Below are 115343 nucleotides of genomic sequence, written 5' to 3'. Positions count from 1 at the left end.
GACTTCCAATCTCTTGTAACGATCTTTCAAGATCATCCGGATGCAAAAGATGGAGCAAGGATTCCTGTAATAATTCTTCTTTTGAATATCCTAGAATTTCAACAAAAGCGGGATTAATCTCTTTGAAAAAAGTATCTGTTCCAACAACGCACACCAAATCATTAGACTCCTCAATAAAAAATTTGAAAGTAGACAATGACGCTTCTTTTTCTGTTAACCGGTTTATTTCTAATTCTTGTTCTTTTAATTTAAGAAGTAGAGCATCGTAAGATAGATTGGCTTTATTCATACGGATTATATTCAAATAATTTTTAAATATAATAAATAATACTTACAAAGTAAAAAACCTCAACATTAAGAATCGCATTGAAAAAATCTTGACAACATAATTTATAAGCCAATTACGTAACGATTTAACATTAAAATTACCATTTCTTTTATATTATAAACAACAAAAACCGAAACTTTCATTTCGGTTTTTGTTGTTTATTATTCGTGTTAAATTAAACGCTTTTCACTATAGTTTTTCTTCACGACTCCAAAAACGGTGTTCGCCCATAGCTGCTATAAAAGATTTTGTAAAGTTCTTATCTTCTTTGTTTGAATTTAAAACAATTCCTTCGGCATCCGATTTGACATTTGTTTGCGTAAAAATTGCAGCATCATCGGCGCCAATAACTTTACAATGTTTGAAAGCTTCATTTATAAATTCAATTACTTCTGGTTTTGAAGCTAGGAAGCCTATGTTTTTCCCACCGGGAATATAAACTGCATCAAATAAAACTGAGGCAGCAATCAGAAAACTTTGATCTACTTTCACTTCACTTCCATCGTTAGCTTTTATAGTTCCTAAATGCGGCGCTATAACTTTCATAGTCGCTCCTTCTTTATCTAATGCAGCTTTCATTGCATTAATAGCAGCCCTGCCAACTCCTTCCGAACATAAAAAAGCGACCTGACGAGTTGCAATCGTTTTAGATAAAGTCTTATTTTTAAGCATACTTAACGCATCCGAAGACTTTACGCTTTGTTCTACTTTTTTAGGTTCATATTTATGTTTATCCGCATCCGCACCAACGCCATGATTCATTGGTTTTTCTGGACTTTTAGGAACTTTAAGCCCTAAACCTTCGGCTACTTTCGTTGCCAAATTGGTATCTATTTGTGACAACAATCCCAGCATACGGATTTGTATTGCCTCGGTTTCCAGTTTACCCAATTCAAAACGCAACGCATTTATAATATGATTTTTTTCTGTTTGAGTCTGACTGTTGAAAAATAAGGTAGCCTGACCAAAATGATCTGAAAAGCTCTCACTTCGATCACGTACTTTATGTGCATCTACACGTTCATTGAAACTGCTAAAACCACCTTCATCAATTTTTGCCTGAAAAGGACAGCCGCCGCCAAGAGAATTTGGATGATAACTAACCCGACCCACATTTATTTCCTGACGCATGTGTCCATCCCGCTGATTGTTATGCATGGGCGCAATGGTTCTATTGATTGGAATTTCATGAAAATTCGGACTTCCTAAACGGGATAATTGTGTGTCCGTGTAAGAGAATAAACGTCCTTGTAACAATGGATCATTTGTAAAATCGATTCCCGGAACAATATGCCCCGGATGAAAAGCTACTTGCTCCGTTTCAGCGAAAAAATTGTCAGGATTACGATTCAGAACTATTTTTCCGATAAGAGTTACGGGAACTAATTCTTCAGGAACCAGTTTGGTTGGGTCTAATAAATCGAAATCAAATTTATGTTCATCGGCTTCCGGAATCAACTGTACTCCTAATTCCCATTCAGGATAATTCCCGTTTTCGATAGCTTCCCACAAATCCTGACGGTGAAAATCAGAATTTTTTCCGGATATTTTCTGCGCTTCATCCCACACCACGGCATGTGTTCCTAATTTTGGTTTCCAATGGAACTTTACAAAATGTGATTCATTTTTAGCATTTATAAAACGAAAAGTATGTACTCCAAAACCTTCCATCATGCGTAAACTTCTTGGAATCGCCCTATCTGACATTACCCACATAATAGTGTGCATCGTTTCTGGCATCAAGGAAATAAAATCCCAAAAAGTATCGTGAGCGGAAGCCGCTTGCGGCATTTCATTGTTCGGTTCCGGTTTTACGGCATGGACTAAATCCGGAAATTTCATGGCGTCCTGAATAAAAAACACCGGTACATTATTTCCAACTAAATCATAATTTCCTTGCTCTGTGTAAAATTTAACTGCAAATCCTCTTATATCGCGGGCTAAATCAGTGGAACCTCTCGAGCCTGCAACGGTAGAAAACCGAGTGAAAACCGGAGTTTTAAGGCTAGGATCCTGAAGAAATCCAGCTTTGGTATATTTTTCCATTGCTTTATAAACCTGAAAATAACCATGCGCAGCAGAACCTCGTGCATGCACAATTCTTTCTGGAATTCGTTCATGGTCAAAATGCGTAATTTTTTCTCTTAAAATGAAATCTTCCAATAATGATGGTCCACGCTCGCCTGCTTTGAGGGAATTATTATCATCATTGATTTTAAGCCCTTGATCTGTTGTCATCATCTGACCAGTAGCATCGGATTTATTGACTTCTAAATCCTGCTGTTTCCTATTTTCAGAATCTTGTTCCTGTTTTTTTACGTTTTTCATTTTAATAGTTTTAAAAGTTTCTACAGTTTTTTAATTCTTATAAATTTACACTTTTAAACAATGATTAATTTACACAATTCCAAGTAAAATTTGCAATTTTATTATTTTAATAAATCACAAGTAATTGAATTACAAATAATTAAAAAAATATTATAAAAATCAGAAGTTTCACTTCCCAATCTATTTCAAAATAAATTTTAATACAAAGAGCTTAACTAACTTTAATTTTAAAGGAGATAAAAATTAGTCAAAATTGAAGTACCGTTCTATTATTGTATTCAATACTTGAAAATTGAATAATTATGGTATGCATTTTGACTTAGCAGAAGAGAAAACTACTTATTAAATTTTGTTCCATTATTGAAAGCTAAATTATAATCAGTTTAGCACTGTTAAAAACAAAATATAAATAATTGATTTACAATGAATAATAATTTTTACAGATCTGATTCACCAAGGGTTCTTAAAATTTTAACAAAAAATTAATTCACATTTGTATATACAACTATAAAATGTGTTACATTTGTACCAACAAATTACATATATACAAATATGAAAATTGAAGAAATTTTAAAATCGACTGTTCCAATGGATAATTCTAAAAAAATTATTCTGAACGTTTTGTATACACAAAATGTAATAACAGAAAATTTTAATGAAATATTAAAACCTTACGAAATTTCTGGAGAACAATACAATGTGCTTCGAATATTAAGAGGACAAAAAGGAAATCCGGCAAACATGTGGACCATTCAAGAGCGAATGCTAGCTAAAACCAGTAACACTACTCGATTAGTAGATAAATTGTTATTGAAAGAATTAGTCACTCGAAAAGTATGTCCTGAAAACAGACGGAAAATAGAAGTATTAATTACACAAAAAGGATTAGAAGTTTTATCCGCATTAGATCCAAAAGTGATTGCTCACGAGCAGTTTTTTTCAAAAAATCTAAATTCAGAAGAAATAAATTTGTTAAATCAATTATTAGAGAAATATAGAAACCAATAAATAGTCAATACATTATGAGTACTTTTTTAGAAAATCAAAATTGGAGATACGCAACAAAAAAGTTTGATGCAACAAAAAAAATAACTGCCGAAGACTTAAGCACACTGAAAGAAGCGATTCGATTGAGTGCATCTTCTTACGGATTACAACCGTACAAAATCATTATCGTTGAAAATGAAGCTTTGAGAGCGCAACTTCAAGGTGCGGCGTATGGACAATCACAAATTGTTGATGCTTCACACGTTATTGTTTTTGCAAATGAAATGAACTTTGGCGAAGAAGGAATCGTAAATTTTGGTAAAAACATGAGTGAAACAAGAGGAATTCCATTAGAAAGTATTCAAGGTTATGTTGAGTATATGAAATCGAATATCACAGGTTTACCGGAAGAAACTAGAAACATCTGGTCTTCAAAACAAACTTATTTAGCATTAGGAAACTTATTAAACGTAGCTGCAGAGCTGAAAATTGACGCTACTCCTATGGAAGGTTTTGTTCCAGCTCAGGTTAATGAAATATTAGGTCTTGACAAATTAGGACTAAATGCTACATTAATTGCAACTCTAGGTTACAGACACGATGAGGACCTTACACAACATTACAAAAAAGTCAGAAAATCAAACGAAGACTTATTCATTACATTATAAATTACTAATTCAAAATCAAATATTAATTCAAATCAAATTTAAACAAATGAAAAATTTCAAATCAATCGCATTAGCATTAGTAGTAGTTTTATCTACATTATCAGTAACAGCACAGACTAAAAAAATCAACACTGCTGGAAGTACCATCAACTGGACAGGAAAAAAAGTAACTGGACAACACGAAGGAACTATCAACCTAAAAGATGGTGCTTTAGTTTTCAAAGGAAAAAAATTAGTTGGAGGTACATTCAATGTAAATATGAATTCAATCGTAGTTACTGACTTAAAAGCAGGTCAAGGTAAAGAAAAACTAGAAGGTCACTTGAAAGCTGATGACTTTTTTGGAACTGATAAATTTGCAACAGCAACTTTAGTTTTCAAAAAAGTAGTTACTAAAGCTCCAAATTTATATACTGTATCAGGAGATTTAACTATTAAAGGAATCACTAAACCAGTAACTTTTGATCTTGCTACAACAGCAAATACAGCTACAACGAACGTTGTTATTGACAGAACAAAATACGATATTAAATATGGTTCTGGAAGTTTCTTTGACAGCTTAGGAGACAAAGCTATCAATGATGATTTCACTTTAGCAGTAGCTTTGAAATTCTAATTTCATCAAATATTAAAGACTAGCCTCAACAAGAAATTGTTGGGGCTTTGTTTTTTTCTGAATTTCTATTGAAAATTTTATTTAACAAAAAATCTTCATTTTTAATGTTTTTTAACGCATTTTATATTTGAATAATCGAATTTCATTTCTATATTTGTTGCAACAAAATAAAACATGAAAACAATTTTAAATAATACTTGGTGGTGGAACAATTTACGTCAGTCGTCGTGAACTAAGCTCCTATAGTATTGTTAAAACTATAAATATAAAAGGCTTGTCATCACGACAGGCCTTTTTTTTTGTGCCAATTTTATCAGTAAAACACAACATTAAAAATATAGCAATTGAAATCATTTAACTTAAATACAAATTACAAGCAAATTCTTGCAGATACAATTACTCCTGTAAGTGTGTATTTCAAAATTCGGGATAAATTCCCAAATAGTTTGCTATTGGAAAGCAGCGATTATCATGGAAATGACAACAGTTTCTCCTACATCTGTTGCAATCCCATTGCTTCTATCAAAATAGAAAACGAAACTATTTACAAGACTTTCCCTGATGGGAGTTCTGAGAAAATTTCAATTGATGCCACTACCAATATTCCGGAAGTAATTCAAGAGTTTTCAGGTCAGTTTAAATCTGAGAAGAACGATTTTAAATTCATCAATAATGGACTTTTTGGATATATTTCGTACGATGCGGTTCGGTATTTTGAAAAAGTAAACATTGCCAAAAAAGAAAATAGTAACACCATTCCAGATGTGTATTATGCCGTGTATCAAAACATCATTGCCATCAATCATTTCAAAAATGAAGCCTATATTTTCTGTCACAGCTTAGAGGGTAGAAATAATATTTCCGAAATCGAACAATTATTGCAATCCAGAAATATTGCTTCCTATAAGTTTTCGAAAGAAGGCGAAGGTTTTTCTAATCTGACTGATGAAGAATTCAAGCATAATGTAGCTTTGGCCAAAAAACATTGTTTTAGAGGTGATGTGTTCCAATTGGTTTTATCCCGCAGGTTTACACAAGGCTTCAAAGGCGATGAATTCAATGTCTACAGAGCGTTAAGAAGTATTAATCCTTCGCCGTATTTATTCTTTTTTGATTATGGCGATTTCAAAATATTTGGTTCTTCACCCGAAGCACAGATTATTGTAAAAGACCGTAAAGCTGAAATTCATCCAATCGCAGGAACTTTCAAAAGAACAGGAGATGACGAAAAAGATGCGATTCTTGCAAAAGAATTATCAATAGATAAAAAAGAAAACAGTGAGCATGTGATGTTAGTCGATTTGGCCAGAAACGATTTAAGCAGAAACGGTCATAATGTAAATGTAGAAAAATACAGAGAAGTGCAATTCTTCTCTCACGTTATTCACTTAGTATCAAAAGTTACGGGACATTTGCATGAAAATGCGACAACGATGCAAGTCGTAGCCGATACATTTCCCGCAGGAACTTTGAGCGGAGCTCCTAAACACAGAGCCATGCAACTGATTGAGGATTATGAAAAAACAAATCGTAATTTTTATGGAGGCGCTATTGGTTTTATGGATTTTGAAGGTAATTTTAATCACGCGATTATGATTCGAACATTCTTAAGCAAAAACCACCAATTACATTCTCAAGCCGGAGCTGGAATTGTAGCAAGTTCCGATGAAGAAAGCGAAATGCAGGAGGTTTATAATAAATTGAGAGCGCTGAATGCGGCTTTAGATTTAGCAGAAACCATTTAGAAAAAGACGAAAGATAAAAAAATGAAAAAAATACTAGTCATAGACAATTACGATAGTTTTACTTATAATTTGGTGCACTATCTCGAAGATTTAGATTGCGAAGTAACCGTTTATAGAAACGATGAATTTGATATTGATGAAATTGCAATCTTCGATAAAATACTACTTTCTCCAGGTCCTGGAATCCCAGATGAAGCAGGTTTATTGAAAGATGTAATTCGGAAATACGGTGCAACCAAAAGCATTTTCGGCGTATGCTTAGGTCAACAAGCTATTGGAGAGGTATATGGTGGAACGCTTTCCAATTTAGACAAAGTGTATCACGGTGTAGCTACCAATGTAAAAACAGTAGTCGATGACGAACTTTTATTTGAAGGATTAGGAAATGAATTTGAAGTAGGACGCTATCATTCCTGGGTAGTTGACGCCAATTTACCGGATGTCCTTGAAGCAACTTCATTTGACGAAAACGGGCAAGTAATGTCTTTGCGCCACAAAACTTTCGATGTTCGAGGTGTTCAATTTCATCCCGAAAGTGTTTTAACTCCTAATGGTAAAAAAATATTAGAGAATTGGGTGAAAGGGTAATTCCTCCCCCCACCCCCCTCCGAAGGAAGGGGAGCCAATACGGATATTTAGATTGAAGTTTTAGGTTTTTTATTAAACTTTAAACCTGAAACCTTAAACAAAAAATAAAAATGAAAAATATATTAAACAGATTAATTAACCACGAAATCCTGTCGAAAGAAGAAGCAAAAAATGTATTGGTTAATATATCAAACGGGAGTTATAACACAAGCCAGATTGCTTCTTTTCTTACCGTTTACATGATGCGAAGCATAAGTATCGATGAACTTGCCGGTTTCCGTGAAGCGTTGTTAGAATTGTGTATTCGTGTGGATTTATCCGCTTACAATACTATTGATTTATGCGGAACCGGTGGTGATGGAAAAGATACTTTTAATATCTCTACATTGGCATCATTTGTGGCTGCGGGAGCAGGAATAAAAGTGGCAAAACACGGTAATTACGGAGTTTCCTCTATTTCAGGTTCTAGTAATGTCATGGAGAAACTAGGAATCAAGTTCAGTAATGAAGCTGATTTCCTGGAAAAATGCATCGACAAAGCAGGGATTTGTGTTTTACACGCGCCATTATTTCATCCAGCCATGAAAAATGTGGGTCCAATTCGAAAAGAACTAGCCGTAAAAACCTTTTTCAATATGCTGGGACCAATGGTAAATCCATCGTTTCCAAAAAATCAATTAGTAGGTGTTTTCAATTTAGAACTAGCCAGAATGTATGCCTATTTGTACCAAAATACCAGTACTAATTTCACCATCCTTCATTCGCTTGACGGTTATGATGAAGTTTCATTGACAGGACCTACAAAAACGATTACCAGTTCAATGGAAGGAATGTTAAATCCGGAAGATTTTGGTGTTCGTCTTTTATTGCAAAGCGAAATTGAAGGTGGAACAACCATCGAAGAATCCGCTCAAATGTTTACCGATATTATTTCTAGAAAAGGAACAGAAGCTCAAAACAATGTGGTTTGTGCCAATGCTGCCATGGCAATTGCTACTGTTACAAAATGTTCTCCTTTAGAAGGATTTCAAATAGCGAAAGAAAGTTTATTATCCGGAAAAGGACTTGTAGCTTTGAACAAATTACAAGAATTGAGTAAATAAAACAGTTTAAAGTTTAAGGTTTAAAGTTGTTCCCAAATAATGATAACTTCAAACCTTAAACAAAGAAAACTTTAAACAAACAATTAAGAATGAACATCCTAGATAAAATTATAGTTGACAAAAAAAGAGAAGTCATTCTCAAGAAATCAATCATTCCTGTTTCGCAATTGGAAGCTTCGATTTTCTTTGGAAAAAAGACAATTTCTTTAAGCAACAACTTAAAAAACAGTACCTCTGGAATTATTGCAGAGCACAAACGTCGTTCCCCTTCCAAAGCAGAAATTAATTACAGCTTTACGGTAGAAGAAGTTACAAAAGGTTACGAAAATGCAGGTGCTTGCGGGATTTCAGTATTGACGGATGGAAAATATTTTGGTGGTTCCTTAGACGATTTACTTTTGGCAAGAGCCACAGTAAATATTCCATTATTGAGAAAGGAATTCATTGTGGATGAATACCAAATCTTGGAAGCTAAAGCGCACGGAGCCGATTTAATATTGCTTATCGCTGCGGTTTTGACAAGAGACGAAATCAAATCATTATCTGAATTTGCTAAAAGTTTAGGACTCGAAGTTTTACTGGAAGTTCACAATCAGGAAGAATTGGAAAAATCGATTATGCCAACATTAGATATGATTGGTGTCAACAATAGAAACCTAAAAACATTCGAAGTGAGTTTGGATTTTAGCAAGCAATTGGCAGCACAAATTCCAGATGATTTTGTAAAAGTTTCTGAAAGCGGGATTTCATCCATTGAAGCTATTAACGAATTAAAACCCTTTGGTTACAAGGGATTTTTGATTGGAGAAAACTTTATGAAAACGGATAATGCCGGTAAAGCAGCAACGGAATTTATATCAAAACTATAAAGATGAAACTCAAAATCTGTGGCATGAAATATCCCGATAATATTCTCGAAGTAGGTTCGCTCCTGCCCGATTATATGGGATTTATATTTTGGGAGAAATCAGCTCGCTATTTTGATGGAGTCATTCCAGAATTACCAAAATCAATCAAGAAAGTTGGGGTTTTTGTTAATGAAAATACCGAAGTAATTTTGGCGAAAGCCCAAAAATACGATTTACAAGCCATTCAATTGCACGGTCACGAATCTGCTGAATTTTGTTTACATTTAAAAAGTGAATTAGATTCTAAAATTGAGATGATTAAAGTATTCTCCGTAGATGATGATTTTGATTTTGAACTATTGAAACCGTTTGAAGCCGTTTGTGATTATTTTCTTTTTGATACCAAAGGAAAATTACCCGGCGGAAACGGAACCACATTCGATTGGAAAGTATTAGAAAAGTATCCTTCAAGCAAACCGTTTTTCCTAAGTGGCGGAATCGGAATTGATGAATTGGAAGCAGTGAAAGAAATTTTAAAAACGAATCTACCTATTTATGCTCTTGATGTAAACAGTAAATTTGAGATTCAACCAGGATTAAAAAACATAGAAAAATTAAATAGTTTCAAGGATATCTTGAAAACTTCAAACCTATAAAGTTTAAATAAAATGAGTTACAACGTCAACGAAAAAGGCTATTACGGAGAATTTGGAGGCGCCTTCATTCCTGAAATGTTATATCCAAATGTGGAAGAATTACGTCAAAATTATTTAAAAATCACAGCAGAGCCTGAATTTCAGGCTGAATTTGATGCTTTGCTAAAAGAATATGTAGGTCGTCCTACTCCGCTTTATTTTGCCAAACGCTTATCAGAGCAATACAACACTAAAATCTACCTGAAGAGAGAAGATTTATGTCACACTGGTGCGCATAAGGTGAACAACACCATTGGTCAAATTTTGTTAGCCAAACGTTTGGGTAAAAAACGAATCATTGCTGAAACCGGCGCTGGTCAGCATGGCGTAGCAACAGCTACAGTTTGTGCGCTGATGGGATTAGAATGCATCGTTTATATGGGTGAAATTGACATCAAGCGTCAGGCGCCAAATGTGGCTCGTATGAAAATGTTGGGTGCCGAAGTTCGTCCGGCTATGTCAGGTTCAAAAACCTTAAAAGATGCCACAAACGAAGCCATTCGCGACTGGATTAACAATCCCGTTGACACTTATTATATTATTGGATCTGTCGTGGGACCGCATCCTTATCCGGATATGGTGGCGCGTTTCCAAAGCGTCATTTCTAAGGAAATCAAAGAACAATTACTGGAAAAAGAAGGCCGTGAAAATCCGGATTATGTGATTGCCTGCGTTGGTGGCGGAAGCAATGCTGCCGGAACCTATTATCATTTTCTGGATAATGAGGACGTGACGATTATTGCCGTCGAAGCTGCCGGTTTAGGAGTTGATTCCGGCGAAAGTGCCGCAACTTCTGCCTTAGGAAAAGTGGGTGTTATCCACGGAAGTAAAACATTGTTGATGCAAACAACGGATGGTCAAATCACTGAGCCATATTCCATTTCAGCAGGACTGGATTATCCGGGAGTTGGACCTATGCACGCCAATTTATTCGCCACCGGAAGAGCGCAATTCATCTCGATCACGGATGATCAAGCGATGCAATGGGGAATCAAATTATCTCAAATGGAAGGACTAATTCCCGCCATTGAAAGTGCGCATGCCTTTGCCGTTCTGGACGAAATGAAATTCAAACAGGAGGACGTGGTAGTCATCAATCTTTCCGGTCGTGGCGACAAAGATTTGAATACGTATATCGATTATTTTAAATTATAGTTGGGCGTTCCCTCGCTTCTACTAGCGTTACAGCGAGGTCAGGCTTTCCGTTACAATCTTTTTTATCTCGTTAAAAAACGAGATAAAAAAGGATTTTCACTGTAAACGAAGTTCACTGAACTCCAATAAAAATAAGAGCATAGTGAAGTAATCCTTAACGCAAAGTCGACAACACAAAATGAAGTTCAGTTCACATTTTCAAAATAGAAACTATGGAAAAATTATTCGCTTACGGAAGTTTACAAAATGAGGATATTCAAAAAGATCTTTTTGGACGTATTCTTGACGGAACGCCTGAAACATTGATTGGTTACATCGTGAAAGAAATCCAAATTGAAGAAGAATTTGGAATAGTGCATTATCCCATTATTACGGAAACACAAAAACCGGAAGATACCATCAACGGAATGGTGTATTCTGTTTCGCCACAAGAACTTCGCCAAACAGATCTGTACGAAGGACTTCATTACAGACGCGTAGAAGTGCATTTGCAATCCGACCAAAAAGCTTGGGCATATAGTGCCGCTATCTAAACTTTTAAATTTAAACTCCAAGGCAAAAAACCTTGAAAATGGAATAAAAAATACAACAATGAACAGAATAAATCAAAAATTAAAAGAGACTAAAAAGATACTTTCCATTTATTTTTCGGCGGGATATCCTAACCTCAACGATACCGTACAAATCATTCAGGATTTAGAAAAAAATGGTGTGGACATGATTGAAATCGGTTTGCCGTTCAGTGATCCATTAGCCGATGGACCAACGATTCAAGCCAGTTCCACACAAGCATTGCATAACGGAATGACAACACAAGTTTTGTTTGACCAACTAAAAGACATTCGTAAAACGGTTGCTATTCCTTTAGTGATTATGGGTTATTTCAACCCAATGTTACAATACGGAATAGAGAATTTCTGCCAGAAATGTGCCGAAATTGGAATCGATGGATTAATCATTCCTGATCTTCCCGTTGATGTGTATGCCGATGAATACAAAGCCACTTTCGAAAAATACGGCTTAAAAAATATATTCTTGATTACGCCACAAACTTCCGTAGAACGCATCCATTTTATTGACAGCGTATCTGATGGATTTATCTATATGGTAAGTTCGGCGAGTGTTACAGGATCCCAAACTGGTTTTGGAAGTGCTCAGGAAGACTATTTCAAACGCATTGCCGACATGAATCTAAAAAATCCTCAAGTAATTGGTTTTGGAATCAATAACAAGGAAACTTTTAATCAAGCCACACAATTTGCCAAAGGTGCGATTATCGGAAGTGCATTCATTCAGCACCTAACCGAAAACGGAACTGGAAAAATCGAAGAATTTGTAAAAGCGATTCGATAAATTACTTTATTCTTATATAATCAAACGGCATTTAAATAAACTTTAAACGCCGTTTTTTTGTGGTTTAAACCTTAGAAAATTAGAACATGATTTGTAAGAATTTTTTAATATATTTGAATATCAATAATGCGAGACAAACCTTCGCTAATCAACTCATTTAGAAGTCTAAATACGAAGATTTGTTTCGCCTAAATACTACTTGGCAGTAATTAGATTCAGAATTAACTAAAAACAAACATTAATGGCAATTAGTACTAATTCAATAATACATTATACAAAAGATTACAAAAGTCTAGCTGGGATTTTAACTGAAGGATTTAATATTAAGTATTGCCTTGAGATATTATATGTATCTGAAAACCCACCACGAGGTGCAGCTCATCCCATGGTATCATTTTGTGACATACCACTTTCTCTATCTCACCAACACTTTGGACTATATGGATGTTATGGAATTGGTTTAACCAAAAATTGGGCTAATAAAAATAACATTAATCCTGTTCTCTACATTGAAAAAAAATCTGAAATAGGAAATCTTTTATATAATCTTTTAGTTCAAAAAGATGAATTAAGTGGCAATCATAAGGAAACTCTCATCGATTTTTTATTTCAAACTAAATCTTTTACAAAAAACTATTCCGGACCGCTTAAACGTGGAAATATTGATACTCCGAATTATAAATTTTACGATGAACGTGAATGGCGATATGTCCCAAAGAAAGAACAGATTGGAAATCAGTCTATTTCAGTTCCTAGTTTAAAATACACTAAAGAGAAAGAAAAGTACAATCAAAAACTTTCACAATATAAATTGGATTTTGGAATCGAAGATATTTCGTATATCATTGTAAAAAACACAAATGAAATTCCTAAGATAATTAAATTATTACGTGATCATTTTTATTCTGAATCCGCTTCGGCTAAAGAGATTGATATCTTACTTAGTAAAGTTTGTTCAACTGAGCAAATTATAGGTGATTACTAACACCTGCTCCGCAAAGTGTTCTTCTAATAAAATAAATTTCTCGTGAATGCTGCGCAAATGTCTCTGACTTTGCGCAATTTCCTAAACTTAATAGAAAAACTTAAATATCATAAAGTCTCTAACTTTCATCAACTTAAATTTAAAAACTTCAGCTACAACGCCTATTATCAAAACGATAGCACCAAACGTATGACAACAGAAAGACACATCAAACTCGGACGACAAACAGCATTAATTTCATTTGTGCTTGGGACGATTATCTTCTTGCTTTATTTTTTGACATCTTCTTTTGATTTACTACTGCTTGGTGTAGGTTTTATTTCTTTAACAGTACTAGTAAATATTGGAATACTAATCCTCATTTTAGTCAAAGCTTACAAGGATAAAGAAAATAGAAAAAAATTACTCAAGACTTGCGGAGTTATGTTGGTAAATATTCCTGTAATGCTGTTGTATTGTTGGGTTACTGTTATTCTGCTCGACACAATGAGAATTACTTTTATAAACTCGACTCAGACAACTTTAACAAACATAAACATAAGTGGTTGTGGTGGCGGACATATTGACAAATTAGAAAGTGGAGAAAGTGAAACAGTTTGGGTTGACATAACTGGTGACTGTTCCATAAACATTGATTACTTATCAAAAGGTCAACGAAAAGAAGAAGGCGTTGGTGGCTATGTAACGAGTACTATGGGAAAGAAAATGAAACACAATATTGGCGGAAAAAATGTAGAACAATTTTAACAACTAGACAACTAATACCCAACTATCCAGAGTGTCCCGCTCGTGAACATTAACAAAAATAACTGTAAATTTGTAATAGTCACTAATGAGACGCTCTCGCTAGCAATAAGAGATGGTAAAAGTCATTGTAGTACAACTCTACAACAACAAAAAAGAAATGAAAAATACAAATAATCACGATGAGCGTATTGCGAAAATGACATTCTCTTCAGTATATCCTCATTATCTCGCAAAAGTGGAGAAGAAAGGCAAAACGAAAGAAGAATTACATCAAGTAATTGAATGGCTGACTGGTTATGATGACAAAAGTCTTCAAAAACAGATTGATGAAAAAGTAACTTTTGAAACATTCTTTAAAAATGCTACAATAAACCCTAACGCTCAACTTATAACTGGCGTAATCTGCGGCTATCGAGTTGAAGAAATTGCAAATCCATTAACTCAACAGGTACGATATTTAGACAAGTTGATAGATGAATTAGCAAAAGGAAAGAGTTTGGATAAAATTTTAAGAAAGTAAACCATTTAGCAACTTAAAAATTAAAATTATGGCACTTATCAATCCACATATTAACTTTAACGGAAATGCCGAAGAAGCATTCAATTTTTACAAATCAGTATTTGGAGGAGAGTTCGCAAAGATTATGCGTTTCAAAGACTTGGCAAGTACTGAATTTAAGGTAACAGGAAATGAAGCTAATAAAATAATGCACATTGCTTTGCCTATTGGCCAAAATATTTTAATGGGCAATGACGTTCCAGAAAGTATGGGTCCGGTAAATGAAAATGAAAACAGATCTAAAATATCCATTAGCGCAGAAAGTCGTGAAGAAGCCGACAAGTTATTTAGCGGACTTTCAGCAGGCGGAAATATTGAAGTGCCAATTGACGACAGTCCTTGGGGTTCCTATTTTGGGATGTTTAGAGATAAATTCGGTATTGAATGGATGGTAGATTTTGACCCAAATTATAACAAAAAAGTATAATGAATTATAACTTTAGAAAAGCGGAACTATCTGAAATAGCTCCAATATGGGAAATTTTACAACAAGCCATACAACGCAGAAAAGAAGATGGCAGTACCCAATGGCAAGACGGTTATCCAAATCCTGAAGTCATACAAAAAGATATTGATAAAGGAGAAGGGTTTGTTTTAGTAGACAGAGAAACTATCATTGGTTACAGTGCGGTACTTATCAATGATGAACCTGCCTACGCTACAATTGAAGGAAACTGGTTAACTAATGATGATTTTGTTGTCATGCACCGCGTGGCTATTTCTGAAAAATATTTGGGTAAAGGACTTGCCAAATTGATGCTAAAAAACATAGAAGATTTTGCGTTGAGCAACAACATTTACAGTGTAAAAGCAGACACTAATTTTGACAATATCCCCATGATGAAAATTTTTGAAAACTTAGGTTATACCTATTGTGGAGAAGTTTATTTTAGAGGAAGCCCGAGAAAAGCATACGAGAAAGTATTACACAAACAAGACTGATTAAAATTAAAAAACCGCAAATTCGCAAATAAAAACAGTTAGTAACTGTTTCAATAATTTGCGAATTTGCGGTGAGTTTTTAAAACAATCTTAAACTACAGCTTCTTCTTCAGGAGCAGTTTCAAATTCCATGTGATCCTCGATTTCCGCAGCTACTTCCGGTTTTGATGCTTTCAGCGCATTGAATCTTTCTAATTGTTCCAATTCACCTTCTTCTCCACTGAAATATGGAAAAACATCCATAATAGGAGATTCTGAAATTGCAGGAACGGTGTAGTCGCCCATCGTACCTTTCATCACGCTGATTGTGTTATCATAGGCCTCTTTTACATCATTGGCTTGCACTAATAAATACATATTAGTTTTGCGTTCTTTACCGCTTTCTTCATCATAGGCCAATAAGGAAACTTTGGATCTAAACCAACGATCCGCATTTTCGAAAGGATGAATCTCAGCATAATTAGCCACTTTTATATTCGTGATTTTAAATTCTTCACTGATATACGCCGACATTTCTTCATTAATTCTGCTTTCAGCTTCCGTGTAAGATAACGCGTCTACCAAGTACGGTTCCGTTGTAATCTTCTGTCCGCCAGTTTCGTCTGTTTTTCTATATTTTACTTTGCATTCGTACCAAGTTGTGCTCATTTCTTTTTTTTTTAAGGATGTCAAAGATAGATTTAAAAGAAAAAAAACAACAGTATTACTAAAATAGATATTCACAATTTTAGGCAGCAGATGGAATTGATTTTTATTTAATTTGAAAATAATTAATTCCTCACATAAAAAAAGCAGCCTCTAAAAAAGATAGAGGCTGCTTTTAAAAAATATTTTCAAAATTGAGTCTTAATCAACAAATTTTACTAGATCCTCTTTGTTTTTTCTGACTTTAGCTAAGCTTGCTAACCAGTCATTTTCAGTATCTCTGTAGCCTAAAGGAAGAATTACACAACTTCTAAGACCTTTTGCTCTTAGGTTCAAAATTTCGTCTAATGCATCTGGCTCAAAACCTTCAATAGGTGTGCTGTCTACGCCTTCGAAAGCGGCAGCTGCGATAGCCATTGAAAAAGCAATATAAGCCTGTCTTGCTGCGTGCTGAAAGTTAACTTCGGCATCTTTTTGTGGATATGTATTCAACAACATCTGACGGTAATTTTCAAAACCCTCATTCTTAAAACCTCTGACGTCATTGGTATGATCAAATACTTTATTGATTCGCTCCGCAGTATATGTATCCCAAGCCGCAAATACTAATAAATGGGAACAGTCTGTAATCACGGATTGATTCCAACCGATTGCTCTGATTTTTTCTTTAATTTCTTGATTGGTTACCACCAATATTTCAAAAGGTTGCAGACCACTTGATGTAGGTGCTAGAATTGCTGCTTCCAGAATGTTATCAATTTTTTCTTGAGCTACTTTTTCTCCGTTCATCGCTTTGGCAGCATAACGCCAATTCAATTTGTCTAATAATTCCATTTCTATTATATTAATTAATTACTGTTTTTTATATTAAAAATTTTTACACTTTTATACTATCCCATGCCGCTTGAAAACTTTCTTGCAATGTTTTTTCATCCAAAGGACTCAATCCCCTATTTTTCATGTTCATCAAAAAAGCCATAGGATATATCGAATAAGCATACATCAGATAAGGTGAAATATCCTTCAGAATACCCTCTTCTTTTCCCTTCATCCATAAATCAAAAAGTGGTGTCAAAAATTGCAACCCTTCTTGTCTCGTTATTTCATCGATCATAGGCGTATTATCACATTGCGATAAAAAAGAGGCTTCTTCTTGATGGTTCAACTTATAGTGTGCCATATTGAACCAGATTTTTTTAAACCTAACCTCCACAGATTCCTGAAGATTATAATCTGAAAAGGCAGCTTCAGCAAAAGATGATTTTACCGTGAGATACAGTTGACTGACTAAATCTTGTTTACTTTGAAAAAACAGATATATCGTTGCAGGAGAAACAGCTGCAATTTTGGCAATTTTTGCCATTGAAGCTCCTTGAATCCCTCCATTATTTACTAAAGTCAAAGTAGCTTTCAAGAGAGCAGTCCGTTTATCAATACTTTTTTGAAGTTTCGCCATGTTGCTGTTATTTTTATTTTTCTGATCAATAAGTACTCTTCCAAAAAATGCTTAAAACACATTTGTACTAAAATCACATTTGAAAAGCAAAGATACCATAAAAAAGAATGAACGTTCATAAATTAGATTTAATTATGATTTGTTTACACTTAAAAGTAAGTTAGGAAAAGGAAAACGCTTCGATAAACAGGATAGTTTCGCTATTTTCTTTTAAAAATGGGTTGAGGATATCAATAAAGAACCTTCAATAATTCAAAAATATTTTTACAAGCAGTTTATAAAAAATTTTCAACTTAATTAAATTGACAATTCAACTTTACTTTAACCCTTAATTTTTATTAAAAAAATGTTAAAAAAATATTAAACACTTGTTTAAATTAAACACTTGTTTAGTTTTGTTTAACAAAATTCGATTCCATTGAAAAGTAATTTTAACGATAAACAAATTCAAATTCTCGAAGTTGCAGAAACTCTTTTTGCAGAGAAAGGATTTGATGGCACTTCCATTAGAAACATAGCAAAAGTGGCAAAAATTAATATTGCCATGGTTTCGTATTACTTTGGTTCCAAAGAACGATTACTCGAATCCCTTATTGTTTACAGAACTTCGGATCTCAAAAATCAATTAGAAAATTTACTACTGGAAGACCTTGAACCTATTGAAAAAATTAATAAGCTAATTGCGCTTTATATCAATAGAATCAATAGCAACCGAGGAATTTACAGAATTTTACATTTCGAATTTACTTCTAAAAAGAGAGAGCAAAATCTTCAGGCGTTTTCGGAATTAAAAAAAGGAAATTTAAAATCCCTTGAAACTATTATTGAGGAAGGCCAGAAAAAAGGTATTTTTAGAAAAGACGTTATTATTCCGTTGATTACACCCACCATTCTCGGTACTTTCTTTCATTTTCACATGAATAAACCTTTCTTCGAAAATTTATTGAACCTGAAAACCGAAGATTTATACAATAATTACATCAAAACCAATTTGACAAAGCATATTCAACAAACTATAAAAGCACTTCTGATATATGAAAGTTAATCAATTCATGCTCTTTGGGATTTTCTTCATCGGAATTTCATCCTTATCAGCACAAGAAAAAACAAGTTTAACATTGAACGAAGCTATTAATTTGGCTTGGACCAAAAGCAATGAAGTTACGCTGGCCAATACGAAAGTAAAGACCAAAAAATACGAATTGCAGGCTACAAAAAACAATCAATATCCTGATTTGAAACTTTCCGGTCAGTACCAAAGATTGGCGAATGCATCAGTAGATTTTAAACTGAATCAAAACAATTCCGGTACTCCGCAGGCGCTTCCTATTGTCAATCAGTTAATGATTGGACAGTTGAATGCCAGTGTTCCGGTGTTTTCTGGTTTTAAAATCCAAAACAGCATCAAAGCAAATGAAAATTTGTATCAGGCTGAAATGGCGACCGCATCCCAAACTAAAGAAGAAATAGCGTTGCGAGTGATAGATTATTATGCCAGTTTGTACAAAGCACAAAAAACAATTGAACTGCTGAAAGAAAATCAAAAAAGTGCCAAACAACGCGTTAAAGATTTTATAGAGCTTGAAAAAAATGGAATTATTCCCAGAAATGATCTGTTGAAATCTAAATTACAGGCTTCAAAAATACAATTGTCACTGGATGAAACGAATAATAATTTAAAAATAATCAACTTTTATTTGGTTACACTTTTAAAATTAAATCCAGACACCAAACTGGAAATTCGAGAGGATGATTTTGCTGATTTCCAAATGACAAATATTCCAATCAATGAATTACCGGCTTTAGAAAATCGGAAGGATTTAGAAGCGATTCGGTTTCAGGGAAAAGCCAGCGAAGCGAATATCAAAATAGCGAAAGGTTCCTATTATCCAGCCATCGCAATCATTGGCGGATACACCGCTTTAGACCTGAGTAATGTGATTACGGTTCAAAATGCAATGAATATAGGAGTTGGAATTTCTTATGATTTAAGTGCTATTCTAAAAAACGGAACTTTAGTCAGACTGGCTGAAAATAAGTTTTTAGAAGTACAGAATTCTGAAGCAATATTAACGGATTACATTAAAATCCAAGTCCATAAAGCGATTGAAGATTACGATTTAGCGTTGAAACAAAACACGGTTTATGAAGAAGCACAAGAACAGGCGACTGAAAATTTCCGAATTGTAAAAGACAAATATGACAATGGACTTTCGGACACAAATGACCTTCTCGAAGCTGATGTGGAACAGCTAAATTCACAAATCAATAAAGCTTTGGCGAAAGCCAATACGATCCAAAAATACTACGAGTTACTCTCCGTAACTGGTCAATTGTCTCAATCTTTCAATCTTGCTCAAAAATAATCAACTACCATGGAAAAGAAAAAAACAAATAAAAAATTCATTATTATCCTAGTAGCATTGGTTGTTTTAGGAGGAACTTATGGAACTTTTAAATACATCCATTCCCAATCCCACGAGGAAACTGATGATGCACAAATTGAAAAAAACATGAATCCAATTATCCCGAGAGTTTCCGGATATGTAGATAAAGTGTACATCAAAGACAACGATTTTGTAAAAAAAGGAGACACGCTTTTTACTATTGACCGAAGAGATTATCAATTGAAAATTGAAGAAGCCAATGCAGCAATGATTGGTGCTGAAGGTAATTTTGCAGTGACAAAAGCTGATATAGGAAGTGCTTTAGCCAGTATTTCTGTTTCGGATGCAAATGTGTTATCAGCAGGTGGAAATATCGAATCCGCAAAAATAAGATTGGGCCGCATTACAAGTGATTACAACCGATATGAAAATTTGTATAAAAGCCATTCTATCACGAAACAGCAGTACGAACAAGCTTTAGCAGCAAAACTGGAAGCTGAAAGTCAAGTTCGTGTTTTGCAACAGCAAGAAAGAGCCAGTGCGTTTCAAAAATCAGTTATTGTGGCTAAATCTAAGGTTTCTGATAAACAAACCGAGGTGGCTGCTGCCAATATTAAAAGAGCAAAAGCTTTGCTGGATGCCGCAAAATTGAATTTAACCTATACCGCGGTAACTGCTGCGATTGATGGTCAGGTATCCAAAATTGATATTCAGCCAGGACAATTGGTTCAGCCCGGACAATCTTTATTTTATATTATTAACAATAAGGAAGCTTGGGTTATTGCTAATTTCAAAGAAACGCAATTGAACAAAATGGTAATTGGACAAAAAGTAACCGTAAAAGTAGATGCGTATCCTGATTATGATTTTGAAGGTTCAGTCACTTCATTTTCACCTGCAACAGGATCTCGATTCTCATTGCTACCGCCTGATAACGCGACAGGAAACTTTGTAAAAACGATTCAAAGATTACCGGTAAAGATAAGTTTGAACGCAACAAACGATCCTGAAAAAATAAAATTATTGCGCCCGGGAATGAATGTCGATGTCGATGTGCATTTAAAATAAATCTATTTTTCTAGATTTAAAAAAATAAAAAAAGCGATCCTTTTAAGACAATTATAGTTTACACTTTAGCATAAATGGTACAAGCGGGAGAAGACGATTTAGTAGAATATGGCTACAGACGAGTTCTGATTACGATTACAGCAATACTTTGTACCCTGCTAGAAATCGTAGACACCACAATTGTCAATGTAGCGCTGACGAACATGAGAGGAAGTCTGGGTGCTACGCTAAACGATGTTGCATGGGTAATTACGGCTTATGCTATTGCCAATGTTATTGTAATTCCTATGACCAGTTGGTTGTCACAACAATTTGGAAGACGTAATTATTTTGTTACTTCTATTATCATTTTTACGGTAGCCTCTTTTTTATGTGGGAATGCAGACAATATCTGGGAACTTGTAACTTTTAGATTTATTCAAGGATTGGGTGGTGGCGCTTTATTAGTGACAGCTCAAACCATTATAACCGAGAGTTATCCTATTACAAAACGAGGTATGGCCCAAGCGATTTACGGAATGGGTGTCATTGTTGGTCCTACTTTGGGTCCACCATTAGGGGGCTATCTGGTTGATAATTTTTCGTGGCCCTATATTTTTTACATCAATATTCCACTTGGAATTATAGCCACTATTTTAGCATTGACTTTTGTAAGAAGTCCCAAATATGGCGAAAAGTTGAAATCCAATCAAGTCGATTGGTTGGGAATTTTTCTATTAATGGCATTTATTGGTTCTTTGCAATATGTTTTAGAACACGGGCAACAAGACGATTGGTTCAATAATAAAACAATTATACTTTTAAGCACTATTACCGTTTTTGGTTTAGTATTGTTTATTTGGAGAGAGTTAACCTATAAATATCCGATTGTTAACTTGGGTGTTTTAAAAGATGGGAATCTAAGAATTGGAACAGTAATGTGTTTTATTTTAGGATTTGGACTCTATGGTTCCACTTTAATCATACCAATTTATACCCAAACCATTTTAGGATGGACCGCAACTGATGCCGGTTTGTTACTGATTCCAGGCTCAATAACTACCGCATTGATGATGCCAATTGTTGGAAATTTACTTCAAAAAGGTGTTCCCCAGAGTTATATGGTAGGTCTTGGTTTTTTGATTTTCTTTTTCTTTACTTATATGATGCACAACAGTATGACACCAAATACTGGTGTTGAGCATTTATATTGGGGCTTAATTTTAAGAGGAATTGGATTAGGATTGCTGTTCGTACCTATAACCACATTGTCCCTTTCTACTTTAAAAGGAAAAGATATTGGCGAAGGTGCAGCCTTTACAGGAATGATGCGACAATTAGGAGGTTCTTTTGGTATTGCCATCATTACAACTTTTATCACAAGATTTAGCCAGGAACACAGAGTCAATTTAGTTTCACATTTAGACACAACTAGATTAGAGGTTCAAGAGCGGGTTTTGATGCTGCAAAAAGGGTTTATGTCAAAAGGATTTACTGCTAATGAATCGTTGAAAAAAGCGTATCAGGTGATTGACTATTCTGTGATGAAACAAAGTGCTGTTCTATCGTATATGGATATTTTTATGTATCTCGGAATTATGTTCCTGTGTTGTATTCCAATTATCTTTTTTATTAAAAAAGGAAAAAACAAAATCAACCCGGCAGATGCTATGCATTAATAATCTGATAGTTTAAAATAAGAAGATTTATATTCACTGCAACCGAAGATTAAAAAGTAAAACACAGTACGCCAATTAAGCAGCAAAAGTTTTATTTAAACGAAAAAAAAATGAGCCCGATATTACATCGAGCTCATTTTATTTAAAAATCACTCTATTATAGCCGGCTTATTTTGAATTAAAATTTCAACTGGTAAACTGCATCTAAATCTTTTTCGGAACTGATGTTAACATTTAAATCTGTTACAAAACCAGAATTAAGTCCATAAGCCCATCCGTGCAAAGTCAAATCTTGACCGTTTCTCCAAGCAGCCTGAACGATCGATGTTTTAGCTAAATCAAAAACTTGTTCTTTTACGTTTAATTCTACAAAAGTATTAAAACGCTCTGTTTCATCTTCAATAGAATCTAAATAGGCACTGTGCAAACGATATACATCTTTGATGTGACGAATCCAGTTGTCAATAATACCAATAGAATCATTTCCCATTGCCGCTTTAATACCACCGCAACCATAGTGTCCGCAAACTAAAACGTGTTTTACTTTCAAAACATTTACAGCATAATCCAAAACACTCAACATATTCATGTCAGAGTGAACCACCATATTAGCAATGTTTCTGTGTACAAAAACTTCTCCAGGCTTAGCTCCTACAATTTCATTGGCAGGAACACGACTGTCAGAACAGCCAATCCATAATAACGGCGGCGTTTGACCTTTGGCAAGATCTTGGAAATAATTAGGGTCACTTGCTAACGAAGTTTCAACCCATTTCTTATTGTTTTCTAATATTTTTTTATAAAAATCGCTCATAATTTTTGTTTTATTATTTTTATTAATACAAACGTTCTGTAACTCTAATGCAATGTAAAGGAACTATTTTTCAAATTAAATTCCTTAATTAGTTTCCATTTTCTTGTTTAAGAAATTCTTCGTCGGTGATTTCTTTTTTAACCATAACTCTTTTAGCCGCATCATAATAGTGCTCAATAGAAACATGATTCTGAGTATCAATGCTATTTTCCAGATGATAGGCTTTTTTAAATCCTTTTAGTTTTACCTTAATGTTATTGTCTAACGCTCTTGTAGTTTTAAACTCATGGATTAAATCCAAAATATCATGTGCAATGTAAACCGTATCTTTTGCATCTATAATCACTTTAGAATTTTCCGGAAGATGATTCAAGGTTTGTTTAATGGCCGCTTTATTCAAAAAAGAAACTTCTTGAGCCAAATCAATATGAATCACATCACCATCAGCATATTGTTCTTTTCTAAAAAAGTAAGCTCTCTTGAGATTTCCTTTTAAAACAAAAATAATACTGATGATAATCCCCAAGGTAACACCTTTCAATAAATCCAAAAATACTACAGCTAATAATGTGGCAATAAAAGGAACAAACTGATATTTCCCTTTTTCCCAAAAATGTATAAATGTTGCCGGTTTTGCTAATTTATAACCTACCAAAATTAATATAGCTGCCAAAGTAGCCAAAGGAATTTTATTCAGAATTACTGGAATAGCAAGAACACTTACTAACAACAACACTCCGTGAATGATGGTCGACATTTTAGATCTTGCTCCAGAATTGCTGTTTGCAGAAGAACGCACAATTACTGAGGTCAAAGGTAAACCTCCTAAAAGCGAACTCACCATATTACCAATACCTTGGGCTTTCAACTCCTTATTCGTGTCAGTATACCTTTTTTGAACATCCATTCTATCGGAAGCTTCTATACTTAATAATGTTTCAATAGACGCTACAATTGCTATAGTCAAGGCTACTACCCATACTTTAGGATTCATCACTCCAGAAAGATTAGGCGTGACAATAATTGCTTTAAATTCTTCGAAAGAAGATGGAACTGGCAGGGAAACTAAATGTTCTTTTCCAATAGCTAATGCACTTCCGGTAGCAATGAAAATTTCATTTAAAATAACACCTAGAGCAACCGCAATCAAAGCTCCTGGGACTAATTTTAATTTTTTCAAAAAAGGAACTTTATCCCAAGAAATCAAAATTACCATTGAAACCAAAGTAATCACTATTGAGCCTATTTGGATGTAATCAAAAATACTAAACAGCGCAGAAAAGGTGTTACTGCCATCCGTTTGTGAAAACGCTTGATCTCCTTCAAAATCACTATCGTATCCAAAAGCGTGCGGTAATTGTTTCAGAATAATGATAATTCCGATACCTGCAAGCATTCCTTCAATGACATTCGTTGGAAAATAATTAGAAATACTTCCCGCCTTGGCAAATCCTAATATTAATTGTAGCAAACCTGCGATGAAAACCGCAGTCAAAAAAATATCAAAAGCACCTAAATCCGTGATTGCCGTAAGAACAATAGCTGTTAAACCCGCAGCTGGACCGGAAACACTAATGTGCGACGTACTAAAATAGCCTACTACTATTCCTCCAATAATTCCTGAAATAATTCCTGAAAATAAAGGAGCACCTGAAGCCATTGCAATACCTAAACACAATGGTAGCGCCACCAAAAAAACCACTAAACCAGATGCGAAATCGGATTTAAGGTTAGCAAAAAGATTAATTTTTTTTGACATAATACCTAACTAAAATTGAATACAGCGTTTTTTTCGCACAAAGCAATGCGACAACAGATTTTGAAATGATTCAAAATCATACTTGTATTAAACCTCGTTGGGTGGAGGAATAAATATGGAGGAAGTAATCTTATCATGTTTTGATAGATTCTCAGATAGAATGGCGCTAGAAGTTAATTCTATTGGAACCAAAACCTCTGAAAAATGATCTACATAAAAAAAAGTCTTGATTTCTTTGAGCGAATGTTCCTCTTCAGAGATGCTATAGAAAATAGATATATCAGCGCTTTTCTCAATCACAGTAACAATTGTTGGCGTGACAAGAAATGCAAAAAATATGATTAAGAATATTTTAGATATAATTTTCATTGTCGCAAAAATAGAATTAAGTTCATTAGAAAAAACATTAGTTCTAATAAATTTAAAAAAAAATTAACATTCAAAAAAAAACCAGAATAAAATCTTATGATTCCATCTGGCTTTTTCTATTTCGTTGCTAAAACTACAAGGTTTCTTCCAACCAAGCTTGCATCATCCAAATTGTTTTTTCTTGCTCTGATATAAAATCACTCATCATTGAGTTGGTTCCTTCATCATTAATTTCCCCAGATTTATTAAGAATCCCTCTTTCTATTTTTAGCAAATGTGACAATGAAGTAACAATTAAATGAACAGCTTTCTCGTCATTAGAAACATTCTTCCCAACAACTAATTGATTATTTTTTATATAATCCTCAAAAGTATGCAGTGGAATTCCTCCTACAGTCAACACTCTTTCAGCGATTAAATCAATTTTAATTTGGGCATCCGTATATAATTCTTCAAATTTAACATGCAAATCAAAAAAACGTTTCCCTCTAATATTCCAATGAATTCCTCTTAAATTTTGATAATACACTTGAAAATTAGATAACAAAATATTCAATTCACTTACAATCAATTCTGATTCTTTAACTGGTAATCCTAAAATATTTGTTTTCATAATTTATTATTTTAAACAAAAATACGCAAGAAAACAACTCTTTACACTATAAGTCAAATTGATTGTTTTTATATTTGCATCAGATATTACTATAAAAAATGACAATTACTCAACTAAAATATGTTTTGGCTGTAGCCGAACACAAAAATTTCACTCTTGCGGCCGAAAAATGTTTTGTAACTCAACCTACATTGAGTATGCAGATTCAGAAAATCGAAGAAGAGTTAAGCATTCAGATATTTGACCGATCCAAAAAACCGATTCAACTTACTGATATTGGTCAAAAAATAGTTAACCAAGCTAAAAATATCGTCAACGAAGCTGATCGCATTCAAGATATTGTAGAACAGCAAAAAGGATTTATAGGCGGTGAATTCCGATTAGGAATAATTCCCACCATTATGCCTACACTATTGCCAATGTTTTTGAATAATTTCATTAAAAAATATCCAAAAGTAAAACTCATCATTGAAGAGTTGAATACGGACGAAATTATTACAAAACTTAATAATGGTCATCTGGATGCTGCCATAGCCGCAACTCCGTTATTAGAAGATAAAATCAAGGAAATTGTATTGTACTTTGAACCTTTTGTGGCGTACATTCCAGAAAGTCACCATCATTTTCAAAAGGAAGAAATAGAAGTTTCCGACTTAAACTTAGATGAAATTCTATTATTGCAGGACGGTCATTGCTTTAGAGACGGAATTTTAAATTTGTGCAAAAACAATAGCAGCAAAAATGAAATTGAACATTTTCAAATAGAAAGCGGCAGTTTTGAAACCTTAATAAAATTAGCCGATGAAGGTTTGGGAACAACATTACTTCCTTATTTGCATACACTGGATTTAAAAGAAAAAGATAAATTAAAGCTTCGCCATTTTAAGGAACCAAAACCAGCACGGGAAGTCAGCCTTATTTTTCCTAAAAGCGAATTGAAAATTCAGATAATTGAAGCTCTTAGAAGTACAATTGCCGGAGTTATAAAGGGAGCAATTGTTTTTCAGAACGTACAAATTATTAGTTCTATTCATAAAAAATAAAAAAAAGGAACCGTTTTCGCGGTTCCTTTTTTTTATGAATTTACAATAAGTAAACATTGTTTCAACTCTGGTTTTCCTATCGTATAGTTCAATAACCATTCTCGTAATTGTTCCATTTCGTAAGGCAACAACATTTTGATGGCTTTTTCTAACTCTTTGCAAAAAAGCAACGGATCAAAACTTACTCTTTCTAAGACTGATTTTGTATAATCATACATGATTTTCGACATAGCAAATGAAGATTTTAAGTTAGATTTTAATAATAAATCGGTGTAAAAATACATTAATTATAACTGTAACATAATTATTTAACGTAGTTTTTAGTTTTTTATTACAGTTATCAAATTTTCAAATAAACAAAAAATAAACAACTGAAAACAAAGACTTTAACAACTCTATTTAGTTTTTTGTAGCCCGAAACATTTCTCTTTTTCCAGGTGGTCCTGCAAGTTTTTCAACGGTAAAACCTACTTCAATCATGCTTCTTTTTACCACACCTCTAGCTGCATAAGTAACCAGCACTCCATTTGGTTTGAGCGCCTTATACATTTTTTCGAAAATTGCGGTACTCCACAATTCAGGTTGTACTCTATATCCAAAAGCATCGAAATAAATCAAGTCAAATTTATTTTCATCATTGATTTCTTCAAAGAATTGTTTTCTTTTAGTCAATGCAAAATTATCATCCAGAATAATTTTTTCTTCCCAATTACTTTGATGCATGGTATCAAAAATTGAACTTTGTTCCACTGCATGAAGTTCTTCTACATAATTCATCGATAATATTTCGTCTGCTGAAATTGGATAGGCTTCCACTCCAACATAATCAATGCTTTGATTCCTTTTTTTGGATTCCAAAAAAGTAATAAAAGCGTTAAGGCCGGTTCCAAAACCAATTTCTAAAATAGAGACAATCCTGTCTGGAAACAGTGAAAGTCCGTTTTTTATAAATACGTGTTGCGCTTCCTGAATGGCTCCATGTTTAGAATGATAACATTCGTCCCATTCCGCTATATGAATGGTTGTTGAACCATCAAGTGTTTGGATTATTTCTCTTTTCAAAATTATTTTCTAAAGTTATTCGAGTGTGAAATTTTTTAAACTTGTCAAAATTAATGAAAACTAATGCGTTTACTGCTGATAAATCACTATTTATTATGTAATCGATAGAATTAAGCTCGTTTTTTTTTAATTTTCTAAAACGTAAACAAATCGTAGTTAAAGGCTATAATTAATATTGTTTTGATAAGTAATTTGCTGATTTTTATTTAATTTTGCAAATATTAAACGCCAATTTGTAGAAACCAGATTTTTTTAAGCTTTAGCTAACACTTTAAAAAAAATTAAAAAACGATACCTTATTATGAGTACCACTCAAACTAACAAAATTGAAATTATAAAATCCGCTACTTCAAAAATAAGTGAAGTAGATTTTGAAAACTTAAGCTTTGGTTCCGTTTTCACGGATCATTTATTTGAATGTGATTTTAAAAATGGAGAATGGCAACAACCGGTCATTAAACCTTACGCTCCTTTTTTGTTAGACCCATCAACAAGAGTTTTTCATTACGGCCAAGCTATATTTGAGGGTATGAAAGCCTATAAGGATACTAATGATGCTGTTTGGCTTTTTAGACCGGACGAAAACTACAAACGTTTCAATAAATCAGCAGTGAGAATGGCTATGCCTGAAGTACCTGAAGAAATATTCATGAATGGATTGAATCAATTGTTGCAATTAGACGAAGCTTGGATCAAAAAAGGGAAAGGAAATGCAATGTATATCAGACCATTTATGATTGCTACTGGAACAGGTGTAATTGCAAATCCATCCAATGATTATAAATTCATGATCATTTTATCTCCAGTAACCTCTTATTACTCCGGTGATGTCAAAGTGCTTATAGCGGAACATTTCAGTAGAGCTGCTAATGGAGGAATTGGAGCTGCAAAGGCTGCAGGTAATTACGCTGCGCAATTCTATCCAACTGAATTAGCTAACAAGGAAGGATTCCAACAAGTAATTTGGACAGATGATGCCACGCATACCAAACTGGAAGAAGCGGGAACAATGAATGTTTTCTTTAGAATTAATGATATTTTATTGACAGCTCCCGTTAGCGAAAGAATTCTTGATGGTGTTACCAGAAAAACACTAATCGACTTGGCTAAAAGTGAAGGAATTGCTGTAGAGATTCGTCCCGTTTTAGTTTCTGAACTTGTTGAAGCTTCGAAAAACGGAACTCTAAAAGAAATTTTTGGTGCTGGAACAGCGGCAGTTGTAAGTCCAATTTCAGGATTTTCATACCAAGACGTATATTATGAATTACCAAAAATTGAAAAAACAGTAGCAATTCAGTTGAAAGACAAATTGACTAATATCCAGAATAAACTAGAAGAAGATACTTTTGGGTGGACTGTTAAAATATAATTTTTCAACATTCAGCATGCATACAAAAAGCGATTTTCACAATGAAAATCGCTTTTTGCATTTTGTTAATATAAGATTCCAACTGTACTCCTATTTATATTCTAATATTTTAGAAAAATCAGGTTTAAAATAATTAGGCCCTTTCATCACTTTGCCATCTTCACGGTAAATTGGGTTTCCATCTTCGCCTAATTTACTCATATTACTGCGTTGGATTTCGTCAAAAACTTCCTCTATTTTATGTTGCAAACCATGTTCGATAATGGTTCCGCAGAGAATGTACATCATGTCCCCTAATGCGTCCGCAATTTCTATTAAATCATTATTTTGAACTGCTTCAAGATATTCTTCGTTTTCCTCTTTCATTAAATTATAGCGAAGTTCATGCTTACTTTCACCTAAATTAGCTGTTGGAATTTCACTGTGCCCAATTTTAAAAGCGGTATGAAATTCTTTGACTGAGTTTATCTGTTTTTGCATCTTTTTATTTTGTTAAATGAAAAGGCAAATTAGCAACTATTTCCAAACTATTATCTAAATTTGCCTGAAATAATTTAAACTATGTTTAGTCAAGGTCAATTAGTGTTCGCAGGCTTGTTTTTTGTTGCATTTGTTATTGCTGCAATTTATTCCTATCGAAAAGATATCAAAATTCATAATGAGTTTTACAAGGGGAATTACAAAATTGTAATAGGATTTGTAGTTTTTATTGGTATTTTATTCCTCATAAAAATATTTTTCAAACGTTAGTTTTCTCCAAATAAAGAAACCAATTCCACTTTACAGTGGAATTTTTTGTTTTGAAATACATCTGAATATGCTATCAAAATTCTTGTTTGTGCATAAAAATTGAAAATTAAGGCATTGAAAATTAATTTTTTAACTGCTTCTAACAATTAAACTTCCGTTTTTGAATCAAAATTGCCATCATATTTATTTAACACTTTCCGCTACTTGTAAATTAAATCTTTAACTTTACAAAAATTAATAAACCCGTGTATTATGAGGATTTTAAAATATTTATTTCTTTTACTGCTACTAAGTTTTGTGGCTTTATCCATTTTTGTAGCTACTCAAAAAGGAGATTTTACCGTAGAAAGAAGTAAAATCATAAATTCTCCAAAATCAAACGTTTTTAATTTTGTCAATGATTACAGAAACTGGGAAGATTTTGGCTCATGGATTACTGCAGATCCCGAGATTAAAATTAATTATCCCGGCAAAACAATTGGTCCTGGAGCATCGTATTCCTGGGAAGGAAAAGATGGAAACGGTGATATGAAAACTCTTTTTGTGAAAGAAAACGATAGTATTTCTCAGAAAATGAATTATAGCGGTACCGAATCTTCGGTTTTTTGGAAATTTAAAGATACCGTTGGAGGAACAAAAGTAACTTGGAAAACCATTGGAAAAATGAGTTTTTCAATGAAAGTATACACTGCGTTTAATGGCGGCATCGATAAAATCATTGGTGAAATGTATGAAAAAAGCCTGGCCAATCTTGATAAAACTTTAGATTTTGAAATAAACACCTACACGGTAAAAGTGGACGGACCAGCTAAAAAAACCGGAACCTTTTATTTGAAACAAACCTTCAATAGTAAAATTTCGAATGTTATTAAAAATTCAAGAATCGTATTTTATAAAATCAACACTTTCTGTAAACAAAACAACATTGAATTGAATGGAAAACCATTTTTAATCTATCACACTTATGATGTAGCAAGCGGATTGACTAAAGTTTCGTTTTGTGTACCCATAAAAACTCAAATTTTAACGAGTTCAGGAAGTGATATTTTAGCTGGAAAACTAGAACCATTCGACGCTGTTAAAACAACTTTAAACGGTGATTATTCCCATACTCAAAAAGCATTGGACAAAACTAAAGCATACATTAATGCCAATAAAATTGTGCTAGATCCTACATTTTCACACTTGGAAGTTTTCACTACTAGTAGAACAGAAATTAAAAATCCTTCAAAATGGATAACTGAAATCTACTATCCGATACAGCCAAAAGTAATTCCTGTAAATTCTTATGTTCCCGCTGCTATCAAGAAAGTAGAACCTGTAAAAACTCCTGAACCGGTTATCAATAAAGAAGAAGAGCAATCTGAATTTTAAATATTATTAAACCGATTAAACCTTTATGATAAATTCCACTCTAACCTATAAATAATAATTTTGCAAGAAGAACAGGAATTTATTAACCAATTGTTATCCCCTAAAACGCAAAACCAAGCGTTTCAGCAGTTGATATTGGATTATCAAAGACCACTTTACAATCATATTCGTAATATCGTTTTGAATCACGATGATACGGATGATGTTTTGCAAAATACTTTTATTAAAGTATTTCAAAATTTAAAGAATTTTAAAGGTGAAAGCAAACTGTTTTCATGGATATACCGTATTGCGACCAATGAAGCTTTGACTTTTTTAAAACAGAAATCAAAAATAAGTGGTATCTCATCTGAAACATTGCAAAACAAAACCTTAGATAATCTGGAAGCTGATGTGTTTTTTGACGGTAATGATATTCAAATAAAATTGCAAAAAGCTATCGCATTATTACCTGAGAAACAACAATTAATTTTTAAAATGAAGTATTTTGAAGAACTCAAGTATGAAGAAATTTCTGAAATTTTGGGAACTTCCGTTGGTGGATTAAAAGCATCCTATCATATTGCAGTAAAAAAAATAGAAGCTTTTGTATCTACTAATTAAACCTTTTTGCAATAAATACGTCTAAAGAAAATATGAAAGCATTTAAATTAGAAAACGAGCCTAAAATTGAAACCGGATTCAAAACACCGGATCATTATTTTGAAAATTTTTCAGTCAAAATGATGGAGCAATTCCCTGCGAGTGAACCAAAAGTTATTTCTATTTTTCAAAAAAGGAAAAATTTAATTATGATGGTGGCAGCCGTTTTGGTACTTGCGCTGATGATTCCAATTTTTAATTATTCATCTGCCAGCAGCAATGAATTGGATTCAACTGAATTAGAAAATTACATAACGTATCAATCTAATGTAAATCAATATGATTTGATAAGTGGCCTGGAAACAGAAGATATTAACAACATGAATACAAGTATTGCAATAGAAGATGAAGCGATAGAAGATCTTTTATCTGGAAATTCAAATTTGGAAAATCTTATTTTAGAATAAACAACAAACATGCTTTTTAAGCTTTAATTAAAAAATAACAAAATGAACGTTAGAAAATTATTACCCCTACTATTCTTATTTGTTTCATTCAGCTTTTACGCTCAGGGCGAAAGTATGAAAGAAAAAAAAGAAAAAATAAAAGCGTTGAAAGTAGCTTTTTTTACAACAGAGCTTGACTTGACAGGCAATGAGGCTGAAAAATTCTGGCCGCTTTACAACACATTTGATGACAAACAATTTGAATTAAGACATCAGAAAATGCGCGCTTATATGAAAAGAATGAGTGATGGCTCATTAGATAAAATATCTGAAAAAGAAGCTAATAATTTCTTAGTTCAAATGGAAGATACTGAAGAAGAATTATTTTTACTTCGAAAAAAGTTTACCCAAAATTTGCGAGGCGTATTACCCTCGGTAAAAATTATTAAACTTAGAAAGGCTGAAGAAGATTTCAATAGAAAATTGCTTCACCAATATCGCAATAAAGGCCAAAAAAAATAATTACTTTTTATTTTATTAGTTCAACAAGAACCTAAGCATCGGACAAAATCTATTGCTTAGGTTTTTTGTTTAAAGTTGATACGAATCATTTTATTTTGTCCAGCAGCAATAGCGGTTTTTTCATCCAGAAAGCGAATTGTATTCAATGTGGAATCGGATGATAATTGTTTCCAAGAAGTCCCGCTATCTAACGAATAATATATTCCTGAAGTCCCTACAGTTACAAGTCCTTTACCGTTACTTCTAGGAACATACTGAACACAAGATGCATACCCAAAACCTTGATTTTCAGCTTCAAGTTTCCAAGTTTTACCTCCATCAATTGTACTGGCTTTATTGGAGAAATTCTGATTTCTGATTTCATAATCGCCTCCAGCTACAAACCCAATATTTGCATCGTAAAAGTCAGCCGTAAAAATTCCCGTCATAGCTTTTCCTTGCACAATTGGAGTTTCATAAACCGACCAACTATTTCCTCTATCAGAGGAATAAAAAACTCTCGATTTTTTTCCACCGGAAACAATCCATGTATGATTTCCTTTGATTACAACATTAGTATTGCTTGCCGCAAAAGCAGCCTCGCCATCCATCACTTTCGGTAATTTATCACATGGGGTTTTATTCCAGGAATTCCCTCCGTCACGTGTCGTTATTATGTTGAGACAATCAGCAATTGGATCTCCCATGGCTATTCCTTCTTTGTCATCCCAAAACTGCATACTATCATAAAAGACTTTCTCATGATTTTCCTGATACACTACTCTTGCTTCCTTATCCTCTTTTGAAATTTGGTACAATAAAGCAGGATTTGCAACATTCAGAATAAAAACATGCTTAGTTGTTTGAGCAATACTTCTAAATTCAAGTTTTAAAGAATCCTTGGTGATTTTGTTCTCTATTTTCTGATTGGTACCTAAATTATAAAAACCATATCTACCTTTATCTGCAGCGTACCAAATTTTATTTTTATCCATTTGAATCGCTCGAATACTTATTTTATCTTGAAATAACGTATCAATTTTTACGGATTGAAAATTAACAGTATTTGAATTTAAAGATTCATAAGCACCTGTTTTACAAGACACAAACGCAATTAAAACTAATAGAATTAAAAAAATATTTTTCATTTTTGTACATTTTAGCGCTAATTTACAATTAATAATATAAATACAGATAGAGACTAATATTTATTGGCACAGTAATTGGATATTGAAAAAAAAGGGAAAACTTAAACCAATTTATTATGAAAACGAAACTACTATTATTGAGTCTATTGACTTCTGTTTTCGCAACACAAATACAAGCGCAAGATAGAACATCAGTAAATGCCATGAATGCTGAAATCAGCGATAATCTTGATTTGAGAGCTGTTGCTTCTATTTTTGGCGAATCTAGAGACCTACAGGATTTTGAAAGACGCTTGAACGATCCTAAACTTCAGATATCAAATTTAGATTTAAATAATGATAATGAAGTTGATTATTTGCGGGTTATTGAAACCGTGGAAAACAGAACACATTTAATCATTGTTCAATCCGTAATTGATCAAGATGTATACCAAGATGTTGCCACAATTGATGTGGAAAAGGACAGAAATAATAAAATCCACGTACAAGTAGTAGGAGATGTTTTCATGTATGGCGAAAATTATATTTATGAGCCTGTTTATTACACTACTCCTGTAATTTATGCTTCATTCTGGTCTAATAATTACCGTCCTTATTACTCAACTTGGAACTGGGGCTATTATCCTTCCTATTATTATGCATGGAATCCATTTCCAGTATTCCGTTACAGAAATAACATAAATATTAATTTGAACATTAACAACAATTATAATTATGTAACTAATAGAAGAAGTAATCGAGCTGTAGTTTTATACAATTCAAGACGTTCCAATGGATATGAAAGGCAAAATCCAAACTATTCATTCTCAAGAAGAAATGCTACTGTTGCAAACCGATATGAATTAGATCAAAGAAGAGTTTCAAGAAATGATAATGGATATTCTAATAGAAGAGCCGTTACCTCACGAGACAATTCTCTTAACAGAACTGGCCCTTCAAGAGGAGGAGTTGCTCCGCAAAGATCAGGTTCTTCAAGAGATTATTCTCAAAACAGATCTGATCGTTCAACTCAGGCAATGCCACAAAGAGGAAATTCTCAGAGAGAGTATTCTCAAAACAGAAGTAATCCTTCTACTCAGGCCACGCCTCAAAGAGGAAATTCTCAGAGAGATTATTCTCAAAATAGAACCAGTCCTTCTGCACAGGACACGCCACAAAGAGGAAATTCTCAGAGAGAGTATTCTCAAAATAGAAATAGTTCTTCTGAACAAACAACTCCTCAAAGAGGAAATTCTCAGAGAGAGTATTCTCAAAACAGAAGTAATCCTTCTACTCAGGCAACTCCTCAAAGAGGAAATTCTCAGAGAGAGTATTCTCAAAACAGAACTGATCGTTCTACACAGGCAACGCCTCAAAGGGATTATTCTCAAAACAGAACTAGTCCTTCCAGACAAGCTGCACCACAAAGAGCAGAGTCTCAAAGCAGAGGGAATTCTTCGAGAGAATCAGCGCCACAAAGGTCAGAAAGTCAAAGAGGTAATTCTTCCAGAAACGACAATAGAAGATCCTAAAAACACTTCACCATAAAACATACAACACGGCTCGACAAGCCGTGTTTTTTTTATTATATAAAAAAGAGTTAATTTATTTTTAAAAGTGTAAATTTGACCAGTTTTTTAAAAAAATTTCATGAGCACTTCACACAAAAACCTCCATAGTAAATGGACATTAGGTGGATTATTAATTTCATTGGGAATAATTTACGGGGATATTGGAACTTCGCCCTTGTATGTAATGAAGGCCATTCTTGGAGATCATATAATAAATGCTGATATTGTTTTAGGCGGAATCTCATGTGTTTTTTGGACACTTACTTTACAAACCACCATAAAATATGTAATCATTACTTTAAGTGCTGATAATCATGGCGAGGGTGGAATTTTTGCTTTATATGCCTTAGTCAAGAAAACAAAAATCCAATGGTTAATTGTCCCCGCCATAATCGGGGGAAGCGCCTTACTGGCTGACGGGATTATTACTCCTCCTATCTCCGTTTCTTCTGCGGTTGAGGGAATCAGAACCTATTATCCGGAAATAAATACTATCCCCATTGTTATTGGTATTTTATTTATACTTTTTACCATTCAACAATTTGGAACTAAATTAGTTGGAAAATTCTTTGCGCCAATGATGCTGATTTGGTTTGGAATGTTAGCCGTTTTGGGTTCTATCCAAATCGCGCAGCACACAGATGTCTTTAAAGCAATCAACCCTTATTATGCCTATCATTTATTGACCATTCATCCCGAAGGTTTTTTTGTTCTAGGATTTGTATTCCTTTGTACAACGGGTGCTGAAGCATTGTACTCTGATATGGGACATTGCGGACGAAAAAACATCAGAATTAGCTGGATTTTTGTAAAAACAGCTTTAGTTCTTAATTATTTTGGACAAGCAGCCTATTTAATTCAGCATGAAGGTGAAACATTGCAAAGCTTAGGTGGAAAAAATGGAAATCCTTTTTACCTTATAATGCCCGATTGGTTTCAACCGATAGGAATTGTAATCGCTACGCTGGCTGCGGTAATTGCTTCACAAGCATTGATAAGCGGCTCATTTACTTTGATAAATGAGGCGATGCGATTGAATTTTTGGCCTAAGGTAAAAATTAAATATCCTACTGAATTAAAAGGGCAATTATACATTCCATCAATAAACTGGTTGCTGTTTTTAGGCTGTGTTGGAATCGTATTGCACTTTGAAGAATCCAGTAATATGGAACATGCTTACGGACTCGCTATCATTTTATGTATGATTATGACGACAATTTTACTTAATTTTTATTTGATAATGAAAAGAGTAAAACTGTATTTCATTATACCATTGATTAGTATTTATTTAGCAATTGAGTTTAGTTTCTTGGCTGCCAATATTACTAAATTCGCTGACGGTGGTTATGTAACGCTTTTTATCGCAATCACTTTAATTAGTATAATGACAATTTGGTATTTAGCGAAAAAAATTAACAAGAGCTATACGAAAATAGTTAAAATTGAAGATTACAAAAAAGTTCTGGTTGAATTAAGTGCCGACTTATCTATTCCAAAATATGCAACACATTTAGTTTACATGACCAATGCTGGAAGAACAGACGAAATAGAAGAAAAAGTAATGTATTCTATTTTACAAAAAAGACCTAAAAGAGCTGATATTTATTGGTTCGTTCATGTCAATATTTTAACGGAACCATACAAAACTGAATATAAAGTTACCGAAATTGTCAAAGATGATTTGTATCGTGTAGACTTCAATTTAGGATTTAGAGAACCTACAAAAATTAACTTGATGTTTAAGGAAGTTATCAAGGATATGGTACAAAAAGGGGAAATGGATATTACCAGCAGATATGAGTCTTTGAATAAAAACAACATCATTGGTGATTTCAAATTTGTTTTATCCGAAAAATTCCTTTCGAATGATAGTGACTTGAGATGGCATGAAAAAATAATTATGAATTCTTATTTCTTAATTAAAAAATTGAGTTTATCCGAAGAGAGAGCTTTTGGCCTGGACAGTAGCTCTGTTAAAGTAGAGAAATTCCCGATGGTTCTTCATGCACCTGAAAAAATAGGATTGACAAGAGTAAAATAATTTTTTTGCTTTTAAAAAGATCAATAAAACACTGTAGTAGTACAGTGTTTTTTTTGTCAGAAAATTTAAAAACAACATTCATTATTAAAAATATAACATTCAATCAATTAATAGTACCTTTGCACCTCAATTATTTAAAATGAGATTACACAGAAATTTAGTTTACACAACAATAGATGCTTTAAACGCCATTTTTAACGAAGGTGAATATGCGGATAAAGTAGTTGCCAGATCCTTAAAAAAAGACAAACGTTGGGGAAGCTCTGACAGAAAGTTTGTTGCCGAAACCATCTACGAAATAGTACGTTGGAAAAGACTATACGCAGAAATAGCCGAGGTAAAAGAACCATTTGACAGAGACAATCTTTGGAGAATGTTTTCTGTTTGGGCAGTATTAAGAGGATATCCTATTCCAGATTGGCGTCAACTGGAAGGAACTCCTGAACGAAAGATAAAAGGGCGTTTTGACGAACTTTCTAAAGTGAGAGCTCTAAAAGAATCTATTCCGGACTGGATGGATGAATTGGGAGTTCAGGAATTAGGGGAAAAAGTTTGGGCAACTGAAATAGCAGCTCAAAACCAACCTGCTAAAGTAATTTTAAGAGTAAATACCCTTAAAACTACGAGAGAAGCACTTCGCGCTATTTTGATGGATTTAAACATTGAAACAGAAACGTTGAAAAATCAACCAGATGCTTTGGTACTGAAAGAAAGAGCCAATGTTTTCCTTACTGATGCTTTCAAACAAGGTTTCTTTGAAGTTCAAGATGCTAATTCTCAATTAGTAGCTGCTTTCCTTGATGTAAAACCAGGAATGCGTGTTGTGGATACGTGTGCAGGTGCAGGTGGTAAAACGTTGCACATTGCTTCTTTGATGGAAAACAAAGGACAATTAATCGCTATGGATTTGTATGAAAGCAAACTGAAGCAATTAAAAATCAGAGCCAAAAGAGACGGTGCTTTCAATATTGAATACCGAATTATTGACTCGACAAAAATCATCAAAAAATTACACGAAAAAGCGGATCGAGTTTTAATTGACGCGCCTTGTAGTGGTTTAGGAGTTTTGAAAAGAAATCCTGATGCTAAATGGAAATTGAAACCGGAATTTATTGATAATATCCGTAAAGTACAATCGGAAGTTTTAGAGAGTTATTCTAAAATTGTAAAACCGGGTGGAAAATTAGTGTACGCCACTTGTTCTATATTACCATCAGAAAATCAAGAACAAATTGCTCGTTTTTTAACTACTGATATTGGTAAACAATTCAATTTTGTTAAAGACCAAAAAATCTTGGCTTCAGAATCTGGTTTTGACGGATTCTACATGGCTTTGTTAGAGCGTAAAGATGAAGTAAAAAAGGTAGAAGAACTAAAAGAAAAGCAAGTTAAAGCATAAAAATATAGTTATCAAATTGTAAAAGTCCATGCTGAGCATGGACTTTTTTCGTTTAAAATACTACCAATAAGCTGATTAAACTATTTTCTTATTGTTAAATCTAAAGACGAAATACAGTCTGCTACTTTAGGATTAACAAGATTTAAAAATTTATTTATAATTTACAGATTTTAAATTACTATCGCGTAAAAACCAAATGATTTCCTTCTGATAAATTAGCATCAAACTGATAGCCATCATAATTGAAACCTTTCAAATCGTCTATCGTTTGAGCATCAGTATCAATAATATAACGCACCATCATTCCTCTCGCCTTTTTAGCAAAAAAACTGATTATTTTTAGTTTTCCGTTTTTGTAATCTTTGAATTCCGGAGTGATTACCGGAACTTTCAATGCTTTCACATCAATTGCTGAAAAATATTCAGTACTAGCTAAATTGACGAATAACTCTCCATCTTCAAGTTCTTTATTTAAAGCCTTTGTAATTATTGGTTTCCAAAATTCATACAGGTTTTTGCTGTCGCCAATGGGTAATTTTGTTCCCATTTCCAATCGATATGCCTGAATCAAATCTAATGGTTTCAGCAATCCGTACAAACCGGAAAGAATTCTCAAACGATCTTGTAAAGCTTCTATTTTTTTTTCAGGAATCGAATAGGCATCTAATCCAATGTAAACATCACCATCAAAAGTATATACTGCTGGACGTGCATTTGAAGTCGTAAAAGGAGTTTTCCAATCTTGATTTCGCTTCCAGTTTAAATCAGCCAGTTTATCTGAAATACTCATTAAATCAGATAAATCAGCAGGCTTTTTTTCTTTTAAAACTTTATGAACTTGACGCGATTCTTTTAAAAACAAAGGCTCGGTGTACAATTGCATGGGTAACTGTTTCTCAAAATTTAAAGACTTGGCTGGCGATATTACAATTTTCATAGACAATACTCTTTTGATCGTTTTTTATTAGTTCGCTCAAAAGTACTAATTGCAATCAAGAAATCAAGAATCATTAAATTGATTTGTTTAATAGTTCGATAGATAATGAGAATTGTTTCCTAATTTAATTATTTTTGAAAAATAAATACCAACAAATAATTATGAATACGATTGAGATTAGAAAAGCAACAGTATCCGATTTGGAAACAATCCAAAAGATAAGTATCCAAACTTTTACTGAAACTTTTGCGGCTGTAAATACACCAGAAAATATTACTGATTACATCAAAGACAGCTTAAATACCGAACAATTATCGGCTGAATTAAACAATGCCAATTCTCAGTTTTATATAGCGTATTCAGATATAGAAGTCGTTGGATATTTAAAAATAAACTTTGGTGATGCCCAAACCGAATCTTTTAAAGAAAATACTTTAGAAGTGCAACGGATTTATGTTTTACAAAATTTTCATGGAAAAAACATTGGACAGCTTCTACTTGACGAAGTGAAGAAAATTGCCCAAACTACAGGCGTTGATTATATTTGGCTCGGTGTATGGGAAGAAAATCATAGAGCACTCCAATTTTACACAAAAAATGGATTTGTTGTATTTGACAAACACGTTTTCAAGATGGGTAATGACGAGCAAACAGATTTATTGATGCGATTTCACATACCTAAATAAAATTAAATTATCACTTGTTTAGGCGCTTCTAAAACGGCAATTGACTTATTTTTGTACCAAATTTTATCAAAAACTATGAAACAGGATGTAATTATTGTGGGAGCAGGACTGGCGGGATTATCAGCGGCTGTTCATTTGCACCGTCAAGGGCGAAAAGTACTCCTTCTGGAAGCTAGTGATCGTGCGGGCGGAAGAATTAAAACCGATTCTCATGAAGGTTTTCTTTTAGACAGAGGTTTCCAAGTGTTGTTGACGGCTTATCCTGAAACGCAAACATTATTGAATTATACCGATTTAAAACTAAAGAAAATGTTACCCGGAGCAACCGTTCTTTATGACGGAGGGAGTTTTGAAATAGCAGATCCATTCCGAAGACCATCGGCAGCATTTGCTACTCTTTTTGCTCCCGTTGGTACATTAAAAGATAAAATCAATACACTTTGGTTAAAAAATAAATTACAAAAACTAACGATTGACGAAATTTTCGAGCAACCGGAACAAACAACGCTCAAGCAACTGGCGGATTATGGTTTTAGTCCAAAAATGATTGAACGTTTTTATGCGCCTTTTCTTTCCGGTATCTTTTTGGAAAACAAGCTGCAAACTTCCCGCAGAATGTTTGATTTTGTGATGAAAATGTTTTCAGATGGAGATGTGGCGGTTCCTGAACTAGGAATGGAAGAAATACCCAAACAGTTAGTTGCCATGCTTCCCGAAGGCAGTATTCAATGCAATACAAAAGTCACTGCTATTGAAGGCAAAACCGTAATTACTGAAGATGGAACCGTTATCGAGGCCAACCAAATCCTTTTGGCTACGACCGCAAATGCCTTAACCCAAAAATACTTTCCGAAGCAAAAAATGACTTCGTATCAGGTAACAAATATTTATTTTGAAGCCAATGAAGCGCCAACTAATAAAGCTATTGTCATTCTAAATGCTTCAACTAAGAAAAAATGGGTAAATAATTTGACGGTGATGTCTAATGTTTCCAAAGCTTATGCGCCAAAAGGAAAAGTGCTTATTTCCGTTTCTTTCAATGGAATCCCAATGATTAATGACGCAACTTTGGCAGAAAATATGAAAAAAGAGTTACAACAATGGTATGGCGAAAAAGTAAGTTCATGGAAAATGCTGAAAGCTCATCGCATTGAATATGCTTTGCCAACGCAGGAAAGTGTAAGAAATACGATTGAAGCTTCTGAAATAAAAATTTCAGATACACTATTTATTTGTGGAGACAACTTACTGAATGGTTCTATAAATGCCGCTCTAAAAACAGGACGATTAGCTGCCGAAGCAATGAAAATATAGTTTGCTGTAGTAAAAAATTAATAAATCCAATATTGCCACAATTTCACCGATTCTAATTTATTAAAAAATATAATCGGTGAATCTGTGGCTATTTTTTTTGCCATTTTATAAATTACATCGCTAATCTATTACTACTTTATAGGTAGGATCTTCGAGAATATTTACGTCAATTACGGTGGCAGCGTTTTTTAATAAGGTTCTGCAATCTGTGCTTAAATGTCGCAAATGAACCGTTTTATTGACTTTCGCATAACGCTCCGTAATTTTATTTACGGCATCAATCGCACTCATATCGGTAATTTTACTTTCTTTAAAATCAATAACGACCTCGTTTGGATCATTAGAAACATCAAATTTCTCTGAGAAAGCCGTAGTGGAAGCAAAAAATAAAGGTCCATAGATTTCATAATGCTTCACCCCTTTTTCATCAATATATTTCTTAGCCCGGATTCTTTTGGCGCTTTCCCAAGCGAAAACTAAAGCAGAAATAATTACTCCAATTAAAACAGCTAAAGCCAAATTATGTAATACAATAGTGATTAGCGCAACCAAAACTCCAACAAAAATATCGTGTTTCGGCATTTTATTGATAATTCTAAAACTTGCCCATTCAAAAGTTCCGATTGACACCATAATCATGACACCAACCAAAGCCGCCATAGGCAATTGTTCAATTATTGGGGCACCAAATAAAATAATAATAAGTATAGTCAGCGCAGCAACAATTCCAGACAATCGCGCTCTGGAACCCGCAGAAAGATTCACTAAAGTTTGCGCAATCATAGGGCAACCACCCATCCCGAAGAAAAAGCCATTTAAAATATTTGAACTCCCTTGCGCAATACATTCGCGATTTCCATTTCCTTTTGTTTCGGTGATTTCATCAACTAAATTCAAAGTCAATAAACCTTCCGTGAGTCCCACCGAGGCCATGATTAAGGCATACGGAAATATAATTTGTAAAGTTTCCAGAGTCATTGGAATATTAGGTATATGAAATGGCGGAAAACCACCACTTACTGAAGCAATGTCACGAACGGTTTTAGTTTCGATTCCAAAGAAAAATACCAATGCAAAAACCACAATAATAGCTACTAAAGAAGCTGGAACTGCTTTTGTCATTTTAGGAAGCAATACCACAATTCCTATTGTCAGTGCAACTAATCCCGCCATAATGAACAATGGAGTTCCTGAAAGCCATTCACTTTTCCCGCTGACAATTGTCTTGAATTGTTCCAATTGCGACATGAAAATAATAACCGCTAAACCATTCACGAAACCAAACATAACGGGTTGCGGCACCAATCGGATGAATTTTCCAAGTTTAAAAATACCTACTAAAATTTGTAATATACCTGCCAGGGCAACGGCTGTAAGAACATATTCTAATCCGTTTGAGTTCATTAAAGCGATTAAAACAATAACAGTTGCTCCTGCTCCACCGGAAATCATTCCAGGCCTTCCACCGAAAACTGCCGTTATTAAACCGGCGATAAATGCAGCGTATAAACCCATCAGCGGAGGAAAACCCGCTACTATAGCAAAAGATAGGGATTCTGGAATCATGGTCATAGCAACCGTTAATCCCGCTAAGATTTCTATTCTGTAATTGACTTTTTGTGAGAAATCAAATAAATTAAATGCTTTTTTCATAAAATAATTATAATAACAAACTTCCGGTACAATTTTATATTTCAAAATTGCATCAAAAAAAAATTCGATAAACTTTTTTGGGGAAAATCCCTCGATTTAAAGACTCTAAATCAGGTCGGAGTGCCTTCAGAGATTAATAGGATAACGTTTTTCATTAGAGCTGCAAAGGTAAAAATTTTAACTTGTTTCCCCAAACAGAAAGTGAAATTGTGTAAATTTGGCAAAAATTATCGTTTTTTTTCATAAAAAAAGCATTTTAACTCCACATCATTCGATTCAAATTTAAAAATAGCTTTGAATCAAAATCTTTAAAATGGAATAGCGTTTTATGAAAATGACAAGCAAAACACTATCTACACAATTAAAAAAACCTATGAAATTACTACATACTTTATTCTTCGCTCTTCTTTTCAATGTCAGTTACGCACAATCGACAAATGACTATTTTGAAAGGATTAGAAATAATGAAGCTGAATTAACTGCTTTCTTTTCACAAATGCCAAAAGGCGGCGATTTACACCACCACTTTTCCGGTTCAATTTACGCGGAACCATTATTACAACGTGCCATTGCGGAAGATTTTTATCTCAATATTGAAACGATGGATGTTTTAAAAGAAAAACCATCAACCGGAAACTGGGAGTTATTTTCGACATTGAAAAGCAAAGGAACATTAGACATTTACAAGCAAAAAATCATGCAAAAATGGTCCGTAAAAGATTATAATCATGTAGATTATCCATCAGACAAACTGTTTTTTGAATCGTTTATGAAGTTTGAACCAGCCATCAAGGGAAATTTTGGACAAGGTTTATTGGAACTAAAAAACAGAGCCATTTCAGAAAATGTCAGTTACATCGAAACACAATTATCTACGATTCCAACTATAATGAACACGGATGATTTGACGAAATTTAATTCCAGATTGCGAAAATTAGCTTTGGCAAAAGATGAAAAGGCAATTTTAAAAACATTGGATTCCGTGTACAATTCCTTATTGAAAAAAAATGCTGAATCTTATGCCAAAACATTCAATACTGATTTAGTAGCAAAAATGCATAACGATTTAAAAATTGATGATAATCAATTTACGATGCGCTATCAAAATTTTGTATTACGTTTCATGGAACCTGTTGATTTATTCAAAAATCTGGTAATCGCATTCATTTCGGCAGATCAAAGTCCTTTGATGGCGGGTGTTAACATTGTTTCACCAGAAGATGGCGAAACTTCGATGAAAGATTATTGGTTGCACATGGTGATGTTTAAATATTGTCATTCTCGTTATCCAAATGTAAAATATACAATGCATGCCGGTGAGCTGACACTTGGTTTGGTACAACCGGAAGAACTAACGTGGCATATTGGCGCAGCCGTTTATACTGCAGGAGCTCATCGTATTGGTCACGGAGTTGATATGGCGTACGAGAAAGATTCGTATGATTTATTGCGTTATATGGCTAAGAAAAACATTCCTATCGAAATTAACTTAGTGAGTAACGAGTTTATTTTGAAAGTGAAAGAAAGCCGTCATCCACTGACTTTGTATAAACAGTTTGGCGTTCCTATAGTAATCAGCACTGATGACGCAGGAATTTTGCGTACGAATATGACCGAACAATATGTTTTGTTAGCCAAGAGATACAAAGACGTTTCCTATTCAGATATAAAGCAATATGTGTACAACAGCATTAATTATAGTTTTATAAAAGAGGCTTTTGTTAAAAAACAGTTGCTTAAGGATTTAGATGCGAAATTCAAAACCTTCGAAGCTAATTTTCCTTTGAAATAAACTGATAACTTCATTCAATATTTATCTTTAAAACACAAAAAATCCGCTACGAAAGCGGATTTTTGTTGAAGCAGAATTTACATTCTGATTATTTTGGATTTAAAATCAATTCAATTCTTTTGATTGAATCTTCATAATGGTATTTTGTTTCTGCATTTACTGCTCTGGTTTTAGCTACAGACAACGTGTTTCTTAAAGCATTTAATTCACCTCTCACCAATCCTCTCAAATCGGATTGAGCCACATTGTAAAAATCAGATGGACGACCGGATTTAATTTCTTCTTTCATCAAATACGCCATTCTTTCGATGTATGCTCTTTGCAAATTTCTTCTGTAAATCGTTACGTTTGATGGTAAACTAGCCTCTTTCCAAATTCCTTTTCGCATGTCACCTAATAAATCCAAAGCTTTATAATTAGTAACTCCCATTATTTCGGCATCCATTAATCGACCAAGGCGTTCAAAACTCAAAACACTATTCAAATGTCTGGCTTGCAAGTTTCGGAAACGTTCTGTGTAACCTGCATAATTTATGTTTTTTAATGTAGAAACATTCACCAACCACGTTGGAGAAGCAAATGCATTCGCGTGCAACCACTGCATCGCTTCTTGTTGTTTTGCTTTTGGTACAATATCATAAATACTTCCTTTTTGATTTGGTTTTTTGGTAGCTTCATAAACGCCGCCAACATTAGTGACAACATGACCTACATATCTACTCCAAACGCCCAACATTTCTTCGTACAACTCTTCTAAATCCTCATAATTATTAGTGACATCACTCGTCCATTCCGGTAAATGAGCCGCTACGTATTGCAAGTTTTTAAGTCCGTAAGAACCGGCTTTCATCGAATTATTTCCAATATCTTCTGTTTGTGAAGTCGGGTCAAAACTGCTGCTTTGGGACCCAAATTTATAGATTGGATTTCCAGCCTTTTCCATAATCCATTTGTCTAATGTGGGTACTTCAGTTTCTGGCGAAGTCATATTCGGAATGAATCTGTAACCCCAATTAGTGGCGTAATGATCATAAGGACCCATTTGGCGGATGAAACGCACATTTTTATCTCCAGGTTGCGCGATATAATTAAAACGGGCATAATCCATCAAACTCGCTGCTATACCGTTCTTTTGAGTAAAAGCACCGTCTCTGTAATTTTCAGTGTCATAGGCACAACTCGCACCCATATTATGAGGAAAACCAAGGGCATGTCCTACTTCATGCGCAATAACCATACGCATCATTTCTCCCATTTCTTCATCACTGGTGTTTAATGTTCTTGCCGAAGGATTTGCTGCTCCGGTTTCTAACAAATACCGATTTCTATAAGAACGCAAATGGTTGTGGTACCAAATCACATCACTTTCAATAATTTCTCCCGTTCTAGGATCAGAAACACTTGGTCCAACCGCATTACGCGTTGTACTCGCCACGTAACGAATCACCGAATACCGGATGTCTTCCGGACTAAAATCAGGATCTTGTTCCTTAGTTGGAGCATCCTTGGCGATAATCGCATTTTTAAAACCTGCAGTTTCAAAAGGCTTTTGCCAATCTTCAATTCCTTGCTTGATGTACTTGCGTAATTTTTCAGGCGTGGCAGGATCTAAATAATAAACAATCGGTTTTATCGGTTCTACCAGTTCACCTTTTGCGTAAGCGACAGGATCTTTGGGTTCTAATTTCCAACGGCGGATGTACGTTTTACTGTCGGATTTTAATTCGTTACTTCCATAATCAATTTGATTCATAGTAAACCAGCCCACTCGCGGATCTGCTAATCGGGGTTGCATTGGTTTTTCAGGCAATAAAATCATCGATTGATTCATTTGGATACTGATTGTTTCCGAATCTGCCTGAACCGGCGGTTTTGAAGCGTTATAGGTAAAATCCTGAATTACTTCAATATTCATGGGGAAACTTTTCATTGTATTGATAAAGCTGCGAGTTTCATCCAAGCCTTTTACTTTATACGTTTCTCTCATTTCACCTGATAAACCGCTGATTGACTTTACATCCGTACCATAAAATTTAGTCACATCGATTACCGTATTTGCCGAATCTTTGCTGAACGCTACAATATCAAAAGCAAATAAAGTAGGTTCATAATTATTGGATTTCACCGAAATACTGATAGGCAAACTGTCATTAGCCACGGCACTGAATGATTTTAATTTGATTAGGATTTTATCTTGAAAACGTTCCCAAATAATCAATTGCTCGTTCGTCTCAGAGCCGGCATTTACATATCCGCCGCCTAAATTAGCTGGAAGTTTTGCTAACCGACTTACCAAAAGCATGTCTTTATTCAAGTATTTATTGGGGATTTCGAAGAAATATTTTTTATCCACTTTATGAACAATAAATAATCCATCGTCAGAAATAGCATCTTTAGTAATGACCTTGCTGTATTCCTTAATCGTGGCTTCCGGTTTCTTTTCCGGTGGCGGAACTACTGTAGCATTTTTATCTTTTTTCCTTTTGGATTGTGCAAATTGAGTGGTAGGCACAAGCATCGCCGCTGCAATTGCTGTTAAAATGAAAAATTTCTTCATTTAGTGGTTATTTAGTGGTTAATCAATATCAAAAATATATTTTAGTGTCAGCAAATTGAATAGCATTCATTGGTTTAACTTTTAATTAACAGACGTTGATGACTTTTTAGGCGATTTTTTAATTCTAGCTTATATTTTCGACTCATTTTAGTTACAGTCCTTTTTTTATTACATTTGGGAATACGTTTTTTTGGAATTTATACGAAGTATTGCAGTCGGCAATTAAATTAAATGGAAACTGGGAATTCTTTAGAGAACAACTCTTCTTTACAGAGAAACTTTAAAACACTAAAAATCAAATTATGATTCAAAATAATCTCTTCAAAAAATCCTTTCTATTTATAGCTATCCTACTAGTATCATGGAATAGTTTTTCGCAAAAGAACATCTCAAAAATTGCTTTCGGATCATGTTCGAACCAAAGTAATCCGTTACCTATTTTTGATGTTGTGGTAAAACACCAACCGGATTTATTTGTATTTCTGGGCGACAACATTTACGGAGACACAGACAATATGAATACACTGCAATCTAAATACGATCGATTCGCGGCTAAACCTACTTTTCAAAATTTGAAAAAAAATGTGCCCATCATTGCTACTTGGGACGATCACGATTACGGACAAAATGATGCGGGTCGGCATTATCCCAAAAAACAGGAATCTAAAGAACTATTCTTGAAATTTTTTGATGAACCTGCAGCTTCCGAAAGACGAAAACATGAAGGAATATACACGTCCTATATGTATGAAAATAAAGGTAAAAAAGTACAAATTATCTTGTTAGACAACCGCACCTTCAGAGATAATTATAAGAAATATAATGACGAAGTTAAGGATGACAAGCGGTATTTCTACTCTTTGGATTATGCGCCAATACAAAACCCCGACTCGACTTATTTAGGAGCTGCTCAATGGAAATGGCTGGAAGCCGAATTGCAAAAACCCGCTGATGTCAGACTGATTGGTTCAGGTTCGCAGTTTGGAATTGAATACAACGGTTACGAAGGCTGGGCTAATTTTCCGCTGGAGCAAAAAAGATTCCTAAACCTTATCAAAAAAACGAAAGCAAATGGAGTTTTGTTTTTAACAGGTGACGTGCATTATGGGGAAATCTCTAAACTTGCGGAACCCGGGTTGTATCCTATTTACGACTTTACCTCAAGCGGACTTTCCTCTACTTGGCATTTTGCAACACCCAACAAAAACAGAATTGAAGGCCCAATTATGGAAAACCATTTTGGTTTATTAACGATAGACTGGAAAAAGAAAATCCCACAAATAAAAATGGAAATTTGGGATGTTAATGACAATCAACGTGCGGAATACACGATTGGGCTGGATGAAATTAGTTTTAAGAAATAGCAATTTTGTAATCATAAATTATTATCAAACCTACATATTTAGTTTTAGTAAAAACTATTTACTTTAAGTTAAATAAATCTTGAATTTCAAAAAAAATTATCTACAAAACACGTATAGCTTTTACAAATCTACGTGTATAACCAGGCTTTTTTAAACTAGTAATCACCACTTTCATTTCACGACCTGAGGTAGAATGAATAAAATCACTTTCCATTCCTTTTGGATTTGTTACAATGCCCAAATGACCGATAACATTTCTGGTAGGACTCAAAAACAACAGAATATCACCTTTTTTCACATCGGAAATTGGGATTTCTTTGCCAAAATTTTTAAACTGCGAAGAACTGCGTGGAACCTTAATTTTGAAATTATTATAGACATAATAAACAAATCCGGAACAATCGAAACCATTCTTGCTACAACCCGCTGCAACATAAGGTGTTCCTAATAATCCCATTCCAAAATTGACAATCTTGTCTCCCAAATACGTGTTATTGTCAAATGGATCTACCAAGGTATCTTTGACAATAATTTCATTTTTTTGGGATAAAAACCCACCCCTTTTAGATGAACCATAAGCAATACTGCCTAAAACAAGTACCGATAAACCAATAAACAATGTCAATTTCATGGTATTCATATTTTTAAATTTCATAGTAAAAAAATTAAATTAGCATCCTTTAAATTTATATAATGGGTATGAGAATTCTATATTTCATAATTGAAACAGTGAAATTATGGAATCCCAAAAAGTTCACCTTTACAAATCTAACTAATTTATATCATTTGAAATGAAAATTAAGGGAAAAGCCCAAAAGCTAAAAAGAAAACAATGAACAAACCAAGAAACCTATAGCATAACAATCTTTGTGTGCCATTAAATACAAGTAATACAAATTACTTTCCACAAAAAAGCCCCAATGCGGGGCTTTTCATATTTTTATTCATCTACTTCGTCTGTACCATGGGATTTTGAATATCCTCTCCATTTCTCGATGCAATCTTGCAAATCCTGAGGAAGTTCCGTGTCAAAACGCATCATTTCGCCGGTTGTAGGATGCACAAAACCTAAAGTTTTGGCATGTAAAGCCTGTCTTGGCAAAGCTTTGAAACAGTTGTCTATAAACTGCTTGTATTTTGTAAAAGTAGTTCCTTTCAAAATCAAATGACCACCATAACGCTCATCATTAAAAAGCGGATGACCTATGTGTTTTAAGTGTGCCCGAATCTGGTGCGTTCTTCCAGTTTCCAGTTGGCACGAAATCAACGTAACGTATCCAAAACGTTCCAATACTTTGTAATGCGTCACGGCAGGTTTCCCTATTTCGGGATCAGCAAAAACAGCCATTTGCATGCGATCTTTCAAGTGTCTTGCTAAGTTTCCTTCAATCGTTCCTTTATCAGCCATGACATTTCCCCAAACCAAAGCGACATATTCTCTTTCAGAAGTCTTGGCCTCAAATTGCTTGGCAAGATGCGTCATCGCCGCTTCAGTTTTGGCAATCACCAATAAACCCGAAGTATCTTTATCAATTCGGTGAACTAATCCGGGACGTTCGCTGCTGTTCATTGGCAAATTATCAAAATGATACGCCAAGGCATGCACTAAAGTTCCAGTATAATTCCCGTGACCAGGATGCACCACCATTCCTGGCAATTTGTTTATCAACAATAAAGTATCGTCTTCATACACAATATCAAGCGGAATATTCTCCGGAATAATATGGTTTTCATAAGGAGGATGCGTAAGCATAACGCGAACCACATCATTGGCTTTTACCTTGTAATTCGACTTTACTGTGGCGTCGTTTACAAAAATATTTCCTTCGGTAGCTGCAGTTTGTATTTTGTTGCGAGTCGCATTTTGAATAAGGCTCATCAAGTATTTATCAATTCGCAAGGACGCTTGGCCTTTAGGAACTTCAAACCTGAAATGTTCAAATAACTCGTCTTCTAAATCTATTGTATCTATATTATTGTTCATCAACTGGTATTTCTTCTTCTATTGGTGCTGCAAGCGTATCGGCAGCATTTTCCTCTTCTTCGTAACTCATTTTTCCGTCTCCTAAAACCAAATCAATTTTGGATGATTTCAAGACTCTGTCCCCTGCTTTCAGGTTTCTTCCTTTGAAACGCATTTCCAATACCATATCTTTTCCAAGATTTGGAACATACGTAACCGATCCTTCTTCAAGTCCTAAAGCTTTCAAAGTCGGTACCGCTTCACGATATGTTTTATTCACTAAATCAGGAATTCGAACAGATGAAAATCCTGAAGTATTTATTTTTATATATATTTTTCTACCTACTTTAACCTTTGTACCCGGCGTTGGATCTTGCTCTACCACACTGTATTGCGGAAAATCACTTCTATAATCTACGCTATCCAAAAGCACATAATCTAAGTCCAACTCGTCCAGCTTTTCCTCCACTTGCTCTTCAGTCAATTTACTCAAATTGGGAACTTCAATTTCATGTCCATGATCTGTTGTAAAAGTCAACCAATGCATAAACAAATAGCCCAAAGCAGCAATAATGGCAATTGCAATTAATACTTGTACAAAAAAGACACGGCTGGTAAGATACTTACGTAAACTCATAAATTTATTTTTATATGCGGCAAAGATAAAGCTATTTCGTTCCAAAAAAAATGATAATTTTGTTTAATGCTTTTTGGAGCTATTTCCCGCTATCCGTTACAATCTTTTTATCCGCCGAAAAGGCTGATAAAAAGGATTTCCACTACTATCGGGGCTAGAATCTAGTGCTAAAAACACCTTATTATTTATTCGAACAACTAAGAACAAAACGATACAAAATGAAAAACATTGCCATCATCATGGGCGGATATTCCAGCGAGTATAAAATCTCACTCATTAGCGGAAACGTCGTATATCAATTTCTGGACAAAACGAAATACAACGGATTCCGAATCCATATTTTCAAAGAAAAATGGGTCTATGTTGATGCTAACGACTCCGAATTCCCTATTGATAAAAATGATTTTTCAGTAACCGTTGATGGTAAGAAAATCACTTTCGACTGTGTTTTCAACGCCATTCACGGAACTCCCGGCGAAGATGGATTAATGCAGGCCTATTTCGAATTATTGCATATTCCGCAAACATCCTGCGATTATTACCAAGCAGCATTAACGTTCAACAAACGTGATTTATTATCGGTTCTAAAACCATACGGCATAAAAACTGCCACTTCCTATTACTTAAATAAAGGCGATGCCATAAATACAGATGAAATTGTCGCAAAAGTTGGTTTGCCTTGTTTTGTAAAACCCAATAAAGCGGGTTCCAGTTTTGGAATTTCCAAAGTAAAAACTGCTGCCGAATTACCAATCGCGATTGAAGTTGCTTATAAAGAGGACAACGAAATCATCATAGAAAGCTTTCTTGACGGTACCGAAGTTTCCGTCGGCGTTATTAATTACAAAGGAAAAGTAACCGTCTTACCAATAACTGAAATCGTTTCTGACAATGATTTCTTCGATTATGAAGCCAAATATTTGGGTAAATCACAAGAAATCACACCGGCAAGAATCTCAGATGAAATGACACAAAAAGTAAGCGAAATAGCCAAACGTGCTTACGAAGTCCTCAAAATGAAAGGTTTTTCCAGAAGCGAATTTATATTGGTAAACGGAGAACCACACATGTTGGAAATGAACACTATTCCAGGATTAACAACGGAAAGTTTGATTCCGCAACAAGCCAAAGCCGCCGGAATTTCATTGGAAGATTTATTTACTAATGCGATAGAATTGGCATTAAATAACTAACTTTTCATTATGACAGAAATCTTTGAATGGAACCGATTATTATACAATGATTTACCAGAATCCTTTCTTTTAGAAGTCATTTTCCGTTCCACAATAATGTTTGTCGTTTTACTACTGACATTAAAAGTGGCTGGAAAACGTGGCGTGAAACAATTATCGGTATTTGAAACGGTCATTATTATTGCTTTAGGATCAGCAGCCGGAGACCCTATGTTTTATGAAGAAGTTGGTATCATTCCGCCCATAACCGTATTTCTGGTCATTATCCTATTGTACCGATTAGTAACTTGGCTCACCGGAAAAAGTAAACGATTTGAGGAGTTTATAGAAGGAAAAACCGAATGCATCATCAGCGAAGGAAAATTTTCAATCGCTACCTTTAAAAAAGAAAGTCTGGCTCAAGATGAATTCTTTTCAGAACTCCGTTTGAAATCAATAGAGCATTTAGGACAGGTGAAAAATGCATTCATGGAAACCAGTGGCGAAATCAGTGTTTTCTACTATGAAGACCACGATGTTCAACCAGGATTGCCAATTCTGCCTTTTTTATTTAAACTCAAAAGTAAAACGATTCCAGCAGAAGGTATTTATTCCTGCACCTTTTGTGGCAATACGGAAAGTCACAAACCAGGAAATGCACTGTGCAGCGTTTGTGCAAAATCGGAATGGGTCCAAGCCATACAAACACTTCGAAAAACCTAATTGAACAAAACATAAGCTCGATTTAATTATATCTTATACAATGAGAAAAGCCATATTTCCGGGATCTTTTGACCCAATCACTTTAGGACATGAAGACATCATCAAAAGAAGCATTCCTTTATTTGATGAAATCGTAATTGCCATTGGTATCAATGCTGAAAAAAAATACATGTTTTCGCTGGAAGACAGAAAGCGTTTTATTGAAGAAACCTTCAAAAACGAACCGAAAATTTCTGTAATTACTTACGAGGGTTTGACTACTGAACTTTGTAAAAAATTGAAAGCAGACTTTATCCTGCGTGGTTTACGCAATCCAGCCGATTTCGAATTTGAAAAAGCAATCGCCCACACTAATCGCCGTTTATCAAAAATAGAAACCGTGTTTTTATTGACCGCAGCAAAAACATCGTATATCAGTTCCAGCATTGTGAGAGATGTAATTCGTAACGGAGGACAATATGAAATGCTCGTTCCAGATGCAGTTCGAGTGAAATAGTGATTAGTATTCAGTGGTCAGTCGCAGTTTTCGGTCATTAACTGTAGATTAAAACTAAACAACAATAAAATTTGTGGAAAGCGCTGTTAAGCCGTACTTTCACCAAAAATAAAAGCCATTAAACATGAGTATAGAAAGAGAATTAAGTAAACGCAGCGGATCTAAATGTGAACTTTGTGGTGCAACAGAAAACCTAAAAGTGTATGAAGTACTTCCTACAAAAAAAGGTGGAGTAGATGAAAGCATCATGGCTTGCAGTACTTGTATTGATCAAATGGAAAATGCAGGACATGAAGATTTAAACCACTGGAGATGTTTGAATGACAGTATGTGGAGCGAACATATTCCAGTACAAGTTGTTTCTTGGAGAATGTTAAGCCGTTTACGTAAAAATGGTTGGCCTCAAGAATTGTTGGAGCAAATGTATTTTGATGAAGATACTTTAGCATGGGCTCAGGCAACTGGTGAAGGAGAAGATGATGAAAATAAAATTATACACCGTGACAGCAACGGAGTGATTCTTGAAATTGGAGATTCAGTCGTTTTAATCAAAGATTTAAAAGTAAAAGGTTCAAGCATGGTGGCCAAACAAGGAACTGCAGTGCGTAACATCAGACTAGATCACGAAAACGCCGAATATATTGAAGGTAAAGTAGATGGTCAGACTATTGTAATTATTACACAATACGTTAAGAAAATATAGTTTGCAGTGATCAGTGATTGGAAAAAAGAGTGATCAGTGACTTTCTTGATAACAAAAAATCGTTAACAGTAATAAAATTTACTGTTAACGATTTTTTAATTGGTATAATGTTTTTTTTTACTGCTCACTAGAAACTGAAAACTGAACACTAATTTTCCTCTTCTTTCTTAATCACTTTTCGAGCGACTTCAATTTTAAATTTCTTGCCTTTCATTTTCTCGTCTTTAATGGCGTGCAATAAATCTTTTACTTTGTTGAATTTCACAGCAGCAAAAGAGATAAAATCTTTCACTTCGATTAATCCCAAATCGCCTTTTTCTAATTTCCCTTTTTGAGAAAAGAAACCAACGATATCTATTTTATTTAGTTTATTTTTCTTTCCGCCACTGATGTAAATGGTTTGAAATTCAGGTGGTTTTGGCAATGAGGTAGAGTTTTCAACTTTCAAAGCTTCCATTCCATAATCTATATAATCCATTTTTTTCTCACTTTCATGAGCAATAATATATGCCGTACCAGAAGCCAGCATACGCGCAGTACGTCCGTTTCTATGCGTAAATTCGTCTTCTTTGGATGGTAAATGATAATGAATTACGTGATTCATTTCGGGAATATCAAGTCCACGAGCGGCCAAATCAGTAGTGATTAGATAACTCACACTTCCGTTTCTAAACTGGATTAGCGCACGTTCTCTTTCGTCCTGATCCATTCCGCCATGATAATAGGTAGAATAAATTCCTTTTTCGTTCAACGTATCGCTGATACGTTCTGCAGCATCACGATGGTTGCAAAAAACAATAGCAGATTGTGATTTCAACGAACAAATCAAGTTGAACAAACTTCCAATTTTGTCTTTTTCTTTCGAAACTACAATTTTCATCGAAAGATTCGTTTCTGCTACGTTTTCTGGAATGAAATCCAAAATAGTTGGGTGAACGACTCTTGTATATCTTGGAATCTCAATATCGGAAGTGGCCGAAACCAAAACGCGTTTGTTCAGTTTCGTTAATTTTCCAATGATAAATGACATTTGCTCATGGAAACCCAATTGCAAGGATTTATCAAATTCATCCAAAATCAAGGTTTGAATTTTATCCACTCGGAAAGTTCCTCTGTCGATATGATCCGCAATTCTTCCCGGAGTTCCTATTAATACTGCTGGAGGATTGCTTAAATTCTTGATTTCAGTATCAATGGAATGCCCGCCGTAACAAACATTTACTTTATAATCGGTTCCCATTTTTTTCCAAACCTGCTCAATCTGCAATCCTAATTCACGTGATGGAACCAGAATTAAACATTGAACCGATTGAATTTCAGGCTGCAACATTTCTAAAATAGGCAATAAAAAAGCCAATGTTTTCCCGGAACCTGTTGGCGAAAGCAATAAAACATTATTGTCATTTAGAATAGCATCTTGTGCTACTTCCTGCATTTCGTTCATGCTTTCAATGCCTAAATTCAAAAGTATATTGTTGGAATGTTGTTTCTTATTCATTTTTTCAATTTGGTACAAAGGTAATTTTTAATTGTGAGTTATGAATTTTGAATTATCAAATTTCATTCTTTTTCAATCGGAAAATTCCTTTTAGTACATTCATTTCTACAGTTATCTAAAAAAAGCTACATTTGAAATTCAATTTAAAAACCGAAATATGAGAGTTTTCACATTCCTTTTTTTACTATTCTCCATCAGTTCATTTGCACAAAAAACGAATAAATACGATACTTTTTTCGAAAAAGGCAATGGCAATCAATCAGCGTCTTATCAAGAAACAATTGCTTATTACAAACTTTTGGCAGATGATTTTCCTACTATCGAAATTCAAAAAATGGGATTGACAGACAGCGGTGAACCTTTACACATGGTTGTTTTTAATCCTGAAAAGCAATTTAACTTTGGAATTATCCAAAAAAACAAAGCGGTAATTTTGCTTAACAACGGAATTCACGCAGGAGAACCTGATGGAATTGACGCCAGTATGCAATTGTTTAGAGATTTAGCTTTGGGCAAAATAAAAGCTCCTAAAAACACGGTTATTGTTTGTATTCCGGTATATAATATTGGCGGCGCTTTAAACAGAAATTCCACTTCAAGAGCCAATCAGGACGGACCGGAAATCTATGGCTTTCGTGGCAATGCGAGAAACTATGATCTGAATCGCGATTTCATCAAATCTGACACCCGAAATACGAAAAGTTTTGTGGAAATATTCCATAAAATAAACGCCGATGTCTTTATTGACAATCACGTTAGCAATGGCGCAGATTACCAATACAAACTCACGTACATTATGACCCAACATAATAAATTGGGAACCGTTTTAGGTGATTTTTTAAATACTGAAATGATGCCGGCTTTAGTCAAAGATTTACAAAAAAAGAACATCGAAACTACGCCTTATGTCAATGCTTTTCAGGACACACCGGACAAAGGTTTTGGTCAATTTTTTGAAAGCCCACGATTTGCAACGGGATACACATCATTGTTCAATACAATAGGATTTGTCGTTGAAACGCATATGCTTAAAAAATATGCAGATCGTGTGAAAGTGACATACGAATACATGCGTTCAGCAATCGATTTTACAGATGCTAATTACAAAAAAATAAAACAACTGCGTTTGAAAAATGAAGAGCAGTACCAACCAAAGAAATCGTACACGATTAAATGGGAAATTGATAGTACAAAAACGATTCCGTTTTCTTTTTTAGGTTATGAAGCCAGTTACAAAAAAAGTAATGTCACGTCAGGAAATCGCTTGTTTTATGACCGTACAAAACCATTCAAAAAAGACATTCCGTACAGCAAGGAATTCAAATCTGTAAAAGAGATAATAATTCCAGAAGCGTATATCATTCCAAGGGGATTTTGGCCAATAATTGATTTATTAAAAAGTAATACAATTACCTATTCCCAACTAAAAAACGACACCATAATTGAAGTAGAAAGCTATAGAATTGCAGATTTCAAAACGACAAATTCAGCTTATGAAGGCCATTATTTGCACCGAAACACTTCGGTAACTTCTAAAATGGAAAAAGTGGCTTTCGCCAAAGGAGATTATGTAATTCCCACTCAACAAAAAGGAATCAAATATTTATTGGAAACATTAGAACCGGAAGCAATCGATTCTTTTTTCAACTGGAACTTTTTCGATACGATGTTGCAACAAAAAGAAGGCTATTCTGATTATGTTTTTGAAGATTCAGCAACGCAAATTTTGAAAGAAAATCCAAAACTAAAAGCTGAATTTGATTTGAAAAAGCAAAGCGATGTAAATTTCATCAATAATCCGGAAGCCCAACTCGACTGGATTTACAAACATTCGGTTTACTATGAAAAGGCACATTTACAATATCCTGTCTATCGTGTATTGAAATAAAATTCCTCTTTTAAAGAAATGCCCCCAAATAGTTTTCACTTTCTGGGGGCATTCAATTTATATAATCTTCTCTTCTTCAAACAATAATTTAATGTTTTCGTAGGAGTTTTTCAAAGCTTCCTTGATTTGTGCCGGATTCATCCAGGCTACTTTATCAATTCCTTCGTCTAATTGTCCTTGAGGCGTTCCTTCAAAATCAGATTGCATTTCGAACCAGTGCGTAATTTTTAATTTGTACTTACCATTTCGTCTAAAAACATGATACGTTTTTTGAAGTTTATGTGAAATTGACAAGCCATTTACACCAGTCTCCTCCTCAACTTCACGCATGGCAGTATCCTCAATCTCCTCTCCTTTTTCGATTCCACCTTTAGGCAAATCCCATTTTCCATTTCTAAAAATGAATAAAACCTCCCCTTTTTTATTATATACCAAGCCGCCTCCCGCTTTACAAACGGGTATTTTAGCTTTTAAAGTCTTCATAATCAAGCTTTCGTCAGGATGATAAAGATAGGCCTTATTAATTTTATTTTGAAAGATTTTGACTATAAGTTGTTCTATGTCAATACTTTCTAATAGAAATAATTGAAAATCTGTCTCCTTAGAGATGTGATTTGTCAAAAAAAGTGGTTTGTCGTTAACAAAAACTTTATACATTTGTACTATGATTTTTAATAAAGATACAGCCGAAAAAACAGCCGAATTTCTTTTGCAAATAAATGCAATTAAATTGAATCCAAGAAATCCTTTTACATGGGCTTCTGGATGGAAATCGCCTATTTATTGTGATAACCGATTAATCCTCTCATTTCCAGCCGTGAGAAATTATGTGCGGGATGAATTTTCCAAGAATATTGAGAAGCAATTTGGTAAACCAGATGTTATTGCCGGTGTTGCTACTGGAGCGATAGGAATTGGTATGCTGGTAGCGGAAAGTATGGGATTGCCGTTTGTATATGTTCGCCCTGAACCAAAGAAACACGGTAGACAAAATCAAGTGGAAGGTTTTTTACAAAAAGGACAAAATGTAGTTGTTGTAGAAGATTTAATCAGTACCGGAAACAGCAGTTTACTTGCTGTGGAAGCGTTGCGCGAAGCTGGTGCTAATGTAAAAGGCATGGCCGCAATCTTCACGTACGGTTTTGATGTAGCTGAACAGAATTTTAAAAGTGCACATTTGGATTTATTTACTCTAAGTAATTATCAAAATTTATTGAATTTGGCTGTTGCCAAAAGATATATCACTGAGGACGAAGAACAGACTCTAAGAGAATGGAATGTGAGTCCGTCCACATGGACAATTGAAGTTTAAACAATTAATAAAAAATAAAAACAATGAACTTAGAAAGTCCTAAAGTTACTGTTCAAAAATCAGCTCAAGAATTATTTGATTTATTGAGTGATGTGAAAAATTTTGAAAAATTAATGCCAGAAAACATCGCTAAATTTGAAGTTATTGGTGACGATGCTTTCATTTTTGGACTAAAAGGGATGCCGGAAATAAAGTTAAAAATGAAAGAAAAAGTAGCTCCCTCCAAAATAGTTTTGGGTGCAGCAAGCGACAAACTTCCATTTACATTGGTAGCAAATATAGATGCAGTTTCTGAAACTTCAAGTGATGTAAAACTTGATTTCGAAGGTGATTTCAATCCTATGATGGCCATGATGATAAAAGGTCCAATTGGAAAATTTATCGAAACTTTAGCAAGCAACATGAACAAATTGTAAAAACTATTTTAAATAGTAACAATAAGATAATATTTTGAAGTCTTTTGGTGAAAACCAAGAGACTTTTTTTATACATAAAAGGCAACAAATGTCATTTTATCGTCTTTTTAGGTTCGTCATGGAAAAAAATTATATTACTCATTTAATGTTAGTAAATTACTGATTATTAAATAGTTAATAATAATTTAAACTCTAGTTAGCCCCATAACCAGAGATAAAAAATCACATGATCCATGCCAATTACTGATCCCCAATTAAAGAGCAACGATTGCGGAATTAGCGCAATTAAAACTATTTTTAATATTTATGAAAGGAAAATTTCTCGAAAATATATCGAGCAAAATGTTCCATTGGAAGAAAAAGGATCACGAATTTCGGATATCAAAAATTTTTTGAATTCAAATGGCTTTAAAGCGAAGTTCAAATTATTTGACATTAATTACATTGCAGGAAATGAAGCTAACCTTCAAGCGTTATTCCCGTTTATTCTTCCTATCGAAAATAAAAATGGTTTGCATTATGTGGTTGTTAACGAGTTGAAAAATAAGCAACTCAAAATATACGATCCTAGTAAGGGCAGTCAATACTTTTTGTCCTTACAAGAAATAAAACGAAAAGCACATTTCAACAAAAATCATTGGGATCTAACAGATACCGAAGATAAAATAGTAACAATTTGCACCCAAGATTTAGCAGAATACCATATTAATTATAAAAATGCTTTACAAGAAAACGGTCACGCTTTACTGTTTAACAAACTCACCTATTTCAAATACCTAAAAGAAAGTTTTGGCTTTAAAGACTCCGAAGCCGAAAGAAATTTTATAAAAGATTTATTGAAAAATCAGGAAATTTCTGCGATTCCCAATAGCTTTAAAATACTGGAATTTGAAAAGGGAAAAATAAAAAACAATTCACCGCTTATCCTTGTTGTCAAAGAAGAAACACAGGAAATAGAACCACAACAGTCAATTCCAGAGGAAGACAGCCGCAGTTTATATTGGCAATTATTCAATCAATTAGGCGAATATAAAAATCTGTGGTACATCTATATTTTTGCTGCTTTATTTTCAGCAGCAACAGCACAAATTGCCGTTTTCACCAATCAGATTATGATTGATAATGTGTTACCAACTTATAATTTAAACACGTTGGTTTTATTTGCAATAGGGCTTGGGATTTATAAAATTTTTGACATTTTCACCACGGTTTATAAAAACTTTGTGGGGATTCATTTAGGCAATGCGTTGGATAAATATTTCTTATTCTCTTTCGATAACAAAATTAATAATTCATCCCTCTCCTATATTCATTCTTATAAAAAAGGTGATTTAATGGAGCGAGTCAGTGATTCGTTGAAACTAAAAAGCTTTTTCATGAAGTTTTTCACTAACATACTTGTGGATGTCAGCGTATCAATTTACTCCTTATGTATTTTATTTTTTATAGATAAAACACTGACTTTAATAGTTTTGGGAGTAATGATTTTGTTTTTTCTTTGGTTCAAATTCATAACTCCGTATTTGAAACAAAATGAAAGATTGCGCTATATGCGGAAAGCCGATTTTCTTTCTAAAATGATGGAGAAAGTAGATGGAATACAGGTTATCAAAAGTTTCCGAATAGAGCGGTTTCATTCGAATAAAATCTTTGTAAGTATCAATGAATACCTTAAAATCCAGCTCAGAAACGGCTATATTGATTTACTGAATAAAATTGTTGTAGCCTTGATAGTCATTGTTTCCACGATTTTTATCATTTTATTTCTGACCAAATCAGCTATCGAAACTCAAATAATTACTCTTGGACAAATCGTGACTTTTATAGCGCTCTCTTCGAAGATATTTTCGTCTTTGAAAGGAATTTTGGATGATAACTTGACGCTTCAGGAAAATGAAGTAATCTTAAAGAGATATTTGGATTTTGATGAACAAACAAAAAAAGTCTGTAAAAAAGGAATTCAGGATTTCAGCATTGAAAAGATTGAATTTCAGAATTTGAATTACGGCTATTTACCCGATGAATTTGTACTGAAAGACATTAATTTAAAAATTCGAAAAGGTGAAAAAATTAAGATTGAAGGACAAAATGGTTCTGGAAAATCAACTTTCAGCAAAGTTTTAACGACACTTTATCATCCCAATTCCGGTTCTATTTTGATTAACGAAAGAGAGAAGAAATTTTACAATGATGATAAAATGCGGGACAAAATACTTTTGGTCACTAATGAAGATACATTGTTCAACGATACAATTCAAAACAATATCATTCTGGGAAAAGAAATTTCAGTCGAGGCAATTTTGGACATGGCTAAACAAATCAACTTTTATGATTTTATAGCTTCAAAAGACGACGGATTGGATTTTATCATCAACGAAAACGGGAAAAATCTCTCCACCGGACAACGAAAAAAAATCCTTTTGCTTCGCGCTTTATTTTCTCAGGCGGAACTCATTATTTTAGATGAAGTACTATCAGGAATGGATATAGAATCGAGGAACAAGATAGAAACAATGATAGATGAAGATGACACAAAAACCTACATCATCATCTCGCATGAACCAATAACCAATATCAATTTTTCTAAAAAATATAAAATATCAAATGGAGAACTCTTTATATTACAACACGAAGTCAATCCGATTTATTAAAATTCTAAATCGGATTTTAGTGGCGTTTCTTATCATTACAATCATTTTGATTTTTACCATAAAAATGAATGATACCGTAAGTTTTAAAGAAGGACAAATATTTTCTGATACGCCACAACTAAAAATAAATGCACCAAATGAAGCCAAAGTAATAAAGGTTTTGGTGAAAGAAGGTCAGGAAATAAAAAAAGGAGATACTCTTTTCTTACTAGAAAATAAAAAAACAAAATCAGATTTTGAGATTTTGAATACTGGTGTTGCTGGAATGAAACACAAAATAAACATTATTAATAAATTGATTCAGAATACTAGAAATCGTAAAAACTCTTTGAAACAACTCTTAAATATTCAAGCTAATATTTATAAAACAGATCGTAGAAAAGCAGAACAAGAAATTAGTTCCCTGAATAATAAAATCAATTTATCATCACAACAAAGTTCGATTTTGACAGATAAATTTCAAACCGATTCGGTGCTTTATGCCAAAGGCGCCATTTCTAAATATGAATTGACGGAAACCAAAAATAGGAATTTGGATGACAGAAAGGGACAAATTGATATTACATCCAGTTATGAAGTGAAGAATTATGATTTTGAAAATTTATCCAACAATTATCAGAAGACTAACAATGATTTACTTCGGAATATAATTGATGTGGAAAATCAAATCCATAATTATCAGCAAGATATTGTGGAACTTGAAACGCTCATTAAAGATGGGAAATCAAACCTAATTTACATTACGGACGAATTAGGGAAATTGCTTGTTGTATCTCCAATTGATGGCACAATTTCGAATCTTTTCAACTCCAGACAAAATCTTGAAATTGTAAATAAGGGCGAAATACTGACCATCATTGCACCTAAAAAAGAAGCTTTTTATGCCAAAGTAATTTTAGATGAAAAAGACCTTGCATATATAAAAAAAGGTCAGGAAATAAACCTAAAACTAGATGCTTACAACTATTACCGTTTTGGTGCGGTCAAAGGGAAAATCACTTACGTTTCCCCCTCCGATGTGGATAAAACCTTTTATTGTTTAGCCACGATCAAAAAATACAACTCCAATATTAATCTCAAAGCGGGCTACAAACTAAAAGGAGAAGTGATTATTGAAAAAATGAAACTGTACCAATATATCATGAAGAAATTATTCAATAAAATTGATAATAATCTCAATTAAGTTTTATGAAAACCAGGCTTTTTCAAATAATGCTGCTGTTGTTTTCCAATGCAATCCTTGGACAGGAACTCTTGTCTTTTAATTCCTGTCTCGAATTAGCTTTAGAAAATAATTTGGCTCTGAAAAATGCACTTTTATCTAAAGAAATTAGCAACTATAAATACAAATCCAGCTATGGCAAACTTCTGCCATCGATAAACGGAGCAGTTGAAAAAAAACAATCTTGGGGCAGGGAAATTGATCCAGACACTAATTTATTCGTCAATAAAAAAATTGAAAATTATTCTGGAGATATTGACGCTGAATATAATTTATTCGCTGGTTTTTCTGCAATCAATACAATAAAATCAACTAAGAAGGATCTTCAAATCAATGAAGTAAATATTCAAAAAATCGAGAATGAAATCACGATTGATTTGGCACAGAAATTCATTACCATTTTATATTTACAAGAAATTATTTTGTCCAATCAGGAACAAATAAAAGCAAGTGAAAAGCAATTGGAATTAGCAATTTTAAAGTTTGAAGCGGGTGTTATCAGTGAAAGTGAGGTTTTCAAAATAAAATCTCAAAAAGCTACAGAAGAATTAAATCTGTTAACCAATCAGAATCATTTAACGGATAATTTCATCAGTTTAAAACAATTGATGAATATCTCTTTGGAGAACGAAATTGTCCTGATAAAGCCAACTTTAGAATTCTATAAAAATCTGGAAATGAATGAAAATCAATATTTTTTGACTCAAAATGCCGTAGCAATTCATCCGTCCTATTTGATGCGTGTCCTAAATGAACAAAAAATGCGAACTGAAATATCAATATCTAAATCAGCCTCATATCCTTCATTGAATATGCGCTTTTCAACGGGTTCAAATTATATCATCAAAGATCCACAAATTTCATTTGATGAGCAATTTAACGCTAATTTATCCAAAGGACTTCGATTCAATTTAACGATACCAATTTTCAATCAGTTTGAAAATTTTTCAAGAATTAAAACCAGTAAACTCAATTACAGCCAATCCAAAATAGAAACACAAATTGAAGAAAATAGACTTTCTAAAGAAATTTTGAAAGCAATAACGGACACCAAAACATCCATTAAAAAGAATGAATCAGCGGCAATAGCATTTGAATTTTCAAAAAAAAGCTATGAAGCCGATGTTTTAAAATTTGGATTAGGCAAAATAAATATCAACGAGTTAAACCTGACAAAGATGAATTTTAATAATTCACAAGCAGAATTAATACAAGCAAAATATGAATTGCTATTCAATAATGCGCTAATCAAATTTTATTTAGGAGAAAAATTTGTTTTGTAAATGCTCGATTCTAATACAACATCTGGATTTCCTTAATATCAAATTCTGAAATACTATCATCTTCTCGAAGAACCTGAAGTTTACCAATAGCAGAAACTCCTTGAATAATTCCCATAAAATTACTCTTATTTTGGTCTGAAAAAGGCATTGGTAAACCCTTTTTGTATAAATTATCGATGTATTTAGTCCACAAGATAGTTGGATGCTGTTTCCACAACCCAATATTTTTTTCAATTGCGCTACCGATTGTAAAAAGAAGTGCTTCTTTATCGAATTCTTTACCACAAATAACAGCCAAAGACGAGGCTTTTGGCAAATTTTCAAAATCAGTTTGATTAACATTGAGTCCTAAACCCACAATAGAAAGAATCGTTCCGTCACTTTTAATAGTGTTTTCAATCAGAATGCCACCTATTTTTTTATTGTATGACATAATGTCGTTAGGCCATTTTATACTAAGATCCGGAATATTATTGGATTCTAAAACCTCAATAACAGCAAGCGAAACAGCAATATTCAGATTGAATATCTGACAAATATCGGACAGAAAATCCTTTACCAAAATACTCATTATTAAGTTTTTACTTGCCTCGGAGGCCCAAACGGCACCCATTTGCCCCTTGCCTTTCGTTTGAGTCTCTGCAGTAACAACCGTAAAGTTTTCAAGCTCTTGTTTGTTCGATAGCCCTTTAAGGAACTCGTTTGTTGAATCTATGGCATCGAGTTTGATTACTTTCATATACGTTTATTTGTGAAACAGAATTTAATATTGTGTTAAGGTTCAAAAATAATCACAAAAAATGGTAACTTTACAAACTTATATAAAAATAATTCATGGCGAAAAAGACTATAAATAATGACGACCTGTTGGCGAACATCATTAAGGGAATAGAAGAAGTAAAAGGAAATGACATTACAATCCTTGATTTAAGAGAAATAGACACGGCAGTTTGCGACTATTTTGTCATTTGTAACGGTAATTCAAATACACAAGTTAACGCCATAGTAAACTCAATCCAAAAAACAGTTTCTAAAGAATTGAAAGACAAGCCTTGGCATGTTGAAGGTACTGACAATGCAGAATGGGTTTTGATGGATTATGTTAACATTGTAGTTCATGTATTTCAAAAACACATCCGCGAATACTACAACATCGAAAGTTTATGGGGCGATGCTAAAATAACAACCATAGAAAACAAATACTAAAGACATATATCCGTAGTAATGGCTAAAGAAAATAATCCAAATCCGAATAAGTTTAAAGTAAGCCCTTGGCTGATTTATACCGCAATATTATTAATTTTCTTATTTATAAGTTTTATCACTGGTGGTTCAAGTCTAAACGAACCGGGACAATTGACCTCTTCTAAATTTAACGACTATTTAGAAAAAGGCCAAATTGAAAAGGTGATCGTTTATAACAAAACTGAAGCAGAAGTTTTTCTAAATGCTGCAGCAATGAAAGATGCTGTTCACAAGAAAGTTTCTAAAGATGTTTTTGACCGACCAAATAAAGGGCCACATTATACCTTTGACATTGGTAACGACCAAATATTTCAAAATAAATTAGAAAAAGCAGTTGCAGAAGGTAAATTGAAAGATTTCAATTTCTTACCAAAAAACAATTGGTCAGATATTTTAATTAGTTTATTACCTATCATTATCATTATAGCCGTTTGGATTTTTATAATGAGAAAAATGTCAGGTGGTGGTGCAGGTGGCGGTGGTCAGATTTTCAATATTGGAAAATCTAAAGCAAAACTATTTGACGAAAAAACAGATATCAAAACGACTTTTAAAGATGTAGCTGGTTTAGAAGGTGCAAAAGAAGAAATCCAAGAAATTGTTGAATTTCTTAAAAATCCTGAAAAATACACCAACCTGGGTGGTAAAATTCCAAAAGGAGCTTTACTCGTTGGTCCTCCGGGAACAGGTAAAACATTATTAGCAAAAGCCGTAGCCGGTGAAGCTCAAGTACCATTTTTCTCTTTATCAGGTTCTGATTTTGTGGAAATGTTTGTAGGTGTTGGAGCGTCACGTGTGCGTGATTTGTTCAAACAAGCAAAAGAAAAATCTCCTGCTATCATCTTTATTGATGAAATTGACGCTGTTGGTAGAGCTAGAGGAAAAAGCAATATGTCAGGCGGAAATGACGAACGTGAAAATACATTGAACCAATTACTGACAGAAATGGACGGTTTTGGCACAAATTCTAACGTAATCGTTTTGGCTGCGACAAACAGAGCCGATGTATTGGATAAAGCATTAATGCGAGCTGGTCGTTTTGACAGACAAATTTTTGTTGACTTGCCAGATATTCGCGAAAGAGCTGAAATTTTCAAAGTTCACCTTGCGCCTTTGAAAAAAATTGAAGGATTAGATACCGAATTTTTAGCTAAACAAACTCCTGGTTTTTCTGGTGCTGATATTGCAAATGTATGTAATGAAGCTGCTTTGATTGCTGCCAGAAATAACAAAACTGCTGTTGATAAACAAGATTTCCTTGACGCTGTTGACAGAATTGTTGGTGGTCTTGAAAAGAAAAACAAAATTGTGACGCCTGATGAAAAGAAAGCAATTGCAATCCATGAAGCAGGTCACGCAACGGTAAGTTGGATGTTAGAACATGCTGCTCCGTTAATCAAAGTAACAATCGTTCCTAGAGGACAAAGTTTAGGAGCCGCTTGGTATTTACCGGAAGAGCGATTAATTGTTCGTCCAGACCAAATGCTAGATGAAATGTGTGCAACTATGGGCGGAAGAGCTGCTGAAAAAGTAACTTTCAACAGAATTTCAACTGGTGCATTGAGCGATTTAGAAAAAGTAACCAAACAAGCTCGCGCTATGGTAACTATTTACGGACTGAATGACAAAATAGGTAATGTAACTTATTACGATTCAACTGGACAAAGTGAATACAACTTTTCTAAACCATATTCTGAAGAAACAGCTAGAGTAATTGATGAAGAAATTTCATTACTAATTGAAAGCCAGTACCAAAGAGCCATTCAAATATTAGAAGAAAATAAAGACAAACTGGATCAATTGGCAAATATTCTAATTGAAAAAGAAGTAATCTTCAAAGATGATTTAGAAGCTATTTTCGGAAAAAGAACTTTTGATAAAAATTTAGAAGAAGTAGTATCTTAGAAAAACACATCATTATTTAATTATTTTTAAAATCTTAATTCAAAAACTACTTTTGAATTAAGATTTTTTTATCTTTGGACGTTTTCAAATAATAAATTATAGCAGTTTACAGAAATATGAGTCTTTTTAGAAAAATTTTTGGTTCTAGTAATCCTACTTCTGAGGAAGATAAAGAAAGTGAATTTAGTAAATCCCATGCTGAAAACGCTATCTCTATTGATGAACAATTTATCTTTAATTTTAAAAAAAATGGAGGCAAATTTTTATATTGTGAAAATGCTGATGAAGTAAAAGAGCAGTTTGAAAATATATTAGAAGAAAATGACTGGTTTGAAAGTGAAGTTTTATGTTATGATTCAACGCTTTTTAGCATGCTTGACGATAATAAACTTATGTATGACAAACCTGCAAATCCTAAATTTCTTCTTGCTAGTTGTGAAAATTTAATTGCAGATGAAGGTTCTATTTTATTTTCATCCAAACAAATCAAACAACATAAACCAAACGAATTACCCGCAAACATTATTGTTTTAGCCAAAACCAGCCAAATTCTTGGTGCTAAAAGTGATGGTTTAAGCGCCATTAAAAAGAAGTACGAAAGAGATTATCCTACCAACATTACTACAATAAAATATTTCGAGAAAGCCAAAGAAGAAGACTTTACACAATACGGAAGTTCAGCCAAAAATCTTTATTTATTGCTTTTAGAAGATCTTTAAAATGAATGAAACTCTAAAACGAGGTATATCAGGAGCTGTTTATATTGTATTATTACTTGCTTCTATTTTATATTCAACGGAAAGCTTTTTTATCCTTTTTGGTATATTTCTTATCATTGCAGTTTATGAATTTTGTAATTTAGTTTCAATACACAAAGTTTTTCCAATTATTTTAGCCACTGCTATATATGCTATGGTTACTTTAGTGAGTCATTACAATACAATTACTGCAAATACTTTAAATCAAATTTTCAATACTGATTATTTAATTGACATAAATATCCAACAGTTAGATATCGTTTTATTAGTGATAGCTTTAGTTGTTTCTATAAAATGTATTCTTTTTTTGTTTTATGACAACATTCAGAAAATAAGCACTTCTTCAAAATATTTGTATTTATTAGGCTATATAATTTTGCCTTTTGTGTTTATCACTAAAATTTCTTTTGGTATTAATGATTATAATCCAAAAATCATAATTGGATTATTTATCTTGATCTGGACGAATGATACTTTTGCTTACATTGTGGGTAAATCTATAGGAAGAACAAAATTATTCGAAAAAATTTCGCCAAAAAAAACAATAGAAGGATTCTTAGGCGGAATTCTTTTTGCCATTTTAGCGGGATATTTAATTTCAAAATATTACATCAAGGCTAATCCTGAATTTAGCGAGAGATCTATATTAATCTGGACTTCAATAGCTGTTATTGTAGGAATTGCAGGTACTATTGGAGACTTAATCGAATCCAAATTCAAGCGTATTGCAGGAGTAAAAGACAGCGGAAGCATAATGCCTGGCCATGGAGGTATACTAGATCGTTTAGATAGTGTTATATTTGTAGCACCAATTATATTTTTATTTTATCAAATTTTAAACTATGTTTCATAAAGAAGGAACCCAATCTATTTTATTAGGCACCATTTTCACAGCTGTTGTCCTTTTATTGTCTGACAATTTTATAAACACCAATTGGCTTAAAATGGCCATTCAAATAGCAGCGTTATTGCTTTTGATTATCATCTTACAATTTTTCAGAAACCCAAAAAGAACTGTTGTACTCAATGAAAATCAGATTCTGGCTCCTGTTGACGGTAAAGTTGTGGTCATAGAAGAAGTTTATGAAGGCGAATATTTCAAAGAAAAACGTCTACAAATATCAATTTTCATGTCTCCAATAAACGTACACGTTACGAGATATGGTTTAAGTGGACTAGTAAAATTCAGCAAATACCATCCTGGAAAATTCTTGGTGGCTTGGCATCCAAAAGCAAGTGAGGAAAACGAAAGAACAACTATTGTTATCGAAAACAAAACCTTTGGTGAAGTGTTATACCGACAAATTGCAGGTGCATTAGCCCGAAGAATTGTAAATTATGCAGTAGAAGGAACTCAAGTCGTTCAGGGAACTGATGCTGGTTTCATAAAATTTGGTTCCAGAGTTGATATTTTTTTACCTTTAGGAACACCTATAAATGTTGTATTGAACCAAAAAGCAATTGGAGGAAAGACAGTTATTGCGACCAAAGCATAATGATTGAAAAAGATTTAAATACCCGATTTCTGGAAGCTGTAGAAATAGCCTCCGAAATGACGCAAGCATCACTACCACAAGATGTACAATTGCGACTGTATGCGTTTTATAAACAAGCTACTTTGGGAACTTTAGATCTAAAACAAAATTCTTCTTACCATTTAAGAGATGCTTTTAAAACCAATGCTTGGATGCAAATCAGTCATCTGAGTCCTGATGAATCCAAAGAACAGTATATCGAATTAATTCATTCTCTGTTGAAATAATAATCTAATCATGAAAAATTTATTTTTTTTAAGTCCTTTTATAATTCTCATTATGACATTGCAATCCTGCAATGACAAAAAATTAATTGAAGTAGTTGAAGTCCCTTTACCAACTGATATTCAAGAAAAAATAGCAATTGGTTCTCCTGATGACGTCAAAGCTGATGAAGGATCATTTCAAATGGATAAGTTGCCTTATGCGTACGACGCATTATCTCCTAGCATATCAGCCACAACATTAGAAATGCATTATTCTAAGCACTATCTCACGTATACAAACAATTTGAACAGAGCCGTATTAGGAACTCCGTTGGAGAATTTGACAATAGAAGAAGTATTAGCCAAATTAGATCCTAACGATGCCACACTTCGAAATAATTCCGGTGGATTTTACAATCATTCATTATATTGGAAATGCATGGCACCAAAATCTGGTGGTGAGCCAACTAATACATTAGCCGAGGCTATTACAAGAGATTTTGGATCTTTTGATAACTTCGTTACCTTATTCAAAGACGAAGCTACAAAACAATTTGGTTCCGGTTGGGCTTGGCTTATAGTGGATAGAACTGGAAAACTTCAGGTAACAAGTACCGCAAATCAAGACAATCCATTGATGCGAAATGCACTTATTCCCGGAACACCAATATTAGCATTAGATGTTTGGGAACACGCTTATTATTTAGATTATCAATACAGAAGGAAAAATTATATTGATGGTTTTTTCAATGTCATCAATTGGAAAAAAGTCCAAGAAAATTTTGATGCTGTTGTAAAAAAATAGCTTTCACTTCTAATCATAAAAAAATGCTGATATAAATTTATATCAGCATTTTTTTTACAATAAACTTTTCTTTAATACTTTCTTTATAACTTGAATATTATCCAAATATTTTAGATTATTTGAAAATGGTATTGCTCAATACCACAACATCCATAGGTTTTACCACCAACTTTTTCATTACTTTTTTAGTAAAAACATCTCTGAATTTTCCTTTTTTAAGAATTGGATTGGTGAAATCAATATTTTTGTCACTTCGATTAATGATAACAATCACTTCCTGATTGCCAAGTTTACGACTAAAAGCATACGTCTTTCCGGCATCATTAGTTTCAATCGTAGTGAAGTTCCCAATTCTGATTGCCTCATATTGATTGCGTAAAGCAATGAATTTTTTATACCATTCAAATAAATCAGAATTGAAATCTACTTTGTCAGCCTCATGTTTACTTTGGTTAGGATTGAATGTTTCTGAATCATATTCTTTATCAGACCAAACCATTGGCTTACGACAATCCGGGTCGTTACTTCCCCACATACAAGCTTCATCACCATAATAAATCATTGGTGAACCTAAATATAAAATCTGAAATGCCGCAATTAATTTTTGCTTTTCTAATTGTTTGTCAGTCGGTTTTCGAGCATTGTAATCGATATTATTACTTTTTTGACTCCAATTAAAGTAGGCTCCCCAATCGCTAAATTTTTTCCCATCAGGATTTGCTACCGCGCTACCAATTCTTGTGGCATCGTGGCTTCCCACTAAATTCTGCATATTCTGTGCAACACCTTCTCCAAATCCTTCACGCAATTCCTTCAATTGAGTATCAAATTGGGTAACAGAAATCCCTTTTGCATCTTGCACAAAAAAATCATGCACCAGAAAAGAAAAATTATAATTCATCGTCGCGTCAAATTCATCTCCGTTTAAATATGGTTTTGTTTTATCAATCGGATCAACTAATTCAGCTGTCAGATACGCTTCACTATTAATCGATTTTACTTCATTTCTCCAGTCTTTCCAGAAAGGATGTGCAATGCAATACGCTACATCCAATCGCCAACCATCAATTCCGTATTGAGCGCCTTTATTCATTGGATTCATCCAACGCTTGGTCGCATCAAAAATATATTTTTTAGGACCGGATACGATTCCGTTCTCATCCTCTTTGAACTCTGGTAAGGTTTTTACACCAAACCAACCTTGGTATTCAAACTTACTTCCTATGGCAGCATCTCGCCAGCTGTCGACCATGAACCAATCTTTGTAAGCTGATTTTTCCTGTTTTTCCTCCACATCACGAAAAGCAAAACTGTTGACTCCTAAATGGTTGAAAACACCATCAAAAATGATATACATCTTACGTTTGTGTACTTCATCTATTAGCTTAAGAGCCAATAAATCTGCTTTGGTCCAAACCCATTTTTCAGGATTTAAAGGATCTTCGTTCATTATGATTTTTTTATCACCTTCCGGATCAGGTCCAAATGATGGATCAACATGGTGATAGCACAATGCATCGTATTTATGGGAAGATGGCGCCCAGAAAATTGGGTTCATATAAATAGCATTAATGCCCAATGACTGCAAATAATCCAATTTATCAATTACTCCCTGCAAATCTCCACCGTAACGTCTGCGTTGAAGATTGTAATAAATATCTTTTCCATTTTTCTTTTCGTAAGGTTTCAATTCGTACCAATCACTCGTCCAGGGATGAATTTGAAAATCAGAAGTACTATCAAAGGGATAAGCTCCATCTTGATCTTCTACTTTTGGGTCGTTTGAAGGATCCCCATTATGAAATCTATCCGGAAATATTTGATACCAAACTACTCCTTTACTCCAATTTGGGGTAAAATCAGTTTGTGCAAATGATGGGATGAATACTAAAAACAGTAAACAAATTGTGATTTTTTTTGTCATTAAATAGAGTTTAAAATTTAGTTATTGATTTTTTTTACAATTGATAAATAAACGATTCCGATGGTGCGATTGTAATTTTTGCTTTTCCTTCACCATTCAAAACCTGTAGCTGAACAGCACTTTTATGGTACAATTGATCCGTTATGGTATAATTCCCATCTTTCAAATTCCATTTTTGAATGATATCTGAAGGGATTTTTAATTCGAAATTGCTGGTAGTAATCCAAGAAAAATTAGTGACAACTATTAGTTTTTGAGTATCAGACCAGCGTGTGAAAGCATAAATCCCCGGATCGTAACCTTGAGTTGATTGGCGATTCAACGTTTGAATTTCTTGGTATTTCCCCATTAATGCCGTACTATTCAAAGAGAAATTCAATACTCTTTTGTAAAAATCACGCAACTCTCTTTCATCCTGCGATAATTGACCGCCATCAAATTTTCCCCCGTTCATCCAGCGTTGATGATTCGGAACACCGATATAATCAAAAATTGAAGTTCTGGAATGGTTTCCAAATCCCGCATTTTCATTCCCAGCCTCACCTACTTCCTGACCAAAGTAAACCATCGTAGGCGAAGTGCTTATGGTTGTAGAAACCACCATCAAAGGTTTCCCTTTTTGCGGCGTTCCCGCAAATTCTGGACTTGCTAAACGCTGTTCATCATGATTATCTAAAAAATGAAGCATGTGATGCTCAATATCTGCCATTCCGTTTTGTATGTCTGATAATCCATCAGGCAACGATCTTCCTTGAATGATATCTTTCAATTTATCATACGTTTCTACTTTATCGTACAAATAATCCATTTTACCCAGATGAATATAATTTCTATATTCTTTAGGATTGTAAACTTCGGCTAATAAAAAAGCATCCGGATTATTCACTTTAATGGCTGAATTCATGTAACTCCAAAATTCATACGGAACCATTTCGGCCATATCAAATCGAAAACCATCCACTCCTTTTGCCGTCCAGTACAACGCAATGTCTTTGAATTTATCCCAAGAATCTGGAACGTCTTTTCCTTTCCAAAAATCGAAATGTTCCTGATACGATTTGGTATCAAAACCCGCCGGAAGTTCCGGAAAATCTTTGGAGCCATCCGGGCGAATTCCGTAATTTACTTTTATCGTTTCATACCAGTCGTTTTTATCAGGTTTCGCCAAACGGGAACCGTTTCCAGTCCATTTTGCTGGGCTTTCTTCGAATTTTCCATCAATTAATGGATTCTTTTCTCCATTTAACGGCTTGTCCGTATCGGGAATTTCAAATTGTGTATTTGGAATATAATAGAAGTTATTGTCTCTTTTATATTCAACAGTTGTATCATCATCAGCACCAAAATCCCTAACGCCAGCAGGATTACTTTTTCCTTCGTACTTACGTGCAATGTGATTGGGAACAATATCGATAATCACTTTTAATCCCGCTTTATGTGTTCTGGCAATTAAAGCTTCAAATTCTTGTAAACGATTCGCAGGATTTACAGCCAAATCTGGATTTACATTGTAATAATCTTTTACGGCATAAGGAGAACCAGCTCGTCCTTTTACCACTTCTGGATCATCATTAGAAATCCCGATAGCGGAATAATTCCGAATCACAGCATGATGCGGAACTCCGGTGTACCAAACATAAGTAACTCCCAAATCCTTGATTTCTTGCAAAGCTGTTTCCGTAAAATCATTGAACTTACCTACTCCATTTTCCTCAATGGTTCCCCAAGGTTTGTTAGTCGTATTTTTATTTCCGAATAATCGGGTAAAAACCTGATATACAACTTCTTTTTTATTAGAGACTGGCTCGTTCTGTTCTGCGTTCATTTTTAGATCTTTCGTTTTACAGGCTGCAGCCAAAAGCACCACGCTTATACTGGCAACAATAGTTGTTTTTTTCATCTTATAAAATTATTTACGCTGATTTCAATTCTTTAATAACAAAATGAATATCAATTTTTAAATTTAATATTTTTTCAATAAAACAAGTCTATATCGTTTGAAATTAAATAATTCTGTTTTCAAAAATAGACACTACAACGTAGGAGTTGTGGCATTTGTTAATAACTTTAAAAAGGAAAAATCTTAACTTTCGTTGCCCATTTGACTAATTATAAATAAATCCTAATATGGATTAGGATTGTTTCCTTTTTCATAAATTTGACAAAAATTAAATCCATTGAAGAAATCACTGTTTTTCCTTCGTTATTGTTTGCTACTACTTGTTACTAATTTGGCTTTGGCGCAAGCCCCAAAAAAAATTATTGTAGAAAACTCTGATTTTGCCGATGTAAATCAAGTAGAAATTCCTGATGCATTACTGCTTATCGGAAACGTACGTGTCAATCATGACGGTGTGGTAATGACCTGTAATAAAGCCTATTATTTCCAAAAAGAAAACTACATCAAGGCTTTTGGAAATGTCCAAATGGTGCAAGGTGATACTTTATTTTTGAACAGTAAATATGCGGAATACAACGGGAATGTAAAAAAAGCGTATGCTTCCGGAGATGCCGTAATGAGTTCTCCAGAATCAACTTTGACTACGGAAATAATTAATTTTGACCGAAATATTCAAGAAGTATTTTACGATACGCCAGGGACAATTACCAATAAAGACAATACATTAAAAAGTAATTCTGGAAGATACTACGTAAAACAGAAAAAATTCCAGTTCCTGACTGCGGTTACCATCACAAATCCAACGTATGTAATTAAATCAAATCACTTGGATTATTTTAGCAATTCGGGGCATTCTTATCTTTTTGGACCTTCAACAATTACCAGTAAAGCCAATTATATTTATACCGAAAAAGGGTTTTATGACACCAAAAAAAATCTGGCGCATTTCCTGAATAAATCCTATATCAGATACGATGATCGGGTGATTAAAGGCGATAGTTTGTATTATGACCGAAACAGGGAATTTGCATCAGCAACACGAAATGTAAAAATAACGGATTCCATCAATCGCGGAATCGTGAAAGGGCATTATGCCGAAGTGTATAAAAAACTGGATTCTATGTACGTGACGAAAAGAGCCGTTGCCGTGAATTTTGTCGAAAATGACTCTGTTTATATCCATGGAAAAAAATTAATGGTTACCGGAAAAGAAGGAAACCGAATTATAAGAGCGTTCAATAATGTCCGATTTTTCAAAACGGACATGAGTGGAAAATGTGATTCGATTCATTCTAGTTCTAAAACAGCTTTGACAAAAATAATTGGAAATCCGATACTTTGGAACGCAGAAAATCAAATTACTGGCGATGTTATGCATCTAATAGGAAATAATACAACTCAAAAACTAGATTCACTCAAAGTACTCAATAATACATTCATCGTCTCCAAAGACACGATAGGAACTGGCTATAATCAAGTCAAGGGACAAGATCTCTATGGTAAGTTTCAGGAGGGAAAACTTCATGATGTTGATATTGTAAAAAATGCCGAAGTTATCTATTACATGCGGAATGAAGCTCAGGAACTCATAGGTATCAACAAAAATAAAAGCAGCAAAATCAATCTTATTATTGAAGATAATGAGGTAGAAACCATCACATTTTTTCAACAAATAGATGGCGATATTTTTCCGGAAAAGGATTTACCAGAAAATGCCAGAAAACTGCGAGGACTAGTCTGGCGTGGCGATGAACGAATAAAATCGAAGGATGATATTTTTCCTCCCGAAGAAAATGAAGATAACGACAAAATAGCTAAAGCAACCAAAACGGCTGAAGCCAAAGAGGATATTCCGATGAAAATCCGAAAGGAAACCCTGAATTACGACAAGAAGAAAGTGAAAAAATAGTATTAGTGTTCATCCCGAAGCCTCGTGAGCAGTTTTCAGTCTCAAATTACAGACAACAGCTTTCTGGATATCCAATTAAAAAAAATACCTTTAAAAAACTTCGTGAACTTTGCGAAAAAACTTTGCAAACTTTGCGGTTAAATTTCTAAAAAATTGAATACCGATTTCTTAAAATACCAAGCGCAAACCTCACCCTATCCATTGGGCATGGAAGTTTCACATGCAGTAGGTTCTTATATTTACGATACTAATTCTAAAAAATACTTGGATTTTGTAGCTGGAGTTTCGGCTTGCGCTTTGGGACACCAACACCCGAGAGTCAATCAAGCCATCAAAGATCAGTTAGACAAATACTCTCACGTCATGGTTTATGGCGAATATTCACAAAGTCCGGCTGTAGAATATTGTAAATTGTTAGCCTCACTACTGCCCTCTCCTTTAGACACCACATATTTAGTCAATTCAGGAACAGAAGCTATTGAAGGCGCTTTAAAACTCGCCAGAAGAACCACCGGAAGAAGCCAGTTGATTTCATGTCATAACGCTTATCATGGCAATACTATGGGTTCTATGAGCGTCATGGGATTTGAAGAGCGCAAACAAATTTTTCGTCCGTTGATTCCTGATGTTGATTTTATCACGTTCAACAACGAAGAAGATTTACAAAAAATAACGAATAAAACAGCAGGAATTATTCTGGAAACCATTCAAGGTGGCGCCGGATTTATTCAGCCACATAATGATTTCCTTAAAAAAGTACGCGAGCGCTGCACCGAAGTTGGTGCGATGATGATTCTTGACGAAATCCAACCGGGTTTTGGGAGAACGGGAAAACTTTTTGGATTCCAAAATTATGATGTCGTTCCAGATATCGTGGTGATGGGAAAAGGCATGGGCGGCGGTATGCCTGTAGGTGCTTTTACGGCTTCATCAATAATAATGGATTTGCTAAGTCATGATCCAAAACTAGGTCATATCACCACTTTTGGAGGTCACCCTGTCATTGCGTCAGCCTGCTTAGCGACTTTGCAGGAAATAACTGAGACCAATTTGATGGCCGAAGCGATGGAGAAAGAAAAGCTGTTCCGATCACTTTTGGTACATCCTTTGATAGAAGAAATAAGAGGGAAAGGATTAATGCTGGCCGCAATGACTAAAAGTGCCGATGTTACTAACGAAGTGATTCTTAAATGTCAAGACAAAGGACTCATTTTATTCTGGTTACTATTTGAAGGTTGCGCCATAAGAATAACGCCTCCTCTTACCATTTCTGAAGAAGAAATACGACAAGGTTGCAGTATCATACTTGAAGTAATGGATGGAATAATGATTGAAGAATAATGATTAACGATTTTTGATTGCAGAAGTAGTAAGAATGGAAATACACATCAAAATACCTATTCAAAAAAATTAAAAAAATTGGGAGCTATTCCTGCTATCCGTTATAATCTTTTACTTTTTAAAGAAAAAGTAAAAGGATTTCCACTCTTATCAGGGCTATGGAATCCGTTTAAACCAACCCTTTTTTTGTTAATTAAATTGTTCACAACAATTCTAACTTTACCTCACAGTACAAGCACGATTCCCTAAATTTATTTAGGCCAAATTAAAAACACACAGTATGCAATTAAGCAACGAAGAAGAAGACTATAACTTATCCCTGTCTAAATTTGAGTCCATGTTGAAAACCAACAAAGTACTCTTTTTTGACTCCGAAGAATTTGAAGAAATTATTCTTCATTATCTCGATATGGGTAAGGCCGCTTTGGCAAAAAAAGCACTTAAACTAGCTTTAGAACAACACCCAAAATCTACCGGACTAAAACTAGTTCAAGTGGAAATGTTAGTCTATGATGACAAACTCGAATTAGCCGAAAAGCTATTGAATGAGTTGTATGCCATTGAACCAACTAATGAAGAAATTTATATTCAAAAAGCCAATATCTGTTCTAAAAGAGACCAACACGAAAAGGCAGTTGAATTATTAAAAATAGCTTTAAAATACACCGATGATTTTGCTGATGTCTATAATTTAATAGGCATGGAATACCTCTTTATGGACAATCTTGAAATGGCAAAAGAAAGCTTTATCAAATGTTTAGAAGAAGATCTGGAAGACCAATCCGCATTGTACAACGTGGTGTATTGTTTTGAGTTTTTAGATCAAAACCAAGAAGCAATCAGCTATTTAAAAAAATACATTGACAAAAACCCATACAGTGAAATTGCCTGGCATCAACTGGGACGTTTGCATTATGGCGTTAAAGAATATGAAAATGCGATTCGCGCCTTTGATTATGCCACATTAATCGATGATGAATTCCTTGGTGCTTTCATGGAAAAAGCAAAAGCTTATGAGCGATTAAAAAAATATGAAGAAGCCATTGAAAGCTACAGCAGAACTATCGAATTAGATGACGCAACTTCCTATGCGCTGCTTAGAATGGGAAAATGTTATGAAAGATTAGGCAACAAAGCGCTGGCATTAAAATATTTCAATCAAACTGTACATGAAGATCCTCTTTTAGATAAAGGTTGGATTGCCATCACTGACTTTTACGTACGTCAGAAAAATTTCCAAAAAGCGCTATTTTTTGTCAACAAAGCATTAGCCATTGACAATCAAAATCGTTTGTACTGGAAACGTTTTGCGACTATCAACAAGCAAATGAATTTCTTTGAAGAAGCTGAATTTGGATATAGAAAAGCAGTCGAATTTGGTGATTATAGTTTAGACACTTGGTTATTTTGGGTTGATATTTTACAATTTTTAGGTGAATTTGAAAGTGCAATTCAAACCTTGTTACAAGCTTCAGAATATTTTCCGGAAGAGAACGAAGTAGAATACCGTTTAGCAGGATTGTATTTTATGCTTGCGGATAATACAAAAGCAAAATTCCATTTAAGCAATGCTCTACGATTGAATTTTGACAATTACATCCTTTTAGAAGATTTATTCCCGGTAGTTTGGACAAAAAAAATGGTGCAGAATTATATTGCAAAACATAAAAAACAATAATGGTTGATACAGTTATAAAACGCTTTGGATTATTAGGACGTAACATTAGTTATTCCTTTTCGAAAGGATATTTCACTGACAAATTTAATAACGAAAACTTTGTAGGTTGCAGCTATGAAAATTTTGATATTCCTGAAATATCAGGTTTTCCAGAGGTGATTAAAAAAACTACGGATTTAAAAGGATTGAATGTTACTATTCCGTACAAGGAAACGGTAATTCCATTTTTGGATAAATTATCAAAAAAAGCGGAAATAATTGGTGCTGTAAATACCATTAGAATTACCAAAAAAGGGAAATTAAAAGGCTACAATACAGATTACTATGGTTTCAAAAAATCATTAGAACCACTATTACTAGCGCACCACAAAAAAGCTTTGATTTTAGGAACTGGAGGTGCTTCAAAAGGAGTCGCTTTTGCTCTGGACGAACTTAATATCCCCTATACTTTTGTTTCGAGAGAAGCCAAAGAAAATGGAATTGATTACGACCGAATCAATGCAACCACATTTGACAATTACCAAATCATTATAAATGCTACTCCGGTAGGAACAAGTCCTAATGTAGATGCGTTTCCATTAATTCCCTACGAATTTTTCACAGACAAGCATATTGCTTATGATTTAATTTACAACCCTGCAGAAACGCAATTCCTAAAAAAAGCCAAGCAACAGGGCGCACAAATCAAAAATGGTCTGGATATGCTTATTTTTCAAGCAGAGAAAGCATGGAAGATTTGGAATAAATAATCTAAAAACGGAATTAACTTCATAGACCTATTTGTATGCTTCAGAAAACATTCTTTATTGAATGTTTTTTCGTTTGTAACACCATTATATTCTAGAGAAACATAAATTTGAAATCGCAAAACCCTAGCCCTGATGGAAGCGGCATCCTTTTTTGAGAGCCTTTTGGGCGAACAAAAAAGATACAGCGAACAGCGGGAAAATGCTCCAAAAAGAAAAATTTTGTAACCTAAAATGACAATAAATAAGGGGTTTTATTTTGTATTTTCATACTGCTTTACTATCTTTCGTGTTGAATCTAATTAGAAACCTTACACATTGAAAAAATGTTAGAAGAAAAGAACGATAACCTGCTTGAGGCAGATGGAAATTTAGAGCACAAAGCTGTTGAATCTAATCAATCAGTACCTGAAAGTTTAGAAAGTGCGTCAATTGAGGAGCCTAGCGATTTTTCGGCAGAGGATAATGTTGTTATTCCAGCTGAAGATGAAGTTGCAAAAACAGAGCCAACTGCTGAGACAGAAAATCAATCGGCCACTGATGCAATAGCAGAATCAAACGCGGAAGAAAGTGAAGATGAAACGCTGAAAGAGCGTCATGATATACCGATGCAGGATTACGATACTTTATCACTTGAATCACTGGTTGACGAGCTTAAAAGTTTGGTTTCTAATGAAAAAATAATGTCGTTTAAGGATCATATTGAAGAAATTAAAAAAGCATTCTTAGCCAAATACAATCATCTTGTTGAGGAGAAAAAAGAGGAATTCCTTGCAGAAAATCAAGATCCAAATGAAGATTTTCAATACCATTCTCCATTAAAGACTCAATTTGACAAATATTACACTCAATTTAGAGATACTAAAAATACCCATTTCAAAAGTTTACAAACGAATCTGAAAACTAATTTAGAAAACCGTTTGGCAATTGTTGAGGAATTGAAGGAGCTGATTAATCCGCAGGCAAACATCAAAGACACTTTAAAGCATTTTAATGATTTAAGAGAACGATGGAAAAATGCAGGACCGATTCCGAAGGATAAATACAATCACGTTTGGAACAACTTCCATTTTCATGTGGAAAATTTCTATGACTATTTACACTTGGACCGAGAAGCGAGAGACTTAGATTTCAAACACAATTTAGAGCAAAAGCAAAAAATTGTCGCTCGTGTTGAAGAATTGGTTAAAGAAGCTGATATCAATAAAGCGTTTAGAGAATTACAAGACTTACACCGTATCTGGAAAGAAGATATTGGTCCCGTTTCCAGAGAACATCGCGATGATATTTGGAATAAATTTAGTGATTTGACCAAACAAATGCACGATAAACGTGAGGTTTTGTTCGAAAATCAAAGAGGAACAGAACTTGAGAATTTAGAAAAGAAAAAAGAAATAATTGCCAAAATTGAGGTTTTAGCTACGGAGAAAGTCAATGCTCATGCGCAATGGCTAGCTCAAATAGAAAAAATTGAAGCCTTAAGAACAGCTTTTTTCTCTGCAGGTAAAGTACCATCGGAAGTAAATGAGGAAACTTGGGCCGGTTTTAAAACTGCTGTCAGAAATTTTAATTCTTTCAAAAACTCTTTTTATAAAGACATTAAGAAAGATCAAAATGACAATTTAAATAAGAAAACAGCGCTTGTTGCCAAAGCTAGAGAATTACAAGAAAGCACTGATTTTGCCGCTACAACACCTATCATGAAACAAATTCAAGATGAGTGGAAACAGATAGGTCATGTGCCAAGAAAATATTCCGATAAAATCTGGAAAGAGTTTAAAGATGCTTGTAACCATTATTTTGACAAGTTAAAAGAGCAGAAAAACGAAGAGAACAGCGAAGAAGTAGAAGCTTTTGATAATAAAAAAGCCTATTTAGAAACTTTGAGAGAATTTCAGTTGACTGGAGACCATAAAACGGATTTAGATGCGATTAAGTTGCATATTGAAACTTGGAAAGGTTTTGGAAAAGTACCTTTTCCAAGAAGGCATATCGAAGGGAAATTCAATAAAATCCTGGATGCACTTTTTGAAAAATTGAGTTTGAGTAAAAAAGATACTGATATGATGCGTTTCGCCAATAGAATGGATCATTTATCAGAAAGTCATGATACTCGTAAACTTGATAATGAAAAGATTTTTATCATGCGTAAAATTGACGAAGTACAAAATGAAATTTTCCAATTGGAAAATAACATTCAGTTCTTTACCAATACGAGAAATGCAAAAAAAGAAAATTCAATTGTATTAGAAGTCCGCAAAAACATCGCCATTCATAAAGAAAGTCTTGATGTTTGGAAAGAAAAACTAAAACAATTGAGAAATTTGAAAATAGAATAAATTTTGATATTATTTTAAAACTATTAGCCTCGGACAATATTAGTTCGGGGCTTTTTTATAAAAACGATTTTCTGCATTCAAATTTTAACTTTCATTTATTAGAAATAATTATAGTAATCAACAGCGAAATTTTATTTTTACGAAATGAATTGGTTTCGAAAAACACTTTTTTTTATTGGACTTTTAATAGTTTTTTTATTTGCTTTTAGTGCAAATGAAGTTCCTGTTCAAACCATTAAAATAGAAAAGTCAAATTCTTCATTGTCTGCGAACAGCATTCATTCTTCAGATTTTATACAACCTCAAGTAAGTAATACTTTTACTTCCTATCATAAAACTCCTGATTATACGATTGCAAAATATCTGGAAAATTTTCTGAATGTAATTCCGGATTTTAAAAGTAGTATATTCTTTATTCGTTTTGCGAAACAAGACATCAATCGATGTGAGATGGTTTCGCTCCTGCTCTTTCCTTTCCATTTTTTTTGGTGATTTGAAACACTGATTTCGTAAATTGAAGATACAATATCTTCCCTTTTGAATTGATTACCTTTAGATTTCAGTTCAACTTATCATGTTTTACAAATAACTAAAAAAATAAAAAATGGACACTTCCGTAACTATAATTGGACTAATATTAACTTTAATAATTGCCATTCCTCTATTCTATTCCATGAGGTCATCTTCAATTAACAAAGCAAAAATTGAAGCCATAAAAACTAAATTCAGCCAAAACAATCACTTTACTTTTGAATTGACTGAAACGCAAAACAAAAAAGTCTTGGCTTTAGACGAAAAAAACAAAGGTTTTCTTTTAATGGATTTTAATGCTAAGGAAGAAGTTGCTTCTTTTGTAGATTTAAATACAATTCAATCCTGTAAACTGGTTCCAGCAACGGAGAATAATAGTGATACAATTGTAAAAATTGAATTTGAATTTCAATATAAAGAAGGCAAAAAAGCTGACTATATATCATTTTACAAAATTGAGAATGATCAAATAGGTCAAGTTTGTTTATACGAAGATCATCAATTAGCCAAAAAATGGACTAAAATAATTCAGGATTGCATCACTATTTAAACAACAAATTTCTTTAATAAGAGGCTTTTAAGCCTCTTATTTTTTTTCCAAAAGGTTTCTTCAATATGATAATTATCATTTTAATAGTTGAGTAGTCGTTCTACTTTTGAATAACGATAAATGATTTTGCCATGAAAAATTCCTTGATACAAAAATACAATGTTCCGGGACCAAGATACACCAGTTATCCTACAGTTCCGTATTGGGATGAAACGGATTTCACTGATGAAATCTGGGCTGAAACATTAAAAAAATCCTTTCAAGCGAGCAATTCTTCAGAAGGTATTAGTTTATATATCCATTTGCCTTTTTGCGAAAGCTTATGTACTTTTTGTGGCTGTAACAAGCGTATCACCAAAAATCACGGCGTTGAAAATCCATATATAGAAGCAGTTTTGAAAGAATGGAGCTTATATTGTAAGATTCATGGAGAAAAACCAACTATAAAAGAGATTCATTTGGGTGGTGGAACTCCCACTTTTTTTTCTACCAAAAATTTAGAGGATTTAATAAATGGTATTTTTGTTCATGCCAAAAAAGCCAAAGATCATGAATTTAGTTTTGAAGGGCATCCTAATAACACAACTCACGAACATTTGCAAAAGCTTTACGATTTAGGTTTTAGAAGAGTTAGTTTTGGCGTTCAAGATTATTCTGAGAAAGTACAAAAAGCAATTCACCGTTTACAGCCATTTCATAATGTGGCAAAAGTTACGTTTTGGGCCAGAGAAATTGGGTATACTTCCATAGGTCACGATATTATTTTTGGACTGCCTTTTCAGGAAATAGAGGATGTAATTGATACGATTGAGAAAACAAAATCATTACAACCCGACCGTTTGGCATTTTATAGTTACGCGCACGTTCCTTGGATTAAGGGAAATGGACAACGCGGTTTTAACGATGAAGACATTCCGAAAGATGATAAAAAGAGAATGCTTTATGAAACAGGTAAAAAATTATTATTTGAAAATGGCTATCATGAAATAGGAATGGATCATTTCGCATTGAAGACAGACAGTTTATACGATGCTTTCCAAAATGGCACATTGCACCGTAATTTCATGGGGTACAGTTCGTCCAAAACGCAATTAATGATTGGATTGGGAGTTTCTTCCATCAGTGACAGTTGGTACAGTTTTGCACAGAATGTAAAAAACTTGGAAGATTATTATCAAATTTTAGAATGGAACAAATTACCGGTTTTCAGAGGGCATTTATTGACCAATGAAGACCTCATCATCCGAAAACACATTCTGAATTTAATGTGCCAATTTGAAACTTCCTGGGAAAATAAAGAGGATTATTTTAATGAAATTCCAGAGGTATTAATACAATTGAAAGAAATGGAAAATGACGGATTACTAGTAGTTATTGACTATGGGATTACCGTTACAGAAAAAGGACAACCTTATGTTCGTAATATTTGTATGGCATTCGATTTACGCTTGAAAAGAAAAGCACCGGAAACTGCTTTGTTTTCAATGACAATTTAATATTTTATAAATAAAAATAATAAAAAAGCACGCGTAATGGCGTGCTTTTTCATATCCTATAAAATCTAAAAGTTAGTGACAGTTTGGATCAGCTTGAATAAACAAACTCATATTGGATGGAGAAATATAAGGAATTCCCAATCCCAATCCTCGTAAAATAAATAAGCAACCAATGCATACTGCTACATAAGGAATCGCCTTCTGGATTCGGTTTCGAATAGGAATTGTAAGAAATGAGTTGATATACACGACGCTGCTCATCATAGGAACGGTTCCTAATCCAAATAAAATCATATACACAACACCAAGACTTTCACTTTGCATGGCAATAGCGCCAAACAAAGCAACATAAACCATTCCGCAAGGCAAAAAACCATTCAGTAAACCAATAGTAAAAAGGGATTTGTAACTTTTGTTTCTAAACTGACTCCCTAAAGCTGTTTTTATTTTTGAAATTAATTTAAAAACCGGTTTTGAAAAATTGTATTTCGCAAAAATTTTCTCCGGAGTCAAAACTACTAAGATCATGGCTAAACCAATAAATATGGATAAATTCTGTTGTAAACCGGCCAAAAAGAAACCTTTTCCAAGCAGTCCAAAAACAAAGCCTATTATCGCATACGCCGTTAATCTTCCTGAATGATAAGTAATGATTTGAATTGCTTTTTTGGTCTGATTCGTTCTGTCTACAGGCAACATCATAGCAATAGGACCGCACATTCCGATGCAGTGAAAACTACTTATTAAACCAAAAATGAAGGCAGTATAAAGCATTTTTTTATTCTAATGTCGTAAAGTTAAAAGACCCTAAAGCCAATTGATGTACTTTAAAACTTTTTACTATAAGACTAATTGATATATATCGTTTCTTTAGTCAAATACGATTTTCCATCGTATTGCCATTCCATATTAATGTCCCATCGACCGCCTGCCAAACTTTTTTTAGGTATGAGCAAAGTAGTAGCATCAGATAGTGAAATGGGAATTTCAAAATCTAATTTTTTGTTAGACGGTCTGTAAAGGGACACTTTACCTTTGATATTTTTTGGATCAAAAACTTTTGGGAATACTATTTCAATTCCGTTTGAAACATTATTTATTGTAGGCTTTTGAGCCAAATCAGCTGCATTTTGTACACGAGCCATTTCATCTCCAAAATGTGCATCATGTTTATAATATTCTTCTACAACTAACTCATTATCGTATTTTGAATCGGATTGAACCGTAAAAACAAAAAACAAAATAAAGGTCATAAACAAACCAAAAGCGATTACGATTCCTGTTCCCCAGCTTATTTTCATGATAATTTATTTATATTTTTTAAAGTTTAAATTAGATAATTATTTAATCAAAACTACGTGGACTTAAAAAATTAGTGGTCGCCGTTTCAATTTTTTTGTTTCCATTATACACCTCAATCTTCAATTTTGTTTTATCACTATCCAATAAATTTTGGTTGATTTCAACAAATAAGGTTCCACCATTCATCCCTTGTTTGGGCACTTTTAATTCTTGTTTTCCAACCACTTTCAAAGTCCCTTTTATTCCAACAAGTTTAAAATGAATATCATCAAAATCATTATTAGTTTTATTGATAATTTTAAAAGTATATATGTTGCTGATATTTTCGCCTTTGTGCTGAAACAGTTGTCCTGGCAATCTTAAAATACTCGCTTCAACATCCGAACGTAAGAACAATAATCCAATCAAAATTCCTGTTAGAATGAATAATACAGCTGAATAGCCTTTCATTCTTGGTGTAAACTTGAACTTTACTTTTTTCTCAATTTCATCTTCTGAAGCGTATCGAATTAGTCCCTTTGGTAAACCAACGCTATCCATAATTGTATCGCATTCATCAATACAAGCGGTGCAATTAATGCATTCCATTTGTGTACCGTTACGGATGTCAATTCCGGTTGGACAAACATTTACACATTGCTTACAATCGATGCAATCGCCTTTCCCAGTAGTCGCTCTGTCTTCTTGTTTGTTGAATTTAGCACGGCCCACTTCTTTTTCGCCACGAACAAAATCGTACGCAACATTTATAGATTTATCATCTAATAAAACGCCTTGCAATCTTCCGTAAGGACAAGCTATGATACAAACCTGTTCTCTAAACCAAGCAAAAATAAAATAGAAAACTCCTGTAAAGATGAATAAAGAAACCAAAGTACTAACATGGTTTTCAGGTCCTTCTTCAATCATTAAAAGCAACTTGTCACTACTGATAAGATATGCCAGAAACACATTGGCAATGAAAAAAGAAATGATTAGGAAAATAGTCCATTTTATGCCTTTCTTTCTGATCTTCTCTGCATTCCATTCTTGTTTTTCCAAACGAATTTGAGCACCACGATCTCCTTCAATCCAATATTCTATTCTGCGGAAAACCATTTCTAAAAAGATGGTCTGTGGACAAATCCATCCGCAAAATATCCGTCCAAAAATTACCGTAAAAAGAATGACGAAAACGACGCCAATAATCATAAAAAGAACGAAAAGATAAATATCCTGAGGCCAAAAAGGAAATCCGAATATATTAAATCGGCGTTCCAATATATTGAACATCATGAACTGATTGCCATTTATCTTCATAAAAGGATTCGCAACAAGTACAATCAGTAAAAAATAACTCACCCATTTCCTGTAATCATAGAACTTTCCTGAAGGTTTTTTGGGGAAAATAAATTTTCTATTTCCTTCTTCATCAATAGTTCCAATGGTATCTCTAAACGCTTCGTCTGGTAATTTTGACATTTTTTTTTATTTAAAACACAAGTTCAAAATAATTATTAAGCTAAATAAAACGTGTGTTTCTAATTGTTATTTAACTGCAACAGTAACATTTTCTTCTACCCAAACCTCTCCTTCAGGAGCTTTAGCATCAGGTGGATTACTACCTTTTAAGGATAAGATATAACTGGCAACTTTCTGCATTTCTTTAGGTTTCAAGGTTCCTTTCCAAGAAATCATTCCTTTTCCGTCACGTCCTCCATTTACCAAAGTATGAAATACATTTTTTATTCCGCCACCTAAAATCCATTGGTCATCCGTTAAATTTGGTCCAATTTGTCCTCCACCGTCAGCTCTGTGACAGGCCGCACAATTAGTTGTGAAAATTTCTTTTCCAGCTGCTAAATCTGCAGGATCTGTCAGTAAGGTCACCGTTTTTTCATCCATCATATCCGGCGCAGTTTTCATGTATTCTGCAATATCAATTTTGGCTTGAGCCACTTCTTTCTTAAGCTCCATTTCCTGATTGTCAGCACCTAACACTTCAAATCGCACCATGTAAACAACTCCAAAGATGATACAAGCATAAAATAGGTACACCCACCATGGCGGCAAATTGTTGTCTAACTCTTTGATACCGTCGTAATCGTGGTCCAATAACAACTGATCTTCATTATCCAATGACTCTGTTTTAGTCAATTTCGTCATCAATTTCTTGTACCATTCACTATCCTTGAAACTTAAATTATTTGCTTCATTTAATTGGATTTTTTGTTCCTCGGTCAACAAGTGATACGTAATATTATCTACTGCACTCACGGTAATTTCTATTGCTATCAAAAGGAAAAGAAACACGAATAAGAATACGGAAACCATTGGGAATTTTATAAAAGCAGGTCTGTCTCCTGAGTCAATAAAATATTCCATTGCCATAAATACAGCGAAGAAAATAACAGGTACCCTAACGTATGCTGGAATTAATTTTTTCATTTTCTAAATTTTAAAAAATTATACTATTTAGTTGTCTCTCAATGGAATTTGGCTTAATTCACTAATCGTTTCTTTTTTATAGGAGAACACCCATAAACCAAGGCCCACGAAAAAGACGAAAAAAATCAATAGGGATAAGATGGGATACATCGCCACACCTTCAATCGTTTCCATATTATGTTTTATTTGTTCGAACATGACTTTTATTTTTTAGCAATATCTTTTACTTTAATATCGGTTCCCAGTCTTTGCATGTAAGCAATCAAGGCAACGATTTCTCTTTCGTTCATTGGAACAAATTTCTCTCCTCTGGCTTCGGCTTTTTTCTTGCTTTCGTCATAACTTTTCACAAAGTCAGGATCATTTTTCAAGCTTTCTTCAATTGCAACAGCTTGTTTTCTTAAATCATCTAAACCACTTGCAATTTGAGCTTCTGTATAAGGAACTCCAAGCGTAACCATAGCTTGCATTTTCTTTTGAGTCAAAGAAACATCCATCGGTTTATTATCAAAAAGCCATTTGTAACCTGGCATAATAGATCCTGCAGATATACTTTGTGGATTCCAGAAGTGGTTAAAATGCCAATTGTCATTGTATTTTGCTCCAACTCTTAATAAATCCGGGCCTGTACGTTTTGATCCCCAAAGAAATGGATGGTCGTAAACGAATTCCCCAGCTTTAGATTGCGGTCCATAACGTTCTACTTCACTACGAAACGGACGAACTGACTGAGAGTGACACCCTACACAACCTTCACGGATGTATAAATCACGTCCTTCTAATTCTAGTGGAGAATACGGTTTGACACTGGCAATAGTTGGAATATTAGATTTAACCATAATTGTAGGAACAATTTGGATAACACCTCCAATTAAAATAGCAACAGTTGCCAAAATGGTTAATTGAATAGGTTTTCTTTCTAACCAAGGGTGAAATTTTTCTCCTTTTACTCTACCTGCACTAATTTTTATTAACTCAGGAGCCTCCGCTAATTCGTCTTCAATTTTAGAACCTAATCGAACCGTTTGAATTACATTGTATACTAAGGTAAACATTCCGATTAAATAAAGGGTTCCACCAATAGCTCTCATCCAATACATTGGCATAATTTGAGTTACTGTTTCCAGAAAGTTACCATACGTTAAAGTTCCGTCCGGATTAAATTGTTTCCACATAGATGCTTGTAAAAAGCCGGCAACATACATTGGAATCGTGTATAATATAATCCCTAAAGTACCAATCCAAAAGTGGAAATTAGCTAATTTTAGAGAGTACAAACTACTTTTAGTCATTCTAGGAACCAACCAATAAATCATACCAAAAGCCATAAATCCGTTCCAAGCCAATGCACCTACGTGAACGTGAGCAATAATCCAATCTGTATAATGCGCAATAGCATTTACGTTTTTCAAGGATAACATCGGCCCTTCAAAAGTGGCCATTCCGTATCCGGTAATTGCTACTACGAAGAATTTTAAAACAGGTTCCACACGTACTTTATCCCAAACCCCTCTCAAGGTTAACAATCCGTTTATCATTCCACCCCAAGATGGAGCAATCAACATAATAGAGAAAGCAACTCCTAAATTTTGCGCCCAGTTAGGCAAAGCAGAATATAATAAATGGTGCGGTCCTGCCCAGATGTAAATGAAAATCAACGACCAAAAGTGAACAATTGACAATCTATAAGAATATACCGGACGATTTGCCGCTTTTGGAACAAAATAATACATCAATCCTAAGAAAGGTGTAGTCAAGAAAAACGCAACCGCATTATGACCGTACCACCATTGCACCAAAGCATCTTGAACCCCGGCGTAAACGGAATAACTTTTCATTCCGGAAACCGGTAATGCCAAACTATTGAAAATATGCAAAACCGCAACCGTTACGAATGTCGCCAAGTAAAACCAGATGGCAACATACAAATGGCGCTCTCTACGTTTTAAAATTGTTCCAATCATATTGATACCAAAAACAACCCAAATCAATGCAATGGCAATATCTATTGGCCACTCCAGTTCTGCATATTCTTTAGAGGTACTGTATCCAAGTGGCAACGAAATGGCTGCCGCTACGATTATTAATTGCCAGCCCCAGAAATTAAGATTACTCAAAAAATCACTGAACATTCTGGCTTTCAACAAGCGCTGCAAGGAATAATAAATACCCGCAAACATTGCGTTCCCTACAAAGGCAAAAATAACCGCATTGGTGTGTAAAGGTCTTAATCGACCGTAACTCAACCACGAAATCCCATCGGTAATATTTGGAAAAAGAAACATAAAGGCCAATGTAAGTCCTACTAACATTCCTACTACTCCAAAAACAATGGTCGCGTAAATGAAGTTTTTTACAATTTTGTTATCATAATAAAACTGCTGCATTTCCATAAATAAAAAAATTAAATGATTGAAAAATTTAAAAAATTACTGTTGAATGTCACAAAGTCTCCTGGCTTTCGATGTTTGACTTCTCAACTTTGGGCTGAATTAGCTCGTCGTCAAATAGCATTCTGACTGACGGCGTATAATCATCGTCATATTGACCCGTCTTTACTGCCCTTATAAAAGCAATAAAGAAACCAATGGCGACTATTATACTGATGGAGATTAATAAATAAATGACACTCATACCTTAATTTGTGTTAACAAAGTTACTTTTACGTTTCCGAGTAAAACATGACAATTATCATACTTATTGCTTTTGTTAAATAAATGTGAAGAAAAAAACAAATCGTGCTCAATTCTATTTATTCCGAGCATAATAACTACTCATCACTGTTACAAAACTTACAATGGTTATTGTACTCAACGGCATGATAATAGCTGCGACCAAAGGCAATAAATTCCCGGTTATAGCAAATGATAATCCAACCACATTGTACAGTAAGGAAAGTCCAAAACTCATTTTGATGGTGGTAATAGAGTTTTTAGACAACTTCAAGAAATAATTCAATTTTTGAAATTCACTGGCATCCAAAATAGCATCACAAGCCGGTGAAAAAACATTTACATTTTCAGAAATGGAGATTCCTACATTGCTTTGCGCCAAAGCTCCGGCATCATTTAATCCATCTCCTACCATCATCACATTTTTGCCTTGTTCCTGCAAATTTTTAATGAATTCTAATTTCTGTTCCGGTTTCTGATTGAAAATCAATTCCGTGCCTTTCGGCAAAAGTTTTTCAAGAATAGCGCGTTCGCCTTCGTTGTCACCTGACAAAACTTTGATCTGATAGTTGCTTTTTAAGTTTTTAAAAAGTTCCTCTAGACCTTCTCTGTATTGATTATTAAAGATGAATTTCCCGTAATAAACATAATTTATCTTAATATGAACCGATGTTTGCTGAACGTTCTTTTCTTCGATTTTTTCAACAAATTCGGCAGAACCTATCTGGACTTGGTGACCAAAAATGTGTGCTTGAATTCCTTTTCCGGTGATTTCTTCAAAATGATCTACTTTCAACTTTTTGGTGTCATTTACTGATTTATTTTGCAAAATTGGAATCGGCAAATAATCATATAACATTCGGCTTAACGGATGATTGGAGGCGCGAAGCACATTCTTTACCAGCAATAAATTCTCATCGGAAAGAACGGTTCCTTCATAAGAAATATTCGATTTTTTATTGGTTGTAATCGTTCCTGTTTTATCAAAAACTATCGTATCCACTTTTGCTAATTGTTCAATAACCAAAGCATTTTTGAGATAAAATTTCTGTTTGCCTAAAATTCGCAAAACGTTCCCAAAAGTGAATGGCGCCGTCAATGCCAAAGCGCAAGGACAAGCAACAATCAATACCGCAGTAAACACATTGAAAGCGGTGTTGGCATCAATAAAAATCCAATATCCAAATCCTGCAAAAGCAATCAGTAATAAAATAGGTGTAAAATAACGACTAATGCTGTCAGTAATCGTTTTGTGTTTTTGCTCTACATTCTTTTGGAATACATCATTACTCCATAATTGCGTCAGATAACTTTGGGAAACGGAATGTAAAACTTCCATTTCAATTACTTTTCCTATTTGTTTTCCTCCTGCAAAAACTTTGTCTCCAGATTGTTTCGTAATAGGAATTGCTTCTCCGGTAACAAAACTATAATCGATTTCTGCCTTTTCAGAAATTAGAATCCCATCAACGGGAATCAGTTCTTGGTTTCTAATGAGTAATCGATCGCCTTTTTCAACTTCGTAAATCGCCACACTTTCTTCTGATAAATCCGAATTAATTTTGGTAATCGCTATTGGAAAATAGGACTTAAAATCTCTTTCGAAACTCAAAAAACTATAGGTTTTGATTTGGAACATTTTCCCCAAAAGCATAAAGAAAATCAATCCAGTTAAGCTGTCGAAAAAACCAGAACCATAATCCATAACGATATCAAACGTACTTCGCACAAACATCACAACAATTCCCAAAGCAATAGGAATATCGATGTTGAGCATTTTAGATTTGATACTTTTATACGCAGAGACATAATAACCACTTGCCGAGTAAAAGAAACTTGGTAATGCTAAAACAAAAATCAACCAACGGAAGAAGCCACGATATTGGTCTAACCAAAATTCTTTTACTTCAAAATATTCAGGAAACGAAAGCAACATAATATTCCCAAAACAGAAGAAAGCAACGCCAAGTTTATAAGTCAAACTTCTATCTACATCATTACTTCCCGTTTCATAGTTTTCTAAACTAATATAGGGTTCATAACCAATGGAACTCAATAAATAAACGATCGTTTTGATAGAAACAACTTCTGGATTGAAGGTGATTCGGACTCTTTTTTCAGGAAAATTAACCTGCGAAGTGCTTATTCCTTTTTGAAGACGCTGTAGATTTTCCAGAATCCAAATACACGAGCTACAATGAATATGTGGAATACTAAGTGAAATAATTGCGGTTGAATTTTCTTGAAATTCCAATAATTTGGATACAATACTCTCATTGTCTAAAAAATCATATTTACCATTAATATCTTGCGGGGTTGCTCCAGGGGATTTTTCAAAATCATAATAACACGTCAAATCATTCAGACTGAAAATTTCGTAGACCGTTTTACAACCGTTACAACAGAAATTTTTAGCATCAAAAATAATTTCGTCTTCTTTAATAATGTCTAACCCACAATGGAAACAGTTTTGTGTGTCCATAACTTTGCTCATTTTACCTGGAACAAAGGTGATTAATTGAATAATTTAAAAATATGATATTTGTCATATTAAAGAGTTAGTTTTGTAATTCCAATAAATCACATATACTATGAGCAAATGCGAACAATGTATCGTCAGAGAATTTAGCTCTTTAAAAGCCTTAACTAAAGACGAATTAGTTAAACTCTCCGACTGTAAAACTTCCCATATTATTAAAAAAGGTGAAGTTATTTTTGAGGAAGGTGAGAATGTAAATGGAATTTATTGTATCAAAGATGGTGTGTGCAAACTGACCAAATTGAGTGCAAACGGCAAAGACCACATTGTGAAATTAGTTACTAAAGGAGAATTACTGGGGCAACGCTCAATGATTAGTGATGAACCGGTCAACTTAAGCGCTGTAGCTCTTGAAGATATGCAGGTTTGTTTTATTCCAAAATCAGAAGTGATGGGATATTTCGATAAGAATAACCAGTTTTCAATGAATGTGATGAAAAGTATTTGCGGTGATCTAAAAGAAGCCGATGATCACATGGTAAATTTAGCTCAAAAAACAGTCAAAGAAAGATTAGCCGAAACGCTCCTTTATCTGTGTGATACTTTTGGAAAAAACGAGGATAACTCTTTAAAAGTACAACTTTCAAGAGACGAATTAGCCAGTATAATAGGTACTGCCACTGAAAGTTGTATCCGTTTGCTATCGGATTTTAAAAAATTAGGTCTGATTGAATTAACAGGGAAAAAAATTGTTTTAAAAGATATCAATGCGCTAAAAAAATTAGCAGAATAGCCAGATTCATTTTATTCTTTCTTATTCATTACAAAATAATACACCGGAATTCCCAGCGCCACAATACACAATCCTAATCCCGTATTAAACGTATCATAAATCAATAAAGTGAAGCAAATTGCCGAAGTCACTATAATATAAATGGCTGGTACAACTGGATATCCAAAGGCTTTGTAAGGCCTATCCGCATTGGGTTCTTTTTTTCTAAGGATGAAAACACCCAAAATAGTCAGGATATAAAACAACAACGATGCAAAAGTTGCGTACGTTAATAAATCACCAAATTTTCCAGAAATACAAAGCACACAAGCCCAAATACATTGCACCCACAATGCTTTCGCCGGAACCTGATTTTTATTGAGTTCTGTTACTTGTTTAAAAAATAATCCATCTTTTGCCATGGCAAAAAATAATCTTCCTCCCGAAAGGATCAAACCACTATTGCATCCAAAAGTGGAAACCATGATTAACGCAGCCATTACAAATACACCTACATTTCCCATTATGATACTTGCTGCGGCCGCTCCTACTCTGTCGTTGCTGGCAAACATGATTCCTTTACTCAAACTATCAGCAGTATTTGGAGTTCCTTGCATTGGCAACAAAGCCAAGTAAGCCAGATTAGCCAAAACATAAATAACAGTCACAATCAGGGTTCCAAGAAACAAACTTCGAGGAATATTCTTTTTCGGTTCTTTAATTTCTCCTGCGATGAAAGTCACGTTGTTCCAAGCATCACTGGAAAATAATGAGTTGATAATCGTTGCTCCTGCAGCACCCAAAATAGCCATTCCAGCTAATTTTGTTACTGTAATTGTTCCGTCAGGATTCACAACCGTTTTACTGGCTTCCCACATATTTTCAAAATTATTCGACAAAACATCCGTTTGTAAACCAACATACAATCCTAAAATTATTAAAGCGAATAGTGCAATCAATTTAGCAGAGGTAAAGATTAACTGAACGGTTTTTCCACTTTCGACACCTTTAGTATTGATATAAGTTAGCAGAATTATACTGAAAATAGCCAATACTTTTTGGTAGGAAAAAACAAAACCGGTCCCAACCGTAAAAAGACTTTGATCTAAAACAGGAAAGAAGATAGCGGCATAATTAGCGAAAGTAACTGCAATTGCAGCGATAACTCCCGTTTGAATTACCGTGAAAACAGTCCAGCCGTACAAAAAAGAAACTAATCTTCCGTAAGCGCGTTGTATATAAACGAATTGTCCTCCCGCATTAGGCATCATTCCTGCCAATTCTCCATAACTCAACGCGGCAGCAACAGTGATTAACCCCGTTACCAACCAAATGACCAATAACCAGGCCGCAGATCCTATATCTCTCGCCATGGCTGATGTTACAATGAAAATTCCGGATCCTATCATGGAACCGGCTACTAAACTCGTGGCATCTATTAATCCTAAAGAACGTTTTAACTCGGTTTTATTTTCTGACATTGGTAAATTAATTATTTAAAACTGAACACTAATCCCGAAGTATCGGGACTGAAATCTGAGCACTGATTACTAAAATACTGAATACTATAACTTCTTCGCTTCTTCCCAAAAAATATCCATTTCAGCTAAAGTCATGTCCATTAAAGGTTTTCCTAATTCTCCAGCTTTACTTTCTAAATATTGAAATCGCTTGATAAATTTTTTATTAGTTCGTTCCAAAGCATCTTCAGGATTTACATTCAAAAATCGAGCGTAGTTAATCATCGAAAATAAAACATCTCCAAATTCGGCTTCAATTTTATCCTGATCACCTGCTTCAACCTCAACTTGTAACTCTTCCAATTCCTCTTGAACCTTATCCCAAACCTGATGCGATTCTTCCCAATCAAAACCCACTCCTTTTACTTTATCCTGTATTCGGCTTGCCTTAACTAATGCAGGTAAACTTCTTGGAACACCTTCGAGAACAGATTTTTTGCCTTCTTTCAATTTTAGTTTTTCCCAATTTTGTTTCACTTCCTCTTCATCTTTAACCACAACATCACTATAAATATGCGGATGACGGTGAATTAGCTTTTCACAAATTTCATTACATACATCCGCCATATCAAAGTCATTCGTCTCGCTTCCTATTTTGGCATAAAAAACAATATGTAATAACAAATCACCCAATTCTTTTTTGACTTCGTTTAAATCATTATCTAAAATAGCATCGCCTAATTCATAGGTTTCTTCAATAGTCAAATGACGCAAGGTTTGCATGGTTTGCTTTTTGTCCCAAGGACATTTTTCACGCAAATCATCCATAATGTCTAATAATCTTTCGAAAGCTTGCAGTTGGTTTTGTCTTGAATTCATCAGAAATTGTTTTTGGTAAAAATAAAAAAATCCTGTTCAGAAAATAGCTGAACAGGATTAAATATTATTGTAGTGTAAAATTACTCTTTTTTAGCTTTTGCTTTTTTAGCAGGGGCTTTCACTTCAGCTTCTGGAGTTTCTTCTGCAACGGCAGCTGGAACTTCATCCGTAACTAATCCTTTTGCTTGAAGCATATTGTACCAGTTCAGAACTTTTTTGATATCAGAAGGATAAACTCTTTCTTCATCATAATCCGGTAAAATTTCTTTGAAATAAGCCGTTAGTTTAGCATTGTCTTCTTTATGAGAAAGTGCTGGACCTTTGCTTTCTTTATCAGCAATTTTTTGCATAATCTCAGCTAAAGGTTTTTCGCCTTCATACGTATAAATTGAAATTTCAGACAATAAACTCACATTACTTTTCAAGTTCACTGTGATTTTTTTTCCGTCTGCTAATGATTCTGCTACAAAGCCAGTTCTTGTTTGCACTTTCAATACATATAAACCTGGTTTCCCAGAAATGGCTAATATTTTTTCTAAATTCATGTTTTGTGTAATTATTATTAAGAATTTGACTTATTTATTTTTTCTTTAAAACCAAAAATCATACCAAGCGAAGCCTTAGATTTACTTTATCTTCCTTTTTTGGCAAAAAATTTCATGCGGTAGTCTTGGAATGTTTTTCCTTCTAAGATATTTTTCAATTTCTTCTGAATCAACCGTTTTTTTAATGATGATATTTTATCCGTAAATAAAATTCCTTCAATATGATCGTATTCATGTTGGATTACTCTGGCGATTAATCCGTCAAAAACTTCTGTTTTCATTACAAAATCCTCTTCGCAATATTCGATTGTGATAGTTGGATTTCTGTAAACATCCTCTCTCACATCCGGAATACTCAAGCAACCTTCATTAAAACTCCACTCTACACCTTCTTCTTTTATCATTTTTGCATTGATAAAAGTTCTCTTAAATCCTTTTAATGCTTTTTGTTCCGCATCTTCTAATTCTTCATCATCACTAAAAGGAGTGGTGTCGATTACAAATAAACGAAGTGCTAATCCCACTTGTGGCGCAGCAAGTCCCACACCATAGGCATTATACATGGTCTCATACATATTGGCTATCGTTTCTTTCAAGTTTGGATGTTCTGGTGAAAGAACTTCTCCTGTTTTTCTTAAAACTGGATCGCCATATCCTATAATTGGTAAAATCATTCGTGTTGTATTAAGTATTTTCTACTGAAATTGGAATATTTTTCCTTTTCATTCAGTTTGCAAAAATAGTAAAAAAATAGACAATGAATAATCTGCCGTTAAATATTAGCTAATATTTACAATTTAAAAGAAATCACCTCCTTTATTGGTTGTATAATTCATACAAATCTTACCTTTGCAACAATACTATGATATGATTTACAAAATCCGAAAATTTACCGACAGCACTTATTTTACCAATGCTATAAAAGTCACTATTGCGGCAGTTATTCCCGTGGTGATATTTTCGTTTTTGGGCAAATTTGAAATGGGTTTTGCTATAGCTCTTGGGGCAGTTTTCACTTACCCAAGCGATATTCCAAGCAGTCTGAAACATAAAATTAACGGTGTTCTGGTAACTGCTTTTCTGGTTGCGGGTATCAATTTACTTGTTAATATTGTATTTCCATATTCTTGGATTTTCTATCCATTTTTGGCGGTTTTAATTTTCCTCATATCGATGCTTTCTGTTTACGGGCAACGCGCTACCATGGTTTCTTTCTCTGGTCTTATTGCCGTTTCATTAGCATTTGCAAGCATCAATACCGGTTGGGCAATGCTCCTTCATGCCGGATTAATACTTGCCGGTGGTTTATTCTATCTGTTGATTTCACTTATTTTTCATTACATCAGACCGCATCGTTATGTGGAGTTACAAATTGCGGAATGTATCAAGCTTACCGCCAAATATTTGAAACTGAGAGGTGATTTATGGACCTTGAATGCTGACAGAAAATCAATCATTGAAAAACAATTGCATCTTCAAGTCGAGCTCAATACCATTCATCAAAATATTAGAGAAGTATTAATTAGTAGTCATACAACTTCAGGTTCTTCCAATCAAAACCGTAAAATGCTTTTGGTTTTTATTTCGTTAGTAGAAATTCTGGAACTCGCGCTATCTACAGCATTCGACCATGATAAATTACATCAAAAATTCGATGATCATCCAAAGGTTTTACATACGTATCAAAATTTAGCTTACAATCTGGCTGCTAGCTTGAAGCAATTATCTAAAAGTGTTAAAAAAAGTACGAAATACATTTCTAAACATACTTTACTGGGCGATTTAAGTGCCTTACAGCTTGCTATTTCGGATTATGAAAATGATTTAGGGAAAACTACTGCTTCCGAGGGCGTTTTTATGTTGACAACGATGTTGCAATACGCTGAAAAACAAGTCGAAAAAATAAAAATTGTTGAGCGTGCTTTTTCTCTTGCTTTTAATTCTCAGGATATAAAAGGAATCGATACCGATTTGGAAAAATTTCTGAGTCCACAATATTATCCGTTGAGCACTTTGACCCAAAACCTGAGTTTTTCCTCTACTATCTTCAGACATTCCTTGCGATTAACCATAACTTTAATGCTTGTTTTTTTTATTGGAAAATTTCTACCCTTCCATAATGTTTATTGGATATTGCTGACCATAATTGTAATTATGAGACCGGGTTATGGCTTAACTAAAGAACGTTCTTTTCACCGAATTATTGGTACAGTGATTGGTGGATTAGTTGCTTTCGGGATTCTTTTCATCGTAAAAGACAACATCATAATCAGTGTTCTTTCTATTGTTTGTATGCTGTTGGGATTCTCTTTTACACAAATTAATTATAAGGTGAGCGCAATTTTTGTCACCATGTATGTCGTTTTTATTTATGGAATAATTACGCCTAATATTGGTGATTTAGTTCAATATCGAATCTTGGACACTGTTGTGGGTGCTGCTTTAGCATTTTTGGCAAACCACTTTTTATGGCCTTCCTGGGAATTTTTAAACATTCCCTTATATCTAGAAAAAGCAATCAAGGCAAACCAAGATTATTTAAAAGAAATTTCAGTTTTTTATAATAAAAAAGGGAATATTTCTACTTCCTATCGTCTAGCGCGAAAAAATGCTTTTATCGAAATTGGGAATCTGATGGCGTCATTTCAAAGAATGGTTCAAGAACCTAAATCAAAGCAAAAACAAATGCCGCAAGTATACAAACTGACTGTTTTAAATCATTCTCTATTGTCATCTTTGGCTTCATTAGGAACTTATATTCAGTCCCACAAAACCACAACTGCATCTGACGCGTTTAATGTAGTGGTTGATACTGCCATTAAAAACTTAGACAATTCAATTGCAATCCTGAAAGAAAATGATGTAGCACTTAAAGAAAACCTTCCGCAAAAAGATTTAGCGTTGCGCTTTACAGAGCTAAAAAACATTCGGGAAAAGGAGTTAAAAGAAGGAATTCCTATCGATGAAGAGGCGTTTCAACTGAAAATGCAGGAAGCTCAATTAGTAATTGAACAATTAATCTGGTTGACTAATTTGTCTGAAAATATTTTAAAAACTACAAAAATATTAAAGAATTCATAACGAAAAAGGCGCTAAAATTAGATATTATCTAAAATTCAGCGCCTTTGTAATTTTTATAAAATTCTAATTATTTAGTTTTAAAACGGTAGCGGTATCTTTTCTAATTTCCTTTAATAAATCAGGATTCTCATTTAATTTCTGACCAAAAGAAGGAATCATCGTTTTTAATTTCTTCTGCCATTCCGGCGTATCAAATTGATCTTTAAAACACCTACCTATCAAATCAACCATAATAGAAACAGCGGTTGAAGCGCCAGGGGAAGCACCCAGCAAAACAGATAAAGAACCATCGGCAGTGGTAATGACTTCGGTACCGAACTCCAGAATCCCGCCTTCTTTTTCATCTTTCTTAATCACTTGAACGCGTTGTCCTGCTCGTTCAAGAACCCAGTCTTTAGATCGTGCTCCTGGAACATATTCTCTTAAAGCGTTTATTCTATCTTTAGGAGACTGACGTACTTGCTGAATTAAATATTTAGTAAGTGGTATATTCTTGATACCCGCGGCAACCATAGGAATAATATTGTCTGGTTTTATAGATAATGGCAAATCTGAATAGGAACCATTTTTTAAGAACCGAGTTGAAAAACCTGCAAAAGGACCAAAAAGCAATGCTTTTTCTCCATTTATCATTCGGGAATCAATATGCGGAACAGACATTGGCGGAGCGCCAACACTAGCTTTACCATATACTTTGGCCTGATGTTTTGCAATCACTTCTGGATTGGTACATTTTAACCATTGCCCGCTCACAGGAAAACCACCGTATCCTTTTCCTTCTGGAACATCTGCTTTTTCTAGCAATGGTAATGAACCGCCACCGGCACCTATGAAAACAAACTTGGTATATGCTTTTTTCTTTTGGCCTGAAGCCAAATCAGTAATTTTTATTCTCCAAGATTTATCTTCCCTTTGTTTTAATTTTTGAACTTCATGGTTAAAATGAATCGTAACGCCTTCTAATTTTGTCAAATAACCAAAAATACTTCGCGTTAATTCTCCAAAATTCACATCGGTACCAATTGCCATCGAAGTAGCGGCAACTGTTTCAGATTCCTTTCTGCCCTCCATAACCAAAGGCATCCATTTTTTTAACTCCGAAAAATCAGTGCTGAAAACCATTTCTTCAAAAAGAGGATTCGCCTGTAAAGCTTCATATCTCTTTTTTAGGTACTCCACATTTTTTTCACCCCAAACAAAACTCAGGTGTGGAATGCTTTTTATAAAATTTTCGGGAGATGGAACTTTATTTTCTTGAACGAGATATGCCCAAAACTGTCGCGAAACCTCAAACGACTCCGCAATACCGATTGCTTTTTTAGGATTTATGCTGCCATCTTCACTTTCTGGAGTATAATTGAGTTCGCAAAAAGCAGAATGTCCCGTTCCGGCATTATTCCATGCATCAGAACTTTCGGCGGCGGCAATATCAAGGCGTTCGTAAATTTCAATTTTTATATCCGGCTGCAACTCTTTAAGGATTAAACCAAGAGTGGCGCTCATAATTCCAGCTCCTATAAGAACTACTTCACTATTTGTACGTATGGTTGTATCAGGCATAACTAGATTTTAAAGTGCAAAGATAATTTATATAATTGCAAAAAAAAGCATAAATTTTGACTCAAAAGTTACATTTATCAAACCTTTTCAGCCTAAACACTGGTTTTTTGTCTTGATTTTAAAATCTTTTACTGGACAAATAATCCTGAAGCATTATAGTTGCCGAAATTTCGTCTATTAATGCCTTATTTTGACGCTGTTTCTTGCTGAGACCGCTGTCAATCATGGATTGAAAAGCCATTTTTGAAGTAAAGCGTTCATCTACCCGAATAACTTTCATGTCGGGAAAATGATTCGTGAAATGAGTTACAAAACCTTTTATTATAGAAGCACTTTCGGAAGGTTGTCCATTCATTTGTTTGGGTTCACCAATTAGAACGGCTTCTACTTTCTCTTTGGAAAAATAGTCTTTCAAAAAAGCAATTGCGGTTGTAGATGGAATGGTTGTAAGTCCTGAAGCTATAATTTGCATTTCATCGGTAACAGCTATTCCGGTTCGTTTTTGTCCGTAATCTATGGAGAGAATTCTTGGCATTTATATATTTTTTTCAAAGGTAACCATTTTAATTTTCCGATTCTCAGCAACAACGGAAAAGTAACTTTCTTATCATTTTTTTGCCAAGAAACTTTCAAATCATCGTAAATCAAGTCTATTGGGTTTTTATTATTCTTAGAAATATAATGCTGTGTCGCTGACCAAGTTTCTAGATATCCGATTAATTCTTCAAAAGTCCAAGTAAAATGGTTTTCAAAACTTTTCGTAACAATTTCATCAAATGGAAATGGAATCGTTTTGTAATTTTCATCCAAATACTTTCGCTCAGTATCCCAATAAGGACCAATTGTATTATGATAAAAATTTTGCAATATCTTATCTGAATCTACATTGGTGGAAAACAATCCATAACCCAGAACGGCAAATATTCCATCTCGTTTTAAGATTCTATAGATTTCTTTGTAGAACAAATCAAAATCAAACCAATGGATGGCTTGTGCTACAGCAATTAAATCAAATTCCTGATTTTTAAAAAGGGTATTTTCGGCCTGAGATACTTTGTAGATAATATTTTTGCCAGGAATAGCTTTATCAAGTTGTTTCTGACTAATATCAATTGCATAAACCGTTTCAAAAAATCTCGAAAGTTTATGTGCAACCTGACCATTTCCTGTAGCAACATCAAGAGCAACTCCTTTATTTTTGACAAATGAAATCAAATAATCAATCATTTCATCTGGATATTGAGGCCTGTATTTTGAATATTCTGTTGCTTGCTTGGAGAAATTATCTTTCATCTTTTAGTTCTTTTCATTAATACTCCAAATTTATAACTTTTAAAAATATTAAATAAACAAGAAGTTAAATCTGTAACATTTTCAACCCATTTTGCTTTTTTGCTTTTGGTTAAAAATCCTATCTTTGTCAAAAATTATCAAAAAAAATGAATCCATTACAGCCGATTATAGAACAAGCTTGGGAAAACCGTGCTTTGTTACAAGAAACTACAACTACTGATGTAATCAGAGAAGTTATTGAATTATTAGACACCGGGAAATTGCGTGTTGCCGAGCCAGTTGGTGAAGGTTGGCAAGTAAATGAATGGGTTAAGAAAGCGGTGGTTATGTACTTCCCTATTCAAAAAATGGAAACATGGGAATCTGGAATTTTCGAATACCATGACAAAATGTTATTGAAAAGAGGATATGCCGAAAAAGGAATTCGTGTGGTTCCTAATGCTGTTGCGCGTTACGGTGCTTACATTTCAAGCGGTGTTATTTTGATGCCGAGTTATGTAAACATTGGTGCTTATGTTGACGAAGGAACTATGGTAGACACATGGGCAACCGTAGGAAGTTGTGCTCAAATTGGTAAAAACGTACACTTAAGCGGTGGCGTTGGTATTGGTGGTGTTTTAGAACCTTTGCAAGCGGCTCCGGTAATTATTGAAGACGGTGCTTTTATAGGTTCACGTTGTATCGTAGTTGAGGGCGTTCATGTTGGTAAAGAAGCCGTTCTTGGTGCCAATGTATGTTTGACTGCATCAACAAAAATTATTGATGTTACTGGTGAAACTCCTATCGAAATGAAGGGTTTTGTTCCTGCCCGTTCGGTAGTAATTCCTGGAAGTTATACAAAATCGTTTCCAGCAGGTGATTTCCAAGTTCCTTGTGCATTAATTATTGGAAAACGCAAACCTTCAACAGATTTGAAAACATCGTTGAATAATGCGTTGCGTGAATATGACGTAGCGGTTTAATACGCTTTCATTGATAAACCTTACAAAAAAACCTATTGGATATTTCAATAATTATAGTCAATTACCGGGGTTGGAAAGCCTTAGACGAGTGTTTAGAATCTATTGATTCCATTAGATCTAGAACATTCTCATTTGAAGTTATCATAGTGGATAACTCTTCTAATGACGGACAATTTCCTGTTTTTAAACAAAAATATTCCAAGTTTACATTTATAGAAAATACTGGTAATAATGGTTTCTCAAATGGTTGCAACTTTGGTGCAAGCATTGCTACGGGAAACCATTTCCTTTTTTTAAATCCAGATACAAAACTTACACTTGAAGCTTTAGAAACGCTTTTGCAAACTGCTTTTTCACATCCTGAAATTGGAATTTTGTCTTGTCTTCAAATAAATGAAAACGATGTTTTTTACAAACAGAATAATTTATTTCCCGCTTTAGGACGTTTTTTTGGAATCTCAAGAGCCATCTTTAGAAAACTGAATAAAGCCAAATTAGAAAAACGTTTCAACAATGCTAGCGATTTATTTTACCCGGATTGGGTTACTGGAGCTGTTATTTTTATTAGCCGAAAATGGTTTGATAAAATTAAAGGTTGGAACGAAGATTACTGGTTGTATTTTGAAGATGTTGACTTTTGTAAAAAAGTTTCTGATCTTGGAGGAAAAGTTGCCGTAACCAGAAAAGCTACAATTTTCCATCAGCATGGCGGTGCCTCACGAATAAATGTCAAGACAAAAGCACTCACAAAAACCGAAGTAATTATTTCTAAACACGTCTATATCAGCAATCAATTCTCAACACGAATTCAAATCTATTTGCAAAGTCTATTGATTATAGGAGTCCTTCTGGAGAAAACATTATTATCTATTTTAAGTTTATTTTTATTTTTTATTCCAAAATTAAAAGTGAATCGATTGATGCTTCAAAACTTATTAGTTTACTATTTTAATGCGCTCCAAAAACAAACATGGATTAGTCCTCGAGCGATGAATTACTTGAAAACAAAAGCTTAATTCTCTAATTTTCTCCAAATGAAAATATTTGTAATTCAACAAAAAATGATTGGTGATGTTTTAGTAAGCTCCATTTTATGCGACAATCTGCGAAAAGCGTATCCAAAAGCGCAAATTGATTATATGGTTTACGAATCTACAATCGCTGTTTTACAAGGAAATACAAGTTTTGATAATCTTATACTTTTTAAAGAAAAACATCAAAAAAGCAAATGGGAATATTATAAGTTACTGAAATCTATTCGAGCAGAAAAATATGACATTGTCATTGACGCGTATTCCAAATTAGAAAGTTGGTTAGTGGTATTATTTTCTGGTGCTAAACAAAAAATATCGTACTGGAAAAAAGGAAGAGAATTTCTTTATACGGATACCGTGAAACGAAGAAAAACATCCAATTCTAATTTGGGTTTAATTATCGAACAACGATTAGCATTGTTAAATCCTTTGCATCTGGATATTGAATTAGAGACTTTTCCCCGCATTTATGTATCGCAAGAAGAGAACGATTTTGCCACTTCCCTTTTTGAATCGCACGGAATAGACCAATCCAAAAAGACTATAATGGTCAGCATTATTGGAAGCAGTCCAGACAAAACCTATCCGCTGAAATACATGTCGCAGTTAGTGGATTTTATTGCAGCTAAAGATGATGTCAATATTCTTTTTAATTATTTTCCAAAACAAATTGAAGAAGCAAAAACAATTTATAATGGCTGCCAAGAAAGCACAAAACAGAAAATTTATTTCTCCGTTTTAGGCAAAAGCATCCGAGAGTTTATTGCTATTATGAACCATTGTGACATGATTGTTGGTAACGATGGCGGGGCAATAAATATGGCAAAAGCATTAGAAAAACCGTCTTTTATTATTTTTTCTCCATGGATTGATAAAAAAGGCTGGGCCACATTTGAAGATGGAATCAATCATGTTTCACTACATTTAAAAGAGTTTAAACCCAATTTATTCGAAGGCAAAACAGCTAAAATCGTAAAAAAAGAAACCATTTCATTCTACACAGAATTCACTCCTGAATTAATTTATCCTACATTAAATACTTTTTTAGAAACACATTTAAAATAAACTTTTAAAGTAAAAATTGAATTTACTCCGAATGGTATATTTTTGTAAAACAGTAAAAAATTAATGAAAGACAATCCCAATAAGAACATTTCAGTTTTAATAATCACATTAAACGAGGAAAATCAAATGAAGTCGCTTCTGGCTGATTTGGATTTTGCTGATGAAATTATTGTTGTGGATTCATTCAGTACGGATAAAACAGAAAGTATTTGCAAATCATTTGACAAAGTCACTTTCGTTCAAAATACATTCGAAAATTATTCATCGCAACGGAATTTTGCGATTTCTCAAGCAAAAAATGATTGGATTTTATTTTTGGACGCAGATGAAAGACTGACTCCTACATTAAAAAATGAAATCATAATTACGGTAAATACTAACCAAACATATTCGGCTTTTCTTTTTTACAGAACTTTTATGTTCAAAGACAAAGTCTTACATTTCAGTGGAAATCAAAATGATAAAATATTTAGGCTTTTCAATAAAAATCATGCAGCTTACACTAAAGAAAGGCTCGTACATGAAAAATTAAAAGTCAATGGGAAAATAGGTGTGCTAAAAAACAAACTCATTCATTACTCCTATTCCAATTTTCAAGCATATAAATCAAAAACCATTCGTTACGGAAAATTTAAGGCTCAGGAGAAATTTTTAAAGAGACAAAAACCTTCAATAATATTGCATTTTTTGCATCCTGCCTATAATTTTTTATTCAATTATATTGTGCGATTAGGATTTCTTGACGGAAAAAAAGGATTGATTATTTGCTATTTAAATGCAAATTCCGTTTCTACTCGATATCAAGAATTGGAACAACTTTGGCATGCCGAAGAATCGCTATCGCCAAAACAATAATTTCTTTTTTCGAGCAATCTTTCTGTGAAATTTTGTCTGAAAATCATTGGTATAAAAACACATTTTAGCAAAAACTTCATCGTATTTTTTACCGTAAAGTTTAGCATATTCATCACTCATGATAGCCAGCATTTCTGTTTTTGGCGTAAGCCTGTTGAAATTTTTCATACGAGAATCAAAATCCATCATATCATGAAAATTCATTCGGTTTAAATCCACCAAGTAAAAACTGTAAGCGTTGTTAGCCTCTTTTTTGATTAATGTATTTCCAGGTGAATGATCTAAAAACTCGATTCCTTTTTGATGTAAATCAAATGTAAATCGGGTAAACTGTCGCAAGATGTTCTCGTGATCGGGATAATCAGGTTGCAGCACTAATTCTCTAAAAGTTAGTTCAGCCTGCAGATGTTCACTGATGTAGAAACTTTTTTCCAGTCCTGATAATTTGAAATTTTCGGCATAAGCAATAGGCTGAGGAGTTCCTATTCCGTTTTCAAGCAATTTATTCGCATATTCATAAGAACGTCTGGCTTTAGATTTTCTGAAATATTTATAAGCCACTTGATTGATAATATTAGGGATTTTAAAGGATTTGATATTAATGGTCTTATTTTCTAAATCAAATAGTTTAATCTTATTTCTTTGACCGTCACCAAATAGTATTCCTGTTGTATCAAAATTATTTACAAAGTTCCTAATTTGTTTCTCTAAAGATTTAAAAGAAGGGTTAAAGATATATTTCATAAAAAGCAGAATTGAAAGACAAAAGTAAGTATTGAATTCAAGACTTAAAATATTTAATGTAATTTTACCCGAATTTTTATCTCTATTACTGATTATTTGTCAACTTTGAACAAAAGCAAACAGCATAGTTAGACCAACTATTTCTTGAAAAATAGTGTATTAAAAAAAATAAATACAAGATATCAAATCGAAAAACCAACATTAAAATGAAAAAAAAATAATGACAGTTCTACACATATCTGCAGTAAAAAGTTGGGGTGGCGGCGAAAATCATATTGAAAACTTATGTTTTGAATTGGCGCAATCAAATCCTGAAGTCACCAACATCGTTTTATGTGTAAAAGATGAACTTTTTCATCAACGTTTATCAAAGACTAATATCATCACTGAAACTGCACCTTTGTCTATTAATATGGATCTTCGTTTTGTATTAAAAATAATTAAGCTGAATAGAAAATACAAACCTGATGTCATTCACCTGCACGATCCGTCCGCAATTGTTCTGGCTATTGTAGCTGATAAATTTGCCGGTTTACCACCTTTTGTATTCAGCAAAAAAACATCGTTTCCTATAAAAAATAAAAAGCTGACTCTTTATAAATACAATTATTCTAAAATTAAGAAGTATTTATGTGTTTCGGAGGAAACAAAAAGAATCACAGAAGAATCCATCATTGATAAAGATAAATTAATTACGATTTATCACGGAACTAATATTGGAACTAAAAATTCTCAAACACCATTTCTACTGAGAGACAAATTTGGGATTGATCCTTCTACAAAAATAATCGGAATTATAGGCAATCATATCCGGGCCAAAAATTTTGAAACTCTGATTGAGACCGTCAATATAATTGTGAATGTACAAAAAAGGACAGATTTTATTTTCATCCAAATAGGAAGTCATACAGATCGTACTGAGGATTTATTGCAAAGTGTAAAAAGTTTAAATTTAGAAAAAAACCTTTTATTTCTCGGCTATATGCCAAATGCGTCAAATTTCATTCCGCAATTCGACTCACTATTATTAACCTCACAAAGTGAAGGAATTCCACAAGTAATTTATGAAAGTTTCTATCATGAAGTCCCTGTTATCAGTACAAATGTTGGGGGAATACCTGAAATTATACAAGATGGAGTTAATGGACTTTTAGCTCCAAAACAAAGCCCTGAAATTTTAGCTGAAAAAATTGAATATTTATTTAATAATGAGAATATGATATCTAATTTTGTCGCTATTTCTAAGGAAAATCTGTTGCAGTATTATACCACATCGATTATGGCACAAAAAACGCTACAACAATATAAAACTATTTTGAATGGAAAATATTAATGACGAAATACATAGAGCCTACGAAGTCATAAAAGAAGGCGGAATCATATTATATCCTACGGACACCGTTTGGGGAATAGGTTGTGACGCAACAAATCCTGAGGCTGTCGCCAAAATATACAAACTCAAAAAAAGAGCCGAAACGCAAAGCATGATTGTTTTGATGAATGGCGAAAAAATGATGTACAATGTTTTTAAAGACATTCCTGAAGTAGCCTGGCAAATCATTGATTTATCCGAAAAACCTACGACCATAATCTTGGACAAGCCAAGAAATGTAGCTCCAAATTTAGTTTCAGGTGACAACTCACTAGGAATTCGTATTGTAAAAGAGCCTTTTTGTTTTAAGTTGATGGAAAAAATGAAAAAACCATTGGTTTCAACATCTGCAAATATCTCCGGACAGCCTACTCCTATTGCCTTCAAAGATATTAGTCCGGAAATTATAAAAGGTGTAGACTATGTTGTAAATTTGCATCGCGAAAAAATCGCAGGTAAACCTTCGACAATCATAAAATTGACGAACGATTCTCAGGTAAAAGTGATTCGGAAATAGTTTGCAGTATTCAGTTTCCAGTTTTCAGTTTAGCAACTTTAGACTTTAGACTTTAAACATTTTTAAAATGAGCATTAAAACTTCATATAAAGAAGCCTTAAATAATAAAATTTTCGAAGTCATTTCTCAAGCTTCACAAGAACTTAACTTTGACAGTTATGTGATTGGTGGCTTTGTTAGAGATTTACTTTTGAACAGAGACTTTAAAAAAGACATAGATATTGTTGCCGTTGGCAGCGGAATTGAATTGGCTTTAAAAGTTTCTCAACTACTTCCTAATAAACCAAAAGTTCAGGTTTTCAAAACCTACGGAACAGCAATGTTGCGCTTTGAAGACACCGAAATTGAGTTTGTAGGCGCCCGAAAGGAATCCTATCATTTTGAAAGTCGGAATCCTGTTGTAGAAAACGGAACGTTAGAAGACGACCAAAACCGTCGTGATTTTACCATAAATGCGCTGGCTATATCTTTAAACACAAAGAATTTTGGAGAATTATCCGATCCTTTTAACGGACTTGAAGATTTAAAAAACAAAATTATCAGAACTCCTCTGGATCCAGATATTACTTTTTCTGATGATCCGTTGCGTATGTTGCGAGGCATTCGTTTTGCGAACCAACTGGGTTTTGAAATTGAAGGAAATTCATTGGAATCAATCGCAAAAAACGCAGAGCGCATCAAAATCATTTCCGGAGAACGCATTGTTGATGAATTGAATAAAATACTTTCGACAGATAAACCGTCTGTTGGATTTTTGTTATTATTCAAAACCGGACTTTTAGATATTATTCTTCCTGAGTTGACCGCGCTGAACCAAGTTGAAGAAATTGAAGGCCACACACATAAAAATAATTTCTATCACACGCTGGAAGTTGTTGATAATATTTGTCCGCATACGGATGACGTTTGGCTGCGGTGGTCAGCATTGTTGCATGATATTGGAAAAGCGCCAACGAAACGTTTTAATAAAAAACAAGGTTGGACTTTTCACGGGCATGAATTTCTGGGCGGAAAAATGGCTAAAAAAATATTTGAACGTTTGCACATGCCATTGAATCATAAAATGAAATTTGTGCAAAAAATGGTGATGATGAGTTCGCGTCCGATTGTATTATCCCAAGATACAGTAACGGATTCTGCGGTGCGTCGATTGGTTTTTGACGCAGGCGAAGATGTTGAGAATTTAATGACTTTGTGTGAAGCAGATATCACAACCAAGAACCCAAATAAATTTAAGAAATACCATAATAATTTCGAAATCGTCCGAAAGAAAATTGTCGAAGTCGAAGAGCGCGACCAGGTTCGTAATTTCCAACCGCCAATTTCGGGTGAAGAAATCATGAAGATTTTTGACCTAAAACCTTCCAAAGAAATCGGAATGCTGAAAGAAGCCATAAAAGAAGCCATTTTAGAAGGAGAAATTCCTAATGAATATCAGGCAGCATATGATTACATGTTAAAAAGAGCCGCAAAAATCGGATTAAAGATTAACGCTTGTTGAATTAACATTTAATTGTGTTTCAAATATCTTTGTACAAATTAATTTCAAACAATGAAAAAAGAGAATAATTACGTTATCATTTGGTTGTTATCAGGATGCTTATTATTGTTTATGATGGTTGTAGTGGGAGGAATTACCCGATTGACAAATTCTGGATTATCAATGACCGACTGGCATTTAGTAACCGATACTTTTCCACCTTTAACAGAAGAAAAATGGTCACAAGCCTTTGAAGAATATAAAAAATTTCCTGAATATCAAAAAATCAATATCCACAATGATTTTACGCTAAGCGATTACAAATTCATCTATTTTTGGGAGTGGTTTCACCGTTTTATAGGTAGAATAATTGGTCTGGCATTTATAGTCCCATTTGTTTATTTCTTGTTTAAGAAACGTCTTTCGACTGCTACCATTAAAAAATGTGTGGTTTTGCTTTTCATGGGCGGTTTTCAAGGATTTTTGGGTTGGTTCATGGTTCGTAGTGGTTTAATTGACAATCCCGATGTAAGTCATTTTAGATTGGCTTTACACCTCACATTTGCTTTCATTACGTTTGCGTATACACTTTGGGTTGCTTTGGATTTAATTTACCCAAACAGATCCCAAGTAATAGTTCCTTTGCGTAATCTTGCACGCGTTGCATTAGTATTTCTTGTTATCCAAATCATTTATGGTGGGTTCGTTGCGGGTCTAAATGCAGGTTTAATTCACAATCACTGGCCTTTGATGAGCGACGGACAATTCATCCACGAAAGTGTTTTCATTGAAAAAAGCACGTTGTTTTTGAATTTTATCGAAGGAAAAAGCGGTGTTCAATTTGTTCATCGTACGATGGCTTATGTCGTAGTTGGACTTATTTTGGCGTTGTATTTTACAAGCCGCAAACACCTCCTTAGCGTACTACAGAAAAAAGGAATCAAGACTTTGGTGGTTATTGTATTTTTACAATTTGCATTAGGTGTATTTACTTTGCTATACGGTGTCCCGTTGTGGTTGGGATTGTTACACCAAGTAATGGCTTTCTTTTTACTGACAGCAATGACATTTTCTTTGCACCGATTATCCAAATAAAATTATAATTCAATACCAATATTGCCTGACTATATTGTCACATTTCTTTGCTTATTAACGTAAATGTCTAAACTTGCCGCTCAAGATAAATTTTTAGATTTATCAGATTATGGAAGAACTTTCGGAAAATTTCTCGCCAATCAATTAAAAAATACCCGTTTTACACCTATACATGTTACGTTGCTTTTTGGCGTTTCCGGTCTGATAGCCATTTACTATATTTTAGATAAATCGTACTTTTTAGCTGGTTTTTTCATCTTACTAAAATCCGGAATTGACGCTGCCGATGGCGAACTGGCTCGCTTAAAAAACACTCCTTCGTACACCGGAAGATACTTGGACAGCGTCTTTGATATCATCCTGAATTTTCTGTTTTTAATGACGATTTGTTATGTCTCAAAAACATCATTTTGGCTAACTATTTTGGCCTTTATTGGTATTCAATTACAAGGAACTTTATACAATTATTACTATGTGATTTTACGAAATAAGTCCGTTGGCGGAGATACAACTAGTAAAATTTTTGAGTACAAATCACCCAGAGCTTTACCAGGAGAAACGCAAAAATCGGTCGATATTTTGTTTCGCATTTACACCATCGTTTATGGAACGTTTGACAAGATAATTCACTTTCTCGATAAAGATGCATACAAAGTAAAAACCTTCCCTAACTGGTTTATGACTTTGGTTTCTATTTACGGTTTAGGCTTTCAGTTATTGATTATAGCAGTAATGTTACCAGCAGGTCTAATCAATTATATCATCCCTTTTTTCATTCTCTTCACTGTATTGATTTTTGTACTAATTGGCATTCGAAAGACGTTTTTTAAGGTGTAAATTCATCATAGAGAATATCTATATCCAAAATACAAATAACAGATTACCATTATATTATCATCGAACACTTGTAGTTATGATTTAATATCTATTTCG

General features: G+C 33.9%; 109 protein-coding genes (1 of these 109 cut by a window edge). 69 read left to right on the top strand and 40 right to left on the bottom strand.

Features of this window, described 5'->3' with window-relative positions; genetic code table 11:
• Positions 1-289, bottom strand: partial view of a PAS domain S-box protein gene (locus IWX80_RS09125; RefSeq protein ID WP_196853159.1) — the 5' end (the start) only. The gene continues 6104 nt to the left of window position 1, outside the view; 289 of the gene's 6393 nt are visible here — the first part of the coding sequence; the start codon lies at positions 287-289; the stop codon falls past the left edge of the window.
• Between the two features lie 228 nt (positions 290-517).
• Positions 518-2656, bottom strand: coding sequence for a catalase (locus IWX80_RS09120; RefSeq protein ID WP_196853158.1), 2139 nt, complete (start codon positions 2654-2656; stop codon positions 518-520).
• A gap of 552 nt (positions 2657-3208) precedes the next feature.
• Between IWX80_RS09120 and IWX80_RS09115 the strand changes: the two genes are divergently transcribed.
• The 16 genes from IWX80_RS09115 to IWX80_RS09040 all read left to right on the top strand — a co-directional run bounded on the left by IWX80_RS09115 (position 3209) and on the right by IWX80_RS09040 (position 15647).
• Positions 3209-3664 (top strand): MarR family winged helix-turn-helix transcriptional regulator, encoded by a 456-nt coding sequence (locus IWX80_RS09115; protein ID WP_196853157.1) that lies wholly within the window; start codon positions 3209-3211, stop codon positions 3662-3664.
• Positions 3665-3678: 14 nt separating this feature from the next.
• Positions 3679-4311 carry an NAD(P)H-dependent oxidoreductase gene (locus IWX80_RS09110; protein ID WP_196853156.1) on the top strand — a complete coding sequence of 211 codons (633 nt, stop codon included), beginning with the start codon at positions 3679-3681 and terminating at the stop codon, positions 4309-4311.
• Between the two features lie 46 nt (positions 4312-4357).
• Complete coding sequence (locus tag IWX80_RS09105) at positions 4358-4927, top strand: YceI family protein (protein ID WP_196853155.1); 570 nt, start codon at positions 4358-4360, stop codon at positions 4925-4927.
• A gap of 344 nt (positions 4928-5271) precedes the next feature.
• The gene (locus IWX80_RS09100; RefSeq protein ID WP_196853154.1) at positions 5272-6672 is read left to right on the top strand and encodes an anthranilate synthase component I family protein; all 1401 of its coding nucleotides are present in this window, start codon (positions 5272-5274) and stop codon (positions 6670-6672) included.
• Positions 6673-6693: 21 nt separating this feature from the next.
• Positions 6694-7260 carry an anthranilate synthase component II gene (locus IWX80_RS09095; RefSeq protein ID WP_196853153.1) on the top strand — a complete coding sequence of 189 codons (567 nt, stop codon included), beginning with the start codon at positions 6694-6696 and terminating at the stop codon, positions 7258-7260.
• A gap of 110 nt (positions 7261-7370) precedes the next feature.
• A complete protein-coding gene (trpD, locus tag IWX80_RS09090; protein WP_196853152.1) occupies positions 7371-8363 on the top strand; it encodes an anthranilate phosphoribosyltransferase in 993 nt (330 codons plus the stop codon).
• A gap of 89 nt (positions 8364-8452) precedes the next feature.
• Positions 8453-9232: an indole-3-glycerol phosphate synthase TrpC gene (gene trpC, locus IWX80_RS09085; RefSeq protein ID WP_196853151.1), complete on the top strand. Its 780-nt coding sequence runs from the start codon at positions 8453-8455 to the stop codon at positions 9230-9232.
• A gap of 2 nt (positions 9233-9234) precedes the next feature.
• The gene (locus IWX80_RS09080; RefSeq protein WP_196853150.1) at positions 9235-9867 is read left to right on the top strand and encodes a phosphoribosylanthranilate isomerase; all 633 of its coding nucleotides are present in this window, start codon (positions 9235-9237) and stop codon (positions 9865-9867) included.
• Between the two features lie 12 nt (positions 9868-9879).
• On the top strand, positions 9880-11061 hold the full coding sequence (gene trpB / locus IWX80_RS09075; RefSeq protein WP_196853149.1) for a tryptophan synthase subunit beta: 1182 nt from the start codon (positions 9880-9882) through the stop codon (positions 11059-11061).
• Between the two features lie 212 nt (positions 11062-11273).
• Positions 11274-11594, top strand: coding sequence for a gamma-glutamylcyclotransferase family protein (locus IWX80_RS09070; RefSeq protein WP_196853148.1), 321 nt, complete (start codon positions 11274-11276; stop codon positions 11592-11594).
• 58 nt (positions 11595-11652) lie between these two features.
• Positions 11653-12414, top strand: a complete 762-nt coding sequence (gene trpA, locus IWX80_RS09065; RefSeq protein ID WP_196853147.1) for a tryptophan synthase subunit alpha — start codon at positions 11653-11655, stop codon at positions 12412-12414.
• A 241-nt stretch (positions 12415-12655) separates the two neighbouring features.
• Positions 12656-13399 (top strand): abortive infection system antitoxin AbiGi family protein, encoded by a 744-nt coding sequence (locus IWX80_RS09060; RefSeq protein ID WP_196853146.1) that lies wholly within the window; start codon positions 12656-12658, stop codon positions 13397-13399.
• Positions 13400-13588: 189 nt separating this feature from the next.
• Positions 13589-14146: a hypothetical protein gene (locus IWX80_RS09055; RefSeq protein ID WP_196853145.1), complete on the top strand. Its 558-nt coding sequence runs from the start codon at positions 13589-13591 to the stop codon at positions 14144-14146.
• Positions 14147-14303: 157 nt separating this feature from the next.
• Complete coding sequence (locus IWX80_RS09050; protein ID WP_196853144.1) at positions 14304-14666, top strand: DUF2200 domain-containing protein; 363 nt, start codon at positions 14304-14306, stop codon at positions 14664-14666.
• Positions 14667-14694: 28 nt separating this feature from the next.
• Positions 14695-15132 carry a VOC family protein gene (locus IWX80_RS09045; protein ID WP_196853143.1) on the top strand — a complete coding sequence of 146 codons (438 nt, stop codon included), beginning with the start codon at positions 14695-14697 and terminating at the stop codon, positions 15130-15132.
• The gene (locus IWX80_RS09040) at positions 15132-15647 is read left to right on the top strand and encodes a GNAT family N-acetyltransferase (RefSeq protein WP_196853142.1); all 516 of its coding nucleotides are present in this window, start codon (positions 15132-15134) and stop codon (positions 15645-15647) included. Before IWX80_RS09045 ends, IWX80_RS09040 begins: the two co-directional genes overlap by 1 nt.
• A 90-nt stretch (positions 15648-15737) precedes the next feature.
• On the opposite strand, the gene IWX80_RS09035 is transcribed toward IWX80_RS09040, so the two are convergent.
• The 3 genes from IWX80_RS09035 to IWX80_RS09025 form a co-directional block, all read right to left on the bottom strand.
• Positions 15738-16295, bottom strand: coding sequence for a DUF4494 domain-containing protein (locus IWX80_RS09035; protein ID WP_196853141.1), 558 nt, complete (start codon positions 16293-16295; stop codon positions 15738-15740).
• A 198-nt stretch (positions 16296-16493) separates the two neighbouring features.
• A complete protein-coding gene (locus IWX80_RS09030; RefSeq protein WP_196853140.1) occupies positions 16494-17126 on the bottom strand; it encodes a nitroreductase family protein in 633 nt (210 codons plus the stop codon).
• Positions 17127-17169: 43 nt separating this feature from the next.
• The gene (locus tag IWX80_RS09025; RefSeq protein ID WP_196853139.1) at positions 17170-17748 is read right to left on the bottom strand and encodes a TetR/AcrR family transcriptional regulator; all 579 of its coding nucleotides are present in this window, start codon (positions 17746-17748) and stop codon (positions 17170-17172) included.
• A gap of 418 nt (positions 17749-18166) precedes the next feature.
• Here IWX80_RS09025 and IWX80_RS09020 point away from each other — a divergent pair, with 418 nt between their 5' ends.
• From IWX80_RS09020 to IWX80_RS09005, 4 genes are all read left to right on the top strand, one after another.
• Positions 18167-18793, top strand: coding sequence for a TetR/AcrR family transcriptional regulator (locus IWX80_RS09020; protein WP_442899834.1), 627 nt, complete (start codon positions 18167-18169; stop codon positions 18791-18793).
• A complete protein-coding gene (locus IWX80_RS09015; protein WP_196853138.1) occupies positions 18783-20114 on the top strand; it encodes a TolC family protein in 1332 nt (443 codons plus the stop codon). The genes IWX80_RS09020 and IWX80_RS09015 overlap by 11 nt, the downstream gene beginning before the upstream one ends.
• Before the next feature lie 9 nt (positions 20115-20123).
• The gene (locus IWX80_RS09010) at positions 20124-21203 is read left to right on the top strand and encodes an HlyD family secretion protein (RefSeq protein ID WP_196853137.1); all 1080 of its coding nucleotides are present in this window, start codon (positions 20124-20126) and stop codon (positions 21201-21203) included.
• Positions 21204-21277: 74 nt separating this feature from the next.
• A complete protein-coding gene (locus IWX80_RS09005; protein ID WP_196853136.1) occupies positions 21278-22861 on the top strand; it encodes an MDR family MFS transporter in 1584 nt (527 codons plus the stop codon).
• Positions 22862-23039: 178 nt separating this feature from the next.
• Here IWX80_RS09005 and can read toward each other — a convergent pair whose 3' ends face one another.
• The 4 genes from can to IWX80_RS08985 form a co-directional block, all read right to left on the bottom strand.
• Positions 23040-23675: a carbonate dehydratase gene (can, locus tag IWX80_RS09000; protein WP_196853135.1), complete on the bottom strand. Its 636-nt coding sequence runs from the start codon at positions 23673-23675 to the stop codon at positions 23040-23042.
• 88 nt (positions 23676-23763) lie between these two features.
• Entirely contained in the window at positions 23764-25434 is a 1671-nt protein-coding gene (locus IWX80_RS08995) for a SulP family inorganic anion transporter (RefSeq protein ID WP_196853134.1), read from the bottom strand.
• Positions 25435-25521: 87 nt separating this feature from the next.
• A complete protein-coding gene (locus IWX80_RS08990; protein WP_196853133.1) occupies positions 25522-25803 on the bottom strand; it encodes a hypothetical protein in 282 nt (93 codons plus the stop codon).
• Between the two features lie 133 nt (positions 25804-25936).
• The gene (locus IWX80_RS08985) at positions 25937-26416 is read right to left on the bottom strand and encodes a Dps family protein (RefSeq protein WP_196853132.1); all 480 of its coding nucleotides are present in this window, start codon (positions 26414-26416) and stop codon (positions 25937-25939) included.
• A gap of 98 nt (positions 26417-26514) precedes the next feature.
• On the opposite strand from IWX80_RS08985, the gene IWX80_RS08980 reads away from it, so the two are divergent.
• Positions 26515-27459 (top strand): hydrogen peroxide-inducible genes activator, encoded by a 945-nt coding sequence (locus IWX80_RS08980; RefSeq protein ID WP_196853131.1) that lies wholly within the window; start codon positions 26515-26517, stop codon positions 27457-27459.
• Positions 27460-27491: 32 nt separating this feature from the next.
• Here IWX80_RS08980 and IWX80_RS08975 read toward each other — a convergent pair whose 3' ends face one another.
• Complete coding sequence (locus tag IWX80_RS08975; RefSeq protein WP_113633621.1) at positions 27492-27689, bottom strand: hypothetical protein; 198 nt, start codon at positions 27687-27689, stop codon at positions 27492-27494.
• A 169-nt stretch (positions 27690-27858) separates the two neighbouring features.
• Entirely contained in the window at positions 27859-28521 is a 663-nt protein-coding gene (gene mnmD, locus IWX80_RS08970; RefSeq protein ID WP_196853130.1) for a tRNA (5-methylaminomethyl-2-thiouridine)(34)-methyltransferase MnmD, read from the bottom strand.
• Positions 28522-28822: 301 nt separating this feature from the next.
• Between mnmD and IWX80_RS08965 the strand changes: the two genes are divergently transcribed.
• Positions 28823-29890, top strand: a complete 1068-nt coding sequence (locus IWX80_RS08965) for a branched-chain amino acid aminotransferase (RefSeq protein WP_196853129.1) — start codon at positions 28823-28825, stop codon at positions 29888-29890.
• A 90-nt stretch (positions 29891-29980) separates the two neighbouring features.
• On the opposite strand, the gene IWX80_RS08960 is transcribed toward IWX80_RS08965, so the two are convergent.
• Positions 29981-30370 carry a nucleoside triphosphate pyrophosphohydrolase family protein gene (locus tag IWX80_RS08960; protein ID WP_196853128.1) on the bottom strand — a complete coding sequence of 130 codons (390 nt, stop codon included), beginning with the start codon at positions 30368-30370 and terminating at the stop codon, positions 29981-29983.
• 522 nt (positions 30371-30892) lie between these two features.
• On the opposite strand from IWX80_RS08960, the gene IWX80_RS08955 reads away from it, so the two are divergent.
• From IWX80_RS08955 to IWX80_RS08940, 4 genes are all read left to right on the top strand, one after another.
• A complete protein-coding gene (locus IWX80_RS08955) occupies positions 30893-32014 on the top strand; it encodes an SRPBCC family protein (RefSeq protein WP_196853127.1) in 1122 nt (373 codons plus the stop codon).
• Positions 32015-32074: 60 nt separating this feature from the next.
• Complete coding sequence (locus IWX80_RS08950; protein ID WP_113633275.1) at positions 32075-32617, top strand: RNA polymerase sigma factor; 543 nt, start codon at positions 32075-32077, stop codon at positions 32615-32617.
• Between the two features lie 32 nt (positions 32618-32649).
• Complete coding sequence (locus IWX80_RS08945; protein ID WP_196853126.1) at positions 32650-33063, top strand: hypothetical protein; 414 nt, start codon at positions 32650-32652, stop codon at positions 33061-33063.
• A 114-nt stretch (positions 33064-33177) separates the two neighbouring features.
• A complete protein-coding gene (locus IWX80_RS08940) occupies positions 33178-33564 on the top strand; it encodes a sensor of ECF-type sigma factor (RefSeq protein ID WP_334682300.1) in 387 nt (128 codons plus the stop codon).
• 56 nt (positions 33565-33620) lie between these two features.
• On the opposite strand, the gene IWX80_RS08935 is transcribed toward IWX80_RS08940, so the two are convergent.
• Positions 33621-34691, bottom strand: coding sequence for a sialidase family protein (locus tag IWX80_RS08935; protein ID WP_196853124.1), 1071 nt, complete (start codon positions 34689-34691; stop codon positions 33621-33623).
• Between the two features lie 116 nt (positions 34692-34807).
• Here IWX80_RS08935 and IWX80_RS08930 point away from each other — a divergent pair, with 116 nt between their 5' ends.
• From IWX80_RS08930 to IWX80_RS08920, 3 genes are all read left to right on the top strand, one after another.
• Positions 34808-36202 (top strand): hypothetical protein, encoded by a 1395-nt coding sequence (locus tag IWX80_RS08930; protein ID WP_196853123.1) that lies wholly within the window; start codon positions 34808-34810, stop codon positions 36200-36202.
• A gap of 118 nt (positions 36203-36320) precedes the next feature.
• On the top strand, positions 36321-38282 hold the full coding sequence (locus IWX80_RS08925; protein WP_196853122.1) for a KUP/HAK/KT family potassium transporter: 1962 nt from the start codon (positions 36321-36323) through the stop codon (positions 38280-38282).
• A 139-nt stretch (positions 38283-38421) separates the two neighbouring features.
• Entirely contained in the window at positions 38422-39681 is a 1260-nt protein-coding gene (locus IWX80_RS08920) for an RsmB/NOP family class I SAM-dependent RNA methyltransferase (RefSeq protein WP_196853121.1), read from the top strand.
• A 178-nt stretch (positions 39682-39859) separates the two neighbouring features.
• On the opposite strand, the gene yaaA is transcribed toward IWX80_RS08920, so the two are convergent.
• Positions 39860-40618 (bottom strand): peroxide stress protein YaaA, encoded by a 759-nt coding sequence (yaaA, locus tag IWX80_RS08915; RefSeq protein ID WP_196853120.1) that lies wholly within the window; start codon positions 40616-40618, stop codon positions 39860-39862.
• Between the two features lie 134 nt (positions 40619-40752).
• Between yaaA and IWX80_RS08910 the strand changes: the two genes are divergently transcribed.
• A complete protein-coding gene (locus IWX80_RS08910; protein ID WP_334682299.1) occupies positions 40753-41304 on the top strand; it encodes a GNAT family N-acetyltransferase in 552 nt (183 codons plus the stop codon).
• A gap of 51 nt (positions 41305-41355) precedes the next feature.
• Positions 41356-42618 carry a protoporphyrinogen/coproporphyrinogen oxidase gene (locus IWX80_RS08905; protein WP_334682298.1) on the top strand — a complete coding sequence of 421 codons (1263 nt, stop codon included), beginning with the start codon at positions 41356-41358 and terminating at the stop codon, positions 42616-42618.
• 120 nt (positions 42619-42738) lie between these two features.
• Here IWX80_RS08905 and IWX80_RS08900 read toward each other — a convergent pair whose 3' ends face one another.
• The gene (locus IWX80_RS08900) at positions 42739-44271 is read right to left on the bottom strand and encodes a SulP family inorganic anion transporter (protein WP_196853118.1); all 1533 of its coding nucleotides are present in this window, start codon (positions 44269-44271) and stop codon (positions 42739-42741) included.
• A gap of 373 nt (positions 44272-44644) precedes the next feature.
• Here IWX80_RS08900 and IWX80_RS08895 point away from each other — a divergent pair, with 373 nt between their 5' ends.
• The gene (locus IWX80_RS08895) at positions 44645-46063 is read left to right on the top strand and encodes an adenosine deaminase (RefSeq protein WP_196853117.1); all 1419 of its coding nucleotides are present in this window, start codon (positions 44645-44647) and stop codon (positions 46061-46063) included.
• Between the two features lie 88 nt (positions 46064-46151).
• On the opposite strand, the gene IWX80_RS08890 is transcribed toward IWX80_RS08895, so the two are convergent.
• Positions 46152-48620, bottom strand: a complete 2469-nt coding sequence (locus IWX80_RS08890) for a zinc-dependent metalloprotease (RefSeq protein ID WP_196853116.1) — start codon at positions 48618-48620, stop codon at positions 46152-46154.
• Positions 48621-48922: 302 nt separating this feature from the next.
• On the opposite strand from IWX80_RS08890, the gene IWX80_RS08885 reads away from it, so the two are divergent.
• On the top strand, positions 48923-49984 hold the full coding sequence (locus tag IWX80_RS08885; RefSeq protein WP_196853115.1) for an alkaline phosphatase D family protein: 1062 nt from the start codon (positions 48923-48925) through the stop codon (positions 49982-49984).
• A gap of 100 nt (positions 49985-50084) precedes the next feature.
• Here IWX80_RS08885 and IWX80_RS08880 read toward each other — a convergent pair whose 3' ends face one another.
• From IWX80_RS08880 to IWX80_RS08870, 3 genes are all read right to left on the bottom strand, one after another.
• Positions 50085-50639, bottom strand: a complete 555-nt coding sequence (locus IWX80_RS08880; RefSeq protein ID WP_196853114.1) for a C40 family peptidase — start codon at positions 50637-50639, stop codon at positions 50085-50087.
• A gap of 285 nt (positions 50640-50924) precedes the next feature.
• The gene (locus tag IWX80_RS08875) at positions 50925-51968 is read right to left on the bottom strand and encodes an RluA family pseudouridine synthase (protein ID WP_196853113.1); all 1044 of its coding nucleotides are present in this window, start codon (positions 51966-51968) and stop codon (positions 50925-50927) included.
• A complete protein-coding gene (locus IWX80_RS08870) occupies positions 51958-52584 on the bottom strand; it encodes a PASTA domain-containing protein (RefSeq protein WP_196853112.1) in 627 nt (208 codons plus the stop codon). The genes IWX80_RS08875 and IWX80_RS08870 overlap by 11 nt, the downstream gene beginning before the upstream one ends.
• 218 nt (positions 52585-52802) lie before the next feature.
• Between IWX80_RS08870 and IWX80_RS08865 the strand changes: the two genes are divergently transcribed.
• The 4 genes from IWX80_RS08865 (at position 52803) to IWX80_RS08850 (ending at position 55678) form a co-directional block, all read left to right on the top strand.
• Entirely contained in the window at positions 52803-53777 is a 975-nt protein-coding gene (locus IWX80_RS08865; RefSeq protein WP_196853111.1) for a D-alanine--D-alanine ligase, read from the top strand.
• Positions 53778-53786: 9 nt separating this feature from the next.
• Positions 53787-54479: a DUF421 domain-containing protein gene (locus IWX80_RS08860; protein WP_196853110.1), complete on the top strand. Its 693-nt coding sequence runs from the start codon at positions 53787-53789 to the stop codon at positions 54477-54479.
• Positions 54480-54519: 40 nt separating this feature from the next.
• A complete protein-coding gene (gene coaD / locus IWX80_RS08855; protein ID WP_113634252.1) occupies positions 54520-54975 on the top strand; it encodes a pantetheine-phosphate adenylyltransferase in 456 nt (151 codons plus the stop codon).
• A gap of 124 nt (positions 54976-55099) precedes the next feature.
• On the top strand, positions 55100-55678 hold the full coding sequence (locus IWX80_RS08850) for a PhnA domain-containing protein (RefSeq protein ID WP_196853109.1): 579 nt from the start codon (positions 55100-55102) through the stop codon (positions 55676-55678).
• A gap of 148 nt (positions 55679-55826) precedes the next feature.
• Here IWX80_RS08850 and IWX80_RS08845 read toward each other — a convergent pair whose 3' ends face one another.
• Positions 55827-57176, bottom strand: a complete 1350-nt coding sequence (locus IWX80_RS08845) for a DEAD/DEAH box helicase (RefSeq protein ID WP_196853108.1) — start codon at positions 57174-57176, stop codon at positions 55827-55829.
• 157 nt (positions 57177-57333) lie between these two features.
• Here IWX80_RS08845 and IWX80_RS08840 point away from each other — a divergent pair, with 157 nt between their 5' ends.
• On the top strand, positions 57334-59064 hold the full coding sequence (locus IWX80_RS08840) for a M14 family metallopeptidase (protein ID WP_196853107.1): 1731 nt from the start codon (positions 57334-57336) through the stop codon (positions 59062-59064).
• Positions 59065-59121: 57 nt separating this feature from the next.
• On the opposite strand, the gene IWX80_RS08835 is transcribed toward IWX80_RS08840, so the two are convergent.
• Positions 59122-59721, bottom strand: a complete 600-nt coding sequence (locus IWX80_RS08835; RefSeq protein WP_196853106.1) for an NUDIX hydrolase — start codon at positions 59719-59721, stop codon at positions 59122-59124.
• Between the two features lie 7 nt (positions 59722-59728).
• On the opposite strand from IWX80_RS08835, the gene pyrE reads away from it, so the two are divergent.
• From pyrE to IWX80_RS08810, 5 genes are all read left to right on the top strand, one after another.
• Entirely contained in the window at positions 59729-60376 is a 648-nt protein-coding gene (gene pyrE / locus IWX80_RS08830) for an orotate phosphoribosyltransferase (protein ID WP_113634257.1), read from the top strand.
• Positions 60377-60399: 23 nt separating this feature from the next.
• Positions 60400-60792 carry an SRPBCC family protein gene (locus IWX80_RS08825; protein ID WP_113634258.1) on the top strand — a complete coding sequence of 131 codons (393 nt, stop codon included), beginning with the start codon at positions 60400-60402 and terminating at the stop codon, positions 60790-60792.
• Positions 60793-61025: 233 nt separating this feature from the next.
• Complete coding sequence (locus IWX80_RS08820) at positions 61026-63443, top strand: ATP-binding cassette domain-containing protein (RefSeq protein ID WP_196853105.1); 2418 nt, start codon at positions 61026-61028, stop codon at positions 63441-63443.
• Positions 63444-63507: 64 nt separating this feature from the next.
• Complete coding sequence (locus IWX80_RS08815) at positions 63508-64626, top strand: HlyD family efflux transporter periplasmic adaptor subunit (RefSeq protein ID WP_196853104.1); 1119 nt, start codon at positions 63508-63510, stop codon at positions 64624-64626.
• 5 nt (positions 64627-64631) lie between these two features.
• Complete coding sequence (locus tag IWX80_RS08810; RefSeq protein ID WP_196853103.1) at positions 64632-65948, top strand: TolC family protein; 1317 nt, start codon at positions 64632-64634, stop codon at positions 65946-65948.
• A 10-nt stretch (positions 65949-65958) separates the two neighbouring features.
• Here the strand turns inward: IWX80_RS08810 and IWX80_RS08805 are convergent, their stop codons facing one another.
• Positions 65959-66687 carry a biotin--[acetyl-CoA-carboxylase] ligase gene (locus IWX80_RS08805; protein WP_196853102.1) on the bottom strand — a complete coding sequence of 243 codons (729 nt, stop codon included), beginning with the start codon at positions 66685-66687 and terminating at the stop codon, positions 65959-65961.
• 95 nt (positions 66688-66782) lie between these two features.
• Between IWX80_RS08805 and rsfS the strand changes: the two genes are divergently transcribed.
• The 7 genes from rsfS (at position 66783) to IWX80_RS08770 (ending at position 72402) form a co-directional block, all read left to right on the top strand.
• Positions 66783-67154 carry a ribosome silencing factor gene (rsfS, locus tag IWX80_RS08800; protein WP_113634263.1) on the top strand — a complete coding sequence of 124 codons (372 nt, stop codon included), beginning with the start codon at positions 66783-66785 and terminating at the stop codon, positions 67152-67154.
• 18 nt (positions 67155-67172) lie between these two features.
• Positions 67173-69098, top strand: coding sequence for an ATP-dependent zinc metalloprotease FtsH (gene ftsH, locus IWX80_RS08795; RefSeq protein WP_196853101.1), 1926 nt, complete (start codon positions 67173-67175; stop codon positions 69096-69098).
• Positions 69099-69214: 116 nt separating this feature from the next.
• A complete protein-coding gene (locus tag IWX80_RS08790) occupies positions 69215-69817 on the top strand; it encodes an LUD domain-containing protein (protein ID WP_196853100.1) in 603 nt (200 codons plus the stop codon).
• A 1-nt stretch (position 69818) separates the two neighbouring features.
• A complete protein-coding gene (locus tag IWX80_RS08785) occupies positions 69819-70709 on the top strand; it encodes a phosphatidate cytidylyltransferase (RefSeq protein ID WP_196853099.1) in 891 nt (296 codons plus the stop codon).
• Positions 70699-71352, top strand: a complete 654-nt coding sequence (locus IWX80_RS08780; protein ID WP_196853098.1) for a phosphatidylserine decarboxylase family protein — start codon at positions 70699-70701, stop codon at positions 71350-71352. The genes IWX80_RS08785 and IWX80_RS08780 overlap by 11 nt, the downstream gene beginning before the upstream one ends.
• Entirely contained in the window at positions 71352-71618 is a 267-nt protein-coding gene (locus IWX80_RS08775) for an acyl-CoA-binding protein (RefSeq protein ID WP_113634268.1), read from the top strand. The genes IWX80_RS08780 and IWX80_RS08775 overlap by 1 nt, the downstream gene beginning before the upstream one ends.
• Positions 71619-71628: 10 nt before the next feature.
• Positions 71629-72402: a superoxide dismutase gene (locus IWX80_RS08770; RefSeq protein WP_196853097.1), complete on the top strand. Its 774-nt coding sequence runs from the start codon at positions 71629-71631 to the stop codon at positions 72400-72402.
• A gap of 115 nt (positions 72403-72517) precedes the next feature.
• Here the strand turns inward: IWX80_RS08770 and IWX80_RS08765 are convergent, their stop codons facing one another.
• Positions 72518-74326 carry a glycoside hydrolase family 13 protein gene (locus IWX80_RS08765; RefSeq protein ID WP_196853096.1) on the bottom strand — a complete coding sequence of 603 codons (1809 nt, stop codon included), beginning with the start codon at positions 74324-74326 and terminating at the stop codon, positions 72518-72520.
• 34 nt (positions 74327-74360) lie between these two features.
• Positions 74361-76226 carry an alpha-amylase family protein gene (locus tag IWX80_RS08760; protein WP_196853095.1) on the bottom strand — a complete coding sequence of 622 codons (1866 nt, stop codon included), beginning with the start codon at positions 76224-76226 and terminating at the stop codon, positions 74361-74363.
• 277 nt (positions 76227-76503) lie between these two features.
• On the opposite strand from IWX80_RS08760, the gene IWX80_RS08755 reads away from it, so the two are divergent.
• From IWX80_RS08755 to hemN, 8 genes are all read left to right on the top strand, one after another.
• Complete coding sequence (locus tag IWX80_RS08755; RefSeq protein WP_196853094.1) at positions 76504-78135, top strand: OstA-like protein; 1632 nt, start codon at positions 76504-76506, stop codon at positions 78133-78135.
• Between the two features lie 153 nt (positions 78136-78288).
• The gene (locus IWX80_RS08750) at positions 78289-79476 is read left to right on the top strand and encodes an aspartate aminotransferase family protein (protein ID WP_196853093.1); all 1188 of its coding nucleotides are present in this window, start codon (positions 78289-78291) and stop codon (positions 79474-79476) included.
• Between the two features lie 280 nt (positions 79477-79756).
• Complete coding sequence (locus tag IWX80_RS08745; protein ID WP_196853092.1) at positions 79757-81154, top strand: tetratricopeptide repeat protein; 1398 nt, start codon at positions 79757-79759, stop codon at positions 81152-81154.
• Positions 81154-81903, top strand: coding sequence for a shikimate dehydrogenase family protein (locus tag IWX80_RS08740; protein ID WP_196853091.1), 750 nt, complete (start codon positions 81154-81156; stop codon positions 81901-81903). The genes IWX80_RS08745 and IWX80_RS08740 overlap by 1 nt, the downstream gene beginning before the upstream one ends.
• A gap of 323 nt (positions 81904-82226) precedes the next feature.
• A complete protein-coding gene (locus tag IWX80_RS08735; RefSeq protein WP_196853090.1) occupies positions 82227-84239 on the top strand; it encodes a DUF349 domain-containing protein in 2013 nt (670 codons plus the stop codon).
• Positions 84240-84383: 144 nt separating this feature from the next.
• A complete protein-coding gene (locus IWX80_RS08730) occupies positions 84384-84731 on the top strand; it encodes a hypothetical protein (protein WP_196853089.1) in 348 nt (115 codons plus the stop codon).
• Between the two features lie 112 nt (positions 84732-84843).
• Positions 84844-85320 carry a hypothetical protein gene (locus IWX80_RS08725; RefSeq protein WP_196853088.1) on the top strand — a complete coding sequence of 159 codons (477 nt, stop codon included), beginning with the start codon at positions 84844-84846 and terminating at the stop codon, positions 85318-85320.
• 131 nt (positions 85321-85451) lie between these two features.
• A complete protein-coding gene (gene hemN, locus IWX80_RS08720; RefSeq protein WP_196853087.1) occupies positions 85452-86816 on the top strand; it encodes an oxygen-independent coproporphyrinogen III oxidase in 1365 nt (454 codons plus the stop codon).
• A gap of 72 nt (positions 86817-86888) precedes the next feature.
• On the opposite strand, the gene IWX80_RS08715 is transcribed toward hemN, so the two are convergent.
• From IWX80_RS08715 to IWX80_RS08680, 8 genes are all read right to left on the bottom strand, one after another.
• A complete protein-coding gene (locus tag IWX80_RS08715; RefSeq protein ID WP_196853086.1) occupies positions 86889-87590 on the bottom strand; it encodes a sulfite exporter TauE/SafE family protein in 702 nt (233 codons plus the stop codon).
• Positions 87591-87664: 74 nt separating this feature from the next.
• Positions 87665-88117 (bottom strand): FixH family protein, encoded by a 453-nt coding sequence (locus IWX80_RS08710; protein WP_113634281.1) that lies wholly within the window; start codon positions 88115-88117, stop codon positions 87665-87667.
• Positions 88118-88160: 43 nt separating this feature from the next.
• Positions 88161-89579, bottom strand: a complete 1419-nt coding sequence (ccoG, locus tag IWX80_RS08705; protein WP_196853085.1) for a cytochrome c oxidase accessory protein CcoG — start codon at positions 89577-89579, stop codon at positions 88161-88163.
• A gap of 66 nt (positions 89580-89645) precedes the next feature.
• Positions 89646-90545 carry a cbb3-type cytochrome c oxidase N-terminal domain-containing protein gene (locus tag IWX80_RS08700; protein ID WP_196853084.1) on the bottom strand — a complete coding sequence of 300 codons (900 nt, stop codon included), beginning with the start codon at positions 90543-90545 and terminating at the stop codon, positions 89646-89648.
• 27 nt (positions 90546-90572) lie between these two features.
• On the bottom strand, positions 90573-90743 hold the full coding sequence (locus IWX80_RS08695) for a cbb3-type cytochrome c oxidase subunit 3 (protein WP_196853083.1): 171 nt from the start codon (positions 90741-90743) through the stop codon (positions 90573-90575).
• A gap of 5 nt (positions 90744-90748) precedes the next feature.
• Complete coding sequence (ccoN, locus tag IWX80_RS08690) at positions 90749-92938, bottom strand: cytochrome-c oxidase, cbb3-type subunit I (protein WP_196853082.1); 2190 nt, start codon at positions 92936-92938, stop codon at positions 90749-90751.
• 49 nt (positions 92939-92987) lie between these two features.
• Entirely contained in the window at positions 92988-93179 is a 192-nt protein-coding gene (ccoS, locus tag IWX80_RS08685; RefSeq protein ID WP_113634286.1) for a cbb3-type cytochrome oxidase assembly protein CcoS, read from the bottom strand.
• Positions 93180-93293: 114 nt separating this feature from the next.
• Positions 93294-95699, bottom strand: coding sequence for a heavy metal translocating P-type ATPase (locus tag IWX80_RS08680; RefSeq protein WP_196853081.1), 2406 nt, complete (start codon positions 95697-95699; stop codon positions 93294-93296).
• Between the two features lie 109 nt (positions 95700-95808).
• Here IWX80_RS08680 and IWX80_RS08675 point away from each other — a divergent pair, with 109 nt between their 5' ends.
• Entirely contained in the window at positions 95809-96489 is a 681-nt protein-coding gene (locus tag IWX80_RS08675) for a Crp/Fnr family transcriptional regulator (RefSeq protein WP_196853080.1), read from the top strand.
• A gap of 11 nt (positions 96490-96500) precedes the next feature.
• Here the strand turns inward: IWX80_RS08675 and IWX80_RS08670 are convergent, their stop codons facing one another.
• The 4 genes from IWX80_RS08670 to def form a co-directional block, all read right to left on the bottom strand.
• Entirely contained in the window at positions 96501-97949 is a 1449-nt protein-coding gene (locus IWX80_RS08670; RefSeq protein ID WP_196853079.1) for an APC family permease, read from the bottom strand.
• An 84-nt stretch (positions 97950-98033) separates the two neighbouring features.
• Positions 98034-98807 (bottom strand): nucleoside triphosphate pyrophosphohydrolase, encoded by a 774-nt coding sequence (mazG, locus tag IWX80_RS08665; RefSeq protein WP_121365703.1) that lies wholly within the window; start codon positions 98805-98807, stop codon positions 98034-98036.
• Positions 98808-98887: 80 nt separating this feature from the next.
• Complete coding sequence (locus IWX80_RS08660; protein WP_196853078.1) at positions 98888-99352, bottom strand: DUF5606 family protein; 465 nt, start codon at positions 99350-99352, stop codon at positions 98888-98890.
• An 86-nt stretch (positions 99353-99438) separates the two neighbouring features.
• Positions 99439-100026, bottom strand: a complete 588-nt coding sequence (def, locus tag IWX80_RS08655) for a peptide deformylase (protein WP_196853077.1) — start codon at positions 100024-100026, stop codon at positions 99439-99441.
• Positions 100027-100219: 193 nt separating this feature from the next.
• Between def and IWX80_RS08650 the strand changes: the two genes are divergently transcribed.
• Positions 100220-102433 carry an FUSC family protein gene (locus tag IWX80_RS08650; RefSeq protein ID WP_196853076.1) on the top strand — a complete coding sequence of 738 codons (2214 nt, stop codon included), beginning with the start codon at positions 100220-100222 and terminating at the stop codon, positions 102431-102433.
• A 63-nt stretch (positions 102434-102496) separates the two neighbouring features.
• On the opposite strand, the gene IWX80_RS08645 is transcribed toward IWX80_RS08650, so the two are convergent.
• The 3 genes from IWX80_RS08645 to IWX80_RS08635 form a co-directional block, all read right to left on the bottom strand.
• Positions 102497-103993: a malate:quinone oxidoreductase gene (locus IWX80_RS08645; RefSeq protein ID WP_196853075.1), complete on the bottom strand. Its 1497-nt coding sequence runs from the start codon at positions 103991-103993 to the stop codon at positions 102497-102499.
• Positions 103994-104111: 118 nt separating this feature from the next.
• Complete coding sequence (gene ruvX, locus IWX80_RS08640) at positions 104112-104528, bottom strand: Holliday junction resolvase RuvX (protein ID WP_196853074.1); 417 nt, start codon at positions 104526-104528, stop codon at positions 104112-104114.
• On the bottom strand, positions 104507-105286 hold the full coding sequence (locus IWX80_RS08635; protein ID WP_196853073.1) for a class I SAM-dependent methyltransferase: 780 nt from the start codon (positions 105284-105286) through the stop codon (positions 104507-104509). The genes ruvX and IWX80_RS08635 overlap by 22 nt, the downstream gene beginning before the upstream one ends.
• Before the next feature lie 146 nt (positions 105287-105432).
• Here IWX80_RS08635 and IWX80_RS08630 point away from each other — a divergent pair, with 146 nt between their 5' ends.
• From IWX80_RS08630 to IWX80_RS08615, 4 genes are all read left to right on the top strand, one after another.
• Complete coding sequence (locus tag IWX80_RS08630; protein ID WP_196853072.1) at positions 105433-106248, top strand: 2,3,4,5-tetrahydropyridine-2,6-dicarboxylate N-succinyltransferase; 816 nt, start codon at positions 105433-105435, stop codon at positions 106246-106248.
• A gap of 35 nt (positions 106249-106283) precedes the next feature.
• Positions 106284-107264, top strand: coding sequence for a glycosyltransferase family 2 protein (locus tag IWX80_RS08625; RefSeq protein WP_196853071.1), 981 nt, complete (start codon positions 106284-106286; stop codon positions 107262-107264).
• A gap of 18 nt (positions 107265-107282) precedes the next feature.
• Positions 107283-108347: a glycosyltransferase family 9 protein gene (locus IWX80_RS08620; protein WP_334682297.1), complete on the top strand. Its 1065-nt coding sequence runs from the start codon at positions 107283-107285 to the stop codon at positions 108345-108347.
• Positions 108348-108410: 63 nt separating this feature from the next.
• Positions 108411-109202: a glycosyltransferase family 2 protein gene (locus IWX80_RS08615; RefSeq protein WP_196853070.1), complete on the top strand. Its 792-nt coding sequence runs from the start codon at positions 108411-108413 to the stop codon at positions 109200-109202.
• On the opposite strand, the gene IWX80_RS08610 is transcribed toward IWX80_RS08615, so the two are convergent.
• The gene (locus IWX80_RS08610) at positions 109185-109946 is read right to left on the bottom strand and encodes a lipopolysaccharide kinase InaA family protein (RefSeq protein ID WP_196853069.1); all 762 of its coding nucleotides are present in this window, start codon (positions 109944-109946) and stop codon (positions 109185-109187) included. The two genes, IWX80_RS08615 and IWX80_RS08610, sit on opposite strands and share 18 nt — an antisense overlap.
• A gap of 220 nt (positions 109947-110166) precedes the next feature.
• Here IWX80_RS08610 and IWX80_RS08605 point away from each other — a divergent pair, with 220 nt between their 5' ends.
• The 5 genes from IWX80_RS08605 to IWX80_RS08585 all read left to right on the top strand — a co-directional run bounded on the left by IWX80_RS08605 (position 110167) and on the right by IWX80_RS08585 (position 115247).
• Complete coding sequence (locus IWX80_RS08605) at positions 110167-111279, top strand: glycosyltransferase (RefSeq protein WP_196853068.1); 1113 nt, start codon at positions 110167-110169, stop codon at positions 111277-111279.
• Positions 111266-111835 carry an L-threonylcarbamoyladenylate synthase gene (locus IWX80_RS08600; RefSeq protein ID WP_113634302.1) on the top strand — a complete coding sequence of 190 codons (570 nt, stop codon included), beginning with the start codon at positions 111266-111268 and terminating at the stop codon, positions 111833-111835. The genes IWX80_RS08605 and IWX80_RS08600 overlap by 14 nt, the downstream gene beginning before the upstream one ends.
• Before the next feature lie 67 nt (positions 111836-111902).
• Complete coding sequence (locus IWX80_RS08595; protein WP_196853067.1) at positions 111903-113336, top strand: CCA tRNA nucleotidyltransferase; 1434 nt, start codon at positions 111903-111905, stop codon at positions 113334-113336.
• A gap of 51 nt (positions 113337-113387) precedes the next feature.
• On the top strand, positions 113388-114410 hold the full coding sequence (locus tag IWX80_RS08590; RefSeq protein ID WP_196853066.1) for a COX15/CtaA family protein: 1023 nt from the start codon (positions 113388-113390) through the stop codon (positions 114408-114410).
• 63 nt (positions 114411-114473) lie between these two features.
• The gene (locus tag IWX80_RS08585) at positions 114474-115247 is read left to right on the top strand and encodes a CDP-alcohol phosphatidyltransferase family protein (RefSeq protein ID WP_196853065.1); all 774 of its coding nucleotides are present in this window, start codon (positions 114474-114476) and stop codon (positions 115245-115247) included.
• Positions 115248-115343 lie beyond the last annotated feature (96 nt).

The sequence above is a fragment of the Flavobacterium sp. CAN_S2 genome, assembly GCF_015752255.1.
In the GTDB taxonomy this organism is placed as follows: Bacteria; Bacteroidota; Bacteroidia; order Flavobacteriales; family Flavobacteriaceae; genus Flavobacterium.
This window is presented reverse-complemented; position numbering and strand designations above follow the sequence as displayed.

Excerpts from the sequence above, each read along its gene's own strand:
- IWX80_RS09015 (WP_196853138.1), top strand. The coding sequence starts at position 18,783 with ATGAAAGTTAATCAATTCATGCTCTTTGGGATTTTCTTCATCGGAATT.
- IWX80_RS08670 (WP_196853079.1), bottom strand. The coding sequence starts at position 97,949 with ATGTCAGAAAATAAAACCGAGTTAAAACGTTCTTTAGGATTAATAGAT.
- IWX80_RS08595 (WP_196853067.1), top strand. The coding sequence starts at position 111,903 with ATGAGCATTAAAACTTCATATAAAGAAGCCTTAAATAATAAAATTTTC.
- IWX80_RS09050 (WP_196853144.1), top strand. The coding sequence starts at position 14,304 with ATGAAAAATACAAATAATCACGATGAGCGTATTGCGAAAATGACATTC.
- IWX80_RS08805 (WP_196853102.1), bottom strand. The coding sequence starts at position 66,687 with ATGAAAGTAATCAAACTCGATGCCATAGATTCAACAAACGAGTTCCTT.
- yaaA (WP_196853120.1), bottom strand. The coding sequence starts at position 40,618 with ATGAAAATTGTAATATCGCCAGCCAAGTCTTTAAATTTTGAGAAACAG.
- IWX80_RS08965 (WP_196853129.1), top strand. The coding sequence starts at position 28,823 with ATGAGTACCACTCAAACTAACAAAATTGAAATTATAAAATCCGCTACT.
- hemN (WP_196853087.1), top strand. The coding sequence starts at position 85,452 with ATGAAAAATTCCTTGATACAAAAATACAATGTTCCGGGACCAAGATAC.
- IWX80_RS08980 (WP_196853131.1), top strand. The coding sequence starts at position 26,515 with ATGACAATTACTCAACTAAAATATGTTTTGGCTGTAGCCGAACACAAA.
- IWX80_RS08815 (WP_196853104.1), top strand. The coding sequence starts at position 63,508 with ATGAATGATACCGTAAGTTTTAAAGAAGGACAAATATTTTCTGATACG.
- IWX80_RS09030 (WP_196853140.1), bottom strand. The coding sequence starts at position 17,126 with ATGGAATTATTAGACAAATTGAATTGGCGTTATGCTGCCAAAGCGATG.
- IWX80_RS09005 (WP_196853136.1), top strand. The coding sequence starts at position 21,278 with ATGGTACAAGCGGGAGAAGACGATTTAGTAGAATATGGCTACAGACGA.
- IWX80_RS09120 (WP_196853158.1), bottom strand. The coding sequence starts at position 2,656 with ATGAAAAACGTAAAAAAACAGGAACAAGATTCTGAAAATAGGAAACAG.
- IWX80_RS09115 (WP_196853157.1), top strand. The coding sequence starts at position 3,209 with ATGAAAATTGAAGAAATTTTAAAATCGACTGTTCCAATGGATAATTCT.
- IWX80_RS08770 (WP_196853097.1), top strand. The coding sequence starts at position 71,629 with ATGAAAAATTTATTTTTTTTAAGTCCTTTTATAATTCTCATTATGACA.
- IWX80_RS08995 (WP_196853134.1), bottom strand. The coding sequence starts at position 25,434 with ATGTCAAAAAAAATTAATCTTTTTGCTAACCTTAAATCCGATTTCGCA.
- IWX80_RS08740 (WP_196853091.1), top strand. The coding sequence starts at position 81,154 with ATGGTTGATACAGTTATAAAACGCTTTGGATTATTAGGACGTAACATT.
- IWX80_RS08635 (WP_196853073.1), bottom strand. The coding sequence starts at position 105,286 with ATGAAAGATAATTTCTCCAAGCAAGCAACAGAATATTCAAAATACAGG.
- IWX80_RS09045 (WP_196853143.1), top strand. The coding sequence starts at position 14,695 with ATGGCACTTATCAATCCACATATTAACTTTAACGGAAATGCCGAAGAA.
- ruvX (WP_196853074.1), bottom strand. The coding sequence starts at position 104,528 with ATGCCAAGAATTCTCTCCATAGATTACGGACAAAAACGAACCGGAATA.
- IWX80_RS08765 (WP_196853096.1), bottom strand. The coding sequence starts at position 74,326 with ATGACAAAAAAAATCACAATTTGTTTACTGTTTTTAGTATTCATCCCA.
- IWX80_RS08745 (WP_196853092.1), top strand. The coding sequence starts at position 79,757 with ATGCAATTAAGCAACGAAGAAGAAGACTATAACTTATCCCTGTCTAAA.
- IWX80_RS08810 (WP_196853103.1), top strand. The coding sequence starts at position 64,632 with ATGAAAACCAGGCTTTTTCAAATAATGCTGCTGTTGTTTTCCAATGCA.
- IWX80_RS08990 (WP_196853133.1), bottom strand. The coding sequence starts at position 25,803 with ATGAAAATTATATCTAAAATATTCTTAATCATATTTTTTGCATTTCTT.
- IWX80_RS08785 (WP_196853099.1), top strand. The coding sequence starts at position 69,819 with ATGAATGAAACTCTAAAACGAGGTATATCAGGAGCTGTTTATATTGTA.
- IWX80_RS08960 (WP_196853128.1), bottom strand. The coding sequence starts at position 30,370 with ATGCAAAAACAGATAAACTCAGTCAAAGAATTTCATACCGCTTTTAAA.
- IWX80_RS08710 (WP_113634281.1), bottom strand. The coding sequence starts at position 88,117 with ATGAAAATAAGCTGGGGAACAGGAATCGTAATCGCTTTTGGTTTGTTT.
- IWX80_RS08790 (WP_196853100.1), top strand. The coding sequence starts at position 69,215 with ATGAGTCTTTTTAGAAAAATTTTTGGTTCTAGTAATCCTACTTCTGAG.
- IWX80_RS08585 (WP_196853065.1), top strand. The coding sequence starts at position 114,474 with ATGTCTAAACTTGCCGCTCAAGATAAATTTTTAGATTTATCAGATTAT.
- can (WP_196853135.1), bottom strand. The coding sequence starts at position 23,675 with ATGAGCGATTTTTATAAAAAAATATTAGAAAACAATAAGAAATGGGTT.
- IWX80_RS09035 (WP_196853141.1), bottom strand. The coding sequence starts at position 16,295 with ATGAGCACAACTTGGTACGAATGCAAAGTAAAATATAGAAAAACAGAC.
- IWX80_RS08700 (WP_196853084.1), bottom strand. The coding sequence starts at position 90,545 with ATGAAAAAATTAATTCCAGCATACGTTAGGGTACCTGTTATTTTCTTC.
- IWX80_RS08880 (WP_196853114.1), bottom strand. The coding sequence starts at position 50,639 with ATGAAATTTAAAAATATGAATACCATGAAATTGACATTGTTTATTGGT.
- IWX80_RS08715 (WP_196853086.1), bottom strand. The coding sequence starts at position 87,590 with ATGCTTTATACTGCCTTCATTTTTGGTTTAATAAGTAGTTTTCACTGC.
- IWX80_RS08735 (WP_196853090.1), top strand. The coding sequence starts at position 82,227 with ATGTTAGAAGAAAAGAACGATAACCTGCTTGAGGCAGATGGAAATTTA.
- IWX80_RS08600 (WP_113634302.1), top strand. The coding sequence starts at position 111,266 with ATGGAAAATATTAATGACGAAATACATAGAGCCTACGAAGTCATAAAA.
- ftsH (WP_196853101.1), top strand. The coding sequence starts at position 67,173 with ATGGCTAAAGAAAATAATCCAAATCCGAATAAGTTTAAAGTAAGCCCT.
- IWX80_RS08605 (WP_196853068.1), top strand. The coding sequence starts at position 110,167 with ATGACAGTTCTACACATATCTGCAGTAAAAAGTTGGGGTGGCGGCGAA.
- IWX80_RS08590 (WP_196853066.1), top strand. The coding sequence starts at position 113,388 with ATGAAAAAAGAGAATAATTACGTTATCATTTGGTTGTTATCAGGATGC.
- IWX80_RS08975 (WP_113633621.1), bottom strand. The coding sequence starts at position 27,689 with ATGTCGAAAATCATGTATGATTATACAAAATCAGTCTTAGAAAGAGTA.
- coaD (WP_113634252.1), top strand. The coding sequence starts at position 54,520 with ATGAGAAAAGCCATATTTCCGGGATCTTTTGACCCAATCACTTTAGGA.
- IWX80_RS09070 (WP_196853148.1), top strand. The coding sequence starts at position 11,274 with ATGGAAAAATTATTCGCTTACGGAAGTTTACAAAATGAGGATATTCAA.
- IWX80_RS08780 (WP_196853098.1), top strand. The coding sequence starts at position 70,699 with ATGTTTCATAAAGAAGGAACCCAATCTATTTTATTAGGCACCATTTTC.
- IWX80_RS08925 (WP_196853122.1), top strand. The coding sequence starts at position 36,321 with ATGAGCACTTCACACAAAAACCTCCATAGTAAATGGACATTAGGTGGA.
- def (WP_196853077.1), bottom strand. The coding sequence starts at position 100,026 with ATGATTTTACCAATTATAGGATATGGCGATCCAGTTTTAAGAAAAACA.
- IWX80_RS09055 (WP_196853145.1), top strand. The coding sequence starts at position 13,589 with ATGACAACAGAAAGACACATCAAACTCGGACGACAAACAGCATTAATT.
- IWX80_RS08730 (WP_196853089.1), top strand. The coding sequence starts at position 84,384 with ATGAATTGGTTTCGAAAAACACTTTTTTTTATTGGACTTTTAATAGTT.
- trpD (WP_196853152.1), top strand. The coding sequence starts at position 7,371 with ATGAAAAATATATTAAACAGATTAATTAACCACGAAATCCTGTCGAAA.
- IWX80_RS09080 (WP_196853150.1), top strand. The coding sequence starts at position 9,235 with ATGAAACTCAAAATCTGTGGCATGAAATATCCCGATAATATTCTCGAA.
- IWX80_RS08675 (WP_196853080.1), top strand. The coding sequence starts at position 95,809 with ATGAGCAAATGCGAACAATGTATCGTCAGAGAATTTAGCTCTTTAAAA.
- rsfS (WP_113634263.1), top strand. The coding sequence starts at position 66,783 with ATGGCGAAAAAGACTATAAATAATGACGACCTGTTGGCGAACATCATT.
- IWX80_RS08695 (WP_196853083.1), bottom strand. The coding sequence starts at position 90,743 with ATGTTCGAACAAATAAAACATAATATGGAAACGATTGAAGGTGTGGCG.
- IWX80_RS08775 (WP_113634268.1), top strand. The coding sequence starts at position 71,352 with ATGATTGAAAAAGATTTAAATACCCGATTTCTGGAAGCTGTAGAAATA.
- IWX80_RS08825 (WP_113634258.1), top strand. The coding sequence starts at position 60,400 with ATGAACTTAGAAAGTCCTAAAGTTACTGTTCAAAAATCAGCTCAAGAA.
- IWX80_RS09095 (WP_196853153.1), top strand. The coding sequence starts at position 6,694 with ATGAAAAAAATACTAGTCATAGACAATTACGATAGTTTTACTTATAAT.
- IWX80_RS08610 (WP_196853069.1), bottom strand. The coding sequence starts at position 109,946 with ATGAAATATATCTTTAACCCTTCTTTTAAATCTTTAGAGAAACAAATT.
- IWX80_RS08955 (WP_196853127.1), top strand. The coding sequence starts at position 30,893 with ATGAGGATTTTAAAATATTTATTTCTTTTACTGCTACTAAGTTTTGTG.
- IWX80_RS09105 (WP_196853155.1), top strand. The coding sequence starts at position 4,358 with ATGAAAAATTTCAAATCAATCGCATTAGCATTAGTAGTAGTTTTATCT.
- IWX80_RS08985 (WP_196853132.1), bottom strand. The coding sequence starts at position 26,416 with ATGAAAACAAATATTTTAGGATTACCAGTTAAAGAATCAGAATTGATT.
- IWX80_RS08850 (WP_196853109.1), top strand. The coding sequence starts at position 55,100 with ATGAGTATAGAAAGAGAATTAAGTAAACGCAGCGGATCTAAATGTGAA.
- pyrE (WP_113634257.1), top strand. The coding sequence starts at position 59,729 with ATGATTTTTAATAAAGATACAGCCGAAAAAACAGCCGAATTTCTTTTG.
- IWX80_RS08680 (WP_196853081.1), bottom strand. The coding sequence starts at position 95,699 with ATGGACACACAAAACTGTTTCCATTGTGGGTTAGACATTATTAAAGAA.
- IWX80_RS08620 (WP_334682297.1), top strand. The coding sequence starts at position 107,283 with ATGAAAATATTTGTAATTCAACAAAAAATGATTGGTGATGTTTTAGTA.
- IWX80_RS08870 (WP_196853112.1), bottom strand. The coding sequence starts at position 52,584 with ATGAGTTTACGTAAGTATCTTACCAGCCGTGTCTTTTTTGTACAAGTA.
- IWX80_RS09040 (WP_196853142.1), top strand. The coding sequence starts at position 15,132 with ATGAATTATAACTTTAGAAAAGCGGAACTATCTGAAATAGCTCCAATA.
- IWX80_RS09010 (WP_196853137.1), top strand. The coding sequence starts at position 20,124 with ATGGAAAAGAAAAAAACAAATAAAAAATTCATTATTATCCTAGTAGCA.
- IWX80_RS08760 (WP_196853095.1), bottom strand. The coding sequence starts at position 76,226 with ATGAAAAAAACAACTATTGTTGCCAGTATAAGCGTGGTGCTTTTGGCT.
- IWX80_RS09025 (WP_196853139.1), bottom strand. The coding sequence starts at position 17,748 with ATGGCGAAACTTCAAAAAAGTATTGATAAACGGACTGCTCTCTTGAAA.
- IWX80_RS08725 (WP_196853088.1), top strand. The coding sequence starts at position 84,844 with ATGGACACTTCCGTAACTATAATTGGACTAATATTAACTTTAATAATT.
- ccoS (WP_113634286.1), bottom strand. The coding sequence starts at position 93,179 with ATGAGTGTCATTTATTTATTAATCTCCATCAGTATAATAGTCGCCATT.
- IWX80_RS09060 (WP_196853146.1), top strand. The coding sequence starts at position 12,656 with ATGGCAATTAGTACTAATTCAATAATACATTATACAAAAGATTACAAA.
- ccoN (WP_196853082.1), bottom strand. The coding sequence starts at position 92,938 with ATGGAAATGCAGCAGTTTTATTATGATAACAAAATTGTAAAAAACTTC.
- IWX80_RS09110 (WP_196853156.1), top strand. The coding sequence starts at position 3,679 with ATGAGTACTTTTTTAGAAAATCAAAATTGGAGATACGCAACAAAAAAG.
- IWX80_RS08650 (WP_196853076.1), top strand. The coding sequence starts at position 100,220 with ATGATTTACAAAATCCGAAAATTTACCGACAGCACTTATTTTACCAAT.
- IWX80_RS08930 (WP_196853123.1), top strand. The coding sequence starts at position 34,808 with ATGAAAACGAAACTACTATTATTGAGTCTATTGACTTCTGTTTTCGCA.
- IWX80_RS08820 (WP_196853105.1), top strand. The coding sequence starts at position 61,026 with ATGCCAATTACTGATCCCCAATTAAAGAGCAACGATTGCGGAATTAGC.
- IWX80_RS08895 (WP_196853117.1), top strand. The coding sequence starts at position 44,645 with ATGAAATTACTACATACTTTATTCTTCGCTCTTCTTTTCAATGTCAGT.
- IWX80_RS08935 (WP_196853124.1), bottom strand. The coding sequence starts at position 34,691 with ATGAAAAATATTTTTTTAATTCTATTAGTTTTAATTGCGTTTGTGTCT.
- IWX80_RS08835 (WP_196853106.1), bottom strand. The coding sequence starts at position 59,721 with ATGTATAAAGTTTTTGTTAACGACAAACCACTTTTTTTGACAAATCAC.
- trpB (WP_196853149.1), top strand. The coding sequence starts at position 9,880 with ATGAGTTACAACGTCAACGAAAAAGGCTATTACGGAGAATTTGGAGGC.
- trpC (WP_196853151.1), top strand. The coding sequence starts at position 8,453 with ATGAACATCCTAGATAAAATTATAGTTGACAAAAAAAGAGAAGTCATT.
- IWX80_RS08945 (WP_196853126.1), top strand. The coding sequence starts at position 32,650 with ATGAAAGCATTTAAATTAGAAAACGAGCCTAAAATTGAAACCGGATTC.
- IWX80_RS08865 (WP_196853111.1), top strand. The coding sequence starts at position 52,803 with ATGAAAAACATTGCCATCATCATGGGCGGATATTCCAGCGAGTATAAA.
- IWX80_RS08845 (WP_196853108.1), bottom strand. The coding sequence starts at position 57,176 with ATGAATAAGAAACAACATTCCAACAATATACTTTTGAATTTAGGCATT.
- IWX80_RS08645 (WP_196853075.1), bottom strand. The coding sequence starts at position 103,993 with ATGCCTGATACAACCATACGTACAAATAGTGAAGTAGTTCTTATAGGA.
- ccoG (WP_196853085.1), bottom strand. The coding sequence starts at position 89,579 with ATGTCAAAATTACCAGACGAAGCGTTTAGAGATACCATTGGAACTATT.
- IWX80_RS08660 (WP_196853078.1), bottom strand. The coding sequence starts at position 99,352 with ATGAATTTAGAAAAAATATTAGCCATTTCTGGGAAACCAGGTTTATAT.
- IWX80_RS08920 (WP_196853121.1), top strand. The coding sequence starts at position 38,422 with ATGAGATTACACAGAAATTTAGTTTACACAACAATAGATGCTTTAAAC.
- IWX80_RS08630 (WP_196853072.1), top strand. The coding sequence starts at position 105,433 with ATGAATCCATTACAGCCGATTATAGAACAAGCTTGGGAAAACCGTGCT.
- IWX80_RS08940 (WP_334682300.1), top strand. The coding sequence starts at position 33,178 with ATGAAAGAAAAAAAAGAAAAAATAAAAGCGTTGAAAGTAGCTTTTTTT.
- IWX80_RS08875 (WP_196853113.1), bottom strand. The coding sequence starts at position 51,968 with ATGAACAATAATATAGATACAATAGATTTAGAAGACGAGTTATTTGAA.
- IWX80_RS08900 (WP_196853118.1), bottom strand. The coding sequence starts at position 44,271 with ATGAAAAAAGCATTTAATTTATTTGATTTCTCACAAAAAGTCAATTAC.
- IWX80_RS08615 (WP_196853070.1), top strand. The coding sequence starts at position 108,411 with ATGAAAGACAATCCCAATAAGAACATTTCAGTTTTAATAATCACATTA.
- trpA (WP_196853147.1), top strand. The coding sequence starts at position 11,653 with ATGAACAGAATAAATCAAAAATTAAAAGAGACTAAAAAGATACTTTCC.
- IWX80_RS08885 (WP_196853115.1), top strand. The coding sequence starts at position 48,923 with ATGATTCAAAATAATCTCTTCAAAAAATCCTTTCTATTTATAGCTATC.
- IWX80_RS08860 (WP_196853110.1), top strand. The coding sequence starts at position 53,787 with ATGACAGAAATCTTTGAATGGAACCGATTATTATACAATGATTTACCA.
- mazG (WP_121365703.1), bottom strand. The coding sequence starts at position 98,807 with ATGAATTCAAGACAAAACCAACTGCAAGCTTTCGAAAGATTATTAGAC.
- IWX80_RS08890 (WP_196853116.1), bottom strand. The coding sequence starts at position 48,620 with ATGAAGAAATTTTTCATTTTAACAGCAATTGCAGCGGCGATGCTTGTG.
- IWX80_RS08840 (WP_196853107.1), top strand. The coding sequence starts at position 57,334 with ATGAGAGTTTTCACATTCCTTTTTTTACTATTCTCCATCAGTTCATTT.